Source organism: Paraburkholderia caffeinilytica, assembly GCF_046030355.1.
Classification (GTDB): Bacteria; Pseudomonadota; Gammaproteobacteria; order Burkholderiales; family Burkholderiaceae; genus Paraburkholderia; species Paraburkholderia caffeinilytica_B.
This window is the reverse complement of record NZ_JAQQCQ010000002.1, coordinates 1-115343: the sequence shown is the minus strand read 5'-3', so window position 1 is coordinate 115343 and position 115343 is coordinate 1. Positions and strand designations below refer to the sequence as shown.

Below are 115343 nucleotides of genomic sequence, written 5' to 3'. Positions count from 1 at the left end.
CGCTTCAGCCCACTCGTCAGGTGTATTGTTCACGAGATAGCCCGTCACGCCGTGCGTCACGGCATCTTCGTAGACGGGACTTTTCGAATAGATGCCTGGAATGCCGAGGCTGCCATAGTCGATGTATTTGATACATGACTTGCAACTGTTGAAGAACAGCGCTTCAGGATCTTCCCGGCCGCCAAGCGGAACAACCGAGAACAGATAACCCGCATCGCGGATGGCGGACTTATAAGCCGCGTTATCGAGAAAGCCCTTGGCCGCCAAGCGTGGAATCCGGGACATCTCTGGAAATCCATCGCCCCAAAATTCCAGCGACACTTCCGTATGCCGGTTCATGAAGTCCACAAGGACCTTGAAAAAGTCTTTCCTGAAGTGGACAAGCTTGATGCCGTCAGTGTTCGAAAACATGATCTTTGGCGGTTGGGCTTCTCGCCAATCGCCCGGATCCGACGGAATAGCGCTGTGATCAAACCCATTGGAAATGATGGACACAGACGAACGAATACGCTGCAATTTACCGCGCAGCGCGTCGTTGGACACTGTTGCTACGGAAGCATGTCGCAAAAGCCAGGTGATGTTCGCCAGCAGATCGTCGTTCAGATCCGTGACGCTGTACATCGGCAAATCAATGATCCAGTCATCCATATCGTAGATCGTTCGCAGGCCTAGATCGTTGGCCATGCGCATTAAATCTACCGCCCGGTTGGAGGTATGCTTGTTGAACAGTACGGCGTCAAAACGTCTGAGCTGTCCGATGGTAATGTCGCCCTCGACAATTTCCTCCCATTCGATCATGCCAAGATTGGCCATATAACCGAGCAGGGGACCAAAGCGAGCTGCAATCGACCTCGACATCAGTTTGTCGTGTGATAGCGAAACTCGCTGCACCACCAGTAATCGTGGGATTCTTGGCATGTCAAATACTTTCTCTTGCTAGCATCTCGGCGAGTTGTGGTCCAATGGTTGAAGCTGAATGCCGGTCCAGCACACGCTCGTACGTTTGCAAGATTTTCGATTCACGATCCGCATCGGTCATTGCGTCTTGGATCGCGTTTGCTAATCCTTGTACGGAATCGGTGGGCGCATACCAGACACCGTCTGCGAAATGCTCCCTCTGCCAAGGGCCGTCTCCAATGACGAGCGGTTTGCGCATGATCGCGCCTTCCAGGCTCGACCGTCCTGGCGGATCGATGCTAGCCTCAACCAGCACTGCGCAGTTGGAAATGATTGAACGCAGGAGCGCACTGCATGGCTGCACGAAGGGCAGGAAGGTGATGCCAGCGTGTGCTTCCTTGACGCATTGGCGGTAATACTCGTCGTCTCTCGCGCCGCCGACGAACACGCCTTCGAGCTTAAGCTCGTTCAATGCCCGGATCAATTGCAACTGGTTCTTGATCGGCTCAATCAGGCCGAGACATAGCGCGAAGTTAGTCGCATTGCAAATAGTCGACAACAGATCGTTGTCGGCCGGAGCGAGAAAGCGATTGGAAACGCATGTCGGAACCACCAGAAGCTTGTCGTCCGGTACGGGGACGTATTGCGTAAAGTTGACGAGCTCTGCTTGTGATTTGAACAACAGCTTGTGCGCATCACGCGTGATTTCGACAATTCTCGCAACTTCGTTAGAGGTCGGCGCGTCGGTCCACCAGACATTCGGCCAAAGAAAGACACGCTTGTTCTTAAGTTTGGCTTCCCGAAGAATGGCCTCTCCATCGGCGTGTACCGAGAAATGGATGATGCCGTCGTAAAAACTGAGTGGCCGGCTGCCGATTCCGTAAATGTCCGTATGAACACCGGAGGCTTTCATGATTTCGGCGACCTGTACGAGCTCGGACTCGCCTCCGCCGCTCACAGTGAATGCTGTGCTGTACGTGGTGAGCAGGAATTTCAAACCCGTCATGTCGTTCTCCTGGCCGCAAGCTGTGTGAACAGATTGCACCACACTTCATCGCTGGTCTTTAGAAGGATATCCTTGGCGCGATTCAAGTAGCTTTCGCGCGACTGCGTGGCCTTGTCCCCAGTGACATCGACCAGTTGCGCGAGCAGCGCTGCCCATGAGTCGGCCGGCGCGTCATCCGGCAATATGCTTTCGGCGAGACACAACTCTTCGGCCGCTGTGCCTGCGCGCACGAGTACGGGCTTCCCGTAATGCATCGCTTCCAGTACGGGCACGCAAAATCCCTCGTGACGACTGGTCACCAACAGAACGGCTGACCGTTCGAAGCAATCGAGCAGATCGCAGTCATCCAGCGTGCCTTTGAAATCGACGTGGTCGAGTACGCCGAGTCCGCGAGCATAGTTAATCAGATATTTCGAGTAGTCATAGTTCGGCATGCTGCCTACAACCGACAACGTTGAAGGCACACCGAGGTTGCGTAGTCTGTGCAGAATCTCGATACCGTCTTCGATCCGCTTGTGTGGAACGACGCGGCCCACCATCAGCAGTTCGGCGTTTGCGGACGGTGCGCTGTGCGAGTCCGGATTGCGGCTGAAGGCGGGCATGTCGGCGAAGACGGGCGGGACAACTTCAATCGATGCATGTCCAGCTACGCCTTCAAGCGCTTGCGCGGAAAAATGCGAGTTCGCAACGAGTAAATCGAAGGCCGCGAGGGCGGGTAACTGGGCGAGCGCGTCCTGGCACAATTGAGCAGTGCGTGGTTCGAAAGCGCGCAGCAGTTCTGGATCTGTTACGCCATGAAAATAGCCAATCTTCCTGCACTTCAACTTTGTTATCTGATCCAGGCGCGGATCAAAAATCGAATAGCTCAGGAAGAGAACATCATCGGGCTGAACCGCGGAAGATAGCTCGCTGAGAGGATGCACTCTCTCATTCGCGGCATCGTGGTTCTGTGCGTACAGTTCTGCTGCGAAGCCAAGCCGCCTCGCCGCTCGAGCCACGCCGAGGCAATGGTTTCCAACAGCGTCACCGCTGAAGATGTCTGGCGCGCAGATCAGCACTCTCATGGAGACACCACTCCCGCTTTGATTTCCGCCAGTCTGTCGGCGTACGCACGAGCGACGGCCTCAATGGAATAGTCGCGGAGAATACGCGCCTGGCCGGCCTTGGCCACGCGTTTCCGGCGGTCTTTGTCTTCGAAGGCCGTACGGATCTGTTCCGCCGCGGTCGACACGTCGGGATCGCACCAGTATTGACCTTCGTGAAACAGATAGTCGCCTGCGCGCAAGGGGACGAGATCTCCGTCCACAAGAAAGGAGGTCTGCTCGTCGCAGAAATCCACATTCCCCGAGAAGTTCGTTACTACGACAGGCTGTCCCAGCAGCATGGCTTCAGCAATCACGCGCCCAAACCCTTCGCTACGATGGAGCGAGATATAAGCGTCGCATGCGGCCATGAAATCGACCGTATCCTGACGGCTCAGCCGCTCTGAGACGATACGGATTCGAGCATCCTGTGCAGCGAGTTCGCACACGGCGCGCCATGTCGGATCGCTGTCTCGCACATTCATCGCTTTGACGATCAGGCTGACGCCGGACGTCTGGGCGCCAAATGCTTTCTGAAACGCATGGATACCGGCGATTGGATTCTTTCGCGTCAGCCACGAGTTGCCGTCGAACATCAGGTAGAACAGGAACTCGTTGGACGGTAAGCCAAACCGGCTACGGTCGGGATTCACCGGCGCAGGCATGCTCACTGCCATCGGAACGTGATGGACCGCCGTGTCCGCTTGTCTCGCGAACGCCGATTGTACGAAACGGCTTTGCGCCCAAATTTCGTCGACGAGCCGATGAAGCTTGCCGAACGCACTCGGCCACTGCGGCAATTCCCACGGCCATGCGCCGATCTTGTACGTGTCAGCCTCAATGAGGTTGCGTCCGCCCTCGAGCGAAAGTCGCAGCATTTCGGGCGGCGGCAGGCAAAAGACGCTCAGCCCATATTTGAGGTTGACGCTTAGCAGATGGTCGACAGACGTATCGAGTTTCGCTGGACCTGCCATCGGCGCATTGATCAGCGCGCATGGGATCGCGGAGAGCCCAAGGGCCTTCGACGCCATTCTTGCGTCTTCGCCGAGCCCGAGCACGCCCTGCGGAAATCCGACGATGTTGACCCCGAACGGGCGGGCGCGCCATGCGCGCTCAATCGACATAACGTATTGATTGCCGCCGCCATCAGAATTTTCGCCAGCCGTGGCAAGGGAGATCGAACACAGCGTTGGATATTCTTTTCTGCCGTGGTTTTGCCACCAGCTCACCAGCGCGGTTGCGCCGGCCCGTGTGCTTGTGTCAAATGCCGCTGTCAGGTCAGCGCGGTCCCGTCGGATCGATTCAAGGAATTTGGGGACGGTGGCCGCACCTGTTCCGGGGGCCGGCTCTGATGCAAGCAAAGTCGGCAAGAGGGCATTTGTCGACCATTGGATAACCGGGTACGCGAACTGTCCCTCGCTATCCCACCAGGTCAGTGCGGCAAGGCGTCCAGTCAATGTTTTCAGATCGAACGCTTGCCGCAAATCAGCCCGGTCGTGACAGATCAGATTCAGGAAGCGCGGAAGAGGGATTCCCGTGGCGTTATTGGCGTCCTCCGGCTCAAAGAGACGCTCAGGCACGCCTGAAAGTATCCATCTGATGCTCGGGTATTGATCCTTTCTGTGCTCGCGCCACCAGCCCAGAAATGCGATTCGACCGGCGAACGTGTCGAGATCGTAAGCTTGCCGCAAATCGGCGCGTTCGTTTCTGATGAGGTGCAGCAGACGCGGGCACGGCACTTCGTCGACACGACTGCTTTCGTGTGTTTCGAGAAGCGCGTGAAAGATCTCTGCCGGGGACCAGGCGATCCTCGGGTATTCGACTTGACCGCGCTCTTGCCACCAGCTCACGCACCCCAGTCGACCGGCAACGGTAGTCAGGTCGAAAACCTGTTTCAAATCGGCTCGATCTTCGACGATCACCGCAAGAAACGCAGGTAAGTCGAAACCACTGGGCCCGTCGATATCGGCCGGTTCGAGCAACGTCGCGGTCAGATTCTTTCCGTCCAGAATGCTCGGCGCCGTGCTCTTCAGCCAATATGCAATGCTTCGGGGATATTCCGAGATCAGCGTTGCGTTGTCGAGTTGCTCGACATACGCAAGATCTTGCGATCTGGGTTTCCAATCGAAGTCTGGATAATCCGTACGCGCGACTGATTCCCACCACAGATACAGTGCGATCCGGTCGGTAAGCGTCTTGCAGGAAAACTCAGCAAGGTCCGCGCGAAACTTGAGCAGGAAGTAAACGGCGCTGGGCAACGCGAATCGCTCACTCTCGGACGGGTGTCGTGCTTGATCCAGCCACTCGGTTGTTTTTGTCATTTCTTTACTGAATCAGATCGGCGACTCGGGAGGGCCACGCAAAGGAGAAGTCCTCGTGTTCCAACGTCAGGTTCGGCGAGTAGCATGGGTCATTCAACAAGAAATCACCCCAGCGCTTCTGCACGTACGCGACTTCCCGATTGAATCGGGCGATCTTCTCCGGATTGTCTTCGTATCCGCGAGTCGCAGACTCGTGGTGATACAGCTCGGCATAAGGGGTCCACACATTGCGATACCCCTCTTTGCGAACGCGCAAGCAGAAGTCGACGTCGTTGAACGCGACCTGTAGTTGTTCGTCGAGCCCACCCACCTGCTTGAAAATCGATTGCCGTACCAGGAGACAGGCAGCGGTCACGGCGCACATCGAACTGCGCAGCAGCGTTCTCGAAAAGTAACCCGGCTGAGGCTTGGCGCTATGTTTGTGAGAGTGACCGGCAACGCCGCCGACACCGATAATGACGCCGGCATGCTGCAGCGTGTCGTTCGGATAGAGGAGTTTCGCGCCGACACAGCCCACGCCCGGTTGCAGCGCGACCGATACCATTTCACTCAGCCATTCCGGCGTGATGACTTCGATATCGTTGTTCATCAGGCAGACGAAATCGGCTGTGCTTGCAAGCCCGACGCGATTGTTCAGTGCCGAGTAGTTGAACGGGGCATCGTCCCGCTTCACTGTCACGACGCCATCCGCCTGCAAGCGGGCAAAGAGTTCGTGCGTTGCCGGCTCGACTGAGCCGTTGTCGATGATCGTGATGCGAAAGTTCTGGTAGGTGGTCTTTTCGCGAATCGAGGCCACACATTGTTCAACCAGACGTGCCGCGTCGCGTGTCGGAATGATGATTTCGACAGACGGTTGTGCGTCCGGGAGGTCGTAGCACACTTTGTTGTAACCACTTGCCCCAGGGGCCGGCTCGACATGGCCTTTTACGCCCGCTCGCTGCAAGTGCTCGTCTATGGCACGCATTGCCGCGATATGTGCGTACGGCTTGGCTTCATGCGTGGCTGCCGTGCTTTGCGGGTGAACGCGCCAGTGATAGAGCACGCGCGGAATGTGATGAATCGCACCTTCGCCGCAGTAGTCGAGGAATCGCAGCGCCAGATCGTAATCCTGCGAGCCGTTGAACTCGTCGCGGAATCCGCCGATTTCCCGCATGACCGAAGCACGGTACACGCCGAAGTGCGTGATCATGTTCTGGCTAAGGAACAGGTCGTAGTTGAACGCCGGCTTGAAATACGGTTCGGAACGTACGCCGTCCACTGAAATCTTGTCTTCGTCCGAGTAGATCAACGCGGCTTCGGGGTGATCGTGAAGTGCCTCGGCGACACAATACAGCGCGAGCGGATGGAGTTCGTCGTCGTGGTCCAGAAGGCCGACGAAATCGCCCGTAACCAGTTCGAGCGCGCTATTGCTCGCAATACTGATGCGGCCGTTCGTGGTGCGGTAGGTCACCTTGATGCGAGGATCTTTGCGAGCGTACTCCGCCAGCGTTTTGCGAACGCTCGGGTCGGACGAGTTGTCGTCCGCGATGCACAATTCCCAATGGTCGTACACCTGGTTGATGACCGAATCGATTGCCTTGCGAAGCCAGCGCTCCGGCGTGTTGTAGGTCGGCATCAGCACGCTGAATAGCGGCTTGTCTTGCCAGCCTGACGCACGCTTGCGCAGCGCGGTATAGGCGGAACGCTGTGGCTCGTGCGACTTGATCCATTTCGGATAGTCGCGACGGCCGTCGGCCACAGGCGCCGGTGTGTTGGTTCCAACGTTGGATTGCGCAGCCAGCATGCGGCGTGGCCGATGAAGAACGAACGGCACCTCACGCGCCAGAAGTTCAATGTTGAAATTGCTGATGGAGAAGAGCCCGGGCTGGGCGATCGGATCCAGACGTAACGCGTTCGTGGTGAAGGGCAGCAGCAGATCTTGCTTGACCGTGCCGTCCGAACCGACTGTCATGTAGATAGCCGTTGCTTCGGACATGCCGTGACCTGCGTCGTAATAAAGGACGCAAGGCGATGCCGGCAGCTTGTCAGTCTGTAACTGGAAGGAGACCCGGACATGTCTGCCCACCATCTTCTTCCAGCCTTTGATCCAGAACTGCGGATCGTTATTGATCGCTAGCCACGGAAAAGCCGTACTCGACGTTTTTTCAACGTTCTTTAAAGGACGCAACTGAAATTTCATATTCTCACACCAGGGAGCGGTAAGTCGTTTCTAATTGAGTGAGCACCGTTTGCCAGTTCAGGTGTCGACGGTGAGCCTCAGCCGTGTGCGTTGTGCGCGAACCTCGCGGTTTTGCTGCCCGGCGTATCGCGTCGACCATGCTGTCGACGTTTGACGGATCCAGATATTCCACTTCGTCACCGAAGTATTCGCGTGTCGATCCCACCTCGGTCACCGCGGCGGGGCATCCTGCAGCGTGCGCCTCAAGCGCAGCGAGCCCGGGTGTTTCCAGCGTGCTCGGCAAGACGAACACTTCGCATGCCGCGTAGGCGGAGCGAAGCACCGGCGAATCATGGGCCAATGTGCCGGCGTAAATGACCTGGTCGCCACCTTCCGCAAAGCACGCCTTCGAATATTCCGGATCGCGCTGATGGCCGATCAGAACGAGCTTGAGTTCGGGGAACGATTTCATCGCTTTGACCAACGCCAACTGGTTTTTGCGTGGTTCGATGTTGCCCACGTTCAGCACGAAGCGATCATGCATCTTGAACTCGCTGCGAAACAGCTCGGCCGCGATCGGCTCATAAAAGCTATCCTCGACGCCGTTCAGAACCGTGACGAATTTTCCCCGCGGAAGGTCAAAGATCCGCGAAAGCGTGTCGCACTCGATGTCGGAGTTTGCAACGACGCGGTCCGCCAACGAAAACTGGTGATGAATCTCGCCGATCGGATAGAGATGCTTGGTCTCTTCCGTCACCCACAGACTGGACGAGACCACCAACGGCAAACCAAGCTGCTTAACAAAATTACAGAAATGGACCGACCCACCGACGCACGAGAAGAAGTGGACTACATCATGTTCCAGAAACCGTGGGTTCCATGGATCGAACAGCGTCACGTCCACACCATGCGCGGGTAGATGCTTGCGATACGCAAGCAGCTGTATTTCTCCGCCTCCGGGGGTGTGGAAGGCCATAGGGTAAGTGGCGAACAGCACTTTCATGAATGGGACTCTATCTGCTCAAACTTTTATTCAGATCGACAATTCCTGCCAGCGTACAGGTGCGCATGATGCGCTCGCGATCATGCGGCGCGAAACGGTGATCCGTAAGATGCGTGAGGGCGATCCGGCTGGCACGTCGCGGGACGTACGCGCTGCGGCGCGATGCAAAGCGCCGTGGTAACAGAGGTAACTAAATGTTGGCTCATACGGGCACGGGCCGTTGCGTCTCCATGTCGCTCCAGGGCGAGCTTATATGTGCTGTCGTCAAGCACGTCGGATCGAAACGGCAAATTCCACATGCGCGAATATGTTTGAGATGTTAAGAAGTGTTCGAACAGGCGCCGCGATGGCCTGGCCGTTTTATCATCACGACCCGGGGCCTTTGCCGTACTTTCAGCCTGCTAGCTACTCACGCATTTTAGCGCCTAACGCTTACGAGAACCGGGTTGAAGCGGAAGCTGCCCGCATACAATACGCTTCCTGAACAGACTTCCATAGAAGCATCGCCGATGCCAGATTGTATCGTGTCTCATCAGCCCGTCCCGCCGTTTGTAGACGGGGCAATCCATGCCGGAGCGTGGCCACGTTCCCAGGTGGATGCCGCCCGATGACTCAACGCGTGCTGATTACCGGCGCCAACGGTTTCGTCGGCCAGGCGGTATCCCGAGCCTTGCTGCAGCGCGGCGACAGCGTCATCGGACTGGTGCGCCGCGCGCAAACCACCGTCGAAGGCGTCCACGAATGGCGCTTCGACGCGAACGACTTCGAAGGCATTCATGAGCGCTGGCCAGTGGCGACGCGCTGCGACGCGGTGATCCATCTCGCTGCCCGCGTCCACATGATGCGCGAAACGACGACGGCTGATCCACTTGCGGCCTATCGCGCCACTAACGTCACGGGCGCTTTGCGCGTCGCTGCGGCTGCCCATCGCGCAGGCGCGCGCCGTTTTGTTTTTGTCAGCAGCATCAAAGCGGTAGGCGAAAGCAGCGCCGGCCGGCCTCTGACCGAAGCAGACGAACCCGCGCCCACCGACCCGTACGGCATCTCCAAGCTCGAAGCCGAGCGCGCGCTGACCCAATACGGCCATGAATCGGGCCTCGAGATTGTGATCGTGCGCCCACCGCTGGTTTATGGTCCCGGCGTGCGCGCCAACTTCCTGCAACTGATGAGTGCGATTGCAAAGGGCGTGCCGCTGCCGCTCGGCTCAATCGCAGCCCGTCGCAGCCTGGTGTTCGTCGACAACCTGGTCGACGCGCTCGTGCACTGCACAACCGACCCACGCGCTGCCGGTGAGACTTTCCACGTCACGGATGGTCGCGATCTAAGCGTCTCAGAGCTTGCCAGGGCGCTCGCCACGCAACTGCACGTGCCGGCGCGCCTCATACCGGTTCCCGTTGGTTTGCTGAGTCTTGCTGGACGCCTGACCGGCCGTTCGGCCCAGGTCGACCGCTTGATCGGCGAACTGCGTCTCGACAGTTCTCATATCCGCGAGCGCCTCGGCTGGTACCCGCCTCATACCGTCGAACACGGCCTGCTGGAGACAGCCGCCTGGTATCGCTCCACGCACTGACCCAACCTCAATGCCGAACGCTTCGCTCCTTTCCTTTCCTGTAGTGCACCTGCTCCTGTGGGGCGTACTGGCGCTGTGTGCGTGCGCGGGCATCCTGTGGGTTCTGCTCCGGACCGGCCTCGCCTGGCGCCTCGCCACCGACATTCCCAACGACCGTTCTCTGCACACGCGTCCGACGCCGCGCGTAGGCGGCTGGGGCATCGTGCCGGCGGCCGTGGTCCTGATCTGGCTCGCGGCGCCCGCCCTATGGTTGCCCGCACTGCTGGCGGCGCTGCTGGCCGCGTTGTCGCAAATCGACGATCGCCGCGGTTTGCCCGCCCGCGTCCGGTTCGGCGGCCACGCGGCGGCCGTGGTTGCGCTGATCGCCGTCTACCCGGCCGACGCGCCCTGGTGGGCCTTGGCAGCCCTGGCGTTCTTACTCATCTGGCTGGTCAATTTGTACAATTTCATGGACGGATCGGACGGTCTTGCCGGTGGTATGGCCCTGTTCGGCTTTGGCGGCTACGCCATCGCGGCGTCCATGTCGACCCACCCGGACTCGGCTCTCGCGCTGGCCTGCCTGGTCGTGGCCGGGGCGGCCGCGGGTTTTCTTTTGTTCAATTTTCACCCCGCACGGGTCTTTCTCGGCGACGCGGGTTCGATCCCCTTGGGTTTTCTGGCTGGCGCGCTAGGCTACTGGGGCTGGCGCGAAGGCGTCTGGCCGATCTGGTTCCCGGCGGTGAGCTTTTCCCCGTTCATTGGCGACGCGTCGGTTACGCTGCTCAAACGGCTGCTCCGTGGCGAAAAATTTTGGCAAGCGCACCGCGAACACTACTATCAAAGACTGGTGCAGGGCGGTTTCGGGCACGCTTCAACAGCCCGAGTTTGGTATTTCTTCATGGTCGCGGGCATAATGCTTGCTTTGTGGGCACTGAGTATTGCTGTGGTTTATCAATGGCTTGTCGTCGTCGCATGGGCTGCTGTGCTGGTGGTCGCGGGGCTTTGCATTGATCGCTACTGGCAGCGCCATGTGTCCCGTTCCGGGCAATCCTGAGGTTCTGCGCAATGAAAAGATTCAAAGCCCGATGGCTTTCGTTCAGTGCGTTTGCGTTCGACTTGTGTGCGGTGGCTCTCGCCTGGATGCTGGCCTACGTCATCCGTTTCAATGGACCCGTGCCCGCCCCGTTCTGGGCGAGCGGACTGCATGCATTAGTCTGGGTGCTGTTGATCTACGCCGTGATGTTCCGCAGTTACGGGCTGTACCGAGGCATGTGGGTCTTCGCGAGCTTGCCCGACCTTGTGAGAATCGCCAAGGCGATCGGGGTCGGCGCGGTGGTGGTCGTCATCGGCTCGGCGCTGTTGCAGCCGGCTCCGGTTGTGCCACGCTCGGTTCTGATCGTTTCGCCCATGCTGCTTTTCCTCGCCATGGGCGGCTCACGCGCGTTATATCGCGCGGCGAAGGAGTTTTATCGCTACGGCGGCCTCGTGGGGCAGGGCAAGCCTGTGCTGGTGCTCGGCGCCGGTAACGCCGGCGCGAATCTGGTGCGGGAACTGAAGCGCTCCGGCGAATGGCGCCTCGCTGGCCTGCTCGACGACGACCCGGTCAAACAGGGCCGCGAAATCTACGGCTACCGCGTGCTGGGCGCTATCAGCGATCTGCAGAAGATCACGGCTGAAATGAAGGTCGAGCACGTGATCATTGCGGTGCCTTCGGCTTCGGTAGAAGCGCATCGGCGCATTGCCACGCTGTGCGTGCGCGCGGGCGTACGCGCAATGACACTGCCGGCGCTCACGCCGCTTACGCAAGGCCAGGCCTTTTTGTCGCGCGTGCGGCAGATCGATCTCGAAGACTTGCTGGGCCGCGACCCGGTCATGATCGATACGCAGCACGTCGAAGCACTGCTTAAAAACCGTGTCGTAATGGTCACTGGCGCGGGTGGCTCGATCGGCTCCGAACTGTGCCGGCAAATCTTGCGCTACGGGCCGGTCCAACTGCTGGCGTTCGACGTCTCCGAGTTCTCGATCTATCGCCTCAACGAAGAGCTGCGCGATAAATATCCCGAAGTATCGGTGGTGCCGATCATCGGCGACGCGAAGGATTCGTTGCTTCTCGATCAGGTAATGGGGCGTTACTGTCCGCATATCGTGTTTCACGCCGCGGCCTATAAGCACGTGCCGTTGATGGAAGAGGTGAACACCTGGCAGGCGGTGCGCAACAACGTGCTCGGCACGTATCGCGTGGGGCGCGCGGCGATTCGCCACGACGTCGCGCATTTCGTTCTGATTTCCACGGACAAGGCCGTCAATCCGACCAACGTCATGGGCGCGAGCAAGCGTCTTGCGGAAATGGCGTGTTCAGCGTTGCAGCAGGGCGCGAAACGCACGCAGTTCGAAACCGTTCGGTTCGGCAATGTGCTTGGCAGTGCGGGCAGCGTGATCCCGAAATTTCAGGAGCAGATTGCGCGCGGCGGCCCGGTAACGGTCACGCACCCGGAAATCACCCGCTTTTTCATGACGATTCCGGAGGCGTCGCAACTGGTGTTGCAGGCGTCCAGCATGGGACATGGCGGGGAAATCTTCATTCTCGACATGGGCAAGCCGGTGCGGATTGCCGACCTCGCACATGATCTGATCCGTCTTTACGGCTTTACCGAAGAGCAGATTCGTGTGGTGTTCACCGGCCTGCGCCCTGGCGAAAAGCTGTACGAGGAATTGCTGGCGGACGACGAAACCACCACCCGTACGCCGCATCCCAAGTTGCGCATCGCGCGGGCGCGTGAGGTGCCGGACAGCTTCATCGACAATCTGCTGCCCTGGCTGATGCAGCATCGCGTCCCGACGGACGACGAAGTGCGTCGCGATCTGCGCCGCTGGGTGCCGGAGTATCAACCGGCTACCGCGCCGGCGTTGCGCAGTGTCGGCAACGTCACCTCGGCCACGCGGGCTTCCTAAAAGTGTCCGGTTTCTGTCATGCATAAGAAAGGCGCCTCAGGCGCCTTTCTTATTACCGCTTCCCCTTCCTCACCACCATCCACCGCGGCGACTTGAACCGCACGATGCTCATATAGAGCCACACATAAGTCGCGGCAAACACCACCACAAAACAGAACAGATGCAGCGTATGCCGCCAGAACAACGTCGCCGGCACGACCGCAATCAGACATAGCAACCACAGATACGGCGAGGTGAGCGAGTTCCGCCGCGTCAGTTCCCGCGCCGTCCTCGTACCCACCGCCCACCGCATCAAGCGCTTATAAACCAGCATATGCAGATGCACGCCGTCGGGAATTCCCGGCGACATCCCGCGAATAAACTTCTTCCGGTAGATCGAGAAGCACGTCTCGAAGATCGGATACATGAAAAGCAGCACTGGATACCACGCCGACACGTCGCGATTGCGCATCACCAGCATGATCGACAACTCGGCCAGCATGAAGCCGATGAAATACGCGCCACCGTCGCCGAGGAAAATCAGCCCCGCCGGAAAATTCCAGATGAAGAAGCCGAGCACTGCGCCCATCATCATGAACGACGCCGACAGCACGATCGGATCCGACACCTGGAACGCGACGTAAGCAAGCGATGCGAACATCATGAACGCGACCATCGACGCGAGGCCATTGAAGCCGTCGATGATATTGATCGCGTTGGCAAGCGCCGCGACGGCCAGCACGGTGACCGCGCAGGAGATCGCCGCATACGAGAGCAGAAAGTCGAGCGGCGGCACGCTGATGCGCGTCACGGCGATATTCAGCACGAAATAGGCGAGGGCGGCGGCCGCCATCGTGCAGACGAGCCGCGCGAGCGGTGAGACGCGCTTGGTCAGATCCTCGACCAGGCCCGAACCGAACGCCGGCATGCCGCACGCGATCAGCCCCAGGATGCCGCCCGATACGGCGGGGTATGCATGATGCAACTGCACCGCGGACACGATCAGACCGACCAGAATCCCGGCTCCGCCGATGCGTGGCACCGGGCGCACGTGGAATTTCTGCACGCCCGCCAGATCGGTATCGGTCGAGAATTTTTCATGCAAATGCGCATAGCGCACGATCAACAGCGTGATCAGCAGTGAAACGAGAAAACCGAGCGCAAAACTAAGCATGAAAGTGGGCCTGAGCGAAGACGCCGAATTATACAAATGAAACGCATGGCGTCCTGAAAAGCAGCGCCCGCGCCGAACACGCGGGAAATCCCAGATAGTGAAGCTTCAATCGCCCGCAAAGTCTTGCCTGTCATGGATTCCACCTATTTAACGAGGTCTCCGGAAGGCCGTTAACCTGGATGCGGCGAGGTGTAAGTTGCCGGCGAAAAAGACGGTCGCCGGCGTATCGCGGGGTTCGCCGCCGATCAATGAGACGTTCCGGAGACCCAATGCTCAACAACATCACCATTCGTGGCGGCCTGACGCTAGTGATCAGCGTATTCGTCGTTTTCCTGCTGACCGTGATCGGCGTGGGGTATGGCGCACTCAAGCTCGCGAATAGCAGTCTCGACGAAACGCAACATAGCGCCGCGGCGCTGTCGCATTTGAAGGCGAGTTCCGAGAAGCTGCTGCAAGTGCAGCTCGCGCTCGGCTCCTATCAGACGCTCTTCAGCGTCGGCAAGCAAACCGACGATCTATTGCCGGCCGCGCATAAGGTGCTGGTCGAGTCGAACAAAGACTTTGCCAACTATATGACCGGCCCGTTCGCCAGCGAGGATGAGAAGAAGCTCGCGCAGAACGTCGAGCAGGCGCGCAGCGCGCTCGTCGATAAGGCAATCGAGCCGGAGTTCAAGGCGCTGACCGACTTCGACTTCAACACCTTCCGCAATATCCAGGGCGAAACGGCGAACGCTTTCTATGCGACTTATTCGAAGTCCATCGACGCGCTGCAGCGCTTGCAGACGGACAGCCAGCGCCAGCAGGGCGAGACGGCGGCGCAGCGTTTCCAGATCGCGACGATGCTGTTCGCGGCAATCGGCGCGATTTCCATTGTGATCGGCGTGATGGCGCGGGTCGGCTTGTCGGCGGCGGTGATCAAGCCGGTCAACGTGACCATCCGGCACTTCGAACGCATTGCGTCGGGTGATCTGACGATCGCCATCAAAAGCAAATCGCGCAACGAAATGGGCCAATTACTCGGCGCATTGACGAAGATGCGCGACGGCCTCGTCGAGACGGTGGCCAAGGTGCGGGGCAGCACGACGGCAATTACGCAAGGTGCCAATGAGATTGCGTCGGGCAATGCCGATCTCTCGTCGCGGACCGAGCAGCAGGCAGCGGCACTTCAGCAGACTGCGGCGAGCATGGAACAGCTCTCCGCGACGGTGAAGCAGAACGCCGACAATGCGAAGCAGGCGAACCGGTTGGCGCAGGGTGCGCTGGATACGGTGACGCGTGGCGGCACCGAGGTGTCACGGGTCACCGAAACGATGGATGGGATCACCGAGTCGTCGCGCAAGGTGGCCGAGATCATCGGCATGATCGAAGGGATTGCGTTTCAGACCAATATCCTGGCGTTGAACGCGGCGGTGGAAGCGGCCCGCGCGGGTGAGCAGGGCCGCGGCTTTGCGGTCGTCGCATCCGAAGTGCGCAGCCTCGCCCAGCGTTCGGGTGCGGCAGCAAAGGAAATCAAAGAGCTGATCGGCGAATCGGCGGCCAAGGTGGAGCAGGGCGCTTCTCTGGTGTCTGGCGCGCAAAAGACCATTCATGAGGCCATGGACGCCGTCCAGCGCGTCACCGGTGTCATGAACGAGATCGAGGCTTCGGCGCTTGAACAGAGCGATGGTATCGAACAGGTCAACAAGGCGATTACGCAGATCGACGAGGTGACGCAGCACAATGCGGCGCTCGTGGAAGAGGCTGCAGCAGCGGCAAAATCCCTCGAGGAGCAGGTCGTTATCCTGAAGGATGCCGTTGCCGTGTTCCGTCTTGATGAGCCGGTCTAAGCGCCGAGATACATTCGACTGTGGACACAAGGAACCCGGCGATGGATCCGTGTGACACGGCGCCGGGCGCGTTTCAATAGCACGTCGGGGCGGAATCAGTAGCGCAACCGAATACTTTCGCTTCAGCCTGGCGGGCTACTTTACAATCCTGTCTTTCCATAACCGCTTTCGCTTGCTGCTGATTTCGCGAGGCCATTCGAAAAGTCGCGTAGCCAGAACGACGCCGAAAAACAGCACCGCATTCGAATAACATGAAAACAGGTGCTCCGTGCTCAAGGGGTGGGTGGTTTTTGTCGTCTCGGCGATTTGCGTGGCGCTGTTTATCATCGTATTCGGGCAGACTTTCTCGTCCGTCCAGCTTCATGAAAGCGGGGATTTTGCGGCGAATTCCCTGCTGGTACTTCAGGCGAAGCACTTCAGCCTGTTAGTCGGCAATTATTCTCGAGTCGGATTCAACCATCCAGGCCCTGCGTTCCTTTACGTGCTCGCGGCAGGCGAGATCGCATTTTTTGATCTGACGCGGTGGGTGACTTCGCCGTTCTCCGGGCAGATCTATGCGGTGGCGCTGCTTTCCGGATTCTGGATCGCGTCGATCGGCGTGCTTCTGCGCAGAATGCAAGGGTCGATGCCGGCTGCCGTGACCACTACGGCTTTATTTGTCGGCGTCACTGCGTACATCAACTATCAGGCGTTCGCGGGCACCTGGTTTCCTCATCTTTACTACTTTGCCTTTGCCGCTTTTACGGTGTCCCTTGCTGCGTTGATCATGGGACGCCGGGACGGACTCCTGTTGCTTGCGGTTAGCCTGGGTTTTCTTTTGAATGGTCACGCGTCCTTCTTCGGCATAGCCGCAATCATGCTTGCGTGTGCGGTCGCCGCGAATACGTGGCTCTATGCACGGTCCCCTATCGCGCGAAGCAATTGGGTAGTAGGGCGTGACTACCTCGTGGGAAATTTTCGTGCGATTGTGAGTGCAGTGGTGATTGGGGCACTGTTTCTTGTCCCGCTCGTGATCCAGACCATTCTCCATTTTCCTGGACCGATCGCCGAATATGCCGCTTTTGGCCATGCGCATCGCGCGAACCATTTCGGAGACGCAATACGTTTCGTCGGTCTGTTCTGGAGTAACGGGCTCTTTGGGATTCTGTTCGGCGCCGCCGCCTGTGCCGTCCTCGCGACAAACCGTTCCGAGCGGGAGAGTGAAGACCGTATTGGGTCGGAGAGGGCAATCGCACTGTCATTGGCGAGCGCGACGGTTGGTTTCCTCTTTTATTCCGTTTTCGGCGTCGACAATTTCTCGCTTACATACGTGGGGATTTTCTACTACGCAGTGCCTGCGCTTGCACTGACATTGCTATTGAAGCGCGTCGTCGACAATGTGACGGCTGCGCCATTCCGTGCAGCGGTGTGTGTCTGTGTCGCCGTGGGCGTTTTCACCGGTGTTCGGATCCATCAGCCGCCCGAATACGTTTCCCAATACAACGATCCGGAGATTCCAGCCGTCTACGCAGCGGTCAGGCAACTGGGCGTAGATGGTCTGGTGTTTGATCTGGACGGCTTCGCGAACTGGGAACATCTCTGGGCTACCGTGGTGGGCACGCAGGCTTATGCGCAGCGTCAGGGAACCACGCCGTTTTGCATCGCGCAGAACTGGCAGCTTGTCTTCTCCCAAGCGGCGCGTTGCACAGCGGCGCAGATCAGCGCCGCTCATGGGCGCTATCTTGTGTCAGCGGTGCCGAAGGAGGGGTTGGTCAGCGCGGCGAATGTCGGCGGACTGTATTTCTATCTGCAAGGGGCCGTGAAGTAAATGAATCGCTGCTTTGGCGAGGGCGCAGCCGTCGAGTTTCGACGATAGCGCCATCGCTTCTGGTCTCCGGGCTGCCGCTAGTGATCCGCGCCAAATGCTCCTGCGTACGCACACGCACACGCATACGCATACGCATACGCATACGCATACGCATACGCATACGCACACGCAGGAGCGCGGACCGCTCTCCTGGGCTACGCCTGAGCAAACCCCCGCGGATTCCCCTCCTGCCACCGCCAGTGATCCGCACACATCCGCTCGATCCCAAACTCCGCGCGCCACCCAAGCACATTCAAAGCCGCGGCCGGATCCGCAAAGCACGACGCCACATCGCCCGGCCGCCGCGCCACGATCTCATAAGGCACAGTCCGCCCCGAAGCCTTCTCGAACGCCTTGACGACATCGATCACGCTATACCCCTGCCCGGTGCCAAGATTCACCACGAAACTGGCGTCCCGCTTAACCAGCGCATCCAGGGCCGCCAGATGCCCGCGCGCCAGGTCCACAACGTGGATATAGTCCCGCACCCCGGTGCCATCCGGCGTCTCATAGTCGCCACCGAACACCCGCAGCTTTTCCAGCTTGCCGACAGCAACCTGCGCCACATACGGCATCAGGTTATTCGGAATCCCAGCGGGATCTTCCCCGATCAACCCGCTCTCATGCGCGCCAACCGGATTGAAATAGCGCAGCGTCGCGATCCGCCATGAAGCGTCCGCCACTTCCAGATCACGCAAAACCTGCTCGGCAATCAGTTTCGACTGTCCATAAGGATTGGTGGCCGACAGCGGAAACGATTCATCGATCGGCGAACTCTTCGGCACGCCATACACCGTGGCCGACGAACTGAACACGAACTGCTTCACGTTGCGATCGCGCATCACGCCAAGCAGCGCCAGCAAACTGCCGACGTTATTGCTGTAGTACTCGATCGGCTTGGCGACCGATTCGCCCACCGCCTTCAGCGCGGCAAAGTGAATCGCGCCGGTGATCGGGTGTGCGTCGAAAATACGGTTGAGCGCAGCCTCGTCGCGCGCGTCGGCTTCGTAGAAACTCACGGGCTTGCCGGTGATTTTTTCCACGCGCCGCAGCGATTCGCGGTTGCTGTTCACGAGATTGTCGATTACCACGACGTCGTAACCGCCGTTCAGCAGTTCGACACATGTGTGCGAGCCGATAAATCCTGCACCGCCCGTTACCAGAATCGTACCCTTCGTGGTCATGCTGTTGCTCCGTTAAAGTAAAACGCCCGTCATTTTCTGGACCAGGTCCTTATACGTTTCGACGACCACGCGTTCGTCGAATTCTTCCGCGACTTTCTGTCGGCCGCGTTCAGCCATTGCACGGCGCTCGGCGCCGCTCATGTCGAGCATCTGCGCCAGCTTCGCCGCGAGACTCCCGGCATTGCGCACCTCGCACAGCAATCCATTGACGCCGTCCGCCACCACTTCGCGGCAGCCTGGCACATCCGTCGTCACAATCGGCCGGCCCATCGCCGATGCTTCCATCAGCGTGCGCGGCACGCCTTCGCGATATGACGGCAGGACGACGCAATCCGCATCGGCGATAAAAGGCCGCACGTCATGCGCTTCGCCAAGATACTCGATGATGCCTTCCTGCTCCCACGCGGCCACCTCTTCGCGTGTGATCGCGCTGGGGTTGTCGACGCCAACCGGGCCGAGCAATTGGAACCGCGACTGAGGATAACGTTCACGCAGACGCCGCGCGGCTTCGACATATTCGCCGACGCCCTTGTCCCACAGGAGCCGCCCGATCAGCACGAACTTGAATTCCGTCCGCTCCGGCAGCGCGGTGAAGGCGAATTGTTCAAGATCGACCCCTTCGCCATGCAGGAGGCGCGCACGCTCAGGATGCACCAACAAATTCTGCTCGACAAACGCGGCCTGGTCGTCGCGATTCAGAAACCAGATTTCGCGTGGGAAGCGGAAGGCGAAACGGTACAGTTTTTTGGCGACCTGCGCCGCGCGGCTTTGCTGGATGAAGACGTAGCCGAGCCCGGTCGTCACCGCCACCGACTGCACGCCCGCCAGTTTCGCGGCGACCGAGCCGTAAATATTCGGCTTGATCGTGTAGTGGAACACGACGTGCGGGCGGATGCTTCTGTACAAACGATACAGCGACAAAAGTGTGCGCAGGTCTTCGCGCGGACTGGTGCCTTTGGACGCCACCGGCAATTCGATGCAGCGGCAGCCCATTGCGGTGAGCAGCTCGAACGTGCGGTCGCGCGGCGCGAGCACGGTCACGTCGACGCCGCGTCCAACCAGCATGCGGATCAGCCCTTGCCGATACGTATAGATTGCCCAGGCGGTGTTACAGACGAGTGTAATGCGCAGCGCGGGCGTCGATTTCAAGGCAGGCTTCATGCGGGAACGGGCTCGACGGTGAATGACGGGATGAATGATGGCGTAGTGGAATCAGCGGGAATCAATGTCCCGCGCGCGGCGCGAGCAGCGTGCGTTTGACCCGCTGCAATGCGCGGTAAGGCGTGACGAGATGCAGCAGATTTTTGGCGAGACCGAGCCAGTCGTACGGATTGGCGACGTTGAAGTAGCGCAGTTGCAGCCGCAGCGTCGAATTGACCTGGCGGCGTCGTTTGGTTGCGCTGATGCTGCCTTCGTTCAGTTCGTAGTAAAGCCCGAGTTCCGGCAGGTTCGCGCAGTCGTAGCGCGCCATCAGGCGCACGAACAGATCGAGGTCTTCGGCCGAAGGATACGCCGCGCGATAGTTGCCGACCGCGCAGACAGCGTCGATGCGCAGCATCATCGAAGGATGCGCGAGGCATGAACGGAAGAAGCGCTGGCGCCGGATCTCGTTCGGCTCGGTGGGCGGCGTCAGCATGAAAAGCGGTTTGCCTTCACGCGTGACGACCTGCGTCCACATGCCAAGGCCGGCCACTTGCGGGTGCGACTCCATGAACGCGCGTTGTTTGGCGAGCCGCTGCGGCACACTGCGGTCGCCCGCGTCGATGCGTGCTGCGTAGCGAAAGCCGCGCTGTGCAAGGGCGTCGATGCCGGTTTGCAGCGCGCGCTCGATGCCGCCGTTCTGCGGCATGCGCAATACGTCGATCTTCATGTTGGCGATCGCCGGTGCGACGATCGGCGGCGTGCTGCCGTCGTCGACGATCAATACGTGGATCAGCGCGCTTTCGCTGAATGAGGCCAGCGTGAGATCGACGTCGGCCTGGCCGTTGTAGGCGGGCATCAGGACGGCGACGTCGTCGAGTGCAATCTGCGCGGCGGCGGATGAATTCGTCATGGGCGCAATTTGAAGCGAATGTAATAGAGATTGACTGACGCGGCGGCGAGATAACCGGCCGCGAGGCCCACCAGCGCACCGTAAGCACCGAGCCGCGGAATCGCCAGCAGATTGACGACGAACGCAACGGCCAGCGCCAGCAGCCACTTCGAGAGCAACACGAATTTGGCCTGATATTTCAGCACGATCAGATTGCCGATCGCTTCGATGCCGGCCGGCACGGAAAGCCACACGGCCCAGCGGAAAATTTCGATGGCGCCTTCGAAGTCCGGCCCGAACACGCGGCGGATGATGACACCCGCCAGCAGATCCAGCACGATCGCGCCGCTCACCATCAGCGCGGCGGTCATGGCGGTGAGCCGCCACACGTTGCGGCGCAATTGCGCGGCGTCCTGCACGCGGTAGATAAAGGCAGGCGCAATTGTCTGCGCGAGCATCAGCGCGAGCGTGATCCAGTTTTCGTTCAACTGCTGCGCGGCGGAATAGCGCCCGAGGTCGGCGAAGGAAATCGCCCGCTCGAGCATCAGCCTGTCCAGTTTCAGGAACAGATACATACCGATCAGGCCGATCCAGAACACCGTGCCCGCGGTCGCGAAGTGCTTGAAGAGTGAACGGTCAATGTGCCAGCCGAGCTTGCCACCATGCCGGCGCGTGTAATAGATCAGCAGAACCGCGCCAATGAGCGCCGATTCGGCAGCCCACAGCCAGCCAAAGCGCGCGGGCGTCGCCGCCGCGCGCACCAGCAGATAGACGAAGCCGGCCTTCAGCACCGCGGTGCTCATGCTGGTGAGCAACTGCGGCTTGCTGTACGTCATGCTTTGCAGCCACGCATTGATCACGCCGACAAACGGCTCGCGGAACAGCATCGTCACCGCGAGGCCGGCGAGCATGGCGCCCACCAGCGGGTCGAAGAAGTGCAATGCGATGCCGAGCCACGTGAGCAGCAGCGCCGCGACGGAAACCGAAAAGCGCAGCGCGAAGGCGCTGCCGAGCACCGTGCCCAACTGGGTTGGCGGTCGGCCGACGATGGTGGGAACCAGGATTTCCGCCCCGCACACCCAGGTGATCGGCGACAGCACCAGCAACAGCGTATTCGCGTACTGCCATTTGCCGAAGGTGTCCGGCCCGAAGTAGCGCGCGAGCATACCGCTGATCGCGATGGCCACGCCGATCTGCGTGAGCCGCTCCAGCCCGAGCCAGACAATGTTGGTGAAGGCGCGCGTGACGTCGGGATTGGCGAAGCGTTTGAGCGTCAGCATCCGGTGGACGCTCGCCTGTGCGATTGCACGCGTTGTGCGAGGGGCGCAGCGTGCGCCAGGGCACCGTGCACGATTGCCCACCTGGCCGACTGTCGCGGCAACTTTACAAAAGCGGGGCGTCTAAGCATTAGAATGGGCGTCTATTAGGGCATGTCCGAAAGGCGCAATTATAAGTTGGAACCGGATCGCTTCCGGCAAGGGCGCATCGCCCGGTTTAACAGACTGTTTTACCGATCCCTCGGCGATGTGCCGGTCAAAATTTTCCATTGCACGCAAGTGAGCCACCATGATCTCCAAATCTATTTTCAAGGCGTATGACATTCGCGGTGTGATCGGCAAGACGCTCGACGCCGACGCAGCGCGTTCGATCGGTCTCGCTTTTGGCAGCGAAGTGCGGGCGCAAGGCGGCGACGCCGTGGTGGTCGCGCGGGACGGCCGCCTGTCGGGTCCGGAACTGGTCCAGGCGCTGTCGGACGGTTTGCGCGCGGCCGGCGTCGATGTGGTCAACGTCGGCATGGTGCCGACGCCGGTCGGCTACTTCGCGGCCAGCGTGCCGTTGAAGCTCGACGGCGGCGAGCGCCGCGTCGATTCGTGCATCGTCGTGACGGGCAGCCACAATCCGCCCGACTACAACGGCTTCAAGATGGTCCTGCGCGGCGCGGCCATTTACGGCGAGCAGATTCTCGCGCTGCATCAGCGCATCGCCGACGAAAACTTCTCTGCAGGCAGCGGCACGTACACCGAGTACGACATCGCCGATGCCTATCTGGATCGCATCACCAGTGACGTCAAGCTCGCGCGCCCGATCAAGATCGTGGTCGACACTGGCAACGGCGTGGCAGGCGGCCTGGCGCCGAAGCTCTTCAAGAAGCTCGGCTGCGAACTGGTCGAACTGTTCACCGAAATCGACGGCAACTTCCCGAACCATCACCCGGACCCGGCTCACCCGGAAAACCTCCAGGACGTGATCCGCGCGCTAAAGGAAACGGACGCTGAAATCGGTTTCGCTTTCGACGGCGACGGCGACCGCCTGGGCGTGGTCACCAAAGACGGCCAGATCATCTATCCGGACCGCCAGCTGATGCTATTCGCCGAAGAAGTGCTGTCGCGCAACAAGGGCGCGCAGATCATTTACGACGTGAAGTGCACGCGCAACCTGGGCAAGTGGATTAAGGAAAAGGGCGGCGAACCGCTAATGTGGAAGACCGGCCACTCGCTGGTCAAAGCGAAGCTGCGCGAAACCGGCGCGCCGCTGGCGGGCGAAATGAGCGGCCACGTGTTCTTCAAGGACCGCTGGTACGGGTTCGACGACGGCCTGTACACGGGCGCGCGTCTCCTCGAAATCCTCACGCGTGTGGCCGATCCGAGCCAGCTGCTGAACGCGCTGCCGAACTCGAATTCCACGCCGGAACTGCAATTGAAGCTCGAAGAAGGCGAAAACTTCGAACTGATCGCGCGTTTGCAGCAAAACGCGACCTTCACCGGCGCGGACGACGTCGTGAAGATCGACGGCCTGCGTGTCGAGTATCCGGACGGTTTTGGCCTCGCGCGTTCGTCGAACACCACGCCGGTGGTGGTGATGCGTTTCGAAGCCGATAGCGACGCAGCGCTCAAGCGCATCCAGGAAGACTTCCGCCGCGTGATCATGGCGGAGAAGCCTGACGCGAAGCTGCCGTTCTGAAGGCGCAAGCGGTGTCGTGGTTCTTCGTGAACCGCGGCTACCGTCGAACGCGGCGCGGGTTTCACTTACCGCGCCGCGTTTTTCATGCCATTTACCTATGTCGCGCTAGAATTGCGGTCCTTACCCCATTGAAGGGTCTGGCGCGAAGCGACAGGTTCTGGGGCCCTTTTCTTCTCAACGCATCTTCGGGCCGGATAGCCGGTTTTCCCACACTTGAGCGTGCAAAAGATACTGATCGTGAGGGTGTCGTCTTTGGGCGACGTCGTTCACAACATGCCGGTGATCGCCGATATCCGACGCCGCCATCCCGAGGCCCAGATCGACTGGCTCGTCGAAGAAAGCTTCGTGGGGCTCGTGGAGCTCGTCAGCGGCGTGCGGCGGGCGATTCCCGTGTCGCTGCGGCGCTGGCGCAAGCGCATCCTCTCGGTCGACAACTGGCGCGAGATCGGCGCGTTTCGCCGCGCGCTCGCCGCCGAGAACTACGACCTCGTGATCGACTGCCAAGGGCTCATCAAGACCGCGTGGGTCGCGAGCATGGCGCGCGGACCGCTGGTCGGCCTCGCGAACCGCACCGACGGCGCGGGCTTCGAATGGCCAGTGCGTTTCTTCTACGACAAGCGCGTGCCGATCGAGCCGCGCACCCATGTGGTTGAGCGCACGCGCCAACTGGTGGCCGCGGCGTTGAACGACCCGGCGCCGCAACCCACCGACGAGATCGACTTCGGCCTCGACACCGGGCGCGCGGCGCTGGCTTTGTCGGAGGCCAATCTGAATCTGCCGGTGCCGTACGTGGTGTTCGTGCATGCCACCTCGCGCGCCGACAAGCAGTGGCCCGATACCGCCTGGATCGAGCTCGGCCAGTCTTTGGTGCGGCGCGGCGCGTCGATCGTGCTGCCGTGGGGCAGCGAGGAAGAGCGCGTCACCAGCGAACGTCTGGCGAAGGAATTCGGCGGCGCGGCCATCGTGCCGCCCAAACTGTCGTTGCCGGCCGTGGTCGGCCTGATCGAAGGTGCTGCCGCGACCGTTGGTGTTGACACAGGTCTAGTTCACATTGCGGCGGCGCTGAAACGGCCGACGGTCGAGTTGTACAATTTCGCCACCGCGTGGCGCACCGGCGGCTACTGGTCGCCGAACGTCGTCAATCTCGGCACGGCCGGCAAGCCGCCCACGCTGCAGGAAGTCAAGTCCGCGCTGGCCGGTTTCGGCCTGCTTTAATGCTGCAGCGCTGTAATGCGGTGTGCTTCGCCTTACGCTTCATCCGTTTTCAAGGGCGACCATGAACGAAACCCAGATCATCGAAGTAGCGAACGCTGACTGGCACGGACACAATCTGTCCGTGCCGCGCGAGATGCTGCTGGCCGGCGTCGAACGCGGCAAAGTGTTGTATTTCCCGAATCTGCGCTTTGCGATCGAAGGCGGCGAGCAGGCCTTGCTCGATCCCGCACTCGCCGATCCGAGCCGCAAGAACATCAGTCTCGAGCCGAACGGCGGCGCGTTGCACGGCGTGGCCGGCGACGCGGTCACGCAATCGGCGGTGCGCGCGTTGATCGCGCGTTATCAGTCCAATGCGCGCACGCTGGTGGATGGGCTCTTTCCCGAATACAACGGCAAGTTGCGCGTCGCGCCCACGAGCCTGCGCCTGCATGAGGTGGAAGGGCGCGAGACGTCGTGGCGTAAGGACGATAGCCGTTTGCATGTCGATGCCTTTCCGTCGCGGCCGAATTACGGCGAGCGCATTCTGCGCGTATTCACCAACGTCAATCCGCTTGGCGCGCCGCGCGTATGGCGCGTCGGCGAGCCGTTCGAGGATATGGCCAAGCGCTTCCTGCCGCGTATCAAACCGCAGATGCCGGGCTCGGCGTGGCTGCTGAATCTGCTGCACGTAACCAAATCGCCGCGCAGCGAATATGACCATCTGATGCTGAATCTGCACGACAGCATGAAGGCCGATCTCGAGTATCAGAAGTCGAGCCCGCAGGAGACCATGCCGTTTCCGCCGGGCAGCGTGTGGGTGTGTTTCTCCGACCAGACTTCGCATGCGGTGATGTCCGGTCAGTTCATGCTGGAGCAGACCTTCTTCCTGCCGGTCAAAGCGATGGTGCAGCCGGACTGCGCGCCGCTCGGCATTCTCGAGCGCCTGAAGGGCAGGGCGCTGGTTTGAGCGCCGCTTTCGCTGTTGATTGCGCGCACCCGCCTAGCGTGAAGCGTTCGACGAAAGTGACCGCGACACTCACACTGCGACTCTGGCTTAAATGCTCGGAGTTTCAATGCTGAGGGCGATTTATAACGCGCTCTGGTGGATCGTCGCGCCGCTTGCCGTATTGCGTTTGCTGATCCGGTCGCGCAAGGAGCGTGGCTATCGCGAGCATATCGCCGAGCGTTTCGGTTACGCGCGCGGCCGCTTGCCGGAAGACAATGCGCCGCTGATCTGGGTGCATGCAGTGTCGGTGGGCGAAACGCGCGCCGCGCAACCGCTGATCGACGCGCTGATGAAAGCGCGTCCCGACGCACGGATTCTTTTGACCCATATGACGCCGAGTGGCCGTGCGACCGGCGAGCAGATTTTCGGCGACCGTGTGTTGCGCAGTTATCTGCCGTACGACATGCCGCATGCGGTGCGGCGGTTTTTGCGGGCGTGGCGGCCGTCGCTCGGTCTGGTGATGGAAACCGAAGTCTGGCCAACGCTGATCGACGAATGCCGTCGCGCGGATGTGCCGCTGGTGCTGACTAATGCGCGAATGTCGGCGCGTTCGTATAAGCGCGCGGCCAGGTTCGGCCATGCAACCCGGGACGTGTTCGGTGGATTTGCGCGGGTGCTGGCGCAGAGTCCGTCGGATGCGGAGCGGCTCACGGCGCTTGGCGCGCGTAATGTCGCGGTGCTTGGCAATCTGAAGTTCGATATGACCACACCGCCGGAACTCGCGGCGCGCGGCCATGCATGGCGCGCGGCGATCGGCACGCGGCCGGTGTGGGTCGCGGCGAGTACGCGCGAAGGTGAAGAGGAATTGGTGTTGCAGGCGTTCGCGGCGCTCGGCATCGAGAATGAGTTGCTGATCCTCGTGCCGCGTCATCCGCAACGGTTTAACGAAGTGGCGGCGCTGGTTGAGAAGGCGGGCTTGCGTCTCGAGCGGCGTTCGACGTGGGCGCCTTCGGCGACAGTGGCATCCGCGGCTGCTTCAAGTGCTGGCGGTGGTGTGCCCGCGCTGCCTTCAGGCGTGAACGTGCTGCTCGGCGATTCGATGGGCGAGTTGGGCGCTTACTACGCGGCTTCGGATCTGGCGTTTATCGGCGGGAGTTTGCTGCCGCTGGGCGGGCAGAATCTGATTGAGGCATGTGCGGTCGGCGTGCCGGTGCTGATTGGGCCGCATGTGTTCAACTTCACGCAGGCAACGGCGGATGCGGTCGCGGCGGGTGCGGCCGTACAGGTGCAAGATCCGGCTGATCTGGCGCGGGCGTTGCGCGAGCTGTTCGGTGACAAGGCAACGCGGCTGGCAATGGGCGGCGCCGCTTCGGCGTTCGCCGCGCGCCATCGTGGCGCGACCGCGCGGACGGTGGATGTGTTGATGGCGTTGTTGCCGGAGTGAGGAAAGGCGCGAAAGCGCCTTGAATTCAAAGCTTCAAAGCGCGCCTTTCGGGCTTAAGCCTTCAACAACCCCTTCTTCTCGATAAACTTCACCACCACATCCAGTCCGTCGAGCGCCTTCAGATTGCACATCACGAAGGGCCGGTCGCCGCGCATCTTCTTCGCATCCGATGCCATGACCTCCAGATTCGCACCGACCATCGGCGCGAGATCGGTCTTGTTGATCACCAGCAAATCCGACTTCGTAATGCCCGGGCCGCCTTTGCGCGGAATCTTCTCGCCGCCGGCTACGTCGATTACGTAGATCGTCAGGTCTGACAGTTCCGGGCTGAAGGTCGCCGCGAGATTATCGCCACCCGATTCGATGAACACGATATCCGCATCGGGAAAGCGCGTCAGCATGCGGTCGACGGCTTCGAGATTGATCGATGCGTCTTCGCGAATCGCCGTATGCGGGCAGCCGCCTGTTTCGACGCCCATGATCCGCTCGGCCGGCAACGCGCCTGCTACGGTCAACAGACGCTGATCTTCCTTCGTATAGATGTCGTTGGTGATCGCGACGAGGTCGTACTGATCGCGCATCGCCTTGCAGAGCATTTCGAGCAGCGTCGTTTTGCCCGAGCCGACCGGGCCGCCGACCCCCACGCGCAACGGCGGCAGTTTTTTCGTGCGGACAGGCGGGTGAGCGGGGTGATGAGGTGCGTTCATGATGGATCGTTTTAAGAGCGGAAGAGCCGCGAATACTGCGACTCGTGACGCGCCGACAGAATGCCCAATTGCGGCGCGAAGGTGTTGATGTTTTCGGGTGAAGTGGCCAGTGCGCGTGTGACGGCGGTGTCGATCGGCTCGCGCAATGCGACGATGATGCGCTGGCCGGCGAGTTGGCCGAGCGGTACGGCCTTCAATGCGGCAGCAGCCTGGTTTTCCACCCAGCTGAATGCGTAGGCGGCGAGCGCAGCATCAGGCGCTGCGTCGTGTGCGTACGCGGCGAAGGCAAAGGCCGTGGGTTGTGCCAGGGGCTTGAGCGATGCCAGCGTGATGCGCCGTTCGGCGTCGCCCCATTCCAGCGAGACGCACAACTGTCGTAGTGACCAGCCCATCTGTTCCGTTTCGCGTCGTAGTTCAGCGGACTCACGGCTGGCCAGGAATTCGCTATTCGCTTCCTTCAGGCCGTCTGCGTCGTGCGCTCGCCAGCGTTCGATCTGATGCGCGAGAAACGGCAGTTCGCCTCGCGAAAGCACGTCGGTTAAACCGCTGGCGATCCAATCGCGAGCCGAATCGGCGTCGGTGATGAGTTGCGCTTCGATCGCGGCTTCGAGACCCTGCGAGTAGCTGAACGCGCCGATCGGCAATGCCGGCGACGCGAGATGCAACAGCGCTGTGAGTTCAGCGATGCGCATGGTGATGATGCCCGTGGCCGCACGATTCGTCGTGGACGTGATCGCTGTCTTTGGGATCGTGCGATTGATCGTGGCCGTGGTCATGATCATGCGAATGACCGTGCGCATGGCTGTGCTCATGATCCGAGTGGCCATGTCCATCCGCGTGATCGTGTGGGTGATCGTGTGCGTGGCCATGGTCATGCGAATGCGCATGCCCGTGATGCTCGCCGAACACCTGCTGCGCGATGGCATAGTCTTCCGCAAAGGTCTCATCGTGACCATGCTTATGCCCGCCGCCATACGCGCCCGACTCCGGCTGGAACGGCATCGACACCTGATCCACGCTTGCGCCGATGCGCTTCAGCATATCGGCCAGCACCGGATCGTATTCGAGCTTCAGATAATCCGCGCCGACTTCGACCGGTGTATGACGATTACCCAGGTGATAGGCGGCGCGCGTCAACGTCAATGTATCTTTCGCGCGGACAACCAGCACCGCTTCCGGCGCGGCGACCACGCGGACCAGGCCGCCATCATCCGCGACCAGAACATCGCCGTCGCGCAGCACCGTACCGCGCGGCAGCAGCAGCGCGACTTCCTCGCCGTTATCGAGCGTTGCCGCGAGACGGCTTTTGCGCCGGTCATCAAAAGCGAGCGTCAAGGTTGGCGCCCGCTTCACCAGCACGGGCGCGAGCTTCAGATGCGGGGCAATCAGTTTGTCGATGGTGCGCATGGTTTAGAACAAAAAGTAGCGTTGCGCCATCGGCAATACGGTGGCCGGTTCGCAGGTCAGCAACTGACCATCCGCGATCACCTGATACGTCTCCGGATCGACGCTGATCGCCGGACGCCACGCGTTGTGGATCATGTCCGCCTTCGTGATTTTGCGGCAGTTCTTCACGGCAACGATACGCTTATTCAGACCATAGCGTTCACCGACACCCGCATCCGCCGCCATCTGCGAAACGAAGGTCAGGGAAGTCCGTCCCAGCGCACCGCCACGGGTGGCGAACATCTCGCGATAGTGGACCGGTTGCGGCGTCGGAATCGACGCGTTCGGGTCGCCCATCTGCGCCATCGCAATCATGCCGCCCTTCAGGATCAGCGACGGCTTGATACCGAAAAACGCCGGCTCCCAGAACACCAGATCGGCCCACTTGCCCGGCTCGATGGAGCCGACTTCATGCGAGATACCGTGCGTGATGGCCGGATTGATCGTGTACTTGGCGACATACCGCTTTGCACGGAAATTGTCGTGGCGCGCGTTGTCTTCGGGCAGCGCGCCGCGTTGCACCTTCATCTTGTGCGCGGTCTGCCATGTGCGGATGATCACTTCGCCCACGCGCCCCATCGCCTGCGAGTCCGACGACAGCATCGACAATGCGCCGAGGTCATGCAAGATGTCTTCGGCGGCGATGGTCTCGCGACGGATACGCGACTCGGCAAAGGCGATATCTTCCGCGATCGACGGGTCCAGGTGGTGGCACACCATCAGCATGTCGAGGTGCTCTTCGAGCGTGTTGACGGTGTACGGGCGCGTCGGATTAGTCGACGAGGGCAGCACGTTCGCTTCGCCGCACACCTTGATGATGTCCGGTGCGTGGCCGCCGCCTGCGCCTTCCGTGTGATACGTGTGGATCGTGCGACCCTTGAACGCGGCCACGGTCGCTTCCACAAAACCCGCTTCATTCAGCGTATCCGTGTGGATCGCGACCTGCGTGTCGGTGTCGTCGGCGACAGAGAGGCAATTGTCGATTGCAGCGGGCGTCGTGCCCCAGTCTTCGTGCAGCTTCAAACCGATCGCCCCCGCGGCGATCTGCTCCAACGCGGGCTGCGGCTGGCTCACATTACCCTTGCCGAGGAAACCGAGATTCATCGGGTAACCATCGGCCGCTTGCAGCATGCGTTCGAGATGCCACGGACCCGGCGTGCACGTCGTGGCATTCGTACCGGTTGCCGGACCCGTGCCGCCGCCGAGCATCGTCGTCACGCCGCTCGCGAGCGCTTCTTCGATCTGCTGCGGGCTGATGAAGTGGATGTGCGTATCGATGCCGCCCGCCGTCACGATCAGGCCTTCGCCCGCGATCACTTCGGTCGACGCGCCGATCGCGATCGTCACGTTCGGCTGGATGTCGGGATTGCCCGCTTTGCCGATCGCGGCGATGCGGCCGTTCTTGATGCCGATGTCGGCCTTGACGATACCCCAGTGATCGAGAATCACCGCGTTTGTCACGACGGTATCCACGACGTCGGCGTGTACGCGTTGCGACTGGCCCATGCCGTCGCGAATCACTTTGCCGCCGCCGAATTTCACTTCCTCGCCGTAGGTTGTGAAGTCGCGTTCGACTTCGATCAGCAACTCGGTATCGGCGAGGCGTACGCGGTCGCCGGTGGTGGGGCCGAACATTTCCGCGTATGCGCGGCGGCCAATGCGTAATGTCATGGTGTGGGTCCGGAAATGAGCAGGGCGGTCGAAGCAGGCATGCGCGGTCGGCGCATCAGAGCTTGCCCATCACCTTGCCGTTGAAGCCGTAGACGACGCGGTCGCCCGCCAGTTCGACCAGTTCGACGGTGCGTTCCTGGCCGGGCTCGAAGCGCACGGCGGTGCCCGCCGCAATGTTCAGCCGGAAGCCGCGCGCTGCTTCGCGATCGAAGGAGAGCGCCTCGTTCACTTCGTAGAAATGATAGTGCGAGCCGATCTGTACCGGACGGTCGCCGGTATTCGACACGATCACCGTGACGGTGGCGCGGCCCGCGTTGAGCTCGTGTTCGCCGTCGTCGATGAGGAGTTCGCCGGGAATCATGGGGCTGCCTTGCGTGATTAGGGGATCGGATGATGAACGGTGACGAGCTTGGTGCCGTCGGGGAACGTGGCTTCGACCTGGATGTCGGGGATCATTTCCGGTACGCCTTCCATCACATCGTCGCGCGTCAGCAGCGTGGTGCCGTAGTGCATGACCTCGGCGACGGTCTTGCCGTCGCGGGCCGCTTCCATCAAGGCGGCGGTAATGAAGGCGATCGCTTCCGGGTAGTTCAGTTTGAGGCCGCGGGCGCGGCGCCGTTCGGCGAGCAGCGCGGCGGTGAAGATCAGCAGCTTGTCCTTCTCGCGAGGTGTCAGCTTCATCGAATGATTGCGTAGGGTTGCGCCGGTCCTGAGATAGGCCGGCTGCGACAATGATAGGCGCTGCGCGTCATGGCCGCGATCGCGTGCTGCGCACGGGATGAGTCCACGACGAGTGCAATGCCGGATAAGCCTGTCACGGTATCAAGCTCAGCTAACGACGCGCTTACAGATCAGCCGGCAGCGGCGCGCCGAACCACTTCTTCGACATCGTATTGAGCGTGCCATCCTGCTTGGCTTGAGCGATGGCTGCATTCACTTTCTGTTGCAGGCGTCCCTCGTTCTTGTTCATCCCGACGAAACACGGCGAATTCTTGATGACGAACTTCGGTTCCGGACGACGCGGCGGATTCTTCGCGAGGATCGCGGCGGCGACGATGTTGCCGGCGGCGATCAACTGCACCTGACCGGAGAGAAACGCGGCGATGGTCGCGTTGTTATCTTCGAAGCGTTTGATGGTGGCGTTCGGCGCCATTTGCGTGAGACCGATTTCTTCGAGCGCGCCGCGCGTGGCGCCGACTGTCTTGCCGGTGAGATCGGCCGGGCCGGTGACCTTGATGTCGGCGGGACCGAACACGCCCTGGTAGTACGGCGCGTAGGCCGTTGAAAAGTCGATGACCTTGTCGCGCTCAGGCGTTTTGCCGAGCGAGGAGATCACCAGATCGACCTTGCCCGTCTGCAGATACGGAATGCGGTTCGCGCTGTTGACCGGCACGAGTTCGAGCTTCACGTTCATCGACTTGGCCAGCAGGGCGGCGGTGTCGATGTCATAGCCTTGCGGCTTCATATCCGCGCCGACCGAACCGAACGGCGGATAGTCCTCAGGCACGGCGACTTTCAGCACGCCGGCTTTAGTGATGTTGTCGAGCGTATCGGCGTGGGCGGCCGGCGCATTGATGGCGAGGACGGGCGAGAGCAGCAGTGCTGCGAGCCAGGCGCGACGCGCGGGGCGAAGGGTCGATCGGGTCATGTTGTGTGAGCGGTGGTGGCGAGAAGCGGTCGGCTGCCGTCAGGACGCGGCAACATCGTGGGAGATTTCGACGCAAGGTGTGTGCCATGCAGGTGCAGCGTGCGCTGGCGGGGCGGAGGGAAGATTGTGCACTTCTATGGGGCGTGGGGATGCCTCGAGCTGGTGCGTCTTGCGTCTTACGAAGGTGAAAGGCAGCTACGAGCGTCTTAAGTCGACCAGATGCGAAGCGGCACCCCCTCAACCCCATGCACCACCGGCCTCAACTGAAGCCAGCACTTCGTCAAAGCGCGCTGCAGCGTTTCCATCGACCGCGAAACCGCACGCACGAGCAAAACACCCTCGGTGACACAAGAAGCCGCCGCCCGTAACGAATCGTCGAAAGGTAGCTGGGCCGTAAGCCCTTCAGCAAGCGCATCATCGCAAGCCGCGCCAACGGCCCACAGCGTTCCATACGCAGGAAACCCGGCAAGTCCTTGCGCGGCATCCCGCAGTGGATCTTCCGCGCTGAGGCTCGCGCGTTCGAGCCACAGCGCCTCGCCATTCGCCCCGACGATCCGCGACACCGCGCGTAAATGACCGGCCGACCACCGTTCACCGGCGGCTTGCCGTCCGAGTTGAGTCGTATCCCAGCCGATCGCAGTCGCACCCTCGCCAAGCGTCAGCGAAAAATCCAGCATCGCGTTGGCGTGATCGAAAACGATATTGTTCTGCGGCAGCCAGTCGAGTTTCGCCTGAGGTCCGACGCGTACCGCAATATTCTGCCGTGCCGAACGGCCATTGGACTTGTACCACTTCGTGGCGCCTGGCGTGGTGATGACAGCATGGGCACGATCGCCGACCTCCACGTCGATATCGAGTTGATCGCCGCCCGCAATCCCGCCCGGCGGATGCACGATCACTGCGTGGCAGATCGCATGGCCTTCCGGATAGAGCGGCCGTTGCACCCGCAACGGCCCATCATGCAGCCGATGCCTGAGCGTAGTCCGCTCGCCTTCTTTGACGAAGCCGAGTTCGAGGCGTGCGCGCCATTGCGAATGCGCGGTGGGTTGCGCGGTGGCGAGTGCAGCGTGGTTTTCGTGAAGCGACATACGGATGGAAGTACGAAGAACGCGCGGGCCGCCGCGCTTATTGGCGCGATAACGGACTCAGGAATGACAACGCGTGCCGCTGCGGGAGCGCGTCCGCGCTTGACCGCGTTGCCATCAGATGCGGCGAGAATAGCACGCTGGTTAGCGATGCTGACGCGTGTTCGATACCCGTCAAACGGCGATCAGTGCACGCACGCCATCTGCATCCATGTTGACGCCTTCACCACCCGCGACGATTTCACCGCGGCTCATGACCCAGTATCGATCGGCGATCTCTTTGGCGAAGTCGTAATACTGCTCGACGAGCAGCACCGTCATGCCCATTTCTTCTACCAATTGACGCAGCGTGCGGCCGATATCCTGAATGATCGACGGCTGGATACCTTCGGTGGGTTCATCGAGGATGAGCAATTGCGGATCGCTCATCAACGCGCGACCGATCGCGAGCTGTTGTTGCTGACCGCCGGAGAGGTCGCCGCCGCGGCGGCTACGCATATCCTTCAGGACCGGAAACAGTTCGTAAATGCGGTCCGGGATTTTCTTGGGGGCTTTCTTGCTGGCCGCGCCGACCAGCAGATTTTCTTCGACGGTCAGCCGAGGAAAGATGTCGCGGCCTTGCGGAACATAAGCGAGGCCTTTCTCCACGCGCGAGTAGGTCGGCAGCTTGGTGATCGGTGCACCGCGCCAGGCGATCGAGCCGCTTTTCGTCTGGACAACACCCATCAGGCACCTGAGCAGCGTTGTCTTGCCTACGCCATTGCGACCCAGCAGCACGGTGAGCTTGCCATCAGGCACGGTGAGTTTCACATCTCTAAGGATGTGGCTTCCACCGTAGTACTGGTTCAGGTTGTCTACTTCTAGCATGTCGGTCGATCCTTGAATTCTGCTGGCTTTTTGCGGCCGTGGTTTGATTGCGGCCGCTACCATTGCCGTTATCGCCCGAGATAAGACTCGATCACTGTCTCGTCCCGCTTCACCTCATCAAGCGTGCCGTGGGCGAGAACCCGCCCTTCGGCCATCACCGTGACTTTCCCCTTTTCACCCGACAGCGCCGCCACAAACTCCATATCATGTTCAACCACCATCATCGAACACGTCCCACGCAAATGGTTAAGCAACTCGGCCAACTGCATCGTCTCGTCATCGGTCATGCCGGCAGCAGGTTCATCGAGCAAAAGCAGCGCGGGTTGCTGCATCAGCAACATCCCGATTTCGAGCCGCTGTTTTTGCCCATGCGACAACTCTCCGGCAAGCCGCCGCGCCTCGCTCTCCAACCCGATCAGACCCAGCGTCTCTTCAATCCGGGCTTGCGCCTCGCGATCCAGCCGGGCGCGTAAAGAAGCCCACCAACCCTTATCGGCCTTCATCGCCAACTCGAGGTTCTCCCACACAGGATGCTGCTCAAAAACGGTCGGCTTCTGAAACTTGCGCCCAATCCCGGCGCGCGCAATAGAAGGCTCGTTCATCCGCGTCAGATCGATCGACTGCCCGAGATAAACCTTGCCGGAATCCGGCTCCGTCTTTCCGGTGATGACATCCATCATCGTCGTCTTGCCCGCGCCGTTCGGCCCGATGATGCAACGCAACTCCCCTGTTTCGATCGACAAGGTCAGCGCATTCAGTGCGCGAAATCCATCGAAGCTCACGGTCACGTCTTCGAGGTACAGAATCGTCCCGTGCGAAATATCGATCTCGCCCGGCACCACCACGTGCCCCATGCTCGCGACGCCGCTCAACGACCGTTCAGCAGGTTCTTCAGGTAACGCAAGATCAGGAACCATCGGGTTTTCGTTCATGACCGGTTCCTCTTGCGTGTCACCATATCGATCAGTCCCATGATGCCGTTCGGCAGCAACAGCGGGACCAGCACGAAAATAAGACCGAGGAAGAACAGCCAGTATTCAGGGAAGTTCGCCGTAAAAAAGCTCTTCGCGCCATTTACCGCGAATGCGCCGATGATCGGTCCGATCAAGGTGCCGCGTCCACCCACCGCAACCCAGATCGCCATCTCGATCGAGTTGCCCGGCGACATCTCGCCCGGGTTGATGATGCCGACCTGAGGCACATACAACGCGCCTGCAATCCCGCACAAAATAGCGGACACGGTCCACACGAACAGCTTGTACGCGAGCGGGCTGTAACCGAGGAACATCAGGCGCGTTTCGCCGTCACGTACCGCGGTGACTACACGGCCGAGCTTCGACGTGACGATGGCCCGCGCGCCGATGAAGGCCAGAATCAACACTGCGAACGTGATCAGCAGAAGGGCAGTGCGCGTGCCCGGATGCGTAATCGGAAAGCCGCCGATGCGCTTGAAGTCGGTAAAACCGTTGTTGCCGCCGAAACCCGTTTCATTGCGGTAGAACAGCAGCATGGCGGCGAACGTCATCGCCTGCGTGATGATCGACAGATACACGCCCTTCACCCGTGAGCGGAACGTGAAGAAGCCGAACACCCACGCAACGACTGCCGGCACCAGCACCACCAGCAGCATGGCATAACCGAGATGCTGCGTACCTTGCCAGTACCACGGCAGTTGGTGCCAGTCGAGAAACACCATGAAGTCGGGCAGGTCGCTGCCGTATTTGCCTTCGTGACCAATCGAGCGCATGAGGTACATGCCGATCGCGTAGCCGCCTAATGCAAAGAACAACGCGTGTCCCAGGCTCAGAATGCCGCAATAACCCCACACGAGATCGAGTGCCAGCGCGGCGATCGCATAGCACATGAACTTGCCGGTGATCGTCATCGCATAGGCGGACAGATGCAGCGGGCTCGTTTCGGGCACCACCAGCGTGGCGAACGGCACGCCGAGGCCGAACACGATGATCAGCGCAATCAGCGCGAGCCACGCGCGGCGCGACAGCAGCGCGGGACGCGGCGGCAAGCCGAGTGCGAAGCCGGACTGCACGTCGCGTCCGGCAGCCGCGCCGCTGCTCGCCGCGCCGACGTGAGCCGATGAAGTAGCCGATGTCATCTCATGCCTCCGCGCTACGGCCCTTGAGGGCGAACATGCCCTGCGGACGCTTCTGGATGAACAGTACGATCAGCACGAGCACGGCGATCTTGGCCAATACGGCGCCCCAGAACGGCTCGATCGCCTTGCTGACCAGGCCGAGACCGAAGCCGCCGATTACCGTGCCGGCGAGTTGACCGACGCCGCCGAGCACCACGGCCATGAACGAATCGATGATGTAGCTCTGGCCGAGATCCGGGCCGACATTGCCGATCTGCGACAGCGCACAGCCGCCCAGGCCGGCAATGCCGGCGCCAAACGCGAATGCGTACGAATCGACGCGCGCGGTCTTCACACCGACGCAGGCCGCCATGCGCCGGTTTTGCGTCACGGCGCGCACGAACAGACCCAAACGTGTTTTAGTGAGGACAGCCCACGCAATCCCGACGACGATCAGCGAAAACGCCAGGATCGCCAGCCGGTTGTATGGCAGGATCAGATTCGGCAGGACGGTCACGCCACCGCTCATCCATGCGGGATTGACCACCTGGACGTTCTGCGCGCCGAACAGCATGCGCGTTGCCTGAATCAAGATCAGGCTGACGCCGAAGGTGGTCAGCAGGGTTTCGAGCGGACGACCGTACAAATGCTTCAACACCAACCGTTCGAGCACGATGCCGACCAGTCCGGCCGCGGCGAATGACGCCGGCACGGCAAGCAACGGATACCAGTCGAATGCGCCAGGCGCAAAGCGCTGAAACAGGTTCTGCACGACATAGGTTGCGTAGGCGCCGATCATCAGGAATTCACCGTGCGCCATGTTAATCACGCCGATCAGCCCGTACGTGATGGCGAGTCCCAATGCAGCGAGCAGCAGCACGCTGCCGAGCGACAAGCCCGCGAACAACGTGCCCGCGATCTGGCTGCGGCGCTGGATCGAATCGAGTTCGTCGATGCCGCTTTGCGCGGCGGCGCGCACCCGGTCGTCGGCTTCGTTGAAGGTGCCGTCCGCCTTCTTCGCGACGAGCGGACGCAGCAGTTCGTTCATGTCGAGATCGTGCCGCGCGGCGACCAGTTGTACGGCTTCGAGGCGCTTGGCCGGGTCGGCGTCGTGCAACGCGGTCATCGCCCACAGCGTGTCGAGGCGCTTCTTCAGCGCCGGGTCCGTTTCCTTTGCACGCGCCGCGTCGACGAGCGGTTTGATCGACGGATCGGGATTTTGCAGCAGGGCGGTGATGGCGGCGTCGCGTGTGGCGACGTCGGGCGAATCGAGTTGCAGGCCCGAGAGTGCGCCTGCCACTTTCGAGCGGAGCAGGTTGTTCAGGGTGACCGGTTGCGCGTCGCCTGCGGCGACCGTTTTGCCGGTGACGGCGTCGCGTGCGGTGTCGCCGTCTTGCAGCAGCACGGCGCCGGCATCGGTGGCGAGCGCGCTGTCCTCGGAGAGGGCTTTGAGCACCGCGAGCGATTCTTTGTCGTGGTTGGCAATCAGCTTGTCGATTGCGGCGGATTTTGCATCGAAGTCGTCGCCGGCGAGCGGCGCGACATCGGCCGGGCTCAGCGCGAAGGCAGCAAGCGGCACGCTGGCGAGCAATGCAAGCGTGAGGCCGCCGATGCTGCGTCGTGCGAATTTCGGAAATGAAAACGCCATGATGGCCTTTGAAGAAAAACCGGCGGGGCGGCGCGGCATCGACCTAAAGAGTGGCTTGCCGCGCCATCGGATTGCTGCGAGCGGAGACCGCGCCGTGATTCGATTGCCGCAGATCCTCGGCCTTGAGTCCGCTCCGACGGGCGGCGTGTCTCGCCCGCCCATCGAGAGATCGCGTTGGATCGTGGCGACGGCTAAGCCTAACCGCGCCATCGCTGCGATCCGTCTTCTCAGGCAACCCGCGAGCGCTTCAGGAACGCCGGGATCGAACTGACCACGTCCGGCTTGCTCGAATTGCCGGCGATGAACGGGCTCCACGGCTGTGCGCGAATCGCGGTCTTGGTCCGCCACACCACGTTGAACTGACCGTCGGCACGCACTTCGCCGATCATCACCGGCTTGTGCAGATGGTGATTGCCGTCCATTTCTAGCGTGAAGCCCGACGGTGCCGCAAACGTCTGGCCGACCATCGCCACACGCACCTTGTCTACTTCCGTGCTCTTCGCTTTTTCGACGGCCTGTTTCCACATATGGATGCCGACGAAAGTCGCTTCCATCGGGTCATTGGTCACGCGCTTGGTGCCGCCCGGCAGGTTGTTGTCCTTGACCCATGTCGCCCATTGCTTCTTGAACTTCTCGTTAGCCGGGTTGCGCAGCGACATGAAGTAGTTCCACGCCGCGAGATTGCCGACCAGCGGTTTCGTATCGATGCCGCGCAGTTCTTCTTCGCCGACCGAGAACGCGACGACCGGCACGTCGGACGCCTTCAGCCCCTGGTTGCCGAGTTCCTTGTAGAACGGCACGTTCGAGTCGCCGTTGACGGTCGAGATCACCGCGGTCTTGCCGCCTTGCGAGAAGGTCTTGATGTTCGCGACGATGGTCTGATAGTCGCTGTGGCCGAACGGCGTGTAGACCTCCTGGATATCGGCTTCCTGCACGCCTTTCGACTTGAGGAACGCGCGCAGGATCTTGTTGGTCGTGCGGGGGTACACATAGTCGGTGCCCAGCAGGAAGAAGCGCTTGGCGCCGCCGCCTTCAGTGCTCATCAGATATTCGGTGGCCGGAATCGCTTGCTGATTCGGCGCGGCGCCCGTGTAGAACACGTTGCGCGACATTTCTTCGCCTTCGTACTGCACCGGGTAGAACAGCAGGCCGTTCAGTTCTTCGAACACCGGCAGCACCGACTTGCGCGACACCGACGTCCAGCAGCCGAACACAACGGCGCACTTTTCCTGAGTGATCAGTTGGCGCGCCTTTTCGGCGAACAGCGGCCAGTTCGACGCCGGGTCCACGACCACCGGCTGCAGTTGACGGCCCATGACGCCGCCGTTCTTGTTGATGTCCGCGATGGTCATCAGCGCGGTGTCTTTGAGCGACGTCTCCGAGATCGCCATCGTGCCTGACAAGGAATGGAGAACGCCTACCTTGATCGGACCGCTGTCCGATTGCGCCTGAGCAAACGGAACCTGACCAGCAAGCGCCAATGCGCCCGACATGGAGCCGAACTTCAACAGACTGCGACGTTTCATGTGTTTCCCCTTGCCATTGATGGTGACTGTTTATGGGCGTCGATTTCAGCCAGCAGGGCTCATCCCGCATGACTTGCCGCTTGTGTACTGCAAGGCACATGCCATGCAGTCATTTCGACTTGAGGTCCGCGTCTTGCGTGCTGTGACGCGGCGATGCGCTTTGTCAGTCATGCGTAATGGCGGCGCAACATTGGTGCAGGAGCAGGGCGCGCGCCTCGTTCAGGTGCGTGCCGCGCCGCAACGAAGCGTATCCATCGGCCAACGGGCGTGGGCGGTGCATAACCGCCGCCCCTTTGTGCAGGCGCAGGCGGCTAAATGGACTTTGCACGGCGTTTCGGGCGGGCTACCGAAGGCTTTTGAAGCCGCGATGAAAATCGCTCGGCATATGCCAGGCGATCTAAGGCACCTCTCCTTTGTGAACTCGGGTTCGGACGTGATTGATATCGCGCTGAAGATTGCTTTGGCCTGCGGGAGGCGGATTGGCAATCGGGCAGGGCACAGTCTCGGCTTGGAAAGACAAAAGGCCAGCGACTTGCGGCGCTGGCCTTTTGTGCTACCTCTGTGCTTCCGCCGGTCAATCAGAAGGCGATGAACGGCCCGGTTTGCGTGCCTGCGCGGGAGCCATTCAATACCGTGTACACATTGCGACCGTAGAAGAACGGCAGCCCTAACAAAAAGTAACTGGCGGACGACGTATATACGCCGAGATTGTCATGCGCGGCGTACTGGCCTGCCATCAGGCTGGCCATGTTGGCGACCTGGAACGGTACGGTGATGGGAGCAGTCGCGCCATTGCTCGATTTGAGCACCGCGGACAGGCTCAGTAGGGCCGATGGCGTGTATCGGTACCACTGATCGAACGGGATCGCCGTGTCGCGGAAGGTGTGGGTGTTCGAACCGCTGTCGATCGCGCCTTTGACGAACGTGCCACCCTTGTACACGGTCGTGAAGAAGCCATCGCTGTCGAGCGGAATAATATTGGCATTCGACGGCAATGCATTGTTCTGCTGCGTGCCGATGCCGAACACCAGTTCGCCCGTTGCGCTTGCCTGGCCGCCTGCCGGCAACGCGGGTAGACGGATTATCGTGCCGTTGTTGTCCGACGTGAAATTGGCGACCGGATTCATGACCTGCGTGTCGAGTGGTACGCGCGTGCCTTTGCATGCGCCCGTGGACGGGCAATAGTAGTAAGTTGCCGACAAGGGGCGTTGAGCGGCAAGCGGCCAGTCGCGTATTGCAGAACTGATGCCGATTACCCCGTTGGCACCGAGATTGGCCGCTGTGCCGAGATCGCCGAGCCCACTCGACTGGCAATCTGACGGTACGGCATACGCGCCGTCGCTGATGACCTGGAGTGGCAGGTTGCCGGCTACCTTGCCGCCCATCGTTACGTCTGCACGCTTGATGGGCCCCCACGTGTATCCGGACAAAAACTGCGTGCACTCGGCAATGGGTGCGCCGCCAGTTGGATCGTCGGTAGCACCGGTTTGCGCGGGCAGGCGGCTGGCGAGCGCCGGGCCCAGCGCGCTCGCCAGCACCCGCACGCCTGCCGAACCCGTATCGATCAACATGTGGTCAATCGTTGCGCATTGGTTTGCACCCTGGACCCCGGGGATGCAGAGGGTGATCGTCGCGTAGGGCTGATTGGGGAAATTCCCCGTCCACCGTTCGACGGTGATCGGGACTGTGTTGACGTCGGGTGTGGGTGTGGGTGTGGGTGTGGGTGTGGGTGTGGGTGTGGGGCTCGGGGTGGGGCTTGGAGTTGGAGTTGGAGTTGGAGTTGGTGTCGGTGTCGGTGTTGGCGTTGGCGTTGGTGTCGGAGTCGGAGTCGGAGTCGGACTTGGAGTTGGCGCTGGCGTGGGGCTCGGAGCTGGCTTCGGGCTCGGCGTCGGACTCGGAGCGGGACTTGGCGCAGGCGACGGTGTTGGACTCGGCGTAGGCGTTGCCGGTTTGTCGTTGTCGTGGGTCTGATTCGAACTGCCGTCGTCGCTACCGCTACCGCCGCCGCAGGCTGAAAAGGTCAGGCTAGCCGTCAGCAGCGCGAAGCAAAGTTTCTTATTGAGCGTGTTCATGTCTCTTCTTGTGTTCCGTGAAATCGATGCGCCGTGTCACTGCAGATCGTCAGCTCGGACATTCGCGGGAACGAGGCGCGGCAGAACTGCCTTACCGAAGAAGCTCCCTGGCCGGCCTACCGACTCGATCTGAATGTCACCATTGCGTTCGATCAATGGACCGGTGCCGCGTGCGCGGTTTTCGGCCGCTGAGACCGCGGTCTGAAAATAGCTGCCGAGCAGCGCTGTCATGTCGGGGCGCACGGGCCCTTGCCACGTGACGGCAAACACGACATTGGTAGGCAGCACGTATTCGCGAATCGTGACGCCGTCGGCATTGCGCGATTCGCGCACGGTATAAACCGCGGAAGCAGAAGAGGAACCAGAAGCGGTCGAACGGAGCAAGGATTTCGAAGCCGAAGCCGAAGCCGGGGTCGAGGTCGAAGCTACACCCGCACCCGGTGCACTGCCCAACGCCGCATACGACGCGAGCGGCACAAGAGCCGACACGGCCAGCACGATCTTTACAAGTCTCATCACATTGCTCCAAAAAACAGGTCGGAGCATGGTGCCTGCGGGCTATTAATGAGAGTGTCTGAAAAGTCTCAACGGTGGGTAGGAAACGCCGATGCGATTCGACCGGCTCTGCGCGGTAACCGGTGAAGCGGGAGGCACACGTCTCGCAACGCCACCTCCCGAATCACACACCCCAATCCGTCAGAACGCGACGAACGGTCCGGTATGCGTGCCGACCTTGTTGTTCCCGATCACCGTGTACACGCTGCGGCCGTAGAAAAACGGCAGGCCCCAGAGGAACGTGCGGTTGTACGAGAAATTCCACCCCACGTTGTTGTACGCGGCATTGCCACTTGCCATCAGATTGACCGCGTTATCGAGCGGAAAAGTCAACTTGTAGGGCGTACCGGAGCCGTTCGTTGCTTCCATGGTCGCGTCCAGGCTGAGCGTGCTCGTTGGTGTGTACCAACCCGAGGTTGTAGGTATCGAGCTGTCGGGAAAGGCGTATCCATTGGTGCCGCTGTCGATCGCGCTCATGTTGAACGCAGTCCCCTGGTACTGGGTCGTGATGCCGCCGTACTGGTCCACCGCAAAGTAATTGGCATTGGTCGGCAGCGCATTGTTCGCCTGGGTGCCGACGCCGAATATCAGTTGACCGGCGACGCCGGCCTGGCCGCTGGCGGGCACCGCCGGCAGTCGGATGACCGTGCCGTTGTAGTCGGCGTCGAATGCGGCAACCGGGTTCATCACCTCTTTGGCGGCCGTCATGCGCGTACTGATGCATGAATTCTGCGACGGGCAGTAGTAGTAGAGACCTGGCATCGCGTTGTCGAGCGCGTCTTTGGAGTCGGACGTGAAGTTCGAAATCCCCAGGATGCCGTTGGCGCCCAGACTTTGCGCGGTGCTGAGGTCGGTGCCGCCATGCGCAATGCAGTCTGCCGGGGTAGAAAACGCCCCATCGCCGATCACCTGGATCGGGATGTTGCTCGCCGTCCTGCTGCCGATTGTGATGTCGGCGCGCTTGATCGAGCCAAATGTGAAACCGGAAGCGAACGGCATGCACTCGGCGATGGGATAAGCGCCGCCGATGTAGTTGCCGTTGGGTTTGTCGTCCACTGCGCCGACTTGCGTGAGCAACTGGGCGTTCAACGCCTGAATCGCACTGGCCGTGATACGTACGCCCGTTGACCCGGTGTCGACCAGCATCCGGTCGACGGTCACGCACTGGCTTGCACCCGGCTGCGTGCCGGGGACGCACACCTTGATCGAGGTGGACAGCATGTTGACGCCGCCCATCGAGTTGTCGACGCGAATCGGCACCGTATTGTTCTTGTCGGTTTTGATGTTGCTCGTATTGCCGGCGTCACCCGCATTGCCGCTATTGCCCGAGCCGCCGGGCGTATTGATCCAGTCGGGCGTGGCATTCCAGCCGAGGGCGCTGCCTTGGTTGCTTCCATCGCCACTGCCACCGCCGCCGCAAGCGGCAAGGGCGACGCTCATCCCCGCCACGATGGCCCACAGCCTCTTCTTAAAAGTCTTCATATTCTGATTTTTCCGTTACTCGACGTAAATCTCACTGCAGATCGCTCGGGCGCACGTTAGCGGGCATCAGGCGGGGTAAATAAGCCGCGCCGGTGAAATGCCCTAAACGGCCTGCCGATTCGATCCGGAAGTCGTCGCTGCCCTCGACTAGCGGCCCGGTGCCGCGAACATGGCCTTCTCCGGCGCTGACGTAGGTGGGGAAATAGCTGCCGAGAAGTGCGCTCATATCCGGACGGATAGGGCCCTCCCACGTGACAGCGAACACGACATTGCTGGGTAGCACGTACTCGCGGATCGTGACGCCGTTGGCATCGCGCGACTCGCGCGTCGTGTAGCGCGACGCGGTTGCTGCTTTAGATGTGGCTGTTGCCGCGGTGGACTGCGGCATGGCGCGCAGTACCGCAGGGGAGGGGGACGTGCCGGCGCTCGGCGCGCCGCCCAACGTTGCATGAGATGCGAGCGGTAACAGCGTTACCGCCAACATCGCGATCTTCAAAAATCTCATCACACGGTTCCAGGAAAACAGGTCGGAGCATGTTGCCTTCGACGTGTTTAGGAAACCGCCAGAAATTTCCGGTGCGACTGTGAGAAGCGTCTCGACGAAAGCGGAGCGTCAGCCTTCTCTTAGATATTCTTAAGTTGCAGGGTGAAACTCGACGTCGCGTCAGGCGGCTGACGACAGGAGCAGACGATCAAACGCGGTCGGGTTGTACGGAAAAGGAGAGAGCGGGTCGGGGCGTTACTGAGGCGCAACAGCGTTCGGCATAGTCGTGCGGGCGAGCGCCGCGCGCTTTGCAACTGCGCGTCGTTCGAGAGCACTTCGTTGTAGAGCAAAAAGAGAGAGGCGCTGAGCCTGCGCGGGAAGCAGGCTCAGCGCCGCGAGCGCGGCAGCAGAGCTGACGGCAAGGACATTGCGAACCGCATGATGAAGCGCCAGAGCGGGTGCGAGGACCGGCACCCGCTAACGGATCAGCGCAACCCGTGCGATCAGTAGGTGGGAACGGTGGGGTCGACCTGACGCGACCACGCGTCGATCCCGCCTTGCAGATTGAAGACGTTGGTGTGGCCGCGCGATTCGAGGAACATCGCGACCTGGGCGCTGCGCGCGCCGTGATGGCACACGCAGACGATTTGCGCGTCGTCGTCGAGTTCTTCGCTGCGCGCGGGAATCTCACGCATCGGAATCGACACGGCGCCGGCGATCGACGCCGTCTGGATTTCCCACGGTTCGCGCACGTCGAGCAGCACGGGCGCGGGGCGCGATTGATCGGCAAGCCATTCGGCGAGCGCGGGAGCGGTCAGATTTTGCATCAGCGGGACATCCGGTTCAGAGGACGGCGGCGTGCCGGCCGTCCAGAAAAACGTGCGAATTAAAACTTGAAGCGCGGCGGCTGCACGGCATTGATCAGCGGTTCGACATAGGTTTCGAACACGTCGGCAATGCGGTACTGCTTCTCGTCGATACGCGTGATGATCTGCGCCTTCATGACCGGCGCGGTACCGACGAATGCGGCCAGACGGCCGCCGATCTTCAGATGTTCGAGGATTTCCTGCGGGAGCACCGGCAGGCCGCCCGATACGCAGATCACGTCGTACGGTGCGGCGCTGGCCCAGCCGCGCGAGGCGTCGCCGGTGACGACTTCGGCGTTCAGCACGCCGTTGGCGATGAGATTGCTCTTTGCCAGTTCAGCCAGTTCCGGTTCGATGTCGACCGTCAGCACGTGCTGCGCGCGATGCGCGAGCAGGGCGGCCATATAACCCGAGCCGGCGCCGATTTCGAGCACGCTTTCGTGTTTCTTCACCGCCAGCTCCTGCAGCACGCGGGCTTCGACGCGCGGCGCCAGCATGTGCTGGCCGGCCGGCAGCGGCACTTCGAAGTCGACGAAGGCCAGATCGCGGTAGACGGTGGGGACGAAGTTTTCACGCTTGACGATCGAGAGCAGATTCAGCACGTCCTGGTCGAGCACTTCCCAGGGGCGGATCTGCTGTTCGATCATGTTGAAACGCGCTTGCTCGATGTTCATGGTGGATTCGGCAGTGTGGTTTGGCGAGTTTGCGATTCTTTGCCGCTGACCGGTGGCCTCAGGGTACGACCGGGGTGCGGCCCGGGGGCGGTCCGGTAGTACAGCCCGGTAAGCGGGCCACGGCAGGGTAACTGCGGGATTGTACCAAATGGCGGCGCGAACTCATGCCGTCGCGGGCAGCGCAACGCCGGGCCGCATCCTGAGCCAGCTCTCCGCGTGCCTGCTTGCCCCCGTGTTAATCCCTAGCGATCCGTCCTTGCGCTTCCGGCCTTGATCGCTCAAAAATGTAATCGATTACATTTTTGAGGCAAATTCACTTGTCCAAGTCGGTGTCCAAAACGGCGCCTGTGACGTCGTCGCCCGTGCGTTCGCAGCCTGATGCTCGGCCGCCGCACCAGACCGAGGGCCTTTCGATTGCCCAGGTGGCGGAGCAGGCAGGGGTCTCGGTGGCGACGGTGTCGCGCGTGCTGAACGGCCACGAGAACGTGCGGCCCGCCACGCGCGACAAGGTATTGGCGGCGGTCGACGCCAGCGGCTACCGCGTCAACGAACTCGCGCGCAACCTGCGCACTGCCGAAAGCCGCCTGCTGCTGACCATGGTGCCCGACGTCGGCAACCCCTTTTACGCGGAGATCGTGCGCGGCATTGACAGCGTTGCGCGTCAGCACGGTTATTTCATGCTGCTCTGCGACACGGGCGCCGATCCGGGCCGCGAGCGTAGCTACTTCGATCTGCTGCGCCGCCGCCGCGCGGATGGCGCGATCTGCCTCGATCCGGCGACCATCCAGCAGGCGCTCGGCGAGGCATCCAGCGCGCTGCCCTGGGTCGCGTGCTGCGAGTTCGATCCGGAGATGGGCGTGCCGTACGTCGGCATCGACAACTATCAGGCCGCGGGCGACGCGGTGCGGCATCTGCTCGCGCGTGGTCACCGGCGCATCGGGCTGATCAATTCGGACGTCGACTATCTGTACGCGCGGCAGCGTCAGCAAGGCTATCTGGACGCGCTGACCGAAGCGGGCATCACGCCGGACGAGCATTGGCGCATGAACCTGAACAGTCTCGACTACGAGGCGGGCGCATCGGCAGCGGCCTTGCTGATGCAGCAGCCGCATGCATCCAACGCGGCGCCGAGCGCGATCTTCGCCGTCTCCGACACGCTGGCGATCGGCGTGATCCACGGCTTGCGCAGCATCGGCAAACGCGTGCCGGACGATGTCGCGGTGGTCGGCTTCGACGATATTTCGCTCGCGGCGCAAATCGATCCGCCGCTCACCACCATCGCCCAGCCGATGCGCGAACTCGGCGAAACCGCCGCACGCCTCCTGCTGCAACGGCTCGCCAATCCCCTGGCGAACGTGCCGGGCGTGCTGTTGCCGCATCGGCTCGTGATTCGCAGGAGCGCGTAAGTCATGAGCCTCGCCGTTCGTTTCGACGATATCCGCAAAGACTTCGGGCCGGTGCGCGTGCTGCACGGGGTGAGCTTCGAACTGGCGCCGGGACGCATCTATGGTTTGCTCGGCGAAAACGGCGCGGGCAAATCGACGCTGATGAAAATCCTCGCCGGCTACGAGACGGCGACTTCGGGCACCTTGCTGGTCGACGGCCACGCGCAGCAGTTCATCGGGTCGCGCGACGCGGAAGCGGCGGGCATCGTGTTGATTCACCAGGAGTTCAATCTCGCTGAGCATCTGACGATCGCGCAGAACATGTATCTCGGTCATGAAAAAAAACGCGGCTGGTTTGTCGACGACGCGGCAATGCGCACCGAGGCCGCGCGTTTTCTCGAGCAGGTGGGGTTGGAGAAAGCGCCGGATACGAAGGTGCGCGAGCTGATCGTCGCGGAAAAGCAGATGGTGGAGATCGCCAAGGCGCTATCGCGCCGCGCGCGTTTGCTCATCATGGACGAACCGACCGCCACGCTCACGCCGGCCGAAACCGAACGCCTTTTCGCGTTGATGGCGAAGCTGAAAGCCGAGGGCGTGACCATCGTCTACATCTCGCACAAGCTGGACGAAGTCGAGCGCATCACCGACGAAGTCATCGTGATGCGTGACGGCCGCTTCGTCGCGCGCAGCGAAACGGCGGCGCTCGCGCGGCAGCAGATGGCGAATCTGATGGTCGGGCGCGACGTGTCCGATATGTTCCCCGACAAGATCACCGTGCCTGCCGATGCGCCGATCGCGTTGAAAGTAGACGGCCTCGACGTCCCGAATTGGGTCGAAGACCTGAGCTTCGACGTGCGTGCCGGCGAAGTGCTCGGTTTCGCGGGCCTCGTCGGCGCGGGCCGTACCGAAGCCTTCGAAGCGCTCATCGGCCTGCGCAAACGCACGGCGGGCCGCATCGAGATCGCCGGCCGCCGCGCGGATCTGAAGAGCCCGCGCGACGCCATGCGCCACGGCCTCACGTATCTGAGCGAAGACCGCAAAGGCAAAGGCCTGCATGTGAATCTGAGCCTGCAGGACAACGTCACGCTGATGACGCTCGAACGCTACGCGCATCCGTTACTCGACATGAAAGCGGGGCGCGCGGCGTTGACCCAGGCCGTGCACGACTTCGGCATTCGCACGGGCGATCTGTCGAGCCGCGCGCGCATGCTCTCCGGCGGCAATCAGCAGAAGCTCGCGCTCGCCAAGTTCCTGCAGCCCAATCCGAACGTGATCGTGCTCGACGAGCCGACTCGCGGCGTCGATGTCGGCGCGAAACGCGATATCTATTTCCTGATCCATCGTCTCGCCGCGCAAGGTCGCGCGGTGATCGTCATTTCATCCGAACTGATCGAGCTGATCGGTTTATGCCACCGCGTCGCCGTGATGCGCGCGGGACGTCTGCAAACCACGCTCACGCTCGAGCATCTGACCGAAGAGGAGTTGATCGCCCATGCGACCGGCACCCACTGAAGCTGTTCAATCCGGCCGCGCGTTGCGCTTCGCGCATCGTCTGTATGCGCTCGGGCCGCTCGTTGGGCTGATCCTGCTGTGCATCGTCGGCACGCTGCTCAACCGCGATTTCGCGACGCTCGACAACCTGATGAACGTGCTCACGCGCACTTCGTTCATCGGCATTATCGCGGTCGGCATGACCTTCGTGATCATCTCGGGCGGCATCGATCTGTCCGTCGGATCGATGGCCGCGCTGATCGCGGGCAGCATGATCTGGCTGATGAACGGACTGGCTGCCGGTATCGGCGGTCACACGCTCGCGCCTTTGCTGATTCTGACACTCGGCATTGTGTTCGCGCTGGTGCTCGGCGGTTTGTTCGGCTGCGCGCACGGATTGCTGATTACCAAAGGACGGATCGAGCCGTTCATCGTCACGCTGGGTACGTTGGGGATTTTTCGCGCAGTGCTGACGTGGCTCGCGGATGGCGGCGCGCTGACGTTGGATAACGGATTGTCGGACCTGTACGGGCCCGTTTACTACGCGAGCCTTTTCGGCGTGCCTGTCCCGATCTGGGTGTTTCTGGTCGTTGCGGCGGGTGGTGCGTTGATCCTCAATCGCACCGCGTTCGGCCGCCACGTGCAGGCGATCGGTTCCAACGAACAGGTCGCGCGCTATGCGGCGATTCGCGTCGACACGGTGAAGATCATTACGTACGTGTTGCTCGGTATCTGCGTCGGCGTGGCGACGGTGCTGTATGTGCCGCGGCTCGGATCCGCTACGCCAACCACGGGCTTGCTGTGGGAGCTCGAGGCGATTGCGTCGGTGGTGGTCGGCGGCACGGCGCTGAAGGGCGGCGAAGGGCGCGTGGTCGGCACGGTGATCGGCGCGATTCTGCTTTCGGTGATCGCCAATATTCTGAATCTGACCAGCATCATCAGCGTGTACCTGAACGCGGCGGTGCAGGGCGTCGTGATTATCTTCGTCGCGTTTGTGCAGCGCGGACGGCGGTAGGTAGTGGGCGTTGAGCTTCAAGGAATACAACGGCAAGTTCGAGAATCGGGGCGCATGAACGCCTCATAACGCAGCTATGTGGCATGAATCGACATAGGAGACACAACCATGAAGCAGGTCATTCGAGCGGTCGGCGCCGGCATGCTGGCGTTGGGAATACTGGGCACGGCAGGCGTTGCGCGTGCCGATGAGAAGGTCACGCTGGGCGTCGCGATTCCGACAGCCGACCACGGCTTTACGGGCGGCATCGTCTGGTGGGCGAACAAGGCGAAAACCGACCTTGAGAAAGCGCATCCTGATCTCAAGGTGATCGTGAAGACCGCGGCCGGCGCGCCCGAACAGGCGAACCAGTTGCAGGATCTCGTGACGGTGAACAAGATCAATACGCTGGTGATTTTCCCGTTCGAATCGGCCTCGCTCACGCAGCCGGTTGCGCAGGTGAAGAAGAAGGGCGTGTACGTGACGGTGGTCGATCGCGGCTTGACCGACACCAGCGCGCAGGATGCCTACGTTGCGGGTGACAACACCGCGTTCGGCAAGATTCCCGCCGAATATCTGGCGAAAGCGCTCGACGGCAAAGGCGACATCGTCGCGCTGCGAGGCATTCCCACGACGCTCGACAACGAGCGCTGGACCGCGTTTACTGGCGTGCTGAAGGCGTATCCGAACATCAAGATCCTCGATGCGAAGTACGCGAACTGGAATCGCGACGACGCCTTCAAGGTGATGCAGGACTATCTCACGCGCTTCAAGCACATCGACGCGGTCTGGGCGGCGGACGACGACATGGCCGTCGGCGTCATCAAGGCGATCGAGCAGGCCAAGCGTAGCGACATCAAGATCGTCTTCGGCGGCGCGGGCTCGAAGGGCATGGTGAAGAACGTGATGGACGGCGCACCGATGATCAAGGCGGACGTATCGTATTCGCCGAAATTCATCTACGACGCGATCAAGCTCACCGCCGAAGCGCGTCTGAAGGGCGACAAACTGCCGCCAACCACGATCATTCCGTCGGTGCTGATCACGAAGGAAAACGCGCAGCAGTTCTATTTCCCTGACTCGCCGTTCTGATCCTGGGCATCCGGCGCGCGCTTGCCGTGCTTCTGTTGATGAGGCATGGCAGGCGCGCCATAGTTCGAGGAACCGTACGATGAAAACCATCAAAGGGCCGGCGATTTTTCTCGCTCAATTCATGGGCGACGAGGTGCCGTTCGACAACTTCGCGCATCTGGCCGGTTGGGCCGCGAGCCTCGGCTTCAAGGGGGTCCAGGTGCCGTGCGATCCGCGCCTGATCGATCTTGAGCAGGCTGCGGCGAGTCAGGCGTATTGCGATGAACTGCGCGAGATCGCGGACGATGCGGGCGTGGCGATCACCGAACTGTCGACGCATCTGCAAGGGCAACTGGTGGCCGTGCATCCGGCCTATGACGTATTGTTCGACGGCTTTGCCGCGCAGCATGTGCGCGGCGATCCCGTTGCGCGCACGCAATGGGCGACAGAGCAAATGAAGCTCGCGGCGAAGGCTTCGCAGCGCCTGGGTCTCGACACGCACGTGTCGTTTTCCGGCGCTTTGGCGTGGCCGTATCTGTACCCATGGCCACAGCGTCCCGCGGGTTTGATAGAAGCCGCCTTCGACGAACTCGCGCGCCGCTGGACACCGATTCTCGATGCGTTCGACGAAGCCGGTGTCGACGTGTGCTACGAATTGCATCCGGGCGAGGACCTGCATGACGGCGTGACCTTCGAGCGCTTTCTGGACGCAGTGAAGCAACACCCGCGCGCGAACATTCTCTACGACCCGAGCCACTTCGTCCTGCAACAACTCGACTACCTCGCTTTTATCGACCTCTATCACGAGCGCATCAAGGCGTTCCATGTGAAGGATGCGGAGTTTCGTCCAAACGGCAGGCAAGGCGTGTATGGCGGTTATAGCGGCTGGGTCGAACGCGCGGGGCGGTTCAGATCGCTTGGCGACGGGCAAATCGATTTCGGCGCGATCTTCTCAAAGATGGCGCAGTACGATTTTCCCGGCTGGGCCGTGCTGGAATGGGAGTGCGCGCTGAAGCATCCTCAGGACGGCGCGCGCGAAGGCGCGGAGTTCATTCGCCGCCACATCATCCGCGTGGCCGATCATGCGTTCGATGATTTTGCGGGCAGCGGTGTGGATGCGGCGCAGCTAAAACGCGTGCTGGGCATTTGACTGCGATCTATGGGTGGGTTTGGAGGCGAGCTGACCGTCAAGCGGGTTGAAGCAGGTGAAGCAGATCGCAACGGAGCAAACGCAATGGTACAAAGAAGACTCAGGCTCGGCATGGTCGGCGGCGGGCAGGGCGCGTTTATCGGTGCGGTGCATCGGATCGCGGCGCGGCTCGACGATCGGTTCGAACTGGTAGCGGGCGCGTTGTCGTCCGATCCGCAGCGCGCGCAGGCGAGCGCCGCTGAAGCCGGTATCGCGCGCAGCTATGCGGGCTGGCGCGAGATGGCGCACGCCGAGGCCGCTCGCGACGACGGCATCGACGCCGTCGCGATCGTCACGCCGAATCATCTGCATGCGCCGGTGGCGACGGCTTTTCTCGAAGCGGGCATCCATGTGGTGTGCGACAAGCCGCTAGCAATTTCGCTGGCGGAAGGCGAGGCGCTTGCGAAGCTCGCTCGCGAGAAGAACAAGCTTTTTGCGTTGACGCATACGTATTCCGGTTATCCGCTGGTGCGCCATGCGCGCGAACTCGTCGAGAAAGGTGAACTCGGCGACATACGCGTCGTGCAAGTCGAATACGCGCAGGACTGGTTGGCTGAATCGATCGAAACGAGCGGCACGAACAAGCAGGCAGGCTGGCGCACGGATCCGTCGCTGGCGGGTCCTGCCGGCTGCCTCGGCGATATCGGCACGCATGCGTACCACGTCGCCGCCTTCATCACGGGGATGACGCCGTCGTCGCTATCGGCGGAGTTGCATACTTTCGTGCCGGGACGTCGCATCGACGACCACGTGCAGGCGATGCTGCGCTATCCGAACGGTGCGCGCGGCATGCTGTGGGCGAGTCAGGTGGCGAGCGGCGCGGAGAATGCGCTGCGTCTGCGGGTGTACGGGACGAAAGCGAGTTTGAGTTTCGACCAGGAGAATCCGAACGAATTGTGGTTCACGCCGCTGGCCGGTTTGGCCGAGCGCCTGACGCGCGGGCGTGTGAAAAGCGCGATCGCGGCGCATGCGACGCGCGTGCCGTCGGGGCATCCTGAAGGTTATCTGGAAGCGTTCGCGCAGTTGTACAAAGATGCGGCGTTGCAGATCGAAGCGTTGGATGCGGGGCAGCCGTTGCCTGCTGAGAGTCTGCTGCTTACAACGGTGGAGGACGGCGTGGCCGGTTTGCGTTTTATAGATGCAGTATTGGCAAGCAGCGCGGCGGATGGTCAGTGGCGCGAGATAAGCCCCGGTTGATCGTGGACACGTGACGCGCCCGCCCGGCAGCGGGGGGCGCCATTCAATTTCATCGCCGCCTGATTTTCAACCAGGCCTTGAGCGTGCCGAGGTCCTGGAACTCCACCAGATCGTATTCGAGCGACGCGATTTGTTCCTGAAGCATAAAAACGTCTTCTGTCAGCGCGTGCATTGCCTTCTTCGGCGTGATGGGGGCCATCGGGTCGAGCCCGTAGCGTTGCTTGAATCCCATTTCGACAAACATAATTTCGTCGTCGAGTTCGCCTACCTGCTCTTTTAATATCTTGTTGTAATGCTTGAGCCGGTCTTCGCTCAGATTGTCGAGCGCGTTCTGATCGATGTGTTCCAGTTCCAATTGCAATTCGAGCAAGCGCAGCAGGTTGTTCTTGCTGTAGGCCTCGTTGACACGTTGCATCAGCGCGGTCTTCCGTTTGCGTTCCTCAGGATCGCTTTCGCGGTCGGGATGCAGCGCGCTGGCCAGCTTGCGATACACCTCGCGAATCGAGCGGCTCAGTTGCGCTTCTTCTTCCTCGCGGCGCGTTTCGGCCGCCATCTGTTTCGCCGTCTTCTTTTTCGGGGGGCGTTGCGCCTGACGCGCCTGATGTTGCGCCGCTTGCGCCGCATCGTCCTGTTCGATATGCGCCTGCAGGCGATCCAGAACTTCATCGGGCGAGTTCATATCGATGTCGTCCAGTTCGACGCCCAATACCGTCTCCAGCATAGATTTCATTTCGTCTAACTCGGACGCTCTTTCGTCGTCGTAGTCGGACCCGCTGTGCCGGTTGTATAACGCTTTCAACTCGTCGTTATCTTCTTCCCTGAGGCACCTCGCCGCCAGATCGACAATGACCGCTGAAAGGGCGCGCCGTTCACTTTGGGTGATACGTTTCTGGTTGCTCTGCTCGTCGAGAAGGTGCGCCATCCGCGCACGCAAATGTTGCATCTTCTGCGTCAGCGGCAGCAGTTCATTAACGTACGTTTGCTGGAAAGCCGGCGCGAACTCTTCCCACGCGCTCAAACTGGCGCGCCGCTTTTCGATCTGTTTGATCAGCGTGTTGAACGCTTTCTGGCCCTTCGACAGGGTGGGTTGATTGTGGTCCGGCGCGATGCTGACGGATCTGGCGCTTGTCCTGGTCATGGAGCGGATATCTGCGGTCGTCAAATGGGATGCGGCGCTGCCTAGCTGCCTTTACTCTTCCTGATCTGCTCTTCGAACGCAATATCGAGTTTGCTCGCCTTGCGCGGTTTCGGCGGTCCGAAACCGTCGACGAATTTGACGAAATCGTCGAGCGTCAGCGGATCGGAGACTTTCTTGTCCGTGCCGCTCGATTTGTCGACGAGATAAAACAACCCGCCGGACAGGCTGATCGCGGCGAACTGCGGATTGCCGCTGCGGGTTTTCAGCCGTTCGACGGCGTGGATGGCTCGGGTGGTGCGCATGTTTTGGGAGGGGCGGCAAATTGAAGGGTGCACTTTAACAGCAATCCGCGGCGCAACCTGGTAAGGGCAGGGGGCCCGGGTGATGAGCTGAAAATCTGTACGATTTTATGGTGCATTCATAAAATTCGTACACGAGCAGGCCATGCCGTGGCCTGCCCGAACGTGGGTCCGGGCGGCGAGCATGATCATTGACCCGGCAGCGGCCAACTCAGACGATCGGCTCGCCATGCGGCCCGCTCGAACGGAACGACACCCGGCACGAGCATGCTGCTTACTGACTCAAGTAGACGAACTTCCCATTCTTGATGACGCCCATCACACTGGCGCGTTGATCCAACCCGACATGGTCCTTCGGGCTGGTATTGACCACCCCATTCGGCACAACCAGTTCATGCGCGTGCTCCAGTTCGTCGCGCAATGCGGTTCGGAACGCCGGCGTGCCCGGCTGCGCCGTCTTCAACGCACGCGCGACCGCATCCTGCAAACGCGGGTACACGCCCGCTGCATCGCCCGCAAATTGGGTCACGCTGCCCGGGCCGTACTTCGCTTCGTATTCGTTGGTGAACGCGAGCGCCGCCTTCTTTGCCGGATGGTCGGCCGGCAGCGTGCGCGCCACCACGACCGGCTGCGTTGGGAACAGCGTGCCTTCCACGTCCTTGCCGCCCAGTTTGATGAACTCGGGCGTGGCGATGCCGTGCGTCTGATAGATCGGGCCTTTGTAGCCGCGTTCGATCAGCGTGCGCTGCGGCAGCACGGTCGGCGTGCCGGCTCCGGCGATCAGGATCGCATCCGGTTTGGCTGCCATCAGCTTGAGGATCTGGCCGGTGACGCTGGCGTCCGTGCGGTTATAGCGCTCGGTGGCCACCAACTGAATATGCCGCAAGGCCGCGAACTTGCTGAACTCGTTGAGCCAGCTTTCGCCGTAACCGTCCGCGAAACCGATGAAGCCCACCGTCTTCACGTTGTGGTTCGACATGTAGCGCGTCATGACGTCGGCCATCGCGCTGTCGGTTTGCGCCATCTTGTAGGCCCATACCTTCTTGCCTTCCTGCGGCTCGACCACGCTCGCCGAGCCGATCAGCGTGATCATCGGCGTCTGGCTTTCCGCGACCGGATCGAGCGCGGCCATCGCGGCCGGCGTAATATTCGGGCCGACGATCACGTCGACGTGGTCCTCATTGATCAGCTTGCGGATGTTGCGCACCGCATTGCCCGGATCGGATGCGTCGTCGAGGAAGATGTAGTCGGCTTTCTGGCCGGCGATCGTGGCCGGCCACATCAGCATCGCGTTCTTGCTCGTAATGCCGATCACGGCGGCGGGGCCGGTGCTCGACAGGTCGATGCCGACCTTGATGTCGGCCTGTGCTGCGGTAGCGAGCAAGAGCGCGCCGAGAGCGGCGAGGCCGCTGATTTTTTTCTTATACGACATCATCGAAGGGTCTCCGTAGCGGGAAGCGTGGTCAGTTCAAAGTTCGTAGGTTTCGTGTTCGCCTTTGAGCGCCTGTTCGATCAGCTTGCGGTTCATGCTCGGCGACAGGAGTTCGACGAGCGTATACACATAGCTGCGCAGATAGGCGCCCTGTTTCAGCGCAACGCGCGTCACGTTGCTGCCGAACAGGTGGCCGACCGGCATGGCGCGCAGATGGCGGTCGCGCTCGGCATTGAACGCGATATCCGCCATGATGCCGACGCCCAGACCCAGTTCGACATAGGTCTTGATCACGTCGGCGTCGATTGCCTCCAGCACGATGTCCGGATGCAAGCCGCGCAGGCGGAACGCCTCGTTGATCTTGGTGCGGCCGGCGAACGCGTTGTCGTACGTAATCAGCGGATATTGGGTCAGATCATCCAGCGACAAAAGTTTGCGGTCGAGCAACGGATGATCCGGCTGCATCACGGCAACATGGTGCCACTGGAAGCACGGCAGCGAGACCAGCTCCTTGTAGTTAGCGATCGCTTCGGTGGCGATGCACAGGTCGGCCTGGTCGTGGATCACCATTTCGGCCACCTGGGTCGGGCTGCCTTGCAGAATTGAAAGGTGAACTTTCGGGAAGCGCTTCTTGAATTCGGCGATCGCGGCCGGAAGTGAGTAGCGCGCCTGGGTGTGGGTGGCGGCGATCACCAGATTGCCCTGATCCTGCGCTGCGTAATCTTTACCGACCCGCTTGAGGCTCTCAACCTCCTGCAGAATCTTCTCAACCGATTGAAGAATGATGCGGCCCGGCTCGGTCAGGGAGCGCACGCGCTTGCCGTGGCGCGTGAAGATTTCGACGCCCAGCTCGTCTTCCAGCTCGATGATCGCCTTGGAGACGCCCGGCTGGCTTGTAAACAGCGCCTTGGCCGCTTCGGTCAGATTGAAATTCTGCCGCACAGCCTCGCGGACGAAGCGGAATTGGTGCAGGTTCATATATAACCTCTCCGCATATCAAAAGAATTTTTTAGTCGTTTGAAATATAAGGCGAGTTTATTACGATCTGTCCATCTTTTTCAATATGGATATCTGTATTTGTCATAAGCAAATGAGAGATGGGTCTAAACCCTGACTCGGCTGGACTGACAAATAGAGATATCCAGGGCGCGGCGGAACCGGACCGCCGTGTGTCACGCAAAAAAATTGGGGTCCCCGAATGTACCAATACGATCAGTACGACCAGACCATCGTCGATGAACGGGTCGCGCAATACGCCGATCAGGTTCGCCGCCGCTTGTCCGGCGAATTGAGCGAAGAGGAGTTCCGTCCGCTGCGCCTGCAGAACGGTTTGTACATGCAGCGTCACGCGTACATGCACCGCATCGCGATTCCGTACGGCAACCTGCGCAGCGATCAGATGCGCGTGCTGGCCCAGATCGCGCGCGAGCACGACCGCGGCTACGGTCACTTTTCGACGCGCTCGAACATCCAGTACAACTGGATCAAGCTCGAAGAAACGCCGGAAATCCTGCGCAAGCTCGCGGCTGTGCAGATGCACGGCATTCAGACCTCGGGCAACTGCATCCGTAACATCACGGCTGACCAGTTCGCCGGCGTGGCGCCGGACGAAGTGGTCGATCCGCGGCCGTGGGCAGAAATTCTGCGCCAATGGTCGACGTTCCACCCGGAATTCGCCTGGTTGCCGCGTAAGTTCAAGATTGCCGTGTCGGGTTCGAAGGAAGACCGTGCTGCCGTGCAGATTCACGACATGGGCGTGTATCTGAAGAAGAACGAGCAGGGCGAGCTGGTGGCCGACATCCTGGCCGGCGGCGGCATGGGCCGTACGCCGATCATCGGCGCGATCATCCGCAAGGATCTGCCGTGGCAACACCTGCTGACGTACTGCGAAGCCGTGCTGCGCGTATACAACCGCTACGGCCGCCGCGACAACATGTACAAGGCGCGCATCAAGATTCTCGTGAAGGCGCTGAGCCCGGAGAAATTCTCGGCGCAGGTCGAGGAAGAATGGCAACACCTGAAGGACGGTCCGTCGACGCTGACGCAAGCGGAAGTGGATCGCGTGTCGCAATACTTCCAGCCGCCGGTGTATGAAAAGCTGCCGGATACGGATGCTTCGTTCGAGAACCATCTGCTGGAAAACCGTGCGTTTGCCCGCTGGGTCGAGCGTAATGTGCGTCCCCATAAAGTATCGGGCTATGCGTCGGTCACGCTGTCGCTGAAGCCGACCACGATCGCTCCGGGTGACGCTACGGACGCGCAGATGGAAGCGGTCGCCGATTGGGCCGATGAATACTCGCTCGGCGAAATCCGCGTGTCGCACGAACAGAACCTGATTCTCGCCAACGTGAAGAAGCGCGACCTGTTCGCGCTGTGGGAAAAGGCCAAGGCGCAAGGTTTCGCGACGCCGAACATCGGCTTGCTGACCGACATCATCGCGTGCCCGGGCGGCGATTTCTGCTCGCTCGCGAATGCCAAGTCGATTCCGATCGCGCTGGCGATTCAGGAGCGTTTCAACGATCTCGACTACGTGTACGACCTCGGCGATGTGTCGCTGAATATCTCGGGTTGTATCAATGCGTGCGGCCATCACCACATTGGCAACATCGGCATTCTGGGCGTCGATAAGGACGGCTCGGAGTGGTATCAGGTGACGCTCGGCGGCGAGCAGGGCACGGGCGCCACCGGCGCGCATCTCGGCCGCGTGATCGGCCCGTCGTTCTCGGCGGAAGAAATGCCGGACGTGATGAGCAAGGTGATCGATACGTTCGTGGAAAACCGCCACGAAGGCGAGCGCTTCATCGAAACGTACAACCGCATTGGCATGGCCCCGTTCAAGGAACGTGTGTACGCCTCGCGTCAACCGGCTCACGCGTAACCGCGAAAAGGATACTGAACAGATGGCTTCTATCATCAAGAACCGCGCGATCGTCAACGATGACTGGACGGTGGTGCGCGCCGCTGAAGACGGCACGCTGCCCGCAGTCGATGCTTTGCCGGCCGGCAAGGTGCTGGTGCCGCTCGCGCTGTGGCAGGCTTCCCGTGATGCACTGCTCGCTTCGCGCGGCGCTGCTGAAATCGGCGTGTGGCTCGCGCCGGATAGCGAACCGGCGGATATCGTCGGCGACTTCGACGCGATCGCGCTGATCGGCGTGGACTTCCCGGTGTTCCGCGACGGCCGCGGCTACAGCATTGGCCGCCTGTTGCGCGAGCGCTATGGCTACAAAGGCGAACTGCGCGCGATCGGCGACGTGCTGCGCGATCAACTGGCGTTCATGTTCCGCTGCGGCTTCGACGCGTATGCACTGCGTGAAGACAAGGATTTCGACGACGCGCTCAAAGCGTTCGACGAATTCAGCTTCAACTATCAGGGCGCGGTGAATTCGTCGCCGCTGTTCCGCCGCCGCGAAGCGGGCGAATTGGCCAAGGCCCCGGCATGAGCGAAGTCCAATCGCTCACGCCGGAGCTCGCTGCGAAAGTCGAGCGCCTTAACGCGCTGCTCGATTCGATCGCCGCGCGTCACGCGAACGTGAAGCTCGCCAGCAGCCTCGCGGCGGAAGACATGCTGCTCACACACGCGATTCTGTCGCGTGGCGTCAAGATCGGCATTTTTTCGCTGAACACGGGTCGCTTGCATGCAGAGACGCTGGGCATGCTTGATCGCGTGAAAGAGCGCTACGGTTACGATATCGAGCAGTTTCACCCGCAAGCCGCCGCGGTTGAAGAGTATGTCGGCTCGCATGGTCTGAACGCGTTTTATGAAAGCGTCGATCTGCGCAAGCGCTGCTGCGAAATCCGCAAGGTCGAGCCGTTGAACCGCGCGCTGTCGGATGTCAGCGCATGGGTGACGGGCCAACGCCGCGAGCAGTCGGTCACGCGTGCCGAACTGCACGAGGAAGAACACGACGCCGCGCGCAATATCGCCAAGTTCAATCCGTTGACAGACTGGACCGAAGCCGAAGTGTGGGCTTATCTGAAAGCGTTGGACGTGCCGGTCAATCCGCTGCACGCCCGCGGTTACCCGAGCATCGGCTGCGAACCGTGTACCCGCGCGATCCGTCCCGGTGAAGACAGCCGGGCAGGGCGCTGGTGGTGGGAGTCGCGCGATACGAAGGAATGTGGTCTGCACATCACGACGATTACGCCGATCCCTGTCAGCAGCGGCGAAAACGCTTCGGCATAAAGCATTCAGGCGGTTCAGGTCTTGGTTTCCGACCTGAGCGCCGCACATACCGATTTGAATACTTCCGCGAGGCAAGCAACCGCTTGCGACGCGAATCAACGAAGGACCCAAACATGAGCACCACGCTCGATTCCACTGTCAATGCACCGCTCGCCAACACGGCGAACCGGATGGATCACCTCGATTGGCTCGAAGCCGAGTCGATTCACATCCTGCGCGAACTGGTCGCCGAATGCAGCAAGCCCGCGCTGCTGTTTTCGGGCGGCAAGGATTCGGTCGTGGTGCTGCACCTCGCGCTGAAAGCCTTCGGCATTGGCGCGAATCGCAAGACCGTGCTGCCGTTCCCGCTCGTGCATATCGACACCGGCCACAACTACGACGAAGTGATCGACTTCCGCGATCGCCGCGCGAAAGAGATCGGCGCTGAACTGGTGGTGGGTCACGTCGAAGATTCGATCAAGCGCGGCACGGTGCGTCTGCGTCGCGAGCTGGATTCGCGCAACGCCGCGCAAGCCGTGACGCTGCTCGAAACGATCGCTGAACATGGGTACACCGCGCTGATCGGCGGCGCGCGCCGCGACGAAGAAAAGGCCCGTGCAAAAGAACGGATCTTCTCGTTCCGCGACGAATTCGGCCAATGGGATCCGAAGGCACAGCGCCCGGAACTGTGGAGCCTCTACAACGCGCGTCTGCACAACGGCGAACACCTGCGCGTGTTCCCGATCTCGAACTGGACCGAACTCGACGTGTGGCAATACATCGCCCGTGAACAGCTCGAACTGCCGTCGATCTATTACGCGCATCAACGCGAGATCGTGCGCCGCAACGGCCTGCTCGTACCGGTTACGCCGCTCACGCCGATGCGTGAAGGTGAGACCAGCGAGACCGCGCTGGTGCGTTTCCGCACCGTGGGCGATATCAGCTGCACATGCCCGGTGGAAAGCGATGCGGATGATCTCGAGAAGATCATCGCCGAGACGGCCGTGACCGAAATCACGGAACGCGGCGCGACGCGGATGGACGATCAGGTTTCCGAAGCCGCGATGGAACAGCGCAAGAAGCAAGGTTATTTCTAAGCACACGACGAGGGCAATACAATCATGAGCGGTATTCACCAACCAGAAGACCTCGGCGTGCTGCGTTTTATCACTGCGGGCAGCGTCGACGACGGCAAGAGCACGTTGATCGGCCGCCTGCTGTACGACAGCAAGGCGGTACTGAGCGATCAACTCTCGGCACTGTCGCGCGCAAAGAATAAGCGTACCGTTGGCGACGAAATCGATTTGTCGCTGCTGACGGACGGCCTCGAAGCCGAACGCGAGCAGGGCATCACGATTGACGTTGCGTACCGTTATTTCGCAACGGCGAAGCGCAAGTTCATCATTGCCGATACGCCGGGTCACGAACAGTACACACGCAACATGGTGACGGGTGCATCGACCGCGCATGCGGCGATCATTCTGGTCGACGCGACGCGTGTGACGTTTGTCGACGGCGTGGCGCAACTGTTGCCGCAAACCAAGCGTCATAGCGCGCTCGTGAAGCTGCTCGGTCTGCAGCATGCGATCGTCGCGATCAACAAAATGGACCTCGTTGACTACAGCGAAACGCGCTTCAACGAGATTCGCGATGCGTATGTCGAACTCGCGCGTCAACTGGGTCTGAACGATGTACGCTTTGTGCCGGTGTCGGCGCTGAAGGGCGACAACATTGTGACGGCCAGCGAAAGCATGCCGTGGTACGCAGGCGAGCCGCTGCTCGATTTGCTCGAAGCGTTGCCGGTCGACATTCCGACGGGCCAGGCGCTGCGTTTCCCGGTGCAATGGGTCGCGCGTCAGGACGGCAGCCAGGCTGACGATTTCCGCGGCTACATGGGCCGTGTCGAAGCGGGCGAGGTGAAGGTCGGCGACACGATCGTGGTACTGCCGGCGAATCGCGAAGCGACGGTTGCCGAAATCATCGCGCCGGTAACGGGCGGTACGGCGGCGGTAGACCGCGCGTTTGCCGGCCAAACCGTGACGATCCGCCTGGCGGAAGACGTCGACGTATCGCGCGGCGACACCTTTGTGTTGCGCGAAGCGGCGCCGGAACCGGCGAAGAAGCTGGAAGCCGACCTCTGCTGGTTCGACGACACGCCGCTGTCGACGCAGCGCAAGTACTTGTTGAAGCAGACCACCAACACGGTGTTCGCGCGGATCGGTGCGATCAAGGAAGTGCTCGATGTGCATACGCTGTCGCAGGCGACCGATCGCAAGGAACTGGCGATGAACGACATCGGCCGCGTGGCGTTGACGTTGCAAAAGCCGCTGGTGTGCGACGTGTACGACTCGCATCAGGGCACCGGTGCATTCGTGCTGATCGACGAAGCGACGCATCACACGGTTGCGGCTGGGATGATTCGGGCGTTTTCGGCGTAAGCGGACAATGCGTGGCCGCGCACGGTTGGCACCTTAACGAACAGGTTGATGCAAATGGGTAAGGTTTATCTGATCGGCGCGGGGCCGGGTGCGGCGGATCTCATCACGGTACGCGGCGCGCGGTTGCTGGGCATGGCGGATGTCGTGTTGCATGACGCGCTTGTCGAGCCGGCCATGCTCGACTATGCGCCTGCTCACGCGCGGCGGATTGCGGTGGGTAAGCGGTGCGGGCAGCTTTCGACGGCGCAGCAGTTCATCAACAAGCAGATCGTCGATGCTGCGCTTGAGCATGAGGTGGTGGTGCGTCTGAAGGGCGGCGATCCGATGCTGTTCGGGCGCGCCGATGAGGAGATGCGGGCGCTGGAAGCGGCGGGCATCGAGTATGAGGTTGTGCCTGGGATTACCGCTGCGCTGGCTAGTGCGGCTTCGTTGAAGCGGTCGCTTACGCTGCGTGGCGTTTCTCGTAGTGTTGCGTTGGCGACTTTTAGTCGTGCGCCGGGGTCTGAGGAGATTCGCGAGCAGGTTAATGCGGATTCGCTTGTGTTTTATATGGGCCGGGATAGTGGGGTGGAGATTGCTCAGCAGTTGATTGATGCGGGGCGGGGTGTTTCTACGCCGGTGGCGATTGTTGAGGCTTGTAGTACGGAGCGGGAGCGGATGCTGACTCTGACGCTTGAGGAGCTTGCTGCTGGCGAGGCGCAGCGGTGGGTTGATGCTTCGCAGCCTAGTCTTTTGATGATCGGGGAGGCGTTTGCTGCTCGGCAGCAGGGGGGGCGTTCTGCTGAGGGGTTTTTAGTCGCGGCTTAAGGTTTTGGTTTTCGCTTTCTGCCTTCTGCCTTCTGCCTTCTGCCTTCTGCCTTCTGGTTTCTGGTTTTGCTGTTGCTTTGGGTCTTTGCTTCTGGTTTTGGCTGTGCGGTCGTGCTGTTTTCCTGGTTTTGTTTGTACGCTCTCGGCTCGTTGGTCTGGTCTGCCTGCGGCGTTGGCCTTTCCTTGAGTTCTTATTGGTCTATTAGCGTTGCCCCTGTGCGGGGCGGCACTTACTTTCTTTGCCGCCGCAAAGAAAGATAAGCAAAGAAAGCGGCTCACACCGCCAGCTTATAAGCGGGTCCCCCGCACAGCCGCGGTAGTGGTGCATCTGGAATCCGTGCCCTCGCATTCTCCGCCTCAGTGACAAGGCAGTCATTCTTCCCGTCTCACACTTCGTGCTCGCCGGAAGCGTTTTTTTCCGTCGCGCTTCGCGTGACGTCGCGGTTTTATCTATCAAATACCCCGGTTCTTTGCTGAAGTTTCTTCGGTGCTGTAGTCCTGTGTTCGGGCGCGTGCTTGCGAAATTTCGGAAATGGTGGCTTCCCCCGCTCTTTAGCCTGGGCAGGCGATCACTCGCGGAACGATACGTTTTAAACTCAATTCGCCGTCGAGTTATCGACGGCCGGGCTTGGCAGCCTGCATACCACGCACGTACTCCTGTCTCGGCAGGTTGTGCGTCTGTTTCAGCGCGTCCTCTAGCTATGGGCGGGCCGTGATAGGGAGATCTTCGGGTCTGCTGGTTTGCTGTGGTGCCAGTCTGCCAACCGTATCACTGAGCCCGCTCACCACTTCGCAAACTACAAGCGCTAGTGCGTCGGGCGGTCCAGGTAAGTTTCAGGGAGATCGCGCCATGAGTAAATCCGTCAAGAAATCACGAACCACATCGCGCCCACCCGTTGACGCACTTCAATACGAAAAACTTGCCCTGTCTGCTTTCGGACTTGTTGAGCGCCAACTAAGCCAACTGGACAAATTAGTCACGCTTGCGACCTCGATATTCAGGAGTCCGTCGGTGACACGTGAGGAGAGGTATCGTCAGCGGCAATTGCTGGAAGTGCTGATCGACACTGGCGAGGACTATCGGCGAGAGGTCGAGATTGATCGCGAGTTGTACCAGGTCATTGCGCTTGATGCGAAGGGAGTACCCCAAAGCTGTATCACGGCGCGTCACGCAGCGAACCTTCTAGCGAAGACCACGCAGAGGGCGCCGAAGAACGGCAAGGGCACGCGCGCAACGGGGGCAATGCGCAACAGACAAGGGCGCTTTAAAACGATCACGCGCCCAATTGCGACAGCACACTGACAAAAACCCGCGGTACTAGGCTACAAGTGAACTGCACCCCGAATCGTTGGACGGGCGTCCAACTTTTGGGGTGCAGTTCAAAACATAAAAAGGCGTTAGCGCCTTTTTATGTTGTAGATGGATAGCACTCATGCTTCGCCAACAGATCGTGGCTCGTCATCGCATCTGTCTCACCTTCATCATCGCGATTGGAACGACAACCGCAACGGTACCCGCGGCCGGGACGGTGATTCAGCGCACCGACATATCATTGAGGTGGGTGTTCTTGGGGAGTACAGAGGCGGTGTCGCCGAGGCGAAGCCGACGGCCCCACGACCACAACCGGCGGTTTCCCATGTATACCCGTCCGCGACGCACGCAGTGCGGAGTGGGAGCTGACCAGTGCTTTGTCACTAACGCGGAATGTGCGAGAACACAGATTCCAGATGCACCACTACCGTGACGGCGCGGGGGACCCGCTTATAAGCTGGCGGTGTGAGCCGCTTTCTTTGCTTATCTTTCTTTGCGGCGGCAAAGAAAGTAAGTGCCGCCCCGCACAGGGGCAACGCTAATAAACCAATAAGAATTCAAGGAAAGGCCAAAGAGCCAAGACCAGAGAGCCAACCCCAAGGACACAACCCCAAGCACCGCCGACCAGGCAAAAAAAATCAACCCTGCCGAAGGCAATACTCAGCAACAGCGTCCAACACCCCCTCATCCTCACCAACCGCAACGGCGCACCGAATCTCGGCAGAAGGATACAACCCGCGACACCGTTCAACCACCGCAGGCAAATCCTTCCGAACATGCCCACCTTGCCCAAAAAACACCGGCACAACAGTCACAACAGAACACCCGTCGGAGACAAGATCCCCCACAGCAGTCGGCAAATCCGGTTCCATCAACTCAAGAAAAGCCAGCAAAACCGGCCCAGCGTCAGCATCAGAACCGCGGGCAACCCGCAACTTCCCAGCCAGCCTCTCGAACGGCTCACGCCACCGCACATCCCGCGCGCCATGCCCAAACAAAACAAGTCCATGCATAGCCATGACACCGGCTCCTAATGGCGATCAACCCACTTCAACCCAACCAGCCCCAGCACGAGATAAACCAGCCCAGGCGTAGCCGCAGTCAACGGCGCAGGCCACGTATTCAACGTGCCGATATGCGAGAACAGCGTATTGAACAGCTGGAAACTCATCCCCAGCATAATCCCGCCGAAAACCTTCACCCCCACCACGCCCGCACGCGTATGCAGATACGCAAACGGCAGCGATAACACCAGCATCACGAACACCGCGAACGGATACAGCAGCTTGCGCCACAGCGCAATTTCATACCGCTGCGTGTCCTGATGATTCTCGGTCAAATGCTGGATGTAGCGGAACAGATTGAACATCGACATCCGGTCCGGCGAGACCAGCAGCACCGACAAGATCTGCGGCGTCAGCTCCGAGCGCAGCGAATACGCCGGCAACGCCACCTGCTTCGCACGGTACACCGGATTCAACGCATCGGTCGTGCCCGGAGGAGGGGGGACGTCGATAAGCTGCGTGTCCGTCACATCCGTCAGCTGCCAATGACCCGGCGGCTGATACGTGCCGCTCTTCGCAATCCGCACGTTCGAAAGGCGGAACTTCGAATCGAATTCGTAGATGCGCACATTGCTGATCGTCGCGTCCGGCTTCAATTCGCCGACGTTCACAAAGCGCGTGACCTGTTCGCCGTCCGCCCGCGCGGTGAGCGTGTCCTTCACCCATACGCCCGACTCGAAGTTGCTCGACACCGATGAGCCCAATGCCTCGAGCCGCACGCGTTCCGACAGTTGATCCGTGTACGGACCGACCACTTCGCCGATCAGGTAGGTCAGGAACACCAGCGGAATGCCGATCTTCATGAGCGAGCGTAGCGCCTGATTGGTGGCGAGGCCCGACACGCGGAAAATCGTGTACTCGGAGTTCGCCGCCATTTGCGCGAACACGTAGATCGCGCTGATCAACGCAGCGACCGGAATGATTTCGTAGAAGCGCGACGGCGTTTGCAGCGCGACGCGCAGCACCGCGTACTGGAACTTGTAGTTGCCGTGGCCGACGGAATTCAGTTCGTTGATCAGGTCGAAGAAGAAGAACAGACCCGAAAAGGCAAACAGAATAAAGATGAACGTGAGATAGATCTGACGCGCAAAGTACCTTTCATAAATGCGCATCGGTCAGGCCTCCTGCGAACGGCGGAACATCGCCCGCGTGAATAGCGGCCGGTTGCGCACCCGCAGCCAGAAGATGAACGCGACGATCACCGCCACAATAATGTGCAGGCCCACCAGCCCAACGCCGAACGACATCTTGCCTTGCTCGATCCACGACTGCACCACGTTCAACAGATTCGAATAGGTCAGATAGATCAGGACGGCCATCACCAGGTTGATCGTCCGGCTGCGCCGCGGGTTCTGGTGCGCGAGCGGAATCGCCAGCAGCATCAGGTTGATCGCGATCAGCGGCAGCCCGGCCCGCCAGGCGAATTCGGCGAGATTGTCGTCAGTGGGGTTGCGCAGGAGCGTGAGCGTAGGCAAGCCAGTGGTGGTCGGCGTATTGACGACCGGCTGGCTCTGGATCTTCAGGCCATAACGTTCGAATTCCATGATGCGGAAATCCGGGTGGCCCGGTTCGCCGTCGTAGCGGCGGCCGTTTTCCAGCACGACGAAGCGGTCGCCGTTCTTGTGGGTTTCGGTGTGGCCGGTCTTCGAGACGACCACGTTGACCTTGCCGTTTTCCGTGCTGGTCACGAACACGTTCTCGACGCGCGCCTGGTCGGGCGACATCTTCTCGATAAAGAACACGCGGTGGTTGACGGCCGACTCGCGGAATTGACCCGGCGCGAGCAGCGAGACCTCATCGCGTTGCTGGAAGCGCGCGCGGATCAGCTTGCTCTGCTGATTCGACCAGGGCCAGCCGACGAACACGAAGAACATGATGAGAATGATGATCGGCGTGGCGAAAATACCGATCGGCTTGATGAAGCGGGTCAGGCTGACGCCCGAGGCGAGCCAGACCACCATCTCGGAGTCTTTGTACCAGCGGGTCAGCACGAACAGGATCGACACGAACAGGGTCGCGACGAGCATGATCGCCACGTAGCCGATCACGGTCAGGCCGATCAGGACCAGCACGTCGCGCGGGTCGATCTCGCCCGAGGCGGCGAAGCCGACGATGCGGATCATCATCGTCGTCAGCACGAGCGTGAGGAGAACCATGAACACGGCACCAGCCGTATACGCGAGTTCGCGCTGGAGGGAGCGTTCGAAGATCATTATTGATGATGAGAGGGGGCGCTCTCAGTGACGCACGGTTGGTTCCCGTCACGTCTCCGGTGCAGCCGCCGCGGGAAAAATAGCGGATAATTGCGGCTTTCATCCTAAGCCCAGATTTTATCCGAGGACAAGCGCGATGGACTTTAGCATAAAAGCCTGTGATTGGACCAAAGGCTCGTCAAACGGTTTCCTGACCGGGAAATCCGATTGCATCGTAATCGGCGTGTTCGAGTCGCAAACGCTCTCGGGCGCTGCGCTGGAGATCGACGCGGCCACCAAGGGCCTCCTGACCCGCGTCATCAAGGCCGGCGACATGGACGGCAAGGCCGGCACCACGCTGTTCCTGCACGAAGTCTCGGGCATCGGCGCGTCGCGCGTGTTGCTGGTCGGTCTCGGCAAGCAGGACGCTTTCAGTCAGAAAGCCTACGGCGAAGCCGCGCGTGCCGCCTGGCGCGCATTGCTCGGCACCAAGATCGTCCAGGTCACCTTCACGCTCGCCCAGTTGCCGATCCTCGAGCGCTCGGCCGATTGGGGCGTGCGCGCCGCGATCCTCGCGCTGCGCGAGTTGACCTACCGCTTCACGCAGATGAAGAGCAAGCCGGACAACGCGCCGCGCGCCTTGAAGCGCATCGTGTTCAGCGTCAACACCGGCGACGAGAAGGCTGCCAAGCTCGCGGCCAAGCAGGGCGGCGCGCTGGCCAACGGCATGGACCTGACGCGCGACCTCGGCAACCTGCCGAGCAACGTCTGCACGCCCACCTACCTCGCCAACACCGCGAAGAAGCTCGCCAAAGACTGGAAGCTGAAAGTCGAAGTGCTCGGCGAAAAGCAATGCGAAGCGCTGAAGATGGGCTCGTTCCTGTCGGTCACGGCCGGCTCGGTCGAACCGGCTCAGTTCATCGTGCTGCAGTACCACGGCGGCGCTGCGAAAGCCGCACCGGTGGTGCTGGTCGGCAAGGGCGTCACGTTCGACACCGGCGGTATTTCGCTGAAGCCGGGCGAAGGCATGGACGAGATGAAGTACGACATGTGCGGCGCCGGTTCGGTGCTGGGCACGTTGCGCGCCGTCGCCGAAATGGGCCTGAAGATCAACGTGGTCGGCATCATCCCGGCTGTCGAGAACATGCCGTCGGCCACTGCCACCAAGCCGGGTGACGTTGTCACCAGCATGAAGGGCCTGACGATCGAAGTGCTGAACACGGACGCCGAAGGCCGGCTGATTCTGTGCGACGCGCTGACCTATGCCGAGCGCTTCAAGCCGGCTGCGGTGATCGACATCGCCACGCTGACGGGCGCCTGCATCATCGCGCTGGGCCATCACAACAGCGGCCTGTTCTCGAAAGACGACGCGCTGGCGGGCGAACTGCTCGACGCATCGCGTGAAGCTTCCGACCCGGCCTGGCGCATGCCGCTCGACGACGAGTATCAGGATCAGCTCAAGTCGAACTTCGCTGATCTGGCTAACATCGGTGGCCGTCCGGCGGGCAGCGTGACGGCGGCGTGCTTCCTGTCGCGCTTCACCGAAGCGTATCCGTGGGCGCATCTGGACATCGCCGGCACCGCATGGAAGAGCGGCGCGGCGAAGGGCGCTACCGGCCGTCCGGTGCCGTTGCTCGCGCAGTTCCTGATCGACCGGGCCGATGACGGTCGGGCCGCGGACGGTCGCGTTGCACAATGACGCATTGCAGTAAGGTTGCGGGCGTCGCTGTAGACGCAAAACGGAGCCGCCGATGACGAGAATCGATTTTCACTCGAACGTCGGCGATTCGCTACTGTATGCGTGCCGCCTGATCCGCAAGGCGTATCAGGCGGGCCAGCCGACCATCGTGCTGGCCGAGCCCGCGCGCCTGCGGGCTTTCGACGAGCAGTTGTGGACGTTCTCGCCCCTCGACTTCGTGCCGCACTGTATGGCGGGCACGCCGCTTGCCGCGCAAACACCGATCGTGTTGACATCGAACCTCGATGATGTGCCGCACCATCAGGTGCTGCTCAACCTCGGCGCCACGGTGCCGGCGCAGTTCGCGCGCTTCGAACGATTGCTGGAAGTGGTCGGTAACGCACACGACGAACTCGCGGCAGGCCGTGAACGCTATCGTTTCTATCGCGATCGCGGCTATGCTTTGAACAACTACAAGCAAGGCAGCTAGGCCTCGTTCCGCCCGCGCCGCGTGGTGTTTTGTCGGATGGATTCGACGCGTACGCGGCCTGCTTCAGCTTGGACTCAACACGGAGAGCGCGCGTGTCCGATCCCAACGATAGTTCGATCCCGGTTCTGCACGAGATTCTCGTACCGGGCAATCCTGCCCAGGCGCGCCAGGCGCCGGCTACGCAGCCGGTGTCCGATCCGGAGCGTGCGCAAGAACCGGTCTTTGCAGCGGAACCCAGGCACGAGCCGGAGCCCGTGCTTGCACCAGAATCGTTGCATGCGCCGGAAACGCTGCATGCCAGGGAGGAGCCAACGCTCGCACCGGAGCCTATGCATGTGCCGGAGCAAGCCCATCCGGCAGAGGCCGCCCACCCGAAAAAACGCGCCAGGGCACACCACCACGCTGCCGATCACCGGCACGGACATGAACCCGCCTTTGCGCCGTCAGCGGGCGTCTTCGACCGCGCTGAACCCCATGCGCCGATCGAGGCGGGCGCGATCGTGCCGCCGGATACCACTCACGAAGCACTCGTGCAGCCGCAGCCGAATCTCGATGCCGATGTTATCGCCGAACGTCTGCGTGGACGGTTCGCGGGCTTTCTGACAGGTGAAGGGCGCGGCATCATCGAAGCTCGCTGCCGCGAGGCGTTGCAGGATCACACATCATGGCTCGTGAACCAGATTACCCGCGAAGTGGCGCTGGCGCTGGAGACCGAATTGACCGGCTGGGTAAGGGAAGCGGTGGATCAGGAGATCGCCCGGCGCTCGGGCGGCGCTTGAAAATGGCAGAGGGCGCGCCTTTATCCGGGCGTGCTCGCCGCTTTGTCGAGCGGCATTCAGCGGTCGTTCGGGTCTTCGTTCAGGCGTCTTATTTAAGCGTCGTTATTTAAGCGTCATCACCCAGCTCGCCAGCGTAGCCGCCTGGTCGGGCGTGAGTTGCGTATTCGCGGGCATCGGCACCGTACCCCACACTCCCGAACTGCCATCCAGAATCTTGTGCTTCAGATAGGTGGCGGCATCTTCGCGGCCGGCGTATTTTGCGGCGACGTCGTGCAGCGCCGGTCCCATGAACGGGCGCGTCACCGAATGGCAGCTCATGCAGTTCTGCTGCTGGGCAAGCGCGAGTCCGGCGGCGGCCTCCGCGTGCGCTGCCGGACTGCCGGCGCTTAACGTAGCGCTCAGCACAACGGCCGCTGCAAGCGCTGCATACGACATTGATTTCATTCTGGTCTCCGTCGGTGCAGGTGCCCGACTCGTGGTGCTCGCATTATAAAAGGAAAGGGGCGCACGGTTTCCCGTGCGCCCCTTTGCGCTTTTTCGTAGCTGACGTAGCCTACACAGCTTGTGCGGCGTCGAGCGGTGCTGCGGGTTCGTCCCGGAGAACCGGGGCGAATCGGCGCGCGCTCAATGCGCGCTTAGCCCGTCACTGCACCCTTGTTGGCCGGCAGCGCCAATGCGGAGTACTTCGCCAGCACGCCACGCGTGTAACGCGGCTTGGGTTGCTGCCACGCGGCGCGGCGGCGCTGCAGTTCGGCGTCGTCGATATTCAGTTGCAGGAGCAACTGGTGCGCGTCGATCGTGATCGAGTCGTCTTCCTGCACCAACGCGATCGTGCCGCCCACGAAGGCTTCCGGCGCGACGTGACCGACCACCATGCCCCATGTGCCGCCCGAGAAGCGGCCATCGGTGATCAGGCCGACGCTTTCGCCGAGTCCCTTGCCGATGATCGCCGAGGTCGGCGCGAGCATTTCCGGCATGCCGGGGCCGCCCTTCGGGCCGAGGTAGCGCAGCACGACCACGTCACCCGCTTTGATCTTGTCGGCCAGGATCGCTGCGAGCGCGCTTTGCTCGTCGTCGAACACGCGGGCCGGGCCGGTGATGACCGGATTCTTCAGACCGGTGATCTTGGCGACCGCACCGTCGACGGCGAGGTTGCCCTTCAGGATCGCAAGGTGGCCTTCTTTATAGAGCGCCTGCTCGATCGGGAAGATTACCTGCTGATCGGCGCGCGGCTTGCTCGGCACGTCCTTCAGTTCTTCAGCGATCGTCTTGCCGGTGATCGTGATGCAGTCGCCGTGCAGCAGACCCGCGTCGAGCAGGATCTTCATGACTTGCGGAATGCCGCCGGCCTTGTGCAGATCCGTCGCCACGAACTGGCCCGACGGCTTCAGGTTGCAGATCACCGGCACTTTCTTGCGCATGCGCTCGAAGTCTTCAATGGTCCATTCCACTTCAGCCGCATGCGCGATGGCGAGGAAGTGCAGCACCGCGTTGGTCGAGCCGCCGGTGGCCATCAGCACGGCCACGGCGTTTTCGATCGACTTCTTCGTGACGATGTCGCGCGGCTTCAGATCCTTCTTGACCGCTTCGACCAGCACGCGCGCCGATTCGGCGGCCGAGTCGACCTTTTCCTGATCGGGGTTCGCCATCGTCGACGAATACAGCAGCGACATACCCAGCGCTTCGAACGACGAGCTCATCGTGTTGGCGGTGTACATGCCGCCGCACGAACCCGTGGACGGGCACGCGTTCTTTTCGACCCCTTCAAAATCTTCCTGCGACATCCGGCCGGCCGTGAACTCGCCCACGGCTTCGAACGACGACACGATGGTCAGGTCGGTGCCCTTCCAGTTGCCCGGACGGATCGTGCCGCCATACACGTAGATGCTCGGCACGTTGGTCCGCAGCATGCCGATCATGCCGCCCGGCATGTTCTTGTCGCAGCCGCCGATCACGACCACGCCGTCCATCCACTGGCCTTGCACGCAGGTCTCGATACAGTCGGAGATGACTTCGCGCGACACGAGGGAATACTTCATGCCTTCGGTGCCCATCGACATGCCGTCCGAGATCGTCGGCGTGCCGAAGATCTGCGGATTCGCGTCCGCGCCCTTGACCGCGGCGACCGCCGCGTCGGCGAGGCGCTGCAGGCCGGCGTTACACGGCGTGATGGTCGAATGGCCGTTGGCGATGCCGATCATCGGCTTGTCGAAATCTGCCTTTTCGTAGCCGAGTGCGTAGTACATCGAGCGGTTCGGTGAACGTGCCACGCCTTGCGTGATGTTCTTCGAACGACGGTTGTATGCCATGGGGAGCTCCAATCTGTTTTGTTTTGATCCGTGCTGCGTGTGCGGGACTCAGGTGCTGCCGCAGGGGCTGCGCCGGCGCTGCCAAGCGTTACCAAGGCGTTGCCGGCGGCGTCGGCCGATACGGCGGTTCAGCTCAGTTCAGTTTAGTTCCGACGCGTTGCGCTAGCGTGCAGTTTTGCAAAGCGTGTGTCCAATATATTATTCAGGCTCGATTAGGTCGTAAAATATATTAATCATGTTGCCCGCTATCCCTGACCTACGCCAATTGCGCTATTTCGTGACCGTCGCCGAAGAAAAGCACTTCGGGCGGGCGGCCGCGCGTCTTTCCATGACGCAGCCGCCGTTGTCGCAATCGATTCGCGCGCTGGAGGAAACGCTCGGCGTCGAGTTGTTCGCGCGGACCAAGCGCTCGGTGGAACTGACCGCGGTGGGCGCTGACCTGCTGCCTGAGGTGCAGCGCCTGCTGGCGAGCGCCGAAGGGCTGAAACCTCTGGCGCAGAGTCTCGCGCGAGGCGAGACGGGGACGCTGTCGCTGGCCTTTGTTTCGACGGCCGATTACGGCCTCCTGCCGTTGCTGTTGCGCGATTTCGGCGCGCGCCATCCACGGGTGCGCCTCGAACTGACCGAAGCCACCAGCGACGTGCAAGTCGACGAACTGATGGCCGGGCGCATCGACGCAGGTCTCGTGATCGCGCCGCTGCCGTCGCGCCATGCCACCCAGCTTTCGTGGCTGCCCATTGCCCGTGAGCCGCTAGTAATCGCGATGTCGACGGACATGGCGAAGCGGGTGGGCAGCGCCATCGGCTCCGAGGCCGACCCGAGTTCAGAGTGGCTAGACACGCCCATCAGCCTGCGCGACGTCGCCGACGCACCGCTCGTGATCTTCCCAAGACGTTTGGCGCCAGGCTTTTATGACATCATTATGGATTGCTACGGCGTGGCGGGCCTTGCACCCCGGGTCGGCCAGGAGGCGATCCAGATGCAGACGATCGTGAGCCTTGTGTCGGCCGGGATGGGCGTCGCACTGGTGCCGCAATCGTTGCGTAACCTGCGGCGCACCGGCGTCGTGTACCGGCCGCTCTCTGAATCGGTACCGGCGATCGAAACGGGGTTGGTCTGGCGCACGGCGGAGGTGAGTCCGGTGCTGGCCGGCTTCATCGAGATCGTGCGAGCGCATGCGGCCACTCTCGAGGCGTAATTCGCGGCGCCTCGTATTAGGCCCGGCGCTGCGGCGAACGCATTGCAGGCCGAACCGTCCAATGCATGCGCCGCATGGTACGCACACCGCCGGCTGCGACTTGAAACTCGACTAGAAACCCGCTTCTGAACCTGAACTGCCCATAACAACACGATGCTCATTCACCCGAATTTCGACCCCGTTGCCATTCATCTGGGGCCGCTTGCTGTGCGCTGGTATGGACTGATGTACCTCGTTGCGTTCATCGCGGCGATCGTCGTCGGCCGCTTACGGCTGCGTTTGCCATACGTTGCCGCGCAAGGCTGGACCGTTAAAGATATCGACGACATGCTGTTTTACGGCGTGCTCGGTACGATTCTCGGTGGCCGGCTTGGCTACGTCTTGTTCTATAAGGCGAGTTTTTACTTCGCGCATCCGCTCGACATTTTCAAGGTGTGGGAAGGCGGCATGTCGTTTCACGGCGGCTTCCTCGGCGTGACGTTGGCGATGGTGCTGTTCGCGTATCAACGCAAGCGCTCGTGGCTGCAGGTCACGGATTTTGTCGCGCCGATGGTCCCGACCGGGCTTGCGGCAGGGCGCCTCGGTAATTTCATCAACGGCGAGTTGTGGGGCCGCGTGACCGATCCGGCGGCGCCGTGGGCGATGCTGTTTCCTGGCGCCGCACCGGATGACGCCGCGTGGCTCACCGCGCATCCGCAACTGGCCGCGCAATGGCATCTGAACGACGTGTTCGCGCAATATCACATGCTGCCGCGGCATCCGTCGGAGTTGTATGAGATTGCGCTGGAAGGCGTGGCGCTGTTCTTCGTGCTGTTCTTCTTCTCGCGCAAACCGAAGCCAATGGGCGCGATTTCCGCGGTGTTCCTGATCGGCTATGGCCTCGCACGTTTCACGGTGGAATTCGCGCGTGAGCCCGATGACTTTCTTGGCTTGCTCGCAATGGGTCTCTCGATGGGCCAATGGCTTTCGCTGCCGATGATCCTCGTGGGCATCGGAATGCTGGTCTGGTCCTATCGCCGTGCGCGGCGTGAATCGGCGCAGGCGATTGGTGCTAATTGAGCGCTCAGGTTTAGTGTGCCGGCGCGATTCTGTCGGGGCTGCGCCGCGAACTGGCGCGGCCGGTTAACGCAAACTGATCGCTACGTTTTATCGTAGTGAGCAGCCAATGAAAAAAGCCACGGCATGCCGTGGCTTTTTCGTTTGCGGTGGGACGTCTAGCGTAAAACGCCTTACTTCATCTGCACGGAACCCGACACGTTGACCGTTACGGTCGATGTGCCGCCTTCAATCGGCACCGGTGCAGACGCCTTCGCATCGGCGCTCATTGCGCGTGCGCTCATCATCACCATGGGACGCGGCATGACGCCGTTGTGCCCGACGTTGACCTCACGAATCGAATAGCTGCTGTAGCCGAACGCCTGCGCCGACGAAGCGGCTTGCTCGCGGAACGACTTGATGGCTTCGCCGGTGAGCTTCTGCTCGGCGGCACGCTGCGCTTCCGGCGACAGCGAGAACTGCACGTTGCCCACCTGCATGATCGATGCCATCTGGCCCGCGAGCTTCGACGCCGCGGCGAAGTCGTGCGATTCGAGCACAATTTCGGTACGGCCACGCCATGCGGAAATGCGGCCATCACGATCGGTGGACGGGTAGATCGAGAAGGAACCGGTGCGAGCCGTTACGCCGTTCACACCCTTGGCTTTTTGCAGCGCGGAGTCGGCGCGCTGGTTCAGCGTCGACGTGAGCACGGACGGATCGCTTGCTTCCTGCTCATAGAACAGCGTGATATCGACGACATCTTGCGGCACTTCCGCGCTGGCTTGGGCATTCAGCGACAGCACGCCCGCGGGTTGATACTGCGTCACGCCTTGCGCGCGAGCCATGGCCGGCGTCAGTGCGAGCGCGGCAGGTACGGCGCATACGAGAGCGAGGGCGAGTGCACGTGCGGTGTTTTTCGTCATTGTTGGACTCCTTGCTTGAACAGGTTGTGCACGATTGGAGCGAACGCTGTGCGATGGCACAACGTTTGCGAGTCCGTTAGGCGCTTGTAACCTGAGCTTGGTTCCCTAATTTGACGTTTGCTCAACGTTTGCCTTCATCTGCGCGCAGATTTGAGCATGACGCAAGCGACAACAGGTCACATGTGCGTATGCAAGGTCAAACAAGGCGCTTTGTGATGAAGCGCCATTCGGCTTCGGTCACCGGCGTAATCGACAGGCGGTTGCCTTTGACGAGCACGCGCATGTCCTTCAATTCTTCATGTTCGCGCAGCGCGGCAAGCGGAATCAACGGAATCTTCTTCTTGAACACCACATCGACAAGTAGCCAGCGCGGCGTTTCCTGCGACGACTTCGGGTCGTAGTAGGGACTCTTCTTGTCGAATTGAGTGGGGTCCGGATAGGCGGTCGACGATACTTCCGCGAGCCCTGCAATGCCCGGCTCCGGGCAACTGGAGTGATAGAACAGCACACCGTCGCCGACCTGCATCATGTCGCGCATGAAGTTGCGTGCCTGATAGTTGCGCACGCCTGTCCACGGCAGCGTATGGTGCGGTGCGTGGGCCAGATGGTCGATGCTTGCTTCGTCCGGTTCGGACTTCATTAGCCAGTAGCGCATGAATCGAATTGAACGTTAAGGGTTTGAAGAGTCAGAAGAAAAATCGAGGCCCAAAGAAAAACGGCACCGAACCGAAGTCCGATGCCGTTTGAATAAGGTCCCCGCCTTAGCCGCTAGGCCGGCATCCTGAACCGGGGGTTCAGAATTGGTCGCAGTTAGCAGCACTTCGGGTACATCAGACAGAGTGACGCGCACACCCGTGCTACAAATTTCCACAACCGTGCACATGGCATTGGTTCAAGGAATATATGACCTTGGCGAACCAGGCAGGGAAGACAAACCGATTGAATTCAAAACGTTTGCATGAGTCTCGGCTCGTGCACCTCGCTTGAATTCGCAGCCGGTCTCAGGACCGGCTACAAGATATTTACTGCATGCTGTACTGCTGAATCACAGTACCCAGTTGTTCGTTCATTTGATGCATTGTACGCCGGATTTCTTCTGCGGGAAATGCTTCTCCGTGCCGCACGCTGCTTTGCAGCTTAAGCAGTTCTGATGCCAGCGACAGTGCAGCCATGACGGCAATGCGATCCGTGCCGCGCACGTTGCTGCTATTGCGGATCTTCGACATCTCGGCGTCGACACGTGCCACCGCTTCAAGCAGCGCGCCTTCGGTTTCCGGCGAGCAGGCAAGGCGATAGGGCACGCCGAGAATCGATACTTCGATCTGCTTGGTGGTCATGCATTTTCTCCATGGCGGGTGACGTCGCGCTCCGCTTCGGCCTCATGCGGCTCGGTCTCGAGCAGATCGAGCTGATTGTCCGGCTCGCTCTGTGCGCGGGCCCGCGGCAGCTTTTCGAGGATCGCATTGAGGCGCACCTGGGCGTCATCGATCTTTGCCGACAGTGCGTCGCGTTCCGCCTGCAGCGCGTCGCGCTCCTCGCGCATCAACGCGAGTTCGGTGCGCGTGGCTTCTGCTTCGGCACGCGTTTGGGCGAGCTGATCTTCGAGCGCGAGCCGCGCTTCATTGTGGCGTTGGCTGATCGCGATCAGCTTGCCGATATTCTGTGAAAGTGATTCGAGTTCGGTGAGCATCTGCTGCGTCCTCTAAAGACATCGCATTTTAGCGCGGAATGTCGCAGGTTCCGACAATTGTCTCGTTTCGAGACGTAACAACATCGCTTTGTGCAGGCTTTTATCGACCATACGATGAAAAACGACGCGCGCATCGGACAATAACCTGCACTTAACAGAACGGTTTGCGCACGGATTAACCATTCTTGACGGACCTGAAGGCCGCTCCTAAACTTGCCGCACTCTGGTGCCCGCGCGCGCTTTTCCACAGTGCGCGCAGTTAAACGGGAAGCAGGGCGCGTGCCTCGCCTGAGCGCGCGAACCTGCGCTGCCCCCGCAACGGTAAGCGACCGCATTCGTCATGCAGGTCGATCCTGATCGCGTGTTTGAAGCTGAACACGCGAGTGTGCCACTGCGCGTCATGCGTGGGAAGGCGGGATCGATGTGTCGCCAGCCCGGATACCGGCCAGAGAGAGAGGGTCGTCCCCGCGCAAACGTAAAACAGCGCGGGCGCCTCGTTACGCATCGGCCTGCGGGGAAGCGGGCCGCGCACGCTATCCACAGGAATATCATCCCATGCTGTCCCCCATCGCTCGCGCGGCGTTGCTCGCCTTTGCGAGCCTGCCGCTCGTCGTGCATGCTCAAGCTGCTGCGTCTTCTGCGTTGCCGTCTTCATCTTCGTCTTCCGCTGCCTCTGCCTCTGCCGATACGGGCTCGGCCGGTTCGTCATCCACGGTGCTGTCGCCCGTTGTCGTCACCGCGGAGCGCGGGCCGCAACCGCTTGCCGATGCGATCCCGCAGACCACGCTATTCGACCAGCAGGACATCGCCGATACGAGTGCGACCGATTTGCCCGGTCTGCTGCAACTCGCACCCGGCGCGCAGATTTCGCGCACCGGTGGGCCAGGTTCCACTGCGAGCCTGTTTCTGCGCGGCGCTTCGTCGACGCAATCGCTTGTGCTGATCGACGGCGTGCGAGTCGATTCGGTGAGTCTCGGCACGTCGCAACTCGCGCAGATTCCGCTCGACCAGATCGATCATGTCGAAGTAGTGAATGGCAACGTGTCCGCGTTATACGGTTCGGGTGCAATCGGCGGCGTGGTGCAGGTATTCACCAAAGACGGTGGCGACCATCCGCCGCGTTTCAATTTTTCGGTGGGCTATGGCAGCTATCACGCGCAGACACAGCAAGCCGGTGTAAACGGCGCGCTGGACAAAGACGGCAACACGACCTTCAGCATTTCGCTCGCGCGCTCGAAAGACGATGGATTCTCCTCGCTCAATCCGTCACAGGCGCCCGGCGCGAATCCGAACGCGAACGGCTATCTGAACGAAAGCATCTCGGCTTCGCTGCGTCACAAGTTCAACGACAAATGGGACGCGGGCGTCACGTATTTCCAGTCGAACGGCAATAACAGCTACGACAACGCGTACGGTGTGCCGACCGATCTGAACAACCTGTATAGCAAGGTGCGCCAGGTGTCGGTGTTCGCTAACGGCAAGCTGACCGATTGGTGGGCCACGCACTTCATCGTTTCCGAAGGCGACGACCGCAGCGTGTCGAATACCAACGGCGTCTACAACGGCCGCTTCGATACCGACAATCGCCAGTACACATGGCAAAACGATTTCGCGCTTGCCGCGCAGCAGAAACTGCAGGTCGGCTATGAGCATCTGGATCAGAGCCTCGACTCGGATACGTTCGCCGCGCCCGACCGGCATGTGGACTCGGGCTTTGTCGGTTACACGGGGCGCTTTGGGCGCAATCAGATTCAGGCCAATGTGCGGCGCGATCAGTATTCCGATTTCGGCGGGGCGAACAGTTACTATCTCGGCTACGGTTTCGACATCACCGAGCATTGGAAGGCGACTGCAAGCTATTCGGATTCATTTCGCGCGCCGAGTTTCGACGATCTGTACTATCCGTACAGCGGCAATCCGTCGATCCAGCCGGAGCGCAGCCATTCGATCGAAGCTGCGTTGCAGTACGCATCGAACGCGCTTGGCGTGATGCGCCTGAGCGCGTTCCAGACGCGCTATTCGAATCTGATCGACTACGAACAGGTTACGCCCGGCATCTATCTGGCTGAAAACGTCGGCCATGCCAAGGTGCAGGGGCTCGAAGGATCGTGGAGCGGCCATGTGGGCAAGACGGATGTGCGCGCGTCAGTGACGCTGCAAAATCCCGTCGACCTCGATAGCGATACCGATCTCGTGCGGCGTGCGCGGCGCTTCGCGTCGCTGGCGGTGAACCGCAGCATTGCCGGGTGGCGGGTCGGCGGCGAATGGATCGTCAGCGGCGCGCGTGAAGATAGCAGCGGCACGCTGGGTGGCTACGGGGTGGTGAATCTATCCGCGCGCTACAACATCACGAAGGCGTGGTACGTCGCCGCGCAGATCCAGAACCTGTTGAACAAGGACTATGAAACGGCCTATTCGTATAACTCGCCGCGACGCGGTGCGTATGTCACGGTCGGATGGCAGCAGCAATGACGCGCGTACCTGCATGAGAACGCGCCGATGAACCGCAGCTCGAGCCCGCTGCCCACGACCCCGTTGCGCGTGATGAGCGCGAAGCGCGCGGCCGCGATCTGGCTCGTGCTCGCGGCAATCGCACTGGTTGTGCTGATGGCGTCGCTCGCGCTCGGCAGCGTATCGCTCGCGCCTGCGCGCGTGCTGGCGGCGCTGCTGCCTTCGCACGCGTCGCATGTCGAGTCCGGCGATCTGGCGGGCGAGATCGTGCGCACGCTGCGTTTGCCGCGCGCGCTGGCCGGCTTCGCGTGCGGCGCGTTGCTTGCGCTGGCCGGTGCGCTGCTGCAAGTGCTGTTGCGCAACCCGTTGGCCGAACCCTACGTATTGGGCGTGTCGGGCGGGGCGGCGACATTCGCGCTGGTCTCGATGATCGCCGGTTGCGCGTGGTGGATCGTCGACGCCAGCGCATTTGCCGGCGCCTTCGTGTCGATTCTGCTGGTGCTCGGCCTCGCACGCCGCGAGTTGTGGCGCGGTGAGCCGCAGGATACGTCGCCGCGTTTGCTGCTGACCGGCGCGGTGATCGCGGCCGGCTGGGGCGCCGTCATTACCCTGTTGCTCAATCTTGCGCCGGACAATCGTCTGCGTGGCATGCTGTTCTGGCTGACCGGCGACCTCAACGGCGGCGCGATGCCGTGGACGGCGCTCGCCGCGCTCGTCGTCGTGCTGGTGGCGATCGTGCCTGCTGCGCCGCGTCTGAACGTGCTGCTGCGCGGCGACGCCGCCGCGCAGGCGCTTGGCGTCGCCGTGATGCCGCTGCGCTTGCGCGTGTATCTGGCGGCGTCGCTGGCGGCGGCTGCGGCGGTGACCACGGCGGGCACGATCGGTTTTGTCGGCCTGGTGGTGCCGCATATGCTGCGGCTCGCGTTCGGCAACGATCAGCGCATGTTGCTGCCGGCGGCGGCGCTCGGCGGCGGTGTCGCGGTGATGGGCGCGGACTTGATCGCACGTACCGTGATTGCGCCGGCTCAATTGCCGGTCGGTGTAATCACGTCGATCGTCGGCGTGCCGGTGTTTCTGTGGATGCTGTTGCGCAGGCGCCGATGATGAACGCACACAACGCATACAACGCCCAGAACGCCCCGCATCCGGCGCTTAGCGTGCAACGCCTGACCTTGCGTGCAGGCATGCGCACCTTGCTCGACGCCTTCACGCATACGTTTTACGCCGGCGAGATCTGGTGTATCGCCGGGCCTAACGGCGCGGGCAAGACGACCTTGCTATCCACGCTCGCCGGTCTGGCGCAGCCGTTTGCGGGTCATGTCGAACTCGACGGCGTGCGTCTCGCCGACTGGCAGCCGTTGCCGCTCGCGCAGCGTCGCGCGCTGATGCCGCAAAGCGCGGCGGACGCCTTCAGCGCGAGTGTGCTGGACATCGTGATGCTGAACCGCTTTCCGCATCTGACCGGCTGGGGTTGGGAAGGCGAGGCCGATCGTGCTGCGGCGCATGCCGCGCTGGATGTCCTGGGCCTCGCCGCATTCGCCGCGCGCGACGTGCTGTCGCTTTCGGGCGGCGAACGTCAACGCGTTGCTCTCGCGGGGGTATTGTGCCAGGACGCACCGTTGTTGCTGCTCGACGAACCGCTCTCGCATCTGGATCTGCATCACCAGATCGATTGTCTCGAGGCGCTGACCGCCTGGACACGCAAGCCTCGGCGTACAGTAATGTTTTCGTGCCACGACCTGAACCTCGCGCGCCGCTTCGCGACGCATGCGCTGCTGCTCGACGGCAACGGCGGCGCGTATGCCGGGCCGGTGCACGACGTGCTGACGCCCACGCTGACGAGCCGTGCGTTCGGCTATCCGTTGATTCTGATTCGCGACGGTGAGCATGAAGCGTTGATTCCCGCGCCGCGTTCGCGTCACGAATTGACTGCGGCTGATGACACACCGGCAGGCTAAGCGGTTTATAAAAACACTCTCTTTTTCAGACACGTCTATGACTTCTTTGCCAGGTTTGCCGGGATTGACCGAGGTCGAACCGCTCGATCAAACGCTGCGCGCCGAACTGCAACACATCATCGATACCAAGACCAAGCCGCCCGGCAGTCTTGGGCGGCTGGAAACGCTTGCGCGCCAGATGGGGCTGATCCAGCGTACGACGCATCCCACGGTCGAACGTCCGGCGATGATCGTGTTCGCCGGTGACCACGGAATTGCGCAGGAAGGCGTGAGTCCTTATCCGCAAGCGGTGACCGCGCAAATGGTCGCCAACTTTCTCGCCGGCGGCGCGGCGATCAATGCCTTGAGCCGCGTGTCGGGTGTCGAGCTCGAAGTGGTCAACGCAGGCGTTGCGACGCCGCTGCCGTCGACCGACGGTCTCATCGACATTCCCGTCGCGGCCGGCACGCGCAACTTCGCGCATGAACCCGCCATGACGCACGAACAGGCGCTTGCCGCGATGCAGGCGGGCGCGGCTCGCGTGCGGCATCACGCGGCGCTCGGCACCAATGTGATCGGCTTCGGCGAGATGGGCATTGCGAATACGTCGTCGGCCGCGTGCATCATGAGCCGCCTGTGCGGTGTGCCGATCGACGAATGCGTCGGCCGCGGGACCGGCCTCGACAACGCAGGGCTTGCGAAAAAGCGCAACGTACTCGCCTCCGCGCTCGCGCATCATGCCGTTTCCAATGATCCGCTCAACGTGCTCGCCACCTTTGGCGGCTTCGAAATCGCCATGATGACGGGCGCGTATCTCGCGGCCGCACAAGCGCGTATGACGATCCTCGTCGACGGTTTCATCGCGACCTCGGCATTGCTGGTGGCCGACGCATTCGCGCAGAACGTGCGCGAGTATTGCGTGTTCGCACATGCGTCGAACGAGGCGGGGCATCGGCGCATGCTCGATCATTTCGGTGCGCTGCCATTGCTCTCGCTCGATATGCGTCTCGGCGAAGGAACGGGCGCGGTACTCGCCGTGCCGCTGCTGCGCGCGGCGGTGGCGTTCGTGAACGAGATGGCGAGCTTCGAATCGGCCGGTGTCGCGAATCGCGATGTCTGATCCGTCATACAAGGCGCTTTTCTGCGAAACGCAGTCATGCGGAAGCGTGCGTCCGGTTTGCTCATGAATCCGCTCGCCGAACTCCGCTATTTCTTCACGGCACTCGGCTATTTCACGCGCGTGCCGGTGCCGCGCTGGGTCGGCTATGAGCCGCACTATCTGAATGCGGCCGCGCGTTATTTTCCGCTCGTCGGTCTATTGGTCGGTGGATTGAGCGCGCTGGTTTATCTCGCGGCCTTGCATGTCTTTCCGGCGGGCGTGGCGGTGCTGCTGTCGATGCTGGCGTCGCTTCTCGTCACGGGTGCGTTTCACGAGGACGGACTTGCCGATTGTGTCGATGCGTTCGGTGGCGCCTATACGCGCGAGGACGTGTTGCGCATCATGCATGACTCGCGCATCGGCGCTTTCGGCGCCATCGCGCTCGTGATTGCGCTAGCACTGAAGTGGCAAACGCTCACCGCGTTGCCGCCGATGCGCGCCGCAAGTCTGATGATTGCAGCGCATGCCGCGAGCCGTGTGTTCGCCATCAGCTATCTGGCCACACTCGATTACGTGCGCGCCGAAGGCAAAGCCAAACCGGTTGCGCAGCGCCTGAGCGGCCCCGCGTTGCTCTGCGCAGCGACGTTCGGTTTGCCGCTGTTGTTCTGGCCGAACCTGCTGGATTCGCCGAATTGGCGCTTCGCCTGCGTAACGCTCGCCGTACTGGCGGCACTGCGCTTTGCACTCGGCCGCTATTTCGTCAGACGCATCGCCGGCTATACCGGTGACTGCCTCGGCTTCGCGCAACAGATCTTTGAACTGAGCATCTACCTTGTGGGGCTCGCATGGATATCGTCCTGATTCGTCATCCGGCCGTCGCGCTCGATTCGGGAGTGTGCTACGGCCACAGCGACGTGCCGCTTGCCGAGAACGTCGAGGTGTCGGCGAGTGCTCTTGCGCTGAAGTTGGCAACCTTGCAGATACCACCGCCGCGTGTGCTGATGTCGAGCCCGTTGACGCGTTGCGCGACCCTCGCCGCGGTCATGGCGAACGATTTCGGTTGTGCGCTCAGCCATGACGATCGTCTGAAGGAAATGAATTTCGGCGATTGGGAGGAGCAGCGTTGGGACGCGATCGATCGCGAATTGCTCGACGCCTGGGCGGCCAACTTCGAGCACGCGCGTGCGCATGGCGGCGAGAGCGTCGCGCAATTCGTCGCGCGGGTGCGGGCGTGGTTCGACGCGTTTGCGCAGACGCGAGAGTTGTCGCCTGCATATGTGGTCACCCATGCCGGCGTCATGCGGGTGATCGCTTCGCTGGTGCTGGACGTGCCGCTGGAAAGCTGTCTGCGCTGGTCACTGGAGATGGCAGGGATTGTCTGGCTGCGCCGGGATGATGAGACGCAGAAGTGGTCGTTGGTGAGATGGAATGTGTGAGGGAAGGGTTGGGTCCCTGCAGTCCGCGAATTGCGTCAGTCCCACCCTATTCGTGACACTTTTTCAGGAAATTTGTCGCGAAAATAAAAATCGCGACACTTTAAGACGTAAAAAGTGTCGCGATTCACGCTATTTGTGCCACAATGTCATGAAAAAGTGTCGCGATTAGGATTTATCGCGACACATTGGCAAGAGGTGGCGTGCATGAACAGTAGTGGCATCAGGCAGGAATTGGATCTGATCGAGCAGCTCATCGGGGCAAGCGCCGAAGGGCGAGGCGTTCGTGCGCTGGCCGCGGCACTTGCCACGCGCCGCCATCCCATGCAACGCCGCACGCTGCAACGTCGTCTCGACGTATTGCTCGAAGCGGGCCGGATCGTTTCCGAAGGTGCCGGCCGGGCGGTGGCCTACAAGCAGGCTGCCGCGCCAGGCACGGCTGTTTTCCCCGCACAGGGTATGGCTGGCGCAAGCACTTCCGGCGAGGCCTACGTGCCCGTATCGAGCGCGGGCCTCGAGGTGCGCGCGGACGTGAACAGGCCGCTGCACGAGCGCCGGCCGGTCGGCTATAACCGTGCGTTTCTCGAACGCTATCGTCCGAATCAGGACGCGTATCTATCGCAAGCGCAGCGTGAACGCCTGCATGAATGGGGCCGCACGTCAGCGGATGTACGGCCGGCCGGCACATACGCACGCGACATCATGAGCCGGCTTCTGATCGATTTGTCGTGGGCGTCGTCGCGGCTCGAGGGCAATACTTACACACGGCTCGACACCGTGCGGCTGATCGAGCAAGGGCACATTGCGGAAGGCAAGGACGCCCAGGAAACGCAGATGATCCTGAATCACAAGGCCGCGATCGAAATGATCGTCGAGAGCGCGGACGAAGTCGGCTTCAACAGATTCACCGTACTGAACCTTCACGCGATTCTTTCCGACAACCTGATGTCCGACCCGTTTGCCAGTGGCCGTTTGCGCGCGCGCGAAGTGGAGATCAGCGGCACCGTATTTTTTCCGCTCGCGGTGCCGCAGCAAATCGCGGAATGTTTTGAGGCGGTGTTGAACAAGGCCGCCCAGATCGACGATCCCTTCGAGCAGGCTTTCTTCAGCATGGTGCACCTGCCTTATCTGCAGCCGTTCGAAGACGTCAACAAACGGGTCTCGCGTCTGACCGCGAATATCCCGCTGATCCGGCAGAATCTGTGTCCGCTATCGTTTATCGACGTTCCCGAAAAGGCCTATGTCGACGGGACGCTTGGGGTGTATGAGGTCAATCGCGTCGAGTTGTTGCGCGACGTTTTCATCTGGGCGTACGAGCGCTCGTGTCAGCGCTATCTGGCGATTCGGCAGTCGATCGGCGAACCGGACGCGTTTCGCCTCAAGTACCGCAATGCGTTGATACAGGTGGTGCAGGAGGTGATCCGCGGTAGCCTAGCCGGTACGCGCGGCGAGATTGAAACGCTTGCGCAGAATTGGGTGGATGCGGCGGAGGTATCTTTGTTCGTCGACGCGATCCAGTCCGATCTCGATCAACTCTATCTGGGCAATGTCGCGCGTTATCGGTTGCGGCTTTCCGAATTCGAGCGCTGGCCGTTCAAGCGGGCGGACGCCGTTTCGCATTAACGCGGTGCTGCCTGCTTCACGACTTTCGCCACGGCATCACGGCGCGCCGTTCTTCCTCCGCGAGCGCGCTATTTCAAGGTCTTCGCACATTTGCTTCGCCCCTTGCGCGATCCGAGGTGCCGGCCGGTTGATCAGATCGCCGTCGATGGCGAACAGATTGTTGTCCGCCACGGCTTTGAGACTCGGCCACGCGCGCCATGTGTCGAGTTGCGGCAAGGTTGTGTCCGGTTTGGTTGCGCCGGGGGCTGCGGTGACGATTGCTTCCGGATTCGCCGCGAGCACTGCTTCAGTCGAGACGGTCGGCACCAACGGCTCGAGTGTCGCAAACACATTGCGGCCGCCGCATAGCGCAATTACATCGCTGACCATATGTTCGCCGTTGAGCGTCATCAATGGCTGATCCCACACCTGATAGAACACGCTGACAGGCGGCCGGCTTGCATACTGCGTGCGCAATCGTGCGATGTCCTGACGGTACGCTGCTGCTGCGGCATCGGCAGTCGGCGAGGTGCCGAGCAACTGACCGAGCTTCGTCAGCGACACGGCAACGTCGTCGAGACGATGCGGCTCGCTGAAGAACAGCGGCACATGCATCTCGCGAAGACGATCGAGCTGGCGCTGCGCATTGCCATGCCGCCACACGACGATCAGATCGGGCTTCAATGCGACGATCCGTTCGAGGTCGAGCGCCTTGTTGTCGCCGACGCGCGGCAGTTGCTTCGCTGCGGGCGGATAGTCGCTATAGGACACGGCGCCGACCAGTTTCGCGCCGCCGCCCGCGGCGTACAGCAGTTCGGTCACGTGCGGCGCGAGACTGATAACGCGTTGTGCGGGAGCGGGCAGCGTGACGGTTGCGCCGGTGTCGTCCGTGACGGTGATGGCGGCGTGCGCGTGCAGCGTGCTTGCAAAAAATGCCGTGGCGACGACGAAGCGTGAGAGTCGAATCATCGGACCGCCTCGCGCAGACTCTCTTCAAAGCGGGCCCATTCTGTGTCGCTTGCAGGCAGCCCGAAACGCACGCTGCCCGATGCCGTAAAGAGGCGTGTCCACACGCCGTGTTGCGCTAACGCTTCATGCAGCGCGGCGGCGCGCGCATCGTCGGTCCACGCGAAGAGCGGCGTGCTGTGCATGGCGAAACCGTGTGCATGCAACAGACTCACCAGACGGGCGCTTTCGGTATCGAGGCGCGTACGCATCTGCTGCTGCCACGCCACGTCTTCAAACGCGGCTTTGACGGCATGGCGAGCCGGACCGCTAACCGTCCACGCGCCGAGCGTACGACGCAATGCGTCGAGCAAAGCCGGCGCGCCGAGTACGAAGCCCGCGCGAACGCCGGCGAGTCCAAAGAATTTTCCCGGCGAACGTAGCACGATCAACCCGTCGCGATAGGTATTGGCCGCGAGCGACGCCGAGGGCATCGTATCGGCAAAGGCCTCGTCGATCAGCAGCGTGCCGCCGCGTGCGGCGAGTTGCGCATGCCAGTGCAGCAGCTTGCCTGCGCTTAGATGCTCGGCGGTCGGGTTGTTAGGATTCACGACGACCACATGAGTGAGCGCGTCGGGCAACGTGTCCCAGGACACATCCAGCGGCAAGACCTCGTGTCCAGCACGCTCGAATGCGGGTGCATATTCGCCGTACGTGAGCGGCGCGATGCCGACCTGAGCGCGTGGTAAAAGTGACGGCAGCGCGCGAATCGCTGCCTGGCTCCCTGCTACGGGCAGCACATGCGCGGCATCGGGCGCAGCATAGTAGCGCGCGGCACAGGCGGCAAAACCGTCGCCGTCGTCCGGCAGGCGGCGCCACGCATCGGCGGGAACCGGCGGCACCGGATAGCCGTGTGGATTGATGCCCGTCGACAGATCGAGCCATTGCGCGTACGGAATGCCATAACGCTCAGCCGCTTCGTGCAGATTGCCGCCGTGAACCACGGCCTGATCCCCGGCGTGAAGCGCGGCGCCGGCATCGCTCCTGTGGCCAGCCTTTCGATCAACCATGAAAGGGCACACTCAGCAACGCCAGCACGATCAGTACCGCCAGCCAGAGAATGACCGTCCGTTCGACCAGCATCAACGCGGCCGTGACGTGCGTAGCCTTTGCGGGATGTCCGAAGCCGAGCGTCGGCCTGTGTTCGAGCTCGCCGTGATACATCGCGGGGCCGCCGATCAATACGTTCAGACTGCCCGCGCCCGAGGCCATGACCGGCCCGGCATTCGGGCTGTCCCAACGCGGCGCCTGTTCGCGCCAGCAGTGCAGCGCGGTGCGCGTATCGCCGAGCAACGCGTAGCTCGCCGCGGTGAGGCGCGCGGGAATCCAGTTGAGCACGTCGTCGATGCGCGCGGCGGCCCAGCCGAAGCGCAAATAGCGCGGCGTGCGATAGCCCCACATGGCGTCGAGCGTGTTGGCCAGACGAAACCCCAACGCACCCGGACCGCCCGCGATCGCGAACCAGAATAGCGCGCCGAAGATGGCGTCGTTGCCGTTTTCGAGCGCCGATTCGACGGCGGCGCGCGACAGCGCCGCTTCGTCGGCATGCGTGGTTTCGCGCGATACGATGCGCGAGGTCAGGAGACGGGCTTGTGCCAGATCTCGCCGTGCCAACGCCTCGGCGATCGGCGCAATGTGATCGTGCAGACTGCGCGCGCCGAGCGCGAACCACAGCAAGACGACATGTACCGCACAGGCCGCAAAAAACGGCAGCACGGAGACGAGCCACCAGGCGATCAGCACCGGCGGCATCACCGCCAGCGACCAGGCGAGCAGCCCCTTGAGACGCAAGCGCCGGCCGGTGTTGTAGCGCGTTTCGAGGCGCAGCGCCCATTTGCCGAAGCCGACCAGCGGATGCGCGGTGCGCGGCTCGCCGAGCCAACGGTCGACGGCGACGCCCGCCGTCGCCAGCGTGACGATCAGAGGCAGCGACAGCATCACGCGCCGCCCGCTGTTTTCAAGGCGAGCGGCAAGCCCGCGACCATCATCGTGACCTGGGTGCTCAACGCGGCGATGCGCTGATTGAGCCGGCCGAGTTCGTCGACATAGAGGCGTGTTTCCGCGCCGAGCGGCACCACGCCCAGGCCGATTTCATTGCTGACCACGATGATCTTGCCTCTGGCGGTAATGAGCGCCGCTTCGAAAGCGGCGAAGTGCGCGTGATAGTGATCGACCGGCAAGCCGTCGCCATCAGGTGGGCACAGCAGGTTGGCGAGCCACAGCGTCAGGCAGTCGATCAGAATGCAGTGACCGGGCGCGTCGAATTGCGTGACAGCGCCGGCAAGGTCGACGTCTGCTTCATGCAACGCCCAGTGCGCCGGACGCCGCTCGCGATGATGCGCGATGCGCGCGCTGAATTCGGCGTCATCGGCCGCGCGCGCGGTGGCGATGTACGTGACGGGGAGCGCGCTGTCGTTCGCCAGTTGTTCGGCATGCACGCTCTTGCCCGAGCGGGCGCCGCCGAGAACGAAGGTGAGGTCGCGGGGAATCATCGCGTGATTGTACCGGCGTGCAGCGCGTGGCGGCACGATGGGATAATGCTGCGTTTACCGCCGAACCCAATATTCCGTGACCACCACTTCGAACCCGCATGACGCCGTACCTGTGCCGCGCGGCACGCTGATGATTCAAGGCACTACGTCCGATGCGGGCAAGAGTACGCTCGTCGCGGGTTTGTGCCGGCTGGCGCGCCGCGCCGGCGTGCGGGTCGCGCCGTTCAAGCCGCAGAATATGGCGCTCAATAGCGCGGTGACGGTGGACGGCGGCGAGATCGGCCGCGCGCAGGCGTTGCAGGCGGTGGCCGCGGGCATCGCCGCCCACACCGATCTGAACCCGGTGTTGCTCAAGCCGACCAGCGACCGCGGCGCGCAAGTGATTATCCACGGCAAGGCGCGCATGAATCTCGATGCGCGCGCGTATCACGACTACAAGCCGGTCGCCTTCGAGGCGGTGCTGGCATCGTATGCGCGTCTGCAAGCGGCGTACGACACGATTTTTGTCGAAGGCGCGGGTAGTCCTGCGGAAATCAATTTGCGTGATCGCGATATCGCCAACATGGGTTTCGCTGAAGCGGTCGATTGTCCGGTCGTGCTGGTGGCTGACATCGACCGTGGCGGGGTGTTCGCGCATCTGACCGGCACCCTCGCATGTCTATCGGACAGCGAGCAGGCGCGTGTGCGCGGCTTCATCATCAATCGTTTTCGCGGCGACGTCAGTTTGCTGAAGCCCGGGCTCGACTGGCTCGAAGCGAAGACCGGCAAACCGGTGCTCGGCGTGGTGCCGTATCTGCACGGTCTGACGCTCGACGCCGAAGACATGCTCCCGCCCGAACTGCGCGCGGCGCACAGCGGTGATACGAACCGGATGTTGCGGGTGGTCGTGCCGGTGTTGCCGCATATCAGCAATCACACCGATTTCGACGCGTTGCGTGCGCATCCGCAGATCGATTTTCACTACGTGCGAAGCGGCACGCCGCTTCCGCCGGCCGATCTGATCATTCTGCCGGGGTCGAAGAATGTGCCGGGCGATCTGGCCTTTCTGCGTGCGCAAGGCTGGGACGCGGTGCTGCAGCGGCATCTGCGCTACGGCGGCCGCGTCATCGGAATTTGCGGCGGCATGCAGATGCTTGGACGCGAAGTGGCCGACCCGCATGGTGTGGAAGGCGCGCCTGGAACGAGCGCGGGCCTCGGCTGGCTCGATTACTCGACGGTGCTCACGCGCGAAAAAACGCTCAAGAACGTGACGGGGCGCCTCGCGTTGCCGGGGTCGCCCGAGGTGAGCGGCTACGAGATTCACATGGGTGAGACGCAAGGCCCGGCGCTCGATTCACCCGCGCTGCAATTGGGCGAAACGCCAAACGCGCGTCCTGACGGCGCAATCTCGGCCGATGGGCAAATTCTTGCCACCTACGTGCACGGTCTGTTCGATACGCCGGCCGCGTGCGCCGCACTGCTTGCGTGGGCTGGATTGCGCGACGCGGGGGAAATCGACTACCCGGCGTTGCGTGAGGCCTCGCTGGATCGCCTGGCCGACACGCTTGCCGAGCACCTCGATCTTTCGACGCTTTTTGCCGCGATTGGCTGATCGACACTAGCGGGATGTCGGCGATTAAATCCTAATGGGAAATAATCAAAGCCTAAGAATGGGTTTTTCACCTCATTTGGTTCGAATAGAGTCTTGACGTCGACGCCCGATAGCGGGCTGTCTCTCTCGTAAAGGACTCTTCATGAACTCGAACCGCTCCGCCGATCTGGCCGCCTTGATCCTTCGTCTGGCCTTGGGCGTCCTGTATCTCGCACACAGCTTGCAGAAGATCTTTGTTTTTACGCTGCCGGGAACGGCGCAGTTTTTTGTTTCGCTCGGCTTGCCCGGCTGGCTTGGTTATGTGACGGCGTTCGTCGAATTGTTCGGCGGTATCGCGTTGCTGCTCGGCGTGCAGGTCCGCTGGGTCGCGTTGGTGCTGCTGCCGTTCATGCTCGGCGCCATGTCGCAGCATCTGCATAACGGCTGGGGGTTCGCGTCGCCGCACGGCGGCTGGGAATATCCGGCTTTCTGGGCGGTGACTTTGGCTGTGCAATCGCTGCTCGGGGGGGGGCGCGCTGGCGCTGAGCGGTGTGAAGGCGTCGCGTGCTGTGGCCGCTTGATACGTTTGAGGGACCGGGCGGGTGGGCTGGCAGTCCTGGCGCACCCGCAAGGCATCAAGCCAACCGAGAACCTGGGAATTTTGTACCCAAGCACCCAGCGTCACGCCGTTCCGTCACTCCACCTCGCCAGACAATAAAAAAGCACACGCCGCAAGGCCGTGTGCTTTTTTTATCGCGTTGACCCGGGAACGTCCCAGATATTTCGGGTCTTTCTCCACGCCCCCACGTCAATCAATACAGCACGATTTGCGTGCAGCGAAACAGCGCCATCGTCTTACCGTTCGGATCGGTGACCGTGGCGTCCCACACCTGCGTGCTGCGGCCCAGATGGACGGCCTTGGCGACCGCGCGGATCGTCCCTTCCGTCGCCGTGCCGAGAAAATTGCTTTTTAGCTCGACGGTCGTGAAATTGCGTGCCGTTTCCGGCAGATGCGCGAGGCATGCGTAGCCGCAGGCGGTGTCGGCGAGGCCGATTACGGTGGCGGCGTGCAAAAAGCCGTTCGGCGCCAGCAATTCGTCGCGCACGGTCAATTCCGCGCTCAGGGTGCCTTGCTCCAGCGCCAGAACATGCACGCCCAGCAAGCCGGGCAGCTTACCCTTCTGACGTTCGTGCAGGCGCTCGATGGAGTATTCCGGACGAAGTTTGCTCATGAGATTCGGGTCCTCGATGGAAAAAACAGCGATGTAAGGCGGTCAATAGCCGTTTGGGGGCTTCGGCCCCGGTGAATTTGTCGATATTATCAACGGCTGGATCGGCGGGTGAACCTGAAACCGGCACGGATCAGGGCACATCTGCGCAAGTCAGAGCAAACTGCGCGGCAAACCGGCTGGCGGCGCCCAGCCTTCTTTCCGGGAGAATTCATGACGGTGATCGTGGTGGCGAATCCGAAGGGCGGCGTGGGCAAAAGCACGCTGTCCACCAATCTGGCTGGCTATTTCGCGTCGCAAGGGGAGTGGATCGCGCTGGCGGACATGGACAAGCAGCAGTCCGCGCACGCGTGGCTGTCGCTGCGGCCCGCGGCGCTGCCGGCCATCGAAACCTGGGAGGTCGATCTCGAAAACCCCGCCAAACCGCCTCGAGGTCTGGAACACGCGGTTATCGACACGCCGGCCGGACTGCACGGCAACCGGCTGAACATCGCGTTGGATCTGGCCGACAAGGTGATCGTGCCGCTGCAGCCGTCAATGTTCGATATTCTCGCCACCCAGGAATTTCTCGAGCGGCTGGCGAAGGAAAAGGCGGTCAGGAAAGGCGCGATCGAGATCGGCGTGGTGGGCATGCGCGTCGACGCGCGCACGCGCTCAGCGGAGCAGTTGCATCGCTTTGTCGAGGGGTTGAAGCTGCCGGTGCTGGGTTATCTGCGCGACACGCAGAATTACGTGCAACTGGCGGCGCACGGCCTGACCTTGTGGGACGTCGCGAAAAGCCGTGTGGAGAAGGATCTGGAGCAGTGGCAGCCGATCATCCAATGGACCAACGGCGCCGGCAAGAAGGCGTGATGTGAATCAGCAGGCGGCGTTGGCCGCCCGCCGCATGCAACCGTGCGGTGAAAGGCCGGTTCAGGTCCAGTTCTGGGTCGGCACGTGATCGCGGCTGCCCTTGATCTTGTTGTTGTCGTCGACGAACACCAGATCCGGTTTCCAGCCTGCCTTCAGTTCCGCTTCGTCGACCACCGCGAACGCCGCGATGATCACCAGATCGCCCAGTTGCGCCCGCCGCGCGGCCGAGCCGTTCAGCGAAATCATGCCGCTGCCGCGTTCGCCCTTGATCGCATACGTCGAGAAACGCTCGCCGTTGTTGATGTTCCAGATGTCGATCCGCTCGTTTTCAACGATGTTCGCGGCTTCCAGCAAGTCCTCGTCGATCGCGCACGAGCCTTCGTAGTGCAGTTCGCAGTGTGTGACCGCGACGCGATGGATTTTCGACTTCAGCATGTTGCGTTGCATGACCAATCCCTTGTGGCTTCTTATGCGCGTTTGCGCAAACTAAGACGGCGTCAGATTTCGAGGTTGTCGATGAGACGGGTGGTGCCGAGCTTGGCGGCAGCCAGCACGACCAACTCCGCGTTCACGTCCTGCGCGCCCGGCGGCAGCAGATTCGAGCGCTTGCGCACCGCGATGTAATCCGGCTGCCAGCCGCGCGCGGCCAAGGCTGCCATCGCCGCCTGTTCGAGTTTTGCGAAGTCGCGGTCACCGGCGAGCACCGCATCGCGTACGCGATTGAGCTCGGCGGCCAGCATCGGCGCCTCGGCGCGTTCGGCCGTTTGCAGAAAGCGGTTGCGCGAGCTGAGCGCCAGGCCGTCGGTGTCACGCACGGTTTCCGCGGCGATGATGTCGGTCGGCAGCGCGAACTGGTGGCACATGCTGCGCACGATCATCAACTGCTGGTAATCCTTCTTGCCGAACACCGCGACGCGCGGCTGCACGCACGACATCAGTTTCATCACCACGGTGCACACACCCTGGAAGAAACCCGGCCGGAATTCGCCTTCGAGGATGTCGCCCAGATCGTGCGGCGGATGCACGCGATACTCCTGCGGCTCCGGGTACAGATCCCGTTCCGTCGGCGCGAACAGCACGTAGACGCCTTCTTTCTGCAGCTTGTCGATGTCGGCTTCAAGGGTGCGCGGGTATTTGTCGAAATCTTCGTTCGGGCCGAACTGCAAGCGGTTGACGAAAATGCTCGCCACCACCGGATCGCCGTGCTGGCGCGCGAGGCGCATCAGCGATAGATGGCCCTCGTGCAGATTGCCCATGGTCGGCACAAAGGCGGTGCGATTCTGGCCGCGCAACTGGTCGCGCAATTCATGGATCGAGCTGATGACTTTCATGATCGGACAGGGATTTCCTCGCGCGGCGCGAGACTCGGTTGGCGCAAAAACTCAGGTTTTCGCGTGGCCCGCGGCCTCACTGGTAATGACAGGTTCGGAGCGCGGGATTGTAGTGGATTTGTTCCGGGGGTGCACCGAAACGAGGCGTCTGCGACAGTGATGGCGCATGCAGATCCCGTTTCGCGGCGTCAGGCCGGCAGATAGGCGAGGCGCACATAAATCGGTGCGAACGGCTCGGCCTGGGTGATTTCGATAAGCGACTCACGGCACAATTCGAGCATGGCGATGAAATTCACCACGACCACCGGCACGCCTTTGCTCGTGTCGAACAGGTCCGAGAACTCCATGAAGCGCGCGTTCTGCAAGCGCCGCAGGATCGTGCTCATATGCTCGCGCACTGACAATTCCTCGCGCGAAATCTTGTGATGCTGAACCAGCTTGGCGCGTTTGATCACGTCGGCCCATGCGGCGCGCAGGTCCTCGCTATCCACATCGGGAAAGCGCGGCGTGATGCTTTGCTCGATATAGACCTCGGCGCGCAGGAAATCGCGGCCAAGCTGCGGCAGATGGTCGATGCGCTGTGCGGCGAGCTTCATCTGCTCGTATTCGAGCAGACGGCGCACCAGTTCGGCGCGCGGATCCTCGGCTTCTTCGCCGCTGTCGGCCTTCTTGACCGGCAACAGCATGCGCGACTTGATCTCGATCAGCATGGCCGCCATCAGCAGATACTCGGACGCGAGTTCGAGATTGGTCTGGCGCAGCTGATCGACATAGCCGAGGTATTGAACCGTGACGTCCGCCATCGGGATGTCGAGCACGTTGAAGTTCTGCTTGCGGATCAGGTAGAGCAACAGATCCAGCGGGCCTTCGAACGTTTCGAGAAACACTTCGAGCGCGTCCGGCGGAATATACAGATCCGTCGGCAGCTTGAAGAGCGGCTCGCCGTACAGGCGTGCGAAAGCGATGCCGTCTACAACGTCGGGCGTCGAATCGGTAGCGGGCGCGGCAAGCGCGGCGTCAGGCGCCGGTGTGGCGCCCTTTGCCTCGTCGGCGTGACTCACGCGCTTAGAAGTTTTGATAGTACGAGTAAGGCGTCTGCTCTACGCGCGAGGCTTTCTGCTCGGCGCGTTCTTCGAGATCGATCGGCTGTTTGTCCCACAGCAGCGACCGGCCACGGCGCTGCTCCGCTTCCAGATTCGGTTTTTGTTGCTTCAGCTGGTTCAGGAACTGGGTGATGTCCGATTGATACATGGCTAGACGTCCGTGGTATGGGGAATGGCGGCTGCCTGGCGGGGATCCCCGCGCGGCATCGCTCCTATTCCATAATTTTACCGCATGCGCCGCGCGGGGGCGAAAAATGGCGGCGTGCATGTTGCCTATAGGGTTCCAGCGCGGTGATCGGACCTTTCTTTCTGCGCGTCGATAGGGGAGTCTGCGGCAATCACGCCGCTGCGGCTGCCCGGATACGGATGCCGGGTTGCGCGGCGGAGCGCGCTGATTTACACACGCCCGGCTTTGCCCGTGCGTTCTTCGACGAGCTTCAGAATGGCTTCGCCGAATGCCTCGGGCCGCCCCTCGAAGAGCCGCTCGGCGGCTTTTTCCTCGATCAGGCGCTGGCGTAAGGTTTCGCGCTCCGCGTGCTGCGTCGCGAGGCGCACGGCGGCGCCGACATACTCGTCCACAGTCGACGTGGTCAGCCACGACGGCAGCCCGGCGCGAGCGAATAATCCGCTGTCGATGTGCTCGAACACTTCAGCGCCGCAGAGGTTGACGCCGGGCAGGCCAAGCGTGAACGAATCGACAATGCCATTCGTATTGCCGAACGGGAACGGGCTGACGAACATGTCCATGGTGTTGAGAATTTGCAGATACCGCGGGTAGGCGGTAGAGCCGTATACCCATGCTTGCGATTCTGGCAGCGCGCCGTGGATCGACTTTCTGACATACGCAATGTCGACACCTTCGCCCCAAGAGGTCATGAAGTGAAAGCGTACGGGAACGCCAGCGGTCTCGATGATCGAGCGGCACGCTTGCAGGAAGACCGGGTTGATCTTCATGGCGCTCGCGGTTACCGCGATGTTGATGTACTCGCCGCGCGGCGGAATGGCCGGCGTGATATCCGACAACAGTTTCGACGGCCTGTACGGTTGCCCATCCTTTGGCAGGCGCAGCAGTTGTTCGCTGAAGCACGCCGGGTCGCCGACAAAGTCGTCTTCCACGCTCACATAGTCCATTTGCGAGCTGTGCATGGTCGCGGGATGGCCGAGCCCGGCGATTTGCAGCGGCGCGAGGCGCACGTTGCTGACGAAAATCGTATGAGAGAACATGCCGACGCTCGGCATATACAGGACGTCTGGCTGATATTCATCGACGAAATCCTGTAGCTGGCGAATGCAGTCGCCGATGTGCTCCGGGTACTCGAACGGAATGAACCGGTCGAAAATAGCGCGCCCCAATTCGTCCACGTGCTGGTCTTCGCCGAACGCCACGACTTCGAAATGTTCACGCGCCGCGAGCATCGTGCGCGAGTGCGTGCGGTAGATCGAATGGCCGCCCGTGAACCATTCGAGCACGACGAGCATCACCGGTTTGCGCCCCGCCTGCTTCTTGCGCGCGGAATCGCGTCCAGGCACGACTTCGCGTTCCAGCAGCCCGAGCGTCTGCAGTTTGTTGCGGACCAGGCGGTTAATGCTGCGTTTGACCGCGTGCCGCTGCGGCAGAAGCGAATAACTACAGTGCATGTACGTAGCACAAACCGCCCAGCCCGGCAGGTCGTCGAGATCGTCGATCGTATCGAGCACTGGCGGCAACCATTCGGCCATGCGTTCGCGCTTCGCATGCGCGGCCGGCGAGATGACGACAGCCGCGCCGAGCATCGAAATGCCGAGACTCGCCGCGAGCACGGGATCGCTTTTTGCCAGCGCGCCGAGATCGATGTCGTATTGCGATTCCGCTGTGTACAGCACGAGTTGCTTCCTGGTCAGGGCATCCACACCCTCCTTGTCATCCGGCGCGGGCGCGTGTTCGAGCAATGCGCGGACGATATGGTCGGTGCTGCCGTAGGACGTCGCGGCAAACAGCATGTTGAGCCAGGGGCGAGCCCAGAACAATTGACCACACTGTTCGTTCGAGAACTGGAACCTGGGGTCCGACAGCAACGTGGTCAACGCGTCGGCGATGCGTTGCAGGGTTTGCTGCGATTGCTCGTCGCGTGGCTCGTTTGGGACAACGCTGGCGAGCCGGTCGTCCGGGAGCGTGCCGCGACGTTGAATCAGCGTGTCGAGCAGAGCGACGGTTTCGGTATGCGCGCCGTCGTAGTCGCAGGACTGGACAAGGGATTCCAAACGATCGAGAGAGAATTCTGTGCTCATGGCTATGGTCGATAATGAACGGCCTGCGTTGTTCTGCATGCTCGGTGTCTTCAATGAGGAAGCGTCTGACAGAACAGGGCCGACGCTGGGCGTGTCGGCTGGGATCGTGGTGATTCGCACCTGAACTTCGCGAAGGCGCTTTCTGTCTGTGTTGCCGACTGATGAACATTGTCAAAGAGTTCGACCAGCCTGCATGTAGGAGGAGTCTTATTTTGAGAAAGCGATTTCCGAAAAGGGCCCAATTTTTTGCGGACAAACCCGCGAAGCAGGCGCGAAAAGTCTACGGAACATTCGGCATGGGAATCGCGTCCAAGGCGGGCGCTTAGGTTGGTGGGCGCCCGATACGGCCCAAATTCCTTGGTTAGCGCGCCTCGTCACGGCATGCGCTATGTCACCGCCTGGGTTGCTCGCGATATTGTTCGACCGATCGCTCCCTGAAAGGCAAACCCCCGCTCCAATGTGGTCAAATAGCGGGCGCCTTGTCCAGCCTTGAGCGCCGGGTGTCAGGCATTCTTAAACAACTGTGTTAAATCTAAGCCGGAGGTCGTGTTTGGCGGGGTGGACAAACGAGCAGTCGCGCAAGCGACGTCAGGAAAGCGCGGTGAAAGCCTGGCATCCAATGCGCGGCGCATCGTTGACGACCGTGCTTTTGCGCGGTTGGCTCGCTTGCGTCTTCGGCGCGCTGCTGCTCGTCACGTGGGATGTCCACGCCGCGAGCCCGAAGGCCTCGTACAAAGTCGACATCGAAGCGACCCCGCGCTCGCTGCGCAAGCTGCTCGAAGCACATCTGGATATCGCGCGATTCGCCAAGCGCGCCGACATCAGCGACGACCAGTTCGAGTTCCTGATTACCGCCACACCCCAGCAAGTGCGCGATCTGGCCGCCACGCAGGGCTACTTCACGCCGGTCGTGCGTACCGACGTCAGAACCATCGACGAAAAAAAACGCGTCACGGTGAGTGTCGATCCGGGGCCGCAAACGCTCATCAGTTCGATTTCACTGTCGTTTCGCGGCCCGGTGCTGACCGAAGACCCGGCTCAGGAAAACGCCGCGCGTTTTGCGTTTTCACTGCACGAAGGCGATCCGTTTTCGCAGGACGGTTGGGACGACGCGAAAAACGCGTCGCTCAAGGCGCTGCAGGCGCGCCGCTATCTGGGCGCGAAGATTGACCACTCCGAGGCGCGTGTCGATCCGCGCACGCATGAGGCGAAGCTGTCGGTTACATACGAAAGCGGCCCGACCTTCACCATGGGCAAGCTCGATGTCTCGGGCACGCGGCGCTACCCGGAGCAGATCGTCGATAACGTGAATCCGATTTCGGTCGGTGATATCTATGACGTGCAGCGCGTCGCCGAACTGCAACGGCAATTGCAGAACACGCCGTACTACGCGAGCGTTGCGATCGACGTGGATAGCGACCCCGCCAAACCGGTCGACACGCCGATGCACGTGAAGGTGTCGGAATATCCGTATAACAATATCCGCAGCGGCGTGGGTTATTCGACGGACAACGGCCCGTTGATCCAGGGCGCCTATTCGTATCTGGACACGTTCGGTAAAGCGTGGCCGTTTACGGTCGAGGGCCGTCTCGACCAGAACCAGCAATACGGGCAGATCCAGCTTTCCATGCCGCCGGGGCCGCGTGCGTGGACCAATAGTGTGCTGGCGTCCTACACCACCACCGACGTTTCCGACACACGCATCTACAGCATCCGCGGCGGCGTGCAGCGGGCCCGCACCTCGCAATTCATCGACTACAGCTATGCGATCCTGTACTACCAGGACCGTCTCGACCAGAACGCCTTTGCGCCGACCACGAGCCGCGCGCTGGTCCCGTCGTGGTCGTGGACTCGCCGTAATACCGACGATCCGCTGTTCCCACGCTCGGGTAATCTGATTCACGTCGAAGCGGGTTTCGCGGTCAAAGGCGTGCTGACCGACCAGACGTTCGCGCGCGGCTACGCACGCGGCCAACAATATCTGCCGATCGGCAAGGAAGACCTCGTGCTGATTCGCGCCGAACTCGGCGGCGTATTCACGAGCGGCAGTTCGAGCGGCATTCCCGCTTCGCTGCTGTTCCGCGCGGGTGGGTCGAATTCGATACGTGGCTACAGCTACCAGAGCATTGGTAATAACGTCGACGGTTCGGTGCTACCCACCAAGTATCTGGTGACGGCGGCGGCCGAGTATCAGCATTGGTTTACCCATGACTGGGGCGCGGCGGCATTCTTCGACGTGGGCACCGCCACCGACACCTGGGGAGAAAAAGTCTTTTATCCAGGTGTCGGCGTGGGGGCGCGCTGGCGCAGCCCGGTCGGCCCGGTCAATGTCGATGTCGCCTACGGGATCCGCAACAGGAGCGTGCGGCCATACCTGACGCTCGGCATCGCCTTCTGATGGAACCTGCTTTCACATGACCCACGCATGACCACGGACGTTTCCGCCCAACCACCCGCGCAGCCGCCCGGCACTCCTCCGCCCGGCCAGCAGCCGCCCGAGGCGCCGCCGGCGAGGCGCCGGCCCGGCCGCTTGCTGCTGAAAACGCTTGCGTGGATGGTGGCCGTGCTGGTGCTGCTGGCTGCGTTGGCCGTCGGCCTGCTGTACGGCGCGCTGACAACCGAGCGGGGCACCGCCTACGCATGGCAGGCAGCGGTCAAATTGCTGGGCGGCAAGCTGACCGGCACGCTGGAGAGCGGCGCGCTGGCGAACGGCGTGCAATTGCGCCAGGTGCGCTGGCGCAGTCTCGACAGTAGCGGCACCGATATCCAGATCGATCGCGTGACGGGCCGGTGGGGGCTCACGCGCAAACCGTGGCGCTTCACGATCGACTATTTGCATGTCGGCACCGTCGATGCCCGGATCGGCGCGTCGTCGTCGAGCAGCAGTGGGCCGATGAAGCTCCCGCAAGACTTACGTTTGCCGCTGCAGCTCGAGATCCGCGACCTCCAGGTCGACCAGTTGCTGTTGCGCGAGGGCGCGTCGACGACGGCGTTTTCGCACTTCGCTTTTCACGGACGCAGCGACGGACGTCACCACGAGGCCGCGATCGAGCGGCTGGACACGCCGTTTGGCGCGGTGACGGCGGCGGCGAAACTCGACGGCGTTCAACCGTTCCCGCTCAGCGGCGATCTCGGCTATTCCGGCAAGGTCAACAACGAGGCGGTGCAGGTGGGCGGCCACGTGAGCGGCTCGCTCGAAAATCTCATCGCCGAACTCGACGCCAGCGGCATGAAGCTCGCCGGCCATGCCCAGGTCGAGGCCACGCCGTTCGGCGACGTGCCGTTGCGGCGCGCCACGCTGACTTTCGACCACATCAATCCCCAGGCATTTGCGCCTGGCGCGCCGCTGGCCGATCTGGCCGTGCGGGCGGAATTGCAGCCGGTGACGCAAGGCGGCGTCAATGCCGATGCGGCCAAAAAAGGCGCCGCGGGTTTTGCCGTCGCCGGGCACGTCTCGATCGTCAACGCCCGGCCCGGTGCGATCGACCAGAACCTGCTGCCATTGGTCGATGCCAATGCGGACGTGCATCTCGACGCGCAGGCGCAGCGCATCTCGAACCTGAACGTGCGGCTCGTGAAGAGCGCCACACTGACCGGCGGCGGCGCGCTGACCGGCAAGCGCGGGCAGTTCGATCTGCAGGTCGCCGGGCTCGACCTGAACGCGCTGGAAGCAACGGTGCGGCCCACGCAGCTCGCTGGTCCCATCGGCATCCGTCTGAACGACGACGTGCAGAGCCTCACGCTCGACCTCGCCGACCCGAAAGCGGCGCTGCGCGCGCAAGGCAAAATCACCTTCGACCCGGCTCGCATGAGCTTCAACGATGTGCGCGTGACCTCGGGCAAAGGCCGCATCGACTTGTCGGGCGCGCTCAAGCACGACGCGAATTCCAGCTACAACCTGAAAGCGCAACTGACCGATTTCGACCCATTGACGCTCACGTCGCAGATGCCATCGCGCACGCCGGTGGCCGCGCCGGCGCCGGCGGCGAGCGATACCAAGGGCAAGGCGGGCGCGCCCGTCAAGCAGGGCGCGGCAGAAGCGGGCAGTACGGCCGGCGCCAAAAGCGCGGCGCCGGGCGACCAGGCCGCCGCCGTGGCGAAGAACACCGCCAAGGCGGTGGTGAAGACCGAGGTGGTCCAGCGCAAAACGCCGCCGCCCAAACGAGGCGCACCGCCGGCCCGCAAGATCGAGGCGCGTGTGAGCGGCACGCTCACCGCGGCCGGCATGCTCGGTCCGGTCTTCACCACCAAGGCCGACTTCAAGCTGGGACCGAGCGTCTACGACGGCCTGCCGCTGACGGGCGGCGGCACCGTCCAGTTGGCCGGCTCGCGGATTCTGCCGAGCCATGCGAATCTGTCGGTGGCGGGCAATCAGGTGGATCTGCAGGGCAGCTTCGGCGGGCGCGGCGACCGGCTGCGCTTCAAGGTCGACGCGCCGCAACTCGAGCGCCTCGGTTTTGGCCTCGCGGGTCTTGTCGCTGCGGATGGCGACGTCACCGGCTCGTTTGCGCACCCGAACATCGTGCTGAACTACAAGGCTGACAGCGTGGTGTTCAGCAGCAACCGCATTGGCCATGCGGAAGGCCACGCGGAACTGCGCGACGGTGCGAACGGCGCGCTGGTTTTCAGCACCGATGCGCGCAATCTCAGCGCCGGTGGTGTTGACCTGACCACGCTCACTGCACGCCTGTCCGGCACGCGCGCGAATCACACGCTCGAGGCCGCGGCCACCGGCAAACTCCAGGATCACCCGCTCGATCTGACGCTCGCCGCCAGCGGCAAGCTGACCGAAGCGCGCGACGGCACCCGCTGGGACGGCACGGTGACACGGCTGCAGAACCGCGGCATACCGGCGCTGAATCTCGAGTCGCCGCTCGCCGTGAGCGAGGGCCCGAGCCGCCTGACGCTCGGCGCCACGCGCCTGACACTCGAAGGAGCGGTGCTAAGCCTGAAATCGTTCGCCTTCGACCACGGAAAGATCCAGTCCGCGGGCAGCTTGACCGATATTTCGCTGGCGCGTCTGCAGGATTTGCGGCGCGAGGTTACAGGTGAGCCACCGGCCGTCAAAACCGATCTGGTGTTCGATGGCGACTGGGATTTCGCGCTCGGCAGCACGGCAACGGGCCACATCCAGCTCAAGCGGCGCAGCGGCGACGTCACCGTCGAAATCGGCCGCGGTCTTGCCTCGCTGGGTCTTTCGGACATGAGCGCGCGCGCCGAATTTACCGGCGGCAACCGGCTGAATGCCACGGTGCACGTTCAGGCGAGCCGGATCGGCGTGATCGATGCCGATGCGCACACCATGCTGGTCATGCGCGACGGTTTCCTGACCGTCAACGAAGAAGGCGCGGTCACCGGCAACGTGAATGCGAATGTGCCTTCGCTGAAAACGACCGGCGGCCTGTTAGGTCCGAGCTACCTGCTCGACGGCCACCTCGCGCTCAAGCTCGCGCTCGGCGGCACGGTGGCCAAACCGAATCTGACCGGCTCCCTGGTTGGCGACGGCCTTTCCGCGACCCTGGTCGACCAGGGCGTGCAGTTGAAAGACGGCGTCGTGCGGATCGCGCTGTCACAGAATCTGGTGGACTTCCAGCAGGTCGAGTTTCATGGGGCGAGCGGCACGTTGAAGGCCACCGGCCGCGTGCGGCTGGACGGCGCGGAACCGGATCTGGCCGCGAGCATCGTCGCGGACAAGCTGGAATTGTTCGCGGCGCCGGACCGCAATCTGTCGCTATCGGGCAGCGTGAGCGTGGCGAATGCCGGCGCGCAGGGCGGCATGGCGATCAATGGCAAATTCGTGGTCGACCACGCGTTGTTCGACATGCCGGAGCAGTCCGCGCCGAAACTGGGCGACGACGTGGTGGTGGTGCGTCCGGATGGCACGGTGGCGGGCGAGCGGCAGCGGCCGGTGGCCGGCACCAACAAGCCGATCGGACCGTTCGCGCCGCGTGCGAATATCGACATCAGCCTTGGCAATAGCTTCCGCTTCCGCGGTCAAGGCGCCGACCTGGGATTGACCGGCACGATCACCGCGATGAGCGCGCCGAACTTGCCGCTGCGCGCGGTCGGGAACGTGCGCGTGACGCCGGGGTCGACCTATACCGCGTTCGGCCGCAAGCTCAACATCGAGAACGGCTTCTTTACGTTCAACGGACCGGTGGCGAATCCCGGCATCAACATTTTGGCGATGCGGCGCAATCAGCAGGTCGAGGCGGGCGTGCAGGTGGTCGGCACGGTGCAGTTCCCGGTGGCGAAGCTGGTGTCCGAGCCGAACGTGCCGGATAACGAAAAACTCTCCTGGCTGCTGTTCGGTCACGGTACGGATCAGGGCAACAACCTCGGTCAGCAAAGCACTATGACGACGGCGCTCGCGCTGCTTGGCAGCGCGAGCGGCAAACGAATCGCGCAGACCTTCGGGCTCGACGAATTTTCTATCGGACGAAGCGAAGTCGGGCTGACCGATCCGCAGGTGGTAATGGTGTCGAAGGCGATCAACGAGTGGCTCGTGCTGGGCTACGAGCAGGGGCTGCAGTCGGCGAGCAATGCGATCAAGGCGACGGTCAACCTGACGCGCTATTGGTCGGTCGCGGCCTATGGCGGCACGTTCGACGGTATCGAGCTGCTGTACACGCGGCGCTTTGACCGGATACGGTGGTGATCGTGGCGGCGCCGGTTAGAGCGGCCTGAGCAGCGTCAGGGCATAAAAAAACGGCACGCCTTTTAAAGCGTGCCGTTTTTGTTGATGCCTGGGGCGTTCGATGCTGCGCGCTTTACTTCACACGCATGCCCGGCTTCGCACCGCTATCCGGTTCGAGCACGTAGAGGCCTGGTTCGGCTTTCTCGTCGGTGGCCGAGGCCGCCAGCACCATGCCTTCGGAGAGGCCGAACTTCATCTTGCGCGGCGCGAGGTTCGCGACCATCACCGTCAGCTTGCCAACCAGCTGCTCAGGTTGATAGGCCGACTTGATGCCCGAGAAAACGTTGCGTGTTTTCTCTTCACCGATGTCGAGCGTGAGTTGCAGCAGCTTGTCCGAGCCTTCCACCGCCTTGCAGTCGACGATCTTCGCGATGCGCAGGTCGACCTTGGCGAAGTCGTCGATCGAGATGACACCGGGTGTTTCCTCCTTGTCGGCTGCTGCTGCTTTTGCTGCCTTCGACTTGGCCTTCGCATCGGCCGGCGCCGCGGCTTCCGGCGTGGCTTGCAGCGAATCGCGATTCGCTGCGATGAGCGCCTCGATCTGCTTCGGATCGACGCGCGTCATCAGATGCTTGTACGCGTTGATCGGGCGCGTGGAGCTCAACGGCACGTTCGCGTCGGCCCACACCAGCGGCTCGATGCCGAGGAAGCCTTCGACTGCTTCAGCCAGCTTCGGCAGCACCGGCTTGAGCGCCAGCGACAGCAGACGGAACGCTTCGATGCTCACGCTGCAGGTTTCGTGCAACGCGACCGCGTTCGCCGGGTCTTTTGCCTGATCCCACGGCTTGGCGGTGTCGACGTACGCATTGACCGCATCGGCCAGTTCCATGGTCTGGCGCAGCGCGCGGTTGTACTCGCGCGCCTCGTAATTCGCGGCGATCTGCGGCACGGCGGCGCGCAGCGAGGCGAGCAGCGGGTGCTGCATCGCGCTGTCCTGCACGCGGCCGTCGAAACGCTTGATCAGGAAACCGGCAGCGCGGCTCGCGATGTTCACGTATTTGCCGACCAGATCGCTGTTCACGCGCGCCTGGAAGTCCTCGAGGTTCAAGTCGAGGTCTTCCATCGTGCTGTTCAGCTTGGCGGCGAAGTAGTAGCGCAGCCATTCCGGATTCAGGCCCGTGTCGATCACGCTTTGCGCGGTGATGAACGTGCCGCGCGACTTCGACATCTTCGCGCCGTCCACCGTCAGGAAACCGTGCGCGAACACGTTGGTCGGCGTACGGTGGCCCGAGAATTCGAGCATGGCCGGCCAGAACAGCGTGTGGAAATACAGAATGTCTTTGCCGATGAAGTGATACTGCTCGGCGGTCGACCCCTTGCGGACCCATGCGTCGAAATCGAGGCCGCGCTTTTCGGCAAGGTTCTTGAAGCTCGCGTAGTAGCCGACCGGCGCGTCCAGCCACACGTAAAAATACTTGCCCGGCGCGCCCGGAATTTCAAAGCCGAAATACGGCGCGTCGCGCGAGATATCCCAGTCGGCGAGCTTGGCTTCACCCGCGTCGCCGAGCCATTCGCGCATCTTGTTGGTGGCTTCCGGCTGCGCCAGACCGCCTACCCAGGCGCGCAGGAAATTCTCGCAGCGCGGGTCGGACAGGCGAAAGAAGTAGTGCGTCGAGGTCTTGCGAATCGGCGTGGCGCCCGAGACGACCGAATACGGATTGATCAGATCGGTCGGCAGATAAGTCGAACCGCATACTTCGCAGCTGTCGCCGTATTGATCCTTCGCACCGCACTTCGGGCATTCGCCTTTAATAAAGCGATCCGGCAGGAACATTTCCTTGACGGGGTCGTAGGCCTGTTCGATGTCGCGCGCTTCGATCAGGCCGGCGTCTTTGAGCGCAAGGTAGACCGATTCGCTCAACACGCGATTCTCGTCGGAATCGGTCGAGTAGTAATTGTCGAACGAAATCCCGAAGCTGTCGAAGTCTCGCTTGTGTTCTTGCCAGACGCGGTCGATCAGCTGCTTCGGCGTCAGACCTTCCTTTTCCGCGCGCAGCATGACCGGTGTGCCGTGCGTGTCGTCGGCGCCCACGTAGTAGACCTCGTGCCCGTGCATTCGCAACGTCCGGACCCAGATGTCCGTCTGGATATATTCGACCAGATGGCCAATATGGATTTGCCCGTTCGCATACGGAAGGGCCGACGTGACGAGAACCTGGCGACGGCCTGACGGCGCGCCTGCGGAGAGATCGGTTGCGGGTGCTGACATAAGGATGGTGGGAGCCTGCGGTGGGACAAAACGTTGATTCTAGCAGGGCAGGCGCCTGGCGCGGATTGGCCGCCTGGCTAGCAGCCGGATGACTGGGTTGTTGCGGGAGCGGACAGGTGTGCCCCTTATCTGCCAAGGGACCACCTTCGGGGGACTTCTTGCGGGGCGAAAAACCGAGCGCCCAAAAAAAACCGGGGCTATTAACCCCGGAGCAACAACGACAAGAGGAGAATGGTGACGCGGCGGCTTCGCCAGCCACGTACCGTAAAGACAGACCGCGGATTTTCGGTAGAGTTCGAAATTTTTTTCGTTCTCGTGCGAGATTTTATTTCCCCCCGCTTTTTACGGCTTGCCGGACGCCGCTAGTCAAACTGGCAAAGGCCGCCGGCTAAACCGGCAAAGGCTGCTGGCAACGGCCGCCGGCAAACACCACTAGCAAAGGCAGGCGGCAAGAGCCGCCTGGCGTCCGGTCGCTTCTCCCTCTGGCTGACCGTTATTGCGTGGCGTGCTGAGCCGTGGCGCGCAGATAGATTTCCACGCGACGGTTTGCGGCACGGCCGGCTTCGGTATTGTTGTCAGCAACCGGCTGATTCTGGCCCATGCCTTGTGCCGACAGGCGTTGCGGCGCAACGCCGCGTTGACCCAGATAACCCGTCACGCTTTGCGCGCGGTTGACCGACAGCGTCTGGTTGTATGCCGGTTGACCCGTGCTATCCGTGTAGCCGATCACCTGGGCGATCAGTTCCGGATTCTGCTGCATGGTCTGCGTCAGTTGATCCAGCACCGGCGCGAAGGACGGCTTGACCGCGTAGCTGTTGGTGTCGAACGTGACCGAGCTCGGGATGTTCAGCTTGAGCGAGCCGTCCGGCTGCTCGGTGATTTGCGTGCCGGTGCCCTTGGTGGCGCCCGACAGCTTGTTGTGAATGGCTTGCCAGTTGTAGCCGGTAATGCCACCCACCGCTGCGCCTGCGCCCGCGCCGATCGCCGCGCCCTTGCCGCCGCCGAAGATCGCACCGATCGCCGCGCCGGTGGCGGCGCCCACGCCCGTGCCGACTGCCGTGTCCGTACCTTGTTGGCTTGCGCAGCCTGCCAGCAACGAACCGGCAACGGCGAAAACCGCCAGGCGAGTCATGATTTTTGCATTCATTTTTTGATTCCTCTTGAGTGAAGCGAGTAAAGCGGGTGGAAGCGATCAATCTACTCGCCGAACGTGACGGCCGTAAAGCGCGTTACTCGACAATATGAGAATCCTGCATCTTCCCTGGTCCCGGTCCGACAGTGGAGAAGGGTCTTCCGGCAAGGCTTGGCGCCAGCCACTACAATGATGACTGAAGTACGCAGTGATGCGACCCCTTGGCGTTCCGCCTGCCCGAAGGGTGCACGGCGTGCCTCGTTTTAGCAATGCTGTATAACAATTTTTTTCAAATTCTGGCGCGTAGCCGAAACTTCGATTCTGCTGCGCCGCAAGTGTTCCCCACGGAGTGTCAATGAGTATCGATCGGGCTTTGGTCGACGCCGCCCTCGCGGCCGTCACTGACCCCAACACGGGCAAGCCCTACGCGGCTGCGAAGAACATCAGGAACGTGGCCGTGGAGAATGACACGGTTAGCCTCGAGGTGGTACTCGGCTATCCGGCCAAACGGCAGTTTGAAGCGATTCGCACACAATTCGCCGGCGCGCTGAAAACCGTTCCCGGCGTGGCAAATGCACGCGTCGAGGTGTCCCAGCACATCGCGGCGCATACCGTGCAGCGCGGCGTCAAACTCTTGCCGAACGTTAAAAATATCGTTGCGGTGGCGTCGGGCAAAGGCGGGGTCGGCAAGAGCACGACCGCCGTGAACCTTGCGCTGGCGCTGGCGAGCGAAGGCGCGTCGGTCGGCATCCTCGATGCGGACATTTATGGCCCCTCGTTGCCGATGATGCTCGGCATTACCGGCCGTCCCGAATCGCCCGACGAAAAGTCGATGAACCCGATGACCGGCCACGGCTTGCAGGCCAACTCGATCGGCTTTCTGATCGAGCAGGACAACCCGATGGTGTGGCGCGGTCCAATGGCCACCTCGGCGCTCGAACAACTGCTGCGGCAGACCAACTGGCAAGATCTCGACTACCTGATCGTCGACATGCCGCCGGGCACCGGCGACATTCAACTGACCTTGTCGCAGCGCGTGCCGGTGACGGGCGCCGTGATCGTCACGACGCCGCAGGATATCGCGCTGCTCGACGCGAAGAAGGGCCTCAAGATGTTCGAGAAGGTCGGCATTCCGATTCTCGGCATCGTCGAGAACATGGGTATGCATATCTGCTCGAATTGCGGCCACGAAGAGCACATCTTCGGCGCGGGCGGCGGCGAGCGGATGGGCAAGGAATATGGCGTCGACGTGCTCGGCAGCTTGCCGCTCGACATCGCCATCCGCGAGCAGGCCGACTCCGGCAAACCCACCGTCGTGGCGGATCCCGAAGGGCGTATCTCGGAGATCTACCGGTCGATCGCGCGCAAGGTTGCGATCCATATCGCCGAGCGGGCCCGCGACATGACCTCGAAGTTTCCCAGCATCGTTGTCCAGAACACCTGAGTAGCCGTTCGGACAAGGGGTTAAAGTGGGGTCAAGGCGCTAATTTGCGCCGGGTCTCGCGGTATCATGTCGACTTCACAAGTTCGGCTCGGCGGCCGCAGGGGCGGCCGCCAGGCCGGCAAGAGGATCGCATGGGAAAACGAATCGACGGGCAGGCGGTGCATGCGTTCATCGTCCTAGCTGCCAGCAGTGTGCTGTTATGCGGCTGTAGCACGTTCCTGAGACCACAGGAAAAGCGTGCCGACGCGCAGTTGCTGCCCACCGTGGGTAATCAGGCGCGCGGCCTCGTCACGTTCATCGAGCGTTCAGACGGCGTGCAGGTCACCTACAATCTCGCTGGCTTGCCGCCGGATAGCGACCACGCATTGCAGGTGCATGAGCGCGGCGACTGTAATGCCGCCGACGGCTCCAGTGCCGGCCCGGTGTTCTCACCGGCAGCCGAACGTCTGAAAGCCGGCGCCCGGGTCGAAGGCGATCTTGGCAATATCCACGCGGACGCGAACGGCGTGGCCACCGGCTTCATCGTTGCACCGGATGTGTCGCTCGACGGTATCCGCTCGGTGTTGCAACGCGCGGTCCTGTTGCATCACGACGCGACCGACCCTTACGCGTATCCGCAGCATGGCGCAGGCCCTGCGCTCGCATGCGGGTTGATTCGCCAGTGAGGGCAGTGAGTAATGGCCCACGCGCCGCGTGTGCCATCTGCGTGCGAGGCGGCGCACGCTTGATCGCCTCGCAACGGTTTCTGGATGTGTACCGGGCCGCTCTTAAGCCATACCTGCCGCAGCCTTTTCCTGATCGCGTAAAATAAGCGCCTTCCGGTTGGGGCACCCAGCCCGGAGCGCATAGCCGGGGCGCCCGGCTCGGGAGACCCGCCCGGCGGCGCATTCCAACGGCATGCCGCCCAGGCCGTTACCCGATCGTTATCCAACCCGTTGCCCGGAACTCACGCCGGGTTGTTACCCGTCACACACCTGTCACTCAAGTCGAGCAGCGTTCACCTATGACTATCAAATCCGACAAGTGGATCCGGCGCATGGCCGAGTCGCACAACATGATCGAGCCGTTTGCGCCAGATCAGGTCCGCGTTTCCGAAGACGGCCGGAAGATTGTCAGCTACGGCACCTCGAGCTACGGCTACGACATCCGCTGCGCCGACGAATTCAAGATCTTTACCAACATCAACTCGACCATCGTCGATCCGAAGAATTTCGACGAGAAATCGTTTGTCGACTTCAAGGGCGATGTCTGCATCATCCCGCCGAATTCGTTCGCGCTGGCCCGCACGGTCGAGTATTTCCGCATTCCGCGCAGCGTTCTGACCGTGTGTCTGGGCAAATCCACGTATGCGCGTTGCGGGATCATTGTCAACGTGACGCCGTTCGAGCCGGAATGGGAAGGGCACGTGACGCTCGAATTCTCGAATACGACACCTTTGCCTGCGAAAATCTACGCGAACGAAGGCGTCGCCCAGGTGCTGTTTTTCGAAAGCGACGAAATTTGTGAAACGTCGTACGCGGATCGCGGCGGCAAATATCAAGGTCAGCACGGCGTCACGTTGCCCAAGACGTGACGTTGGCAGCGCACTGACCCATCAGCTATTCGGGTGACCGCTGCTTAGTCAAATGCAGCGGTCGTTCTTTTTGGAGAATCGTCCATGAAGTTTCGTTTTCCCGTCGTCATCATCGACGAAGATTTTCGCTCCGAGAATATCTCGGGTTCCGGCATCCGGGCTTTGGCCGAAGCTATCGAGAAAGAAGGCGCGGAAGTGCTCGGGCTGACGAGCTACGGCGACCTGACTTCCTTCGCGCAGCAGTCGAGCCGCGCATCGTGCTTCATCCTGTCGATCGACGACGACGAGTTGCTGCCGTACGTCGACAACGTCGTGGTGGAAGGCGAGACGCCGGAGCTGGCGGCCGCGATCATCGCGCTGCGCGCGTTCGTGACCGAAGTGCGCCGCCGCAACGCCGACATTCCGATCTTCCTGTACGGCGAAACGCGCACCTCGCGCCACCTGCCGAACGACATCCTGCGCGAACTGCACGGCTTCATCCACATGTTCGAGGACACGCCGGAGTTCGTCGCGCGCCACATCATCCGCGAGACCAAGGTGTACCTGGATTCGCTCGCGCCGCCGTTCTTCAAGGAACTGGTGCAGTACGCGGACGAAGGCTCCTATTCATGGCATTGCCCGGGGCACTCGGGCGGCGTCGCGTTCCTGAAGAGCCCGCTTGGCCAGATGTTCCACCAGTTCTTCGGCGAGAACATGCTGCGCGCCGACGTGTGCAATGCCGTCGACGAACTCGGCCAGTTGCTCGATCACACCGGCCCGATTGCCGCGTCCGAACGCAATGCGGCGCGCATCTTCAGCGCCGACCACGTGTTCTTCGTGACCAACGGCACGTCCACCTCGAACAAGATTGTCTGGCACGGCACCGTGGCGCCGGGCGACATCGTGCTGGTGGACCGCAATTGCCACAAGTCGATCCTGCACGCGATCACGATGACGGGCGCGATTCCGGTGTTCCTCACGCCGACGCGCAATAACTTCGGCATCATCGGCCCGATTCCGCGCAGCGAATTCGAGCCGGAAAACATCCGCAAGAAGATCATGGCGAATCCGTTCGCCCGCGAAGCGATGGCGAAGAATCCGGATCTGAAGCCGCGCATTCTGACTATCACGCAGAGCACCTATGACGGCGTGATCTACAACGTCGAGATGATCAAGGAAATGCTCGGCGACTGGCTCGATACGCTGCACTTCGACGAAGCGTGGCTGCCGCACGCCGAGTTCCACGAGTTCTACCAGGACATGCATGCGATCGGTGCGGGGCGTCCGCGCATCGGCGCGATGGTGTTCGCCACACACTCCACGCACAAGCTGCTGGCCGGCATTTCGCAGGCTTCGCAGATCGTCGTGCAGGATTCGAAGAATAGCCGCTTCGACAAGCATCGCTTCAATGAAGCGTATCTGATGCATACGTCCACCAGCCCGCAGTACGCGATCATCGCTTCGTGCGACGTGGCCGCGGCAATGATGGAAGCGCCCGGCGGCACTGCGCTCGTCGAAGAGTCGATCGCGGAAGCTCTGGATTTCCGCCGCGCGATGCGCAAGGTCGACGACGAATACGGCGACGACTGGTTCTTCAAGGTGTGGGGTCCGGAAACATTCGCGGAAGAGGGCATCGGTTCGCGCGAAGACTGGATGTTGCGCCCGGACGATGCATGGCACGGCTTCGGCCCGCTCGCCGATGGTTTCAACATGCTGGACCCGATCAAGGCGACCATCGTCACACCGGGGCTGGACATGGACGGCGGCTTCGGCGAGTCCGGCATTCCGGCTGCGATCGTCACGAAGTATCTGGCCGAGCACGGCATCATCGTCGAGAAGACCGGCCTGTATTCGTTCTTCATCATGTTCACGATCGGCATTACCAAGGGCCGCTGGAACTCGATGGTGACCGAGTTGCAGCAGTTCAAGGACGACTACGACAACAACCAGCCGCTGTGGCGCGTACTGCCCGAGTTCGTCTCGCATCATCCGATGTACGAGCGTGTCGGTCTGCGTGATTTGTGCGAGCAGATCCATAGCGTGTACCGCGCGAACGACATTGCGCGTCTGACGACCGAGATGTACCTGTCGAGCATGGAACCGGCGATGAAGCCGTCGGATGCGTTCGCCAAGCTCGCGCACCGCGAGATCGACCGGGTACCGATCGACGAACTCGAAGGCCGTGTCACGTCGATCCTGTTGACGCCGTATCCGCCGGGCATTCCGCTGCTGATTCCGGGCGAGCGCTTCAACAAGACCATCGTCAACTACCTGCGTTTCGCGCGCGAGTTCAACGAGCGCTTCCCGGGTTTCCACACGGATATCCACGGGCTTGTCGGCGAAACCATCAACGGGCGCATCGAATATTTTGTCGACTGCGTGCGCGCCTGACGATGTGGGTGGTGACGTCTTTGCTGGGCGCTGACGGCTGGCGGCGCGCGGTTGGCGCGCTGGCCTCGCCATCGACATTGGCCAGGTCGGCCAAGATGACGAAGGCCGCTAAGTTGGCTAAGTCGGTGACGGCGACGATCCCGGCGGTGATATTCGGCGCGGCGCTTGCGGTGATGCTCGGTGTGGCGCCCATGGCGGCGCATGCCGAAGTCGCCGCCGCCGACCCGATTGACGCGTCGATGCGCACCTGTCTTGCGCGCAGTGATATGTCGTCGACAGCGGGGCAGGTGCAGTGCATGGACAACGCGCGAATCGGCTGGAAGGCTGCGTTGGACGGCGCGTGGCAGCAGCTTCAGGCGAAGTTGCCGGCGGCGCAACGTAAACCGTGGGAAAAGAGCCAGGCAAGCTGGCAGGCCTCGCGCGATGCCGAGAAGCCGTTGCTGGCGGCCGTGTTCGCGACGACGCGTGGCTCGATGTATGTGCTGGCCGAAGCCGATATGCAATTGCAGCCGGTGCGGGATCGCGCGCTTGCGTTGCGCAGTGCCTTGGCGAAGGTGAGCGCCGGTGGCGGAGAGCCGCCGCGCCGGCCGCGCGCTTGCACTGCGGATGCGCAATGCGAACACGCGATGTTTGATCTGAACCGCTACTACCGTCGCTTGCAGTCGAAGATGCCGGCGCGCTCGCGTTCGACGCTTGCGCGTGCACAAAAGGCCTGGACCGCGTATCTCAATGCTGCTACGCCGGTGATTGATGAAGGTAGCCGTGTCGATATTATCGGTGCGAGGGTGGCGACGCTTAAGCGATTGTCGGAAACGGTTGGGAATGATTGAGTTGTTTGTCTGTATGCCTGCGGCGTTGGCCTTTCCTTGTTTTCTTATTGGTCTATTAGCGTC

At 61.7% G+C, this 115343-nt stretch carries 100 protein-coding genes, 1 other RNA gene, 1 pseudogene and 1 riboswitch (1 of these 103 running past the window's edge); of the genes and pseudogenes, 46 read left to right on the top strand and 56 right to left on the bottom strand.

Annotation, left to right across the window (positions count from 1 at the left end; translation table 11 throughout):
• The 6 genes in view from PQQ95_RS02895 to PQQ95_RS02870 are tightly spaced (at most 4 nt apart) and all read right to left on the bottom strand, a layout consistent with a single transcriptional unit that may run on beyond the window.
• Positions 1-918, bottom strand: the 5' portion of a protein-coding gene (locus PQQ95_RS02895; RefSeq protein WP_408434738.1) for a glycosyltransferase. It extends 138 nt beyond the left edge of the window; the window shows 918 of its 1056 coding nt (coding positions 1-918); it begins with the start codon at positions 916-918; its stop codon lies beyond the left edge, outside the window.
• 1 nt (position 919) lies between these two features.
• On the bottom strand, positions 920-1903 hold the full coding sequence (locus PQQ95_RS02890; RefSeq protein WP_408434736.1) for a glycosyltransferase family 4 protein: 984 nt from the start codon (positions 1901-1903) through the stop codon (positions 920-922).
• Positions 1900-2967: a glycosyltransferase family 4 protein gene (locus PQQ95_RS02885; RefSeq protein ID WP_408434734.1), complete on the bottom strand. Its 1068-nt coding sequence runs from the start codon at positions 2965-2967 to the stop codon at positions 1900-1902. Before PQQ95_RS02885 ends, PQQ95_RS02890 begins: the two co-directional genes overlap by 4 nt.
• Positions 2964-5306 (bottom strand): glycosyltransferase family 4 protein, encoded by a 2343-nt coding sequence (locus PQQ95_RS02880; RefSeq protein WP_408434732.1) that lies wholly within the window; start codon positions 5304-5306, stop codon positions 2964-2966. The genes PQQ95_RS02885 and PQQ95_RS02880 overlap by 4 nt, the downstream gene beginning before the upstream one ends.
• A 4-nt stretch (positions 5307-5310) precedes the next feature.
• Complete coding sequence (locus PQQ95_RS02875) at positions 5311-7485, bottom strand: glycosyltransferase family 2 protein (RefSeq protein ID WP_408434730.1); 2175 nt, start codon at positions 7483-7485, stop codon at positions 5311-5313.
• Positions 7486-7489: 4 nt separating this feature from the next.
• The gene (locus PQQ95_RS02870; RefSeq protein WP_408434728.1) at positions 7490-8467 is read right to left on the bottom strand and encodes a glycosyltransferase family 4 protein; all 978 of its coding nucleotides are present in this window, start codon (positions 8465-8467) and stop codon (positions 7490-7492) included.
• A 607-nt stretch (positions 8468-9074) separates the two neighbouring features.
• Between PQQ95_RS02870 and PQQ95_RS02865 the strand changes: the two genes are divergently transcribed.
• The 3 genes from PQQ95_RS02865 to PQQ95_RS02855 are packed head-to-tail and all read left to right on the top strand — an operon-like array spanning position 9075 to position 12968.
• On the top strand, positions 9075-10037 hold the full coding sequence (locus tag PQQ95_RS02865; RefSeq protein ID WP_408434726.1) for a UDP-glucose 4-epimerase family protein: 963 nt from the start codon (positions 9075-9077) through the stop codon (positions 10035-10037).
• Between the two features lie 10 nt (positions 10038-10047).
• Positions 10048-11070 carry an MraY family glycosyltransferase gene (locus tag PQQ95_RS02860; protein ID WP_408434724.1) on the top strand — a complete coding sequence of 341 codons (1023 nt, stop codon included), beginning with the start codon at positions 10048-10050 and terminating at the stop codon, positions 11068-11070.
• A gap of 11 nt (positions 11071-11081) precedes the next feature.
• Entirely contained in the window at positions 11082-12968 is a 1887-nt protein-coding gene (locus PQQ95_RS02855) for a polysaccharide biosynthesis protein (protein WP_408434722.1), read from the top strand.
• Between the two features lie 52 nt (positions 12969-13020).
• Here PQQ95_RS02855 and PQQ95_RS02850 read toward each other — a convergent pair whose 3' ends face one another.
• Entirely contained in the window at positions 13021-14121 is a 1101-nt protein-coding gene (locus PQQ95_RS02850; RefSeq protein ID WP_408434720.1) for an MraY family glycosyltransferase, read from the bottom strand.
• Positions 14122-14390: 269 nt separating this feature from the next.
• Here PQQ95_RS02850 and PQQ95_RS02845 point away from each other — a divergent pair, with 269 nt between their 5' ends.
• On the top strand, positions 14391-15947 hold the full coding sequence (locus PQQ95_RS02845; RefSeq protein WP_408434718.1) for a methyl-accepting chemotaxis protein: 1557 nt from the start codon (positions 14391-14393) through the stop codon (positions 15945-15947).
• 268 nt (positions 15948-16215) lie between these two features.
• Positions 16216-17754, top strand: coding sequence for a hypothetical protein (locus PQQ95_RS02840; RefSeq protein WP_408434716.1), 1539 nt, complete (start codon positions 16216-16218; stop codon positions 17752-17754).
• Positions 17755-17948: 194 nt separating this feature from the next.
• Here the strand turns inward: PQQ95_RS02840 and galE are convergent, their stop codons facing one another.
• The 4 genes from galE to PQQ95_RS02820 all read right to left on the bottom strand — a co-directional run bounded on the left by galE (position 17949) and on the right by PQQ95_RS02820 (position 22289).
• Positions 17949-18977 (bottom strand): UDP-glucose 4-epimerase GalE, encoded by a 1029-nt coding sequence (galE, locus tag PQQ95_RS02835; protein WP_408434714.1) that lies wholly within the window; start codon positions 18975-18977, stop codon positions 17949-17951.
• 12 nt (positions 18978-18989) lie between these two features.
• Positions 18990-20138, bottom strand: a complete 1149-nt coding sequence (locus PQQ95_RS02830) for a glycosyltransferase family 4 protein (protein WP_408434712.1) — start codon at positions 20136-20138, stop codon at positions 18990-18992.
• Positions 20139-20199: 61 nt separating this feature from the next.
• Positions 20200-21030: a glycosyltransferase gene (locus PQQ95_RS02825; RefSeq protein WP_408434710.1), complete on the bottom strand. Its 831-nt coding sequence runs from the start codon at positions 21028-21030 to the stop codon at positions 20200-20202.
• Entirely contained in the window at positions 21027-22289 is a 1263-nt protein-coding gene (locus PQQ95_RS02820) for an oligosaccharide flippase family protein (RefSeq protein ID WP_408434708.1), read from the bottom strand. The genes PQQ95_RS02825 and PQQ95_RS02820 overlap by 4 nt, the downstream gene beginning before the upstream one ends.
• A 286-nt stretch (positions 22290-22575) precedes the next feature.
• Between PQQ95_RS02820 and PQQ95_RS02815 the strand changes: the two genes are divergently transcribed.
• From PQQ95_RS02815 to waaA, 4 genes are all read left to right on the top strand, one after another.
• Positions 22576-23970, top strand: coding sequence for a phosphomannomutase/phosphoglucomutase (locus PQQ95_RS02815; RefSeq protein ID WP_408434706.1), 1395 nt, complete (start codon positions 22576-22578; stop codon positions 23968-23970).
• Positions 23971-24183: 213 nt separating this feature from the next.
• Positions 24184-25185 (top strand): lipopolysaccharide heptosyltransferase I, encoded by a 1002-nt coding sequence (waaC, locus tag PQQ95_RS02810; protein WP_408434704.1) that lies wholly within the window; start codon positions 24184-24186, stop codon positions 25183-25185.
• A gap of 61 nt (positions 25186-25246) precedes the next feature.
• Positions 25247-26131 carry a Kdo hydroxylase KdoO gene (kdoO, locus tag PQQ95_RS02805; RefSeq protein ID WP_408434702.1) on the top strand — a complete coding sequence of 295 codons (885 nt, stop codon included), beginning with the start codon at positions 25247-25249 and terminating at the stop codon, positions 26129-26131.
• A 106-nt stretch (positions 26132-26237) separates the two neighbouring features.
• Complete coding sequence (gene waaA, locus PQQ95_RS02800; RefSeq protein WP_408434700.1) at positions 26238-27554, top strand: lipid IV(A) 3-deoxy-D-manno-octulosonic acid transferase; 1317 nt, start codon at positions 26238-26240, stop codon at positions 27552-27554.
• 53 nt (positions 27555-27607) lie between these two features.
• Here the strand turns inward: waaA and ureG are convergent, their stop codons facing one another.
• From ureG to urtA, 13 genes are all read right to left on the bottom strand, one after another.
• Positions 27608-28261, bottom strand: coding sequence for an urease accessory protein UreG (ureG, locus tag PQQ95_RS02795; RefSeq protein ID WP_408434698.1), 654 nt, complete (start codon positions 28259-28261; stop codon positions 27608-27610).
• A gap of 11 nt (positions 28262-28272) precedes the next feature.
• Positions 28273-28953: an urease accessory protein UreF gene (locus tag PQQ95_RS02790; RefSeq protein WP_408435318.1), complete on the bottom strand. Its 681-nt coding sequence runs from the start codon at positions 28951-28953 to the stop codon at positions 28273-28275.
• On the bottom strand, positions 28940-29668 hold the full coding sequence (gene ureE / locus PQQ95_RS02785) for an urease accessory protein UreE (RefSeq protein ID WP_408434696.1): 729 nt from the start codon (positions 29666-29668) through the stop codon (positions 28940-28942). Before ureE ends, PQQ95_RS02790 begins: the two co-directional genes overlap by 14 nt.
• Before the next feature lie 3 nt (positions 29669-29671).
• Positions 29672-31378 (bottom strand): urease subunit alpha, encoded by a 1707-nt coding sequence (gene ureC / locus PQQ95_RS02780; RefSeq protein ID WP_054041795.1) that lies wholly within the window; start codon positions 31376-31378, stop codon positions 29672-29674.
• A gap of 55 nt (positions 31379-31433) precedes the next feature.
• Positions 31434-31739, bottom strand: coding sequence for an urease subunit beta (locus PQQ95_RS02775; protein ID WP_408434694.1), 306 nt, complete (start codon positions 31737-31739; stop codon positions 31434-31436).
• 17 nt (positions 31740-31756) lie between these two features.
• Positions 31757-32059 (bottom strand): urease subunit gamma, encoded by a 303-nt coding sequence (ureA, locus tag PQQ95_RS02770; protein ID WP_011487082.1) that lies wholly within the window; start codon positions 32057-32059, stop codon positions 31757-31759.
• Positions 32060-32222: 163 nt separating this feature from the next.
• Positions 32223-33026: a transporter substrate-binding domain-containing protein gene (locus tag PQQ95_RS02765; RefSeq protein ID WP_408434693.1), complete on the bottom strand. Its 804-nt coding sequence runs from the start codon at positions 33024-33026 to the stop codon at positions 32223-32225.
• Positions 33027-33232: 206 nt separating this feature from the next.
• Positions 33233-34114 carry an urease accessory protein UreD gene (locus tag PQQ95_RS02760; RefSeq protein ID WP_408434691.1) on the bottom strand — a complete coding sequence of 294 codons (882 nt, stop codon included), beginning with the start codon at positions 34112-34114 and terminating at the stop codon, positions 33233-33235.
• Positions 34115-34285: 171 nt separating this feature from the next.
• A complete protein-coding gene (urtE, locus tag PQQ95_RS02755) occupies positions 34286-34978 on the bottom strand; it encodes an urea ABC transporter ATP-binding subunit UrtE (protein ID WP_408435316.1) in 693 nt (230 codons plus the stop codon).
• A 68-nt stretch (positions 34979-35046) separates the two neighbouring features.
• Positions 35047-35910 carry an urea ABC transporter ATP-binding protein UrtD gene (gene urtD, locus PQQ95_RS02750; RefSeq protein WP_408434689.1) on the bottom strand — a complete coding sequence of 288 codons (864 nt, stop codon included), beginning with the start codon at positions 35908-35910 and terminating at the stop codon, positions 35047-35049.
• Positions 35907-37091: an urea ABC transporter permease subunit UrtC gene (gene urtC, locus PQQ95_RS02745; RefSeq protein ID WP_408434687.1), complete on the bottom strand. Its 1185-nt coding sequence runs from the start codon at positions 37089-37091 to the stop codon at positions 35907-35909. Before urtC ends, urtD begins: the two co-directional genes overlap by 4 nt.
• A 1-nt stretch (position 37092) precedes the next feature.
• On the bottom strand, positions 37093-38718 hold the full coding sequence (gene urtB / locus PQQ95_RS02740; RefSeq protein WP_408434685.1) for an urea ABC transporter permease subunit UrtB: 1626 nt from the start codon (positions 38716-38718) through the stop codon (positions 37093-37095).
• A 227-nt stretch (positions 38719-38945) separates the two neighbouring features.
• Positions 38946-40244 (bottom strand): urea ABC transporter substrate-binding protein, encoded by a 1299-nt coding sequence (urtA, locus tag PQQ95_RS02735; protein WP_408434683.1) that lies wholly within the window; start codon positions 40242-40244, stop codon positions 38946-38948.
• 340 nt (positions 40245-40584) lie between these two features.
• Between urtA and PQQ95_RS02730 the strand changes: the two are divergent.
• Positions 40585-40728, top strand: a pseudogene (locus PQQ95_RS02730) (omega-aminotransferase AptA); the annotation flags it as partial.
• 94 nt (positions 40729-40822) lie between these two features.
• Here the strand turns inward: PQQ95_RS02730 and PQQ95_RS02725 are convergent.
• From PQQ95_RS02725 to PQQ95_RS02700, 6 genes are all read right to left on the bottom strand, one after another.
• Positions 40823-41923, bottom strand: coding sequence for a DUF3443 domain-containing protein (locus PQQ95_RS02725; protein ID WP_408435314.1), 1101 nt, complete (start codon positions 41921-41923; stop codon positions 40823-40825).
• 429 nt (positions 41924-42352) lie between these two features.
• Positions 42353-42832, bottom strand: coding sequence for a DUF2844 domain-containing protein (locus PQQ95_RS02720; RefSeq protein WP_408434681.1), 480 nt, complete (start codon positions 42830-42832; stop codon positions 42353-42355).
• A 180-nt stretch (positions 42833-43012) separates the two neighbouring features.
• Positions 43013-44353, bottom strand: coding sequence for a DUF3443 domain-containing protein (locus PQQ95_RS02715; RefSeq protein ID WP_408434679.1), 1341 nt, complete (start codon positions 44351-44353; stop codon positions 43013-43015).
• Positions 44354-44384: 31 nt separating this feature from the next.
• Complete coding sequence (locus PQQ95_RS02710) at positions 44385-44858, bottom strand: DUF2844 domain-containing protein (RefSeq protein WP_408434677.1); 474 nt, start codon at positions 44856-44858, stop codon at positions 44385-44387.
• Positions 44859-45340: 482 nt separating this feature from the next.
• Positions 45341-45664, bottom strand: coding sequence for a rhodanese-like domain-containing protein (locus PQQ95_RS02705; protein WP_115782076.1), 324 nt, complete (start codon positions 45662-45664; stop codon positions 45341-45343).
• A 59-nt stretch (positions 45665-45723) separates the two neighbouring features.
• Positions 45724-46377: a protein-L-isoaspartate O-methyltransferase family protein gene (locus tag PQQ95_RS02700; protein ID WP_408434675.1), complete on the bottom strand. Its 654-nt coding sequence runs from the start codon at positions 46375-46377 to the stop codon at positions 45724-45726.
• A 362-nt stretch (positions 46378-46739) separates the two neighbouring features.
• Here PQQ95_RS02700 and PQQ95_RS02695 point away from each other — a divergent pair, with 362 nt between their 5' ends.
• The 6 genes from PQQ95_RS02695 (at position 46740) to PQQ95_RS02670 (ending at position 53704) form a co-directional block, all read left to right on the top strand.
• Complete coding sequence (locus tag PQQ95_RS02695) at positions 46740-47783, top strand: LacI family DNA-binding transcriptional regulator (protein ID WP_408435312.1); 1044 nt, start codon at positions 46740-46742, stop codon at positions 47781-47783.
• Positions 47784-47786: 3 nt separating this feature from the next.
• Positions 47787-49274 carry a sugar ABC transporter ATP-binding protein gene (locus tag PQQ95_RS02690; protein ID WP_408434673.1) on the top strand — a complete coding sequence of 496 codons (1488 nt, stop codon included), beginning with the start codon at positions 47787-47789 and terminating at the stop codon, positions 49272-49274.
• On the top strand, positions 49255-50268 hold the full coding sequence (locus PQQ95_RS02685; RefSeq protein WP_408434671.1) for an ABC transporter permease: 1014 nt from the start codon (positions 49255-49257) through the stop codon (positions 50266-50268). Before PQQ95_RS02690 ends, PQQ95_RS02685 begins: the two co-directional genes overlap by 20 nt.
• Positions 50269-50376: 108 nt before the next feature.
• Complete coding sequence (locus tag PQQ95_RS02680) at positions 50377-51339, top strand: substrate-binding domain-containing protein (RefSeq protein WP_408434669.1); 963 nt, start codon at positions 50377-50379, stop codon at positions 51337-51339.
• 79 nt (positions 51340-51418) lie between these two features.
• Positions 51419-52468 carry a sugar phosphate isomerase/epimerase family protein gene (locus tag PQQ95_RS02675; RefSeq protein WP_408434667.1) on the top strand — a complete coding sequence of 350 codons (1050 nt, stop codon included), beginning with the start codon at positions 51419-51421 and terminating at the stop codon, positions 52466-52468.
• Positions 52469-52552: 84 nt separating this feature from the next.
• On the top strand, positions 52553-53704 hold the full coding sequence (locus tag PQQ95_RS02670; RefSeq protein ID WP_408434665.1) for a Gfo/Idh/MocA family protein: 1152 nt from the start codon (positions 52553-52555) through the stop codon (positions 53702-53704).
• A 49-nt stretch (positions 53705-53753) separates the two neighbouring features.
• Here the strand turns inward: PQQ95_RS02670 and PQQ95_RS02665 are convergent, their stop codons facing one another.
• From PQQ95_RS02665 to PQQ95_RS02650, 4 genes are all read right to left on the bottom strand, one after another.
• Positions 53754-54722 (bottom strand): molecular chaperone DnaJ, encoded by a 969-nt coding sequence (locus PQQ95_RS02665; protein ID WP_408434663.1) that lies wholly within the window; start codon positions 54720-54722, stop codon positions 53754-53756.
• 161 nt (positions 54723-54883) lie between these two features.
• Positions 54884-55144, bottom strand: a complete 261-nt coding sequence (locus tag PQQ95_RS02660) for a hypothetical protein (RefSeq protein ID WP_063495029.1) — start codon at positions 55142-55144, stop codon at positions 54884-54886.
• A 271-nt stretch (positions 55145-55415) separates the two neighbouring features.
• Positions 55416-56576 (bottom strand): ABC transporter substrate-binding protein, encoded by a 1161-nt coding sequence (locus PQQ95_RS02655; protein WP_408434661.1) that lies wholly within the window; start codon positions 56574-56576, stop codon positions 55416-55418.
• Between the two features lie 33 nt (positions 56577-56609).
• Positions 56610-57551: a CysB family HTH-type transcriptional regulator gene (locus tag PQQ95_RS02650; protein ID WP_007175965.1), complete on the bottom strand. Its 942-nt coding sequence runs from the start codon at positions 57549-57551 to the stop codon at positions 56610-56612.
• A 220-nt stretch (positions 57552-57771) separates the two neighbouring features.
• On the opposite strand from PQQ95_RS02650, the gene PQQ95_RS02645 reads away from it, so the two are divergent.
• The 7 genes from PQQ95_RS02645 to PQQ95_RS02615 all read left to right on the top strand — a co-directional run bounded on the left by PQQ95_RS02645 (position 57772) and on the right by PQQ95_RS02615 (position 65283).
• Complete coding sequence (locus PQQ95_RS02645; RefSeq protein WP_408434659.1) at positions 57772-59451, top strand: nitrite/sulfite reductase; 1680 nt, start codon at positions 57772-57774, stop codon at positions 59449-59451.
• A gap of 22 nt (positions 59452-59473) precedes the next feature.
• Positions 59474-60013: a DUF934 domain-containing protein gene (locus tag PQQ95_RS02640; RefSeq protein WP_408434657.1), complete on the top strand. Its 540-nt coding sequence runs from the start codon at positions 59474-59476 to the stop codon at positions 60011-60013.
• Positions 60010-60756: a phosphoadenylyl-sulfate reductase gene (locus PQQ95_RS02635; protein WP_408434655.1), complete on the top strand. Its 747-nt coding sequence runs from the start codon at positions 60010-60012 to the stop codon at positions 60754-60756. The genes PQQ95_RS02640 and PQQ95_RS02635 overlap by 4 nt, the downstream gene beginning before the upstream one ends.
• A gap of 113 nt (positions 60757-60869) precedes the next feature.
• Complete coding sequence (gene cysD / locus PQQ95_RS02630; protein ID WP_111934005.1) at positions 60870-61832, top strand: sulfate adenylyltransferase subunit CysD; 963 nt, start codon at positions 60870-60872, stop codon at positions 61830-61832.
• Between the two features lie 24 nt (positions 61833-61856).
• The gene (locus PQQ95_RS02625) at positions 61857-63173 is read left to right on the top strand and encodes a sulfate adenylyltransferase subunit 1 (RefSeq protein WP_408434653.1); all 1317 of its coding nucleotides are present in this window, start codon (positions 61857-61859) and stop codon (positions 63171-63173) included.
• 54 nt (positions 63174-63227) lie between these two features.
• Entirely contained in the window at positions 63228-63980 is a 753-nt protein-coding gene (gene cobA / locus PQQ95_RS02620; RefSeq protein WP_408435310.1) for a uroporphyrinogen-III C-methyltransferase, read from the top strand.
• 850 nt (positions 63981-64830) lie between these two features.
• On the top strand, positions 64831-65283 hold the full coding sequence (locus PQQ95_RS02615) for a hypothetical protein (RefSeq protein ID WP_408434651.1): 453 nt from the start codon (positions 64831-64833) through the stop codon (positions 65281-65283).
• 647 nt (positions 65284-65930) lie between these two features.
• On the opposite strand, the gene PQQ95_RS02610 is transcribed toward PQQ95_RS02615, so the two are convergent.
• The 3 genes from PQQ95_RS02610 to lptF are packed head-to-tail and all read right to left on the bottom strand — an operon-like array spanning position 65931 to position 68569.
• Complete coding sequence (locus tag PQQ95_RS02610; RefSeq protein WP_408434649.1) at positions 65931-66311, bottom strand: sirohydrochlorin chelatase; 381 nt, start codon at positions 66309-66311, stop codon at positions 65931-65933.
• An 11-nt stretch (positions 66312-66322) separates the two neighbouring features.
• Positions 66323-67468, bottom strand: a complete 1146-nt coding sequence (gene lptG / locus PQQ95_RS02605) for an LPS export ABC transporter permease LptG (RefSeq protein WP_408434647.1) — start codon at positions 67466-67468, stop codon at positions 66323-66325.
• Between the two features lie 3 nt (positions 67469-67471).
• Positions 67472-68569 carry an LPS export ABC transporter permease LptF gene (gene lptF, locus PQQ95_RS02600; RefSeq protein ID WP_408434645.1) on the bottom strand — a complete coding sequence of 366 codons (1098 nt, stop codon included), beginning with the start codon at positions 68567-68569 and terminating at the stop codon, positions 67472-67474.
• A 136-nt stretch (positions 68570-68705) separates the two neighbouring features.
• On the opposite strand from lptF, the gene PQQ95_RS02595 reads away from it, so the two are divergent.
• From PQQ95_RS02595 to PQQ95_RS02585, 3 genes are all read left to right on the top strand, one after another.
• Positions 68706-70247: a leucyl aminopeptidase gene (locus PQQ95_RS02595; RefSeq protein ID WP_408434644.1), complete on the top strand. Its 1542-nt coding sequence runs from the start codon at positions 68706-68708 to the stop codon at positions 70245-70247.
• A gap of 52 nt (positions 70248-70299) precedes the next feature.
• The gene (locus tag PQQ95_RS02590; RefSeq protein WP_408434643.1) at positions 70300-70716 is read left to right on the top strand and encodes a DNA polymerase III subunit chi; all 417 of its coding nucleotides are present in this window, start codon (positions 70300-70302) and stop codon (positions 70714-70716) included.
• Positions 70717-70808: 92 nt separating this feature from the next.
• A complete protein-coding gene (locus tag PQQ95_RS02585) occupies positions 70809-71495 on the top strand; it encodes a DUF2486 family protein (protein ID WP_408434641.1) in 687 nt (228 codons plus the stop codon).
• 102 nt (positions 71496-71597) lie between these two features.
• Here the strand turns inward: PQQ95_RS02585 and PQQ95_RS02580 are convergent, their stop codons facing one another.
• Complete coding sequence (locus PQQ95_RS02580; RefSeq protein WP_408434639.1) at positions 71598-71939, bottom strand: c-type cytochrome; 342 nt, start codon at positions 71937-71939, stop codon at positions 71598-71600.
• Positions 71940-72130: 191 nt separating this feature from the next.
• On the bottom strand, positions 72131-73804 hold the full coding sequence (gene ilvD, locus PQQ95_RS02575; protein WP_408434637.1) for a dihydroxy-acid dehydratase: 1674 nt from the start codon (positions 73802-73804) through the stop codon (positions 72131-72133).
• 235 nt (positions 73805-74039) lie between these two features.
• Here ilvD and PQQ95_RS02570 point away from each other — a divergent pair, with 235 nt between their 5' ends.
• A complete protein-coding gene (locus tag PQQ95_RS02570; protein ID WP_408434635.1) occupies positions 74040-75002 on the top strand; it encodes a LysR family transcriptional regulator in 963 nt (320 codons plus the stop codon).
• A gap of 153 nt (positions 75003-75155) precedes the next feature.
• The gene (gene lgt / locus PQQ95_RS02565) at positions 75156-76061 is read left to right on the top strand and encodes a prolipoprotein diacylglyceryl transferase (RefSeq protein ID WP_408434634.1); all 906 of its coding nucleotides are present in this window, start codon (positions 75156-75158) and stop codon (positions 76059-76061) included.
• 170 nt (positions 76062-76231) lie between these two features.
• On the opposite strand, the gene PQQ95_RS02560 is transcribed toward lgt, so the two are convergent.
• From PQQ95_RS02560 to PQQ95_RS02540, 5 genes are all read right to left on the bottom strand, one after another.
• Positions 76232-76963, bottom strand: coding sequence for an SIMPL domain-containing protein (locus PQQ95_RS02560; protein ID WP_408434631.1), 732 nt, complete (start codon positions 76961-76963; stop codon positions 76232-76234).
• Positions 76964-77159: 196 nt separating this feature from the next.
• Positions 77160-77618, bottom strand: a complete 459-nt coding sequence (locus PQQ95_RS02555; protein WP_408434628.1) for an EVE domain-containing protein — start codon at positions 77616-77618, stop codon at positions 77160-77162.
• A gap of 94 nt (positions 77619-77712) precedes the next feature.
• Positions 77713-77894: non-coding RNA, 6S RNA (ssrS, locus tag PQQ95_RS02550), on the bottom strand.
• Between the two features lie 91 nt (positions 77895-77985).
• Positions 77986-78300: a cell division protein ZapA gene (locus PQQ95_RS02545; protein ID WP_028200473.1), complete on the bottom strand. Its 315-nt coding sequence runs from the start codon at positions 78298-78300 to the stop codon at positions 77986-77988.
• Positions 78297-78653, bottom strand: a complete 357-nt coding sequence (locus PQQ95_RS02540; protein WP_408434625.1) for an ATPase — start codon at positions 78651-78653, stop codon at positions 78297-78299. Before PQQ95_RS02540 ends, PQQ95_RS02545 begins: the two co-directional genes overlap by 4 nt.
• Before the next feature lie 207 nt (positions 78654-78860).
• Positions 78861-79117: riboswitch (cobalamin riboswitch) on the top strand.
• A 91-nt stretch (positions 79118-79208) separates the two neighbouring features.
• On the opposite strand from PQQ95_RS02540, the gene PQQ95_RS02535 reads away from it, so the two are divergent.
• The 7 genes from PQQ95_RS02535 to PQQ95_RS02505 all read left to right on the top strand — a co-directional run bounded on the left by PQQ95_RS02535 (position 79209) and on the right by PQQ95_RS02505 (position 87196).
• Complete coding sequence (locus tag PQQ95_RS02535) at positions 79209-81125, top strand: TonB-dependent receptor domain-containing protein (protein WP_408434622.1); 1917 nt, start codon at positions 79209-79211, stop codon at positions 81123-81125.
• A 27-nt stretch (positions 81126-81152) separates the two neighbouring features.
• Positions 81153-82208 carry a FecCD family ABC transporter permease gene (locus PQQ95_RS02530; protein ID WP_408434619.1) on the top strand — a complete coding sequence of 352 codons (1056 nt, stop codon included), beginning with the start codon at positions 81153-81155 and terminating at the stop codon, positions 82206-82208.
• Positions 82205-83062: an ABC transporter ATP-binding protein gene (locus tag PQQ95_RS02525; RefSeq protein ID WP_408434616.1), complete on the top strand. Its 858-nt coding sequence runs from the start codon at positions 82205-82207 to the stop codon at positions 83060-83062. Before PQQ95_RS02530 ends, PQQ95_RS02525 begins: the two co-directional genes overlap by 4 nt.
• A 37-nt stretch (positions 83063-83099) precedes the next feature.
• Positions 83100-84161 carry a nicotinate-nucleotide--dimethylbenzimidazole phosphoribosyltransferase gene (gene cobT / locus PQQ95_RS02520; protein WP_408434613.1) on the top strand — a complete coding sequence of 354 codons (1062 nt, stop codon included), beginning with the start codon at positions 83100-83102 and terminating at the stop codon, positions 84159-84161.
• Between the two features lie 63 nt (positions 84162-84224).
• Complete coding sequence (locus PQQ95_RS02515; protein WP_408435309.1) at positions 84225-85001, top strand: adenosylcobinamide-GDP ribazoletransferase; 777 nt, start codon at positions 84225-84227, stop codon at positions 84999-85001.
• A complete protein-coding gene (gene cobC / locus PQQ95_RS02510; protein ID WP_408434610.1) occupies positions 84986-85576 on the top strand; it encodes an alpha-ribazole phosphatase in 591 nt (196 codons plus the stop codon). The genes PQQ95_RS02515 and cobC overlap by 16 nt, the downstream gene beginning before the upstream one ends.
• Before the next feature lie 204 nt (positions 85577-85780).
• Positions 85781-87196 (top strand): Fic family protein, encoded by a 1416-nt coding sequence (locus tag PQQ95_RS02505; RefSeq protein WP_408434607.1) that lies wholly within the window; start codon positions 85781-85783, stop codon positions 87194-87196.
• A gap of 36 nt (positions 87197-87232) precedes the next feature.
• Here PQQ95_RS02505 and PQQ95_RS02500 read toward each other — a convergent pair whose 3' ends face one another.
• The 4 genes from PQQ95_RS02500 to cobU are packed head-to-tail and all read right to left on the bottom strand — an operon-like array spanning position 87233 to position 90672.
• Entirely contained in the window at positions 87233-88144 is a 912-nt protein-coding gene (locus PQQ95_RS02500) for a cobalamin-binding protein (RefSeq protein WP_408434604.1), read from the bottom strand.
• Positions 88141-89190, bottom strand: a complete 1050-nt coding sequence (gene cobD / locus PQQ95_RS02495) for a threonine-phosphate decarboxylase CobD (RefSeq protein ID WP_408434601.1) — start codon at positions 89188-89190, stop codon at positions 88141-88143. Before cobD ends, PQQ95_RS02500 begins: the two co-directional genes overlap by 4 nt.
• Complete coding sequence (gene cbiB / locus PQQ95_RS02490; RefSeq protein ID WP_408434598.1) at positions 89183-90118, bottom strand: adenosylcobinamide-phosphate synthase CbiB; 936 nt, start codon at positions 90116-90118, stop codon at positions 89183-89185. The genes cobD and cbiB overlap by 8 nt, the downstream gene beginning before the upstream one ends.
• Positions 90118-90672 (bottom strand): bifunctional adenosylcobinamide kinase/adenosylcobinamide-phosphate guanylyltransferase, encoded by a 555-nt coding sequence (cobU, locus tag PQQ95_RS02485; protein ID WP_408434595.1) that lies wholly within the window; start codon positions 90670-90672, stop codon positions 90118-90120. The genes cbiB and cobU overlap by 1 nt, the downstream gene beginning before the upstream one ends.
• Before the next feature lie 130 nt (positions 90673-90802).
• Here cobU and PQQ95_RS02480 point away from each other — a divergent pair, with 130 nt between their 5' ends.
• Together PQQ95_RS02480 and PQQ95_RS02475 are read left to right on the top strand one after the other, a co-directional pair.
• Positions 90803-92263, top strand: coding sequence for a cobyric acid synthase (locus PQQ95_RS02480; protein ID WP_408435307.1), 1461 nt, complete (start codon positions 90803-90805; stop codon positions 92261-92263).
• A 142-nt stretch (positions 92264-92405) separates the two neighbouring features.
• Positions 92406-92960 carry a DoxX family protein gene (locus PQQ95_RS02475; RefSeq protein WP_408434592.1) on the top strand — a complete coding sequence of 185 codons (555 nt, stop codon included), beginning with the start codon at positions 92406-92408 and terminating at the stop codon, positions 92958-92960.
• Between the two features lie 94 nt (positions 92961-93054).
• Here the strand turns inward: PQQ95_RS02475 and PQQ95_RS02470 are convergent, their stop codons facing one another.
• A complete protein-coding gene (locus tag PQQ95_RS02470; RefSeq protein ID WP_408434589.1) occupies positions 93055-93474 on the bottom strand; it encodes a PaaI family thioesterase in 420 nt (139 codons plus the stop codon).
• Between the two features lie 210 nt (positions 93475-93684).
• Between PQQ95_RS02470 and PQQ95_RS02465 the strand changes: the two genes are divergently transcribed.
• Positions 93685-94323 (top strand): ParA family protein, encoded by a 639-nt coding sequence (locus tag PQQ95_RS02465; protein WP_408434586.1) that lies wholly within the window; start codon positions 93685-93687, stop codon positions 94321-94323.
• A gap of 60 nt (positions 94324-94383) precedes the next feature.
• On the opposite strand, the gene panD is transcribed toward PQQ95_RS02465, so the two are convergent.
• The 5 genes from panD to PQQ95_RS02440 all read right to left on the bottom strand — a co-directional run bounded on the left by panD (position 94384) and on the right by PQQ95_RS02440 (position 99025).
• A complete protein-coding gene (gene panD / locus PQQ95_RS02460) occupies positions 94384-94770 on the bottom strand; it encodes an aspartate 1-decarboxylase (RefSeq protein WP_012432059.1) in 387 nt (128 codons plus the stop codon).
• Positions 94771-94820: 50 nt separating this feature from the next.
• Positions 94821-95654, bottom strand: a complete 834-nt coding sequence (panC, locus tag PQQ95_RS02455) for a pantoate--beta-alanine ligase (protein WP_408434583.1) — start codon at positions 95652-95654, stop codon at positions 94821-94823.
• A gap of 188 nt (positions 95655-95842) precedes the next feature.
• On the bottom strand, positions 95843-96715 hold the full coding sequence (locus PQQ95_RS02450) for a segregation and condensation protein A (protein WP_408434580.1): 873 nt from the start codon (positions 96713-96715) through the stop codon (positions 95843-95845).
• 4 nt (positions 96716-96719) lie between these two features.
• Positions 96720-96905 (bottom strand): DUF3460 family protein, encoded by a 186-nt coding sequence (locus PQQ95_RS02445; protein WP_054035105.1) that lies wholly within the window; start codon positions 96903-96905, stop codon positions 96720-96722.
• A gap of 248 nt (positions 96906-97153) precedes the next feature.
• Positions 97154-99025 (bottom strand): adhesin, encoded by a 1872-nt coding sequence (locus PQQ95_RS02440; RefSeq protein WP_408434578.1) that lies wholly within the window; start codon positions 99023-99025, stop codon positions 97154-97156.
• Here PQQ95_RS02440 and PQQ95_RS02435 point away from each other — a divergent pair.
• The 3 genes from PQQ95_RS02435 (at position 99024) to PQQ95_RS02425 (ending at position 105683) form a co-directional block, all read left to right on the top strand.
• Positions 99024-99149: a hypothetical protein gene (locus tag PQQ95_RS02435; protein ID WP_408434575.1), complete on the top strand. Its 126-nt coding sequence runs from the start codon at positions 99024-99026 to the stop codon at positions 99147-99149. The two genes, PQQ95_RS02440 and PQQ95_RS02435, sit on opposite strands and share 2 nt — an antisense overlap.
• Positions 99150-99644: 495 nt before the next feature.
• Positions 99645-101423 carry an autotransporter assembly complex protein TamA gene (locus tag PQQ95_RS02430; RefSeq protein WP_408435305.1) on the top strand — a complete coding sequence of 593 codons (1779 nt, stop codon included), beginning with the start codon at positions 99645-99647 and terminating at the stop codon, positions 101421-101423.
• Between the two features lie 27 nt (positions 101424-101450).
• On the top strand, positions 101451-105683 hold the full coding sequence (locus tag PQQ95_RS02425; protein ID WP_408434572.1) for a translocation/assembly module TamB domain-containing protein: 4233 nt from the start codon (positions 101451-101453) through the stop codon (positions 105681-105683).
• 112 nt (positions 105684-105795) lie between these two features.
• Here the strand turns inward: PQQ95_RS02425 and metG are convergent, their stop codons facing one another.
• Positions 105796-107931, bottom strand: a complete 2136-nt coding sequence (metG, locus tag PQQ95_RS02420) for a methionine--tRNA ligase (RefSeq protein ID WP_408434569.1) — start codon at positions 107929-107931, stop codon at positions 105796-105798.
• Positions 107932-108424: 493 nt separating this feature from the next.
• Positions 108425-109078, bottom strand: coding sequence for a YiaD family glycine zipper/OmpA-like lipoprotein (locus tag PQQ95_RS02415; RefSeq protein ID WP_054035104.1), 654 nt, complete (start codon positions 109076-109078; stop codon positions 108425-108427).
• A gap of 340 nt (positions 109079-109418) precedes the next feature.
• Here PQQ95_RS02415 and apbC point away from each other — a divergent pair, with 340 nt between their 5' ends.
• The 5 genes from apbC to PQQ95_RS02390 all read left to right on the top strand — a co-directional run bounded on the left by apbC (position 109419) and on the right by PQQ95_RS02390 (position 115280).
• Positions 109419-110507: an iron-sulfur cluster carrier protein ApbC gene (apbC, locus tag PQQ95_RS02410; protein WP_408434566.1), complete on the top strand. Its 1089-nt coding sequence runs from the start codon at positions 109419-109421 to the stop codon at positions 110505-110507.
• Positions 110508-110638: 131 nt separating this feature from the next.
• Positions 110639-111172 (top strand): superoxide dismutase family protein, encoded by a 534-nt coding sequence (locus PQQ95_RS02405; RefSeq protein WP_097391661.1) that lies wholly within the window; start codon positions 110639-110641, stop codon positions 111170-111172.
• A 338-nt stretch (positions 111173-111510) separates the two neighbouring features.
• The gene (dcd, locus tag PQQ95_RS02400; RefSeq protein ID WP_028200499.1) at positions 111511-112080 is read left to right on the top strand and encodes a dCTP deaminase; all 570 of its coding nucleotides are present in this window, start codon (positions 111511-111513) and stop codon (positions 112078-112080) included.
• A gap of 84 nt (positions 112081-112164) precedes the next feature.
• Complete coding sequence (locus PQQ95_RS02395; RefSeq protein WP_408434563.1) at positions 112165-114450, top strand: Orn/Lys/Arg family decarboxylase; 2286 nt, start codon at positions 112165-112167, stop codon at positions 114448-114450.
• A 173-nt stretch (positions 114451-114623) separates the two neighbouring features.
• The gene (locus tag PQQ95_RS02390; protein WP_408435303.1) at positions 114624-115280 is read left to right on the top strand and encodes a lysozyme inhibitor LprI family protein; all 657 of its coding nucleotides are present in this window, start codon (positions 114624-114626) and stop codon (positions 115278-115280) included.
• Positions 115281-115343 lie beyond the last annotated feature (63 nt).

What these genes read in the sequence shown, in the direction of transcription:
- PQQ95_RS02535 (WP_408434622.1), top strand. Translation starts at nt 79,209, where the DNA reads ATGCTGTCCCCCATCGCTCGCGCGGCGTTGCTCGCCTTTGCGAGCCTG.
- ureE (WP_408434696.1), bottom strand. Translation starts at nt 29,668, where the DNA reads ATGCGCACCATCGACAAACTGATTGCCCCGCATCTGAAGCTCGCGCCC.
- PQQ95_RS02640 (WP_408434657.1), top strand. Translation starts at nt 59,474, where the DNA reads ATGGCTTCTATCATCAAGAACCGCGCGATCGTCAACGATGACTGGACG.
- panD (WP_012432059.1), bottom strand. Translation starts at nt 94,770, where the DNA reads ATGCAACGCAACATGCTGAAGTCGAAAATCCATCGCGTCGCGGTCACA.
- PQQ95_RS02880 (WP_408434732.1), bottom strand. Translation starts at nt 5,306, where the DNA reads ATGACAAAAACAACCGAGTGGCTGGATCAAGCACGACACCCGTCCGAG.
- PQQ95_RS02480 (WP_408435307.1), top strand. Translation starts at nt 90,803, where the DNA reads ATGATTCAAGGCACTACGTCCGATGCGGGCAAGAGTACGCTCGTCGCG.
- PQQ95_RS02395 (WP_408434563.1), top strand. Translation starts at nt 112,165, where the DNA reads ATGAAGTTTCGTTTTCCCGTCGTCATCATCGACGAAGATTTTCGCTCC.
- PQQ95_RS02820 (WP_408434708.1), bottom strand. Translation starts at nt 22,289, where the DNA reads ATGCTGACGCTCAAACGCTTCGCCAATCCCGACGTCACGCGCGCCTTC.
- PQQ95_RS02625 (WP_408434653.1), top strand. Translation starts at nt 61,857, where the DNA reads ATGAGCGGTATTCACCAACCAGAAGACCTCGGCGTGCTGCGTTTTATC.
- PQQ95_RS02650 (WP_007175965.1), bottom strand. Translation starts at nt 57,551, where the DNA reads ATGAACCTGCACCAATTCCGCTTCGTCCGCGAGGCTGTGCGGCAGAAT.
- galE (WP_408434714.1), bottom strand. Translation starts at nt 18,977, where the DNA reads ATGACCACGAAGGGTACGATTCTGGTAACGGGCGGTGCAGGATTTATC.
- ureA (WP_011487082.1), bottom strand. Translation starts at nt 32,059, where the DNA reads ATGAAGCTGACACCTCGCGAGAAGGACAAGCTGCTGATCTTCACCGCC.
- PQQ95_RS02555 (WP_408434628.1), bottom strand. Translation starts at nt 77,618, where the DNA reads ATGCGCTACTGGCTAATGAAGTCCGAACCGGACGAAGCAAGCATCGAC.
- dcd (WP_028200499.1), top strand. Translation starts at nt 111,511, where the DNA reads ATGACTATCAAATCCGACAAGTGGATCCGGCGCATGGCCGAGTCGCAC.
- PQQ95_RS02860 (WP_408434724.1), top strand. Translation starts at nt 10,048, where the DNA reads ATGCCGAACGCTTCGCTCCTTTCCTTTCCTGTAGTGCACCTGCTCCTG.
- PQQ95_RS02435 (WP_408434575.1), top strand. Translation starts at nt 99,024, where the DNA reads ATGGCTATGGTCGATAATGAACGGCCTGCGTTGTTCTGCATGCTCGGT.
- PQQ95_RS02475 (WP_408434592.1), top strand. Translation starts at nt 92,406, where the DNA reads ATGAACTCGAACCGCTCCGCCGATCTGGCCGCCTTGATCCTTCGTCTG.
- PQQ95_RS02560 (WP_408434631.1), bottom strand. Translation starts at nt 76,963, where the DNA reads ATGACGAAAAACACCGCACGTGCACTCGCCCTCGCTCTCGTATGCGCC.
- PQQ95_RS02675 (WP_408434667.1), top strand. Translation starts at nt 51,419, where the DNA reads ATGAAAACCATCAAAGGGCCGGCGATTTTTCTCGCTCAATTCATGGGC.
- PQQ95_RS02405 (WP_097391661.1), top strand. Translation starts at nt 110,639, where the DNA reads ATGGGAAAACGAATCGACGGGCAGGCGGTGCATGCGTTCATCGTCCTA.
- PQQ95_RS02790 (WP_408435318.1), bottom strand. Translation starts at nt 28,953, where the DNA reads ATGCGCATCGCTGAACTCACAGCGCTGTTGCATCTCGCGTCGCCGGCA.
- ureC (WP_054041795.1), bottom strand. Translation starts at nt 31,378, where the DNA reads ATGACATTACGCATTGGCCGCCGCGCATACGCGGAAATGTTCGGCCCC.
- PQQ95_RS02635 (WP_408434655.1), top strand. Translation starts at nt 60,010, where the DNA reads ATGAGCGAAGTCCAATCGCTCACGCCGGAGCTCGCTGCGAAAGTCGAG.
- PQQ95_RS02525 (WP_408434616.1), top strand. Translation starts at nt 82,205, where the DNA reads ATGATGAACGCACACAACGCATACAACGCCCAGAACGCCCCGCATCCG.
- PQQ95_RS02530 (WP_408434619.1), top strand. Translation starts at nt 81,153, where the DNA reads ATGAACCGCAGCTCGAGCCCGCTGCCCACGACCCCGTTGCGCGTGATG.
- PQQ95_RS02645 (WP_408434659.1), top strand. Translation starts at nt 57,772, where the DNA reads ATGTACCAATACGATCAGTACGACCAGACCATCGTCGATGAACGGGTC.
- PQQ95_RS02720 (WP_408434681.1), bottom strand. Translation starts at nt 42,832, where the DNA reads ATGAGACTTGTAAAGATCGTGCTGGCCGTGTCGGCTCTTGTGCCGCTC.
- cysD (WP_111934005.1), top strand. Translation starts at nt 60,870, where the DNA reads ATGAGCACCACGCTCGATTCCACTGTCAATGCACCGCTCGCCAACACG.
- lptF (WP_408434645.1), bottom strand. Translation starts at nt 68,569, where the DNA reads ATGATCTTCGAACGCTCCCTCCAGCGCGAACTCGCGTATACGGCTGGT.
- PQQ95_RS02390 (WP_408435303.1), top strand. Translation starts at nt 114,624, where the DNA reads ATGCTCGGTGTGGCGCCCATGGCGGCGCATGCCGAAGTCGCCGCCGCC.
- waaA (WP_408434700.1), top strand. Translation starts at nt 26,238, where the DNA reads ATGCTGAGGGCGATTTATAACGCGCTCTGGTGGATCGTCGCGCCGCTT.
- PQQ95_RS02660 (WP_063495029.1), bottom strand. Translation starts at nt 55,144, where the DNA reads ATGCGCACCACCCGAGCCATCCACGCCGTCGAACGGCTGAAAACCCGC.
- PQQ95_RS02440 (WP_408434578.1), bottom strand. Translation starts at nt 99,025, where the DNA reads ATGAGCACAGAATTCTCTCTCGATCGTTTGGAATCCCTTGTCCAGTCC.
- PQQ95_RS02425 (WP_408434572.1), top strand. Translation starts at nt 101,451, where the DNA reads ATGACCACGGACGTTTCCGCCCAACCACCCGCGCAGCCGCCCGGCACT.
- kdoO (WP_408434702.1), top strand. Translation starts at nt 25,247, where the DNA reads ATGAACGAAACCCAGATCATCGAAGTAGCGAACGCTGACTGGCACGGA.
- cobD (WP_408434601.1), bottom strand. Translation starts at nt 89,190, where the DNA reads ATGGTTGATCGAAAGGCTGGCCACAGGAGCGATGCCGGCGCCGCGCTT.
- PQQ95_RS02815 (WP_408434706.1), top strand. Translation starts at nt 22,576, where the DNA reads ATGATCTCCAAATCTATTTTCAAGGCGTATGACATTCGCGGTGTGATC.
- PQQ95_RS02845 (WP_408434718.1), top strand. Translation starts at nt 14,391, where the DNA reads ATGCTCAACAACATCACCATTCGTGGCGGCCTGACGCTAGTGATCAGC.
- PQQ95_RS02715 (WP_408434679.1), bottom strand. Translation starts at nt 44,353, where the DNA reads ATGAAGACTTTTAAGAAGAGGCTGTGGGCCATCGTGGCGGGGATGAGC.
- apbC (WP_408434566.1), top strand. Translation starts at nt 109,419, where the DNA reads ATGAGTATCGATCGGGCTTTGGTCGACGCCGCCCTCGCGGCCGTCACT.
- PQQ95_RS02505 (WP_408434607.1), top strand. Translation starts at nt 85,781, where the DNA reads ATGAACAGTAGTGGCATCAGGCAGGAATTGGATCTGATCGAGCAGCTC.
- PQQ95_RS02825 (WP_408434710.1), bottom strand. Translation starts at nt 21,030, where the DNA reads ATGACGAATTCATCCGCCGCCGCGCAGATTGCACTCGACGACGTCGCC.
- PQQ95_RS02415 (WP_054035104.1), bottom strand. Translation starts at nt 109,078, where the DNA reads ATGAATGCAAAAATCATGACTCGCCTGGCGGTTTTCGCCGTTGCCGGT.
- PQQ95_RS02685 (WP_408434671.1), top strand. Translation starts at nt 49,255, where the DNA reads ATGCGACCGGCACCCACTGAAGCTGTTCAATCCGGCCGCGCGTTGCGC.
- lgt (WP_408434634.1), top strand. Translation starts at nt 75,156, where the DNA reads ATGCTCATTCACCCGAATTTCGACCCCGTTGCCATTCATCTGGGGCCG.
- PQQ95_RS02500 (WP_408434604.1), bottom strand. Translation starts at nt 88,144, where the DNA reads ATGATTCGACTCTCACGCTTCGTCGTCGCCACGGCATTTTTTGCAAGC.
- PQQ95_RS02875 (WP_408434730.1), bottom strand. Translation starts at nt 7,485, where the DNA reads ATGAAATTTCAGTTGCGTCCTTTAAAGAACGTTGAAAAAACGTCGAGT.
- PQQ95_RS02760 (WP_408434691.1), bottom strand. Translation starts at nt 34,114, where the DNA reads ATGTCGCTTCACGAAAACCACGCTGCACTCGCCACCGCGCAACCCACC.
- PQQ95_RS02865 (WP_408434726.1), top strand. Translation starts at nt 9,075, where the DNA reads ATGACTCAACGCGTGCTGATTACCGGCGCCAACGGTTTCGTCGGCCAG.
- lptG (WP_408434647.1), bottom strand. Translation starts at nt 67,468, where the DNA reads ATGCGCATTTATGAAAGGTACTTTGCGCGTCAGATCTATCTCACGTTC.
- cobC (WP_408434610.1), top strand. Translation starts at nt 84,986, where the DNA reads ATGGATATCGTCCTGATTCGTCATCCGGCCGTCGCGCTCGATTCGGGA.
- PQQ95_RS02515 (WP_408435309.1), top strand. Translation starts at nt 84,225, where the DNA reads ATGAATCCGCTCGCCGAACTCCGCTATTTCTTCACGGCACTCGGCTAT.
- urtD (WP_408434689.1), bottom strand. Translation starts at nt 35,910, where the DNA reads ATGAACGAAAACCCGATGGTTCCTGATCTTGCGTTACCTGAAGAACCT.
- PQQ95_RS02655 (WP_408434661.1), bottom strand. Translation starts at nt 56,576, where the DNA reads ATGATGTCGTATAAGAAAAAAATCAGCGGCCTCGCCGCTCTCGGCGCG.
- cobT (WP_408434613.1), top strand. Translation starts at nt 83,100, where the DNA reads ATGACTTCTTTGCCAGGTTTGCCGGGATTGACCGAGGTCGAACCGCTC.
- PQQ95_RS02765 (WP_408434693.1), bottom strand. Translation starts at nt 33,026, where the DNA reads ATGACCCGATCGACCCTTCGCCCCGCGCGTCGCGCCTGGCTCGCAGCA.
- PQQ95_RS02830 (WP_408434712.1), bottom strand. Translation starts at nt 20,138, where the DNA reads ATGAAGCCTGCCTTGAAATCGACGCCCGCGCTGCGCATTACACTCGTC.
- PQQ95_RS02850 (WP_408434720.1), bottom strand. Translation starts at nt 14,121, where the DNA reads ATGCTTAGTTTTGCGCTCGGTTTTCTCGTTTCACTGCTGATCACGCTG.
- urtC (WP_408434687.1), bottom strand. Translation starts at nt 37,091, where the DNA reads ATGACATCGGCTACTTCATCGGCTCACGTCGGCGCGGCGAGCAGCGGC.
- PQQ95_RS02615 (WP_408434651.1), top strand. Translation starts at nt 64,831, where the DNA reads ATGAGTAAATCCGTCAAGAAATCACGAACCACATCGCGCCCACCCGTT.
- PQQ95_RS02570 (WP_408434635.1), top strand. Translation starts at nt 74,040, where the DNA reads ATGTTGCCCGCTATCCCTGACCTACGCCAATTGCGCTATTTCGTGACC.
- PQQ95_RS02885 (WP_408434734.1), bottom strand. Translation starts at nt 2,967, where the DNA reads ATGAGAGTGCTGATCTGCGCGCCAGACATCTTCAGCGGTGACGCTGTT.
- PQQ95_RS02680 (WP_408434669.1), top strand. Translation starts at nt 50,377, where the DNA reads ATGAAGCAGGTCATTCGAGCGGTCGGCGCCGGCATGCTGGCGTTGGGA.
- PQQ95_RS02705 (WP_115782076.1), bottom strand. Translation starts at nt 45,664, where the DNA reads ATGCAAAATCTGACCGCTCCCGCGCTCGCCGAATGGCTTGCCGATCAA.
- urtA (WP_408434683.1), bottom strand. Translation starts at nt 40,244, where the DNA reads ATGAAACGTCGCAGTCTGTTGAAGTTCGGCTCCATGTCGGGCGCATTG.
- urtE (WP_408435316.1), bottom strand. Translation starts at nt 34,978, where the DNA reads ATGCTAGAAGTAGACAACCTGAACCAGTACTACGGTGGAAGCCACATC.
- PQQ95_RS02690 (WP_408434673.1), top strand. Translation starts at nt 47,787, where the DNA reads ATGAGCCTCGCCGTTCGTTTCGACGATATCCGCAAAGACTTCGGGCCG.
- urtB (WP_408434685.1), bottom strand. Translation starts at nt 38,718, where the DNA reads ATGGCGTTTTCATTTCCGAAATTCGCACGACGCAGCATCGGCGGCCTC.
- PQQ95_RS02855 (WP_408434722.1), top strand. Translation starts at nt 11,082, where the DNA reads ATGAAAAGATTCAAAGCCCGATGGCTTTCGTTCAGTGCGTTTGCGTTC.
- PQQ95_RS02590 (WP_408434643.1), top strand. Translation starts at nt 70,300, where the DNA reads ATGACGAGAATCGATTTTCACTCGAACGTCGGCGATTCGCTACTGTAT.
- panC (WP_408434583.1), bottom strand. Translation starts at nt 95,654, where the DNA reads ATGAAAGTCATCAGCTCGATCCATGAATTGCGCGACCAGTTGCGCGGC.
- PQQ95_RS02595 (WP_408434644.1), top strand. Translation starts at nt 68,706, where the DNA reads ATGGACTTTAGCATAAAAGCCTGTGATTGGACCAAAGGCTCGTCAAAC.
- cbiB (WP_408434598.1), bottom strand. Translation starts at nt 90,118, where the DNA reads ATGCTGTCGCTGCCTCTGATCGTCACGCTGGCGACGGCGGGCGTCGCC.
- cobA (WP_408435310.1), top strand. Translation starts at nt 63,228, where the DNA reads ATGGGTAAGGTTTATCTGATCGGCGCGGGGCCGGGTGCGGCGGATCTC.
- ilvD (WP_408434637.1), bottom strand. Translation starts at nt 73,804, where the DNA reads ATGGCATACAACCGTCGTTCGAAGAACATCACGCAAGGCGTGGCACGT.
- PQQ95_RS02545 (WP_028200473.1), bottom strand. Translation starts at nt 78,300, where the DNA reads ATGACCACCAAGCAGATCGAAGTATCGATTCTCGGCGTGCCCTATCGC.
- cobU (WP_408434595.1), bottom strand. Translation starts at nt 90,672, where the DNA reads ATGATTCCCCGCGACCTCACCTTCGTTCTCGGCGGCGCCCGCTCGGGC.
- ureG (WP_408434698.1), bottom strand. Translation starts at nt 28,261, where the DNA reads ATGAACGCACCTCATCACCCCGCTCACCCGCCTGTCCGCACGAAAAAA.
- PQQ95_RS02580 (WP_408434639.1), bottom strand. Translation starts at nt 71,939, where the DNA reads ATGAAATCAATGTCGTATGCAGCGCTTGCAGCGGCCGTTGTGCTGAGC.
- PQQ95_RS02870 (WP_408434728.1), bottom strand. Translation starts at nt 8,467, where the DNA reads ATGAAAGTGCTGTTCGCCACTTACCCTATGGCCTTCCACACCCCCGGA.
- PQQ95_RS02670 (WP_408434665.1), top strand. Translation starts at nt 52,553, where the DNA reads ATGGTACAAAGAAGACTCAGGCTCGGCATGGTCGGCGGCGGGCAGGGC.
- PQQ95_RS02700 (WP_408434675.1), bottom strand. Translation starts at nt 46,377, where the DNA reads ATGAACATCGAGCAAGCGCGTTTCAACATGATCGAACAGCAGATCCGC.
- PQQ95_RS02710 (WP_408434677.1), bottom strand. Translation starts at nt 44,858, where the DNA reads ATGAGATTTTTGAAGATCGCGATGTTGGCGGTAACGCTGTTACCGCTC.
- PQQ95_RS02610 (WP_408434649.1), bottom strand. Translation starts at nt 66,311, where the DNA reads ATGGCTATGCATGGACTTGTTTTGTTTGGGCATGGCGCGCGGGATGTG.
- PQQ95_RS02470 (WP_408434589.1), bottom strand. Translation starts at nt 93,474, where the DNA reads ATGAGCAAACTTCGTCCGGAATACTCCATCGAGCGCCTGCACGAACGT.
- PQQ95_RS02890 (WP_408434736.1), bottom strand. Translation starts at nt 1,903, where the DNA reads ATGACGGGTTTGAAATTCCTGCTCACCACGTACAGCACAGCATTCACT.
- metG (WP_408434569.1), bottom strand. Translation starts at nt 107,931, where the DNA reads ATGTCAGCACCCGCAACCGATCTCTCCGCAGGCGCGCCGTCAGGCCGT.
- PQQ95_RS02465 (WP_408434586.1), top strand. Translation starts at nt 93,685, where the DNA reads ATGACGGTGATCGTGGTGGCGAATCCGAAGGGCGGCGTGGGCAAAAGC.
- PQQ95_RS02445 (WP_054035105.1), bottom strand. Translation starts at nt 96,905, where the DNA reads ATGTATCAATCGGACATCACCCAGTTCCTGAACCAGCTGAAGCAACAA.
- PQQ95_RS02430 (WP_408435305.1), top strand. Translation starts at nt 99,645, where the DNA reads ATGCGCGGCGCATCGTTGACGACCGTGCTTTTGCGCGGTTGGCTCGCT.
- PQQ95_RS02775 (WP_408434694.1), bottom strand. Translation starts at nt 31,739, where the DNA reads ATGATTCCCGGCGAACTCCTCATCGACGACGGCGAACACGAGCTCAAC.
- PQQ95_RS02540 (WP_408434625.1), bottom strand. Translation starts at nt 78,653, where the DNA reads ATGCTCACCGAACTCGAATCACTTTCACAGAATATCGGCAAGCTGATC.